The 111,845-nt window shown below is 68.6% G+C and carries 125 protein-coding genes, 4 tRNA genes and 1 pseudogene (2 of these 130 only partly in view); 96 read left to right on the top strand and 34 right to left on the bottom strand.

The genetic code is table 11. The features are described from left to right. The 4 genes from IM25_RS01490 to IM25_RS01475 all read left to right on the top strand — a co-directional run. A protein-coding gene (locus IM25_RS01490) for an SRPBCC family protein (protein WP_006553563.1) crosses the window boundary here: on the top strand, positions 1-222 show its 3' end. The gene continues 222 nt to the left of window position 1, outside the view; the window shows 222 of its 444 coding nt (coding positions 223-444); the start codon falls outside the window, past its left edge; its stop codon occupies positions 220-222. Further along, positions 219-1,811: a phytoene desaturase family protein gene (locus tag IM25_RS01485; protein WP_019291158.1), complete on the top strand. Its 1,593-nt coding sequence runs from the start codon at positions 219-221 to the stop codon at positions 1,809-1,811. The genes IM25_RS01490 and IM25_RS01485 overlap by 4 nt, the downstream gene beginning before the upstream one ends. A gap of 199 nt (positions 1,812-2,010) precedes the next feature. After that, positions 2,011-2,637 (top strand): HemK2/MTQ2 family protein methyltransferase, encoded by a 627-nt coding sequence (locus IM25_RS01480; protein ID WP_006553561.1) that lies wholly within the window; start codon positions 2,011-2,013, stop codon positions 2,635-2,637. A 4-nt stretch (positions 2,638-2,641) separates the two neighbouring features. Then, positions 2,642-2,896, top strand: coding sequence for a CDGSH iron-sulfur domain-containing protein (locus IM25_RS01475; RefSeq protein ID WP_019291160.1), 255 nt, complete (start codon positions 2,642-2,644; stop codon positions 2,894-2,896). Positions 2,897-3,107: 211 nt separating this feature from the next. Here the strand turns inward: IM25_RS01475 and IM25_RS26330 are convergent, their stop codons facing one another. After that, positions 3,108-3,263, bottom strand: a complete 156-nt coding sequence (locus IM25_RS26330; RefSeq protein WP_006552398.1) for a DUF6131 family protein — start codon at positions 3,261-3,263, stop codon at positions 3,108-3,110. Between the two features lie 218 nt (positions 3,264-3,481). On the opposite strand from IM25_RS26330, the gene IM25_RS01470 reads away from it, so the two are divergent. The 3 genes from IM25_RS01470 to IM25_RS01460 all read left to right on the top strand — a co-directional run bounded on the left by IM25_RS01470 (position 3,482) and on the right by IM25_RS01460 (position 5,558). Next, the gene (locus tag IM25_RS01470) at positions 3,482-4,027 is read left to right on the top strand and encodes a Dps family protein (RefSeq protein WP_006552397.1); all 546 of its coding nucleotides are present in this window, start codon (positions 3,482-3,484) and stop codon (positions 4,025-4,027) included. Positions 4,028-4,052: 25 nt separating this feature from the next. Continuing rightward, positions 4,053-5,159, top strand: coding sequence for an NAD-dependent epimerase/dehydratase family protein (locus tag IM25_RS01465; protein WP_033096135.1), 1,107 nt, complete (start codon positions 4,053-4,055; stop codon positions 5,157-5,159). A gap of 126 nt (positions 5,160-5,285) precedes the next feature. Continuing rightward, positions 5,286-5,558 (top strand): hypothetical protein, encoded by a 273-nt coding sequence (locus IM25_RS01460; protein WP_006552395.1) that lies wholly within the window; start codon positions 5,286-5,288, stop codon positions 5,556-5,558. A 78-nt stretch (positions 5,559-5,636) separates the two neighbouring features. On the opposite strand, the gene IM25_RS01455 is transcribed toward IM25_RS01460, so the two are convergent. Next, positions 5,637-6,656, bottom strand: coding sequence for an iron-containing redox enzyme family protein (locus IM25_RS01455; protein WP_082920948.1), 1,020 nt, complete (start codon positions 6,654-6,656; stop codon positions 5,637-5,639). Positions 6,657-6,784: 128 nt separating this feature from the next. Here IM25_RS01455 and IM25_RS01450 point away from each other — a divergent pair, with 128 nt between their 5' ends. The 4 genes from IM25_RS01450 to IM25_RS01435 all read left to right on the top strand — a co-directional run bounded on the left by IM25_RS01450 (position 6,785) and on the right by IM25_RS01435 (position 9,514). Then, entirely contained in the window at positions 6,785-7,642 is an 858-nt protein-coding gene (locus tag IM25_RS01450) for an SDR family oxidoreductase (RefSeq protein ID WP_019291163.1), read from the top strand. Between the two features lie 67 nt (positions 7,643-7,709). Further along, the gene (locus tag IM25_RS01445; protein ID WP_033096133.1) at positions 7,710-8,669 is read left to right on the top strand and encodes a helix-turn-helix transcriptional regulator; all 960 of its coding nucleotides are present in this window, start codon (positions 7,710-7,712) and stop codon (positions 8,667-8,669) included. Beyond that, positions 8,666-9,229: a dihydrofolate reductase family protein gene (locus IM25_RS01440; RefSeq protein ID WP_019291165.1), complete on the top strand. Its 564-nt coding sequence runs from the start codon at positions 8,666-8,668 to the stop codon at positions 9,227-9,229. Before IM25_RS01445 ends, IM25_RS01440 begins: the two co-directional genes overlap by 4 nt. Before the next feature lie 63 nt (positions 9,230-9,292). Then, on the top strand, positions 9,293-9,514 hold the full coding sequence (locus IM25_RS01435; protein WP_006552390.1) for a hypothetical protein: 222 nt from the start codon (positions 9,293-9,295) through the stop codon (positions 9,512-9,514). 101 nt (positions 9,515-9,615) lie between these two features. Here the strand turns inward: IM25_RS01435 and IM25_RS01430 are convergent, their stop codons facing one another. The 3 genes from IM25_RS01430 to IM25_RS01420 are packed head-to-tail and all read right to left on the bottom strand — an operon-like array spanning position 9,616 to position 11,670. Further along, positions 9,616-10,473 carry a polyphosphate kinase 2 family protein gene (locus IM25_RS01430; RefSeq protein ID WP_019291166.1) on the bottom strand — a complete coding sequence of 286 codons (858 nt, stop codon included), beginning with the start codon at positions 10,471-10,473 and terminating at the stop codon, positions 9,616-9,618. A gap of 55 nt (positions 10,474-10,528) precedes the next feature. Beyond that, a complete protein-coding gene (locus tag IM25_RS01425; RefSeq protein WP_019291167.1) occupies positions 10,529-10,882 on the bottom strand; it encodes a DUF4873 domain-containing protein in 354 nt (117 codons plus the stop codon). 44 nt (positions 10,883-10,926) lie between these two features. Then, complete coding sequence (locus IM25_RS01420) at positions 10,927-11,670, bottom strand: TetR/AcrR family transcriptional regulator (protein WP_033096132.1); 744 nt, start codon at positions 11,668-11,670, stop codon at positions 10,927-10,929. 156 nt (positions 11,671-11,826) lie between these two features. Between IM25_RS01420 and IM25_RS01415 the strand changes: the two genes are divergently transcribed. From IM25_RS01415 to IM25_RS01390, 6 genes are all read left to right on the top strand, one after another. Then, complete coding sequence (locus tag IM25_RS01415) at positions 11,827-13,038, top strand: DUF445 domain-containing protein (RefSeq protein ID WP_442971923.1); 1,212 nt, start codon at positions 11,827-11,829, stop codon at positions 13,036-13,038. Positions 13,039-13,099: 61 nt separating this feature from the next. Next, positions 13,100-13,576: a helix-turn-helix domain-containing protein gene (locus IM25_RS01410; RefSeq protein WP_006552384.1), complete on the top strand. Its 477-nt coding sequence runs from the start codon at positions 13,100-13,102 to the stop codon at positions 13,574-13,576. After that, on the top strand, positions 13,573-14,487 hold the full coding sequence (locus tag IM25_RS01405; protein WP_019291170.1) for a hypothetical protein: 915 nt from the start codon (positions 13,573-13,575) through the stop codon (positions 14,485-14,487). Before IM25_RS01410 ends, IM25_RS01405 begins: the two co-directional genes overlap by 4 nt. 64 nt (positions 14,488-14,551) lie before the next feature. Continuing rightward, positions 14,552-14,842 (top strand): DUF2516 family protein, encoded by a 291-nt coding sequence (locus IM25_RS01400; protein ID WP_024101750.1) that lies wholly within the window; start codon positions 14,552-14,554, stop codon positions 14,840-14,842. Positions 14,843-14,931: 89 nt separating this feature from the next. Continuing rightward, on the top strand, positions 14,932-15,855 hold the full coding sequence (locus IM25_RS01395) for an AurF N-oxygenase family protein (protein ID WP_019291171.1): 924 nt from the start codon (positions 14,932-14,934) through the stop codon (positions 15,853-15,855). Between the two features lie 40 nt (positions 15,856-15,895). Then, positions 15,896-16,933, top strand: a complete 1,038-nt coding sequence (locus IM25_RS01390; protein ID WP_065995676.1) for an alpha/beta fold hydrolase — start codon at positions 15,896-15,898, stop codon at positions 16,931-16,933. Positions 16,934-17,028: 95 nt separating this feature from the next. Here IM25_RS01390 and purU read toward each other — a convergent pair whose 3' ends face one another. The 3 genes from purU to IM25_RS01375 form a co-directional block, all read right to left on the bottom strand. Then, a complete protein-coding gene (gene purU / locus IM25_RS01385; protein WP_065995675.1) occupies positions 17,029-17,916 on the bottom strand; it encodes a formyltetrahydrofolate deformylase in 888 nt (295 codons plus the stop codon). 76 nt (positions 17,917-17,992) lie between these two features. Further along, the gene (locus tag IM25_RS01380; protein ID WP_065995674.1) at positions 17,993-18,865 is read right to left on the bottom strand and encodes a class I SAM-dependent methyltransferase; all 873 of its coding nucleotides are present in this window, start codon (positions 18,863-18,865) and stop codon (positions 17,993-17,995) included. Next, positions 18,862-19,395, bottom strand: coding sequence for a GNAT family N-acetyltransferase (locus IM25_RS01375; RefSeq protein WP_006552376.1), 534 nt, complete (start codon positions 19,393-19,395; stop codon positions 18,862-18,864). Before IM25_RS01375 ends, IM25_RS01380 begins: the two co-directional genes overlap by 4 nt. 194 nt (positions 19,396-19,589) lie before the next feature. On the opposite strand from IM25_RS01375, the gene deoC reads away from it, so the two are divergent. Next, complete coding sequence (deoC, locus tag IM25_RS01370; protein WP_033096130.1) at positions 19,590-20,255, top strand: deoxyribose-phosphate aldolase; 666 nt, start codon at positions 19,590-19,592, stop codon at positions 20,253-20,255. A 38-nt stretch (positions 20,256-20,293) separates the two neighbouring features. Here deoC and IM25_RS01365 read toward each other — a convergent pair whose 3' ends face one another. Beyond that, positions 20,294-21,046, bottom strand: coding sequence for an LmeA family phospholipid-binding protein (locus IM25_RS01365; RefSeq protein WP_065995673.1), 753 nt, complete (start codon positions 21,044-21,046; stop codon positions 20,294-20,296). A 104-nt stretch (positions 21,047-21,150) separates the two neighbouring features. Between IM25_RS01365 and IM25_RS01360 the strand changes: the two genes are divergently transcribed. Continuing rightward, on the top strand, positions 21,151-21,768 hold the full coding sequence (locus tag IM25_RS01360) for a type IV toxin-antitoxin system AbiEi family antitoxin domain-containing protein (RefSeq protein WP_065995672.1): 618 nt from the start codon (positions 21,151-21,153) through the stop codon (positions 21,766-21,768). A gap of 35 nt (positions 21,769-21,803) precedes the next feature. Here IM25_RS01360 and IM25_RS01355 read toward each other — a convergent pair whose 3' ends face one another. The 3 genes from IM25_RS01355 to IM25_RS01345 form a co-directional block, all read right to left on the bottom strand. Next, positions 21,804-22,613: a methylase gene (locus IM25_RS01355; protein WP_033096128.1), complete on the bottom strand. Its 810-nt coding sequence runs from the start codon at positions 22,611-22,613 to the stop codon at positions 21,804-21,806. A 3-nt stretch (positions 22,614-22,616) separates the two neighbouring features. Next, the gene (locus IM25_RS01350) at positions 22,617-23,117 is read right to left on the bottom strand and encodes a DUF2505 domain-containing protein (RefSeq protein ID WP_033096127.1); all 501 of its coding nucleotides are present in this window, start codon (positions 23,115-23,117) and stop codon (positions 22,617-22,619) included. 75 nt (positions 23,118-23,192) lie between these two features. After that, on the bottom strand, positions 23,193-23,702 hold the full coding sequence (locus IM25_RS01345) for a DUF2505 domain-containing protein (RefSeq protein ID WP_006552370.1): 510 nt from the start codon (positions 23,700-23,702) through the stop codon (positions 23,193-23,195). A gap of 23 nt (positions 23,703-23,725) precedes the next feature. Here IM25_RS01345 and IM25_RS01340 point away from each other — a divergent pair, with 23 nt between their 5' ends. Further along, on the top strand, positions 23,726-24,820 hold the full coding sequence (locus IM25_RS01340; protein ID WP_082920952.1) for a UDP-N-acetylmuramate dehydrogenase: 1,095 nt from the start codon (positions 23,726-23,728) through the stop codon (positions 24,818-24,820). Between the two features lie 143 nt (positions 24,821-24,963). On the opposite strand, the gene IM25_RS01335 is transcribed toward IM25_RS01340, so the two are convergent. Beyond that, positions 24,964-25,713, bottom strand: coding sequence for an SDR family NAD(P)-dependent oxidoreductase (locus IM25_RS01335; RefSeq protein ID WP_006552368.1), 750 nt, complete (start codon positions 25,711-25,713; stop codon positions 24,964-24,966). Between the two features lie 83 nt (positions 25,714-25,796). Between IM25_RS01335 and IM25_RS01330 the strand changes: the two genes are divergently transcribed. Beyond that, the gene (locus IM25_RS01330) at positions 25,797-26,474 is read left to right on the top strand and encodes a TetR/AcrR family transcriptional regulator (RefSeq protein WP_065995671.1); all 678 of its coding nucleotides are present in this window, start codon (positions 25,797-25,799) and stop codon (positions 26,472-26,474) included. A gap of 282 nt (positions 26,475-26,756) precedes the next feature. Further along, positions 26,757-28,082: an ROK family transcriptional regulator gene (locus IM25_RS01325; protein ID WP_033096124.1), complete on the top strand. Its 1,326-nt coding sequence runs from the start codon at positions 26,757-26,759 to the stop codon at positions 28,080-28,082. Between the two features lie 15 nt (positions 28,083-28,097). On the opposite strand, the gene IM25_RS01320 is transcribed toward IM25_RS01325, so the two are convergent. Next, positions 28,098-29,192, bottom strand: a complete 1,095-nt coding sequence (locus IM25_RS01320; RefSeq protein WP_052039929.1) for a tocopherol cyclase family protein — start codon at positions 29,190-29,192, stop codon at positions 28,098-28,100. 80 nt (positions 29,193-29,272) lie between these two features. Here IM25_RS01320 and IM25_RS01315 point away from each other — a divergent pair, with 80 nt between their 5' ends. From IM25_RS01315 to IM25_RS01290, 6 genes are all read left to right on the top strand, one after another. After that, a complete protein-coding gene (locus tag IM25_RS01315; protein WP_006552364.1) occupies positions 29,273-30,571 on the top strand; it encodes an MFS transporter in 1,299 nt (432 codons plus the stop codon). A 5-nt stretch (positions 30,572-30,576) separates the two neighbouring features. Further along, on the top strand, positions 30,577-31,479 hold the full coding sequence (locus IM25_RS01310) for an alpha/beta fold hydrolase (RefSeq protein WP_033096122.1): 903 nt from the start codon (positions 30,577-30,579) through the stop codon (positions 31,477-31,479). Next, the gene (mshA, locus tag IM25_RS01305) at positions 31,476-32,810 is read left to right on the top strand and encodes a D-inositol-3-phosphate glycosyltransferase (RefSeq protein ID WP_065995670.1); all 1,335 of its coding nucleotides are present in this window, start codon (positions 31,476-31,478) and stop codon (positions 32,808-32,810) included. The genes IM25_RS01310 and mshA overlap by 4 nt, the downstream gene beginning before the upstream one ends. Beyond that, on the top strand, positions 32,807-33,361 hold the full coding sequence (locus IM25_RS01300; protein WP_006552361.1) for a YbjN domain-containing protein: 555 nt from the start codon (positions 32,807-32,809) through the stop codon (positions 33,359-33,361). Before mshA ends, IM25_RS01300 begins: the two co-directional genes overlap by 4 nt. A 444-nt stretch (positions 33,362-33,805) precedes the next feature. Continuing rightward, positions 33,806-34,135, top strand: coding sequence for a transglycosylase family protein (locus IM25_RS01295; RefSeq protein ID WP_006552360.1), 330 nt, complete (start codon positions 33,806-33,808; stop codon positions 34,133-34,135). Positions 34,136-34,382: 247 nt separating this feature from the next. Next, positions 34,383-35,969, top strand: a complete 1,587-nt coding sequence (locus IM25_RS01290) for an AMP-binding protein (RefSeq protein WP_033096121.1) — start codon at positions 34,383-34,385, stop codon at positions 35,967-35,969. Positions 35,970-36,360: 391 nt separating this feature from the next. On the opposite strand, the pseudogene IM25_RS26620 reads toward IM25_RS01290, so the two are convergent. After that, positions 36,361-36,675: pseudogene (locus IM25_RS26620) on the bottom strand (FAD-dependent oxidoreductase); the annotation flags it as partial. A 193-nt stretch (positions 36,676-36,868) separates the two neighbouring features. Here IM25_RS26620 and IM25_RS01280 point away from each other — a divergent pair. The 3 genes from IM25_RS01280 to IM25_RS01270 all read left to right on the top strand — a co-directional run bounded on the left by IM25_RS01280 (position 36,869) and on the right by IM25_RS01270 (position 39,749). Then, a complete protein-coding gene (locus IM25_RS01280) occupies positions 36,869-37,615 on the top strand; it encodes a phosphoglyceromutase (protein ID WP_065995669.1) in 747 nt (248 codons plus the stop codon). Between the two features lie 201 nt (positions 37,616-37,816). After that, positions 37,817-38,998 (top strand): sensor histidine kinase, encoded by a 1,182-nt coding sequence (locus IM25_RS01275; protein WP_052039928.1) that lies wholly within the window; start codon positions 37,817-37,819, stop codon positions 38,996-38,998. Positions 38,999-39,059: 61 nt separating this feature from the next. Next, positions 39,060-39,749: a response regulator transcription factor gene (locus IM25_RS01270; protein ID WP_006552355.1), complete on the top strand. Its 690-nt coding sequence runs from the start codon at positions 39,060-39,062 to the stop codon at positions 39,747-39,749. On the opposite strand, the gene IM25_RS01265 is transcribed toward IM25_RS01270, so the two are convergent. After that, positions 39,731-40,561, bottom strand: a complete 831-nt coding sequence (locus IM25_RS01265) for a hypothetical protein (RefSeq protein ID WP_024101732.1) — start codon at positions 40,559-40,561, stop codon at positions 39,731-39,733. The two genes, IM25_RS01270 and IM25_RS01265, sit on opposite strands and share 19 nt — an antisense overlap. 45 nt (positions 40,562-40,606) lie before the next feature. Here IM25_RS01265 and IM25_RS01260 point away from each other — a divergent pair, with 45 nt between their 5' ends. Genes IM25_RS01260 through IM25_RS01250 form a run of 3 tightly spaced genes read left to right on the top strand, consistent with a single transcriptional unit; the run spans position 40,607 to position 43,795 of the window. Further along, on the top strand, positions 40,607-41,560 hold the full coding sequence (locus IM25_RS01260; protein WP_082920950.1) for a Ppx/GppA phosphatase family protein: 954 nt from the start codon (positions 40,607-40,609) through the stop codon (positions 41,558-41,560). After that, positions 41,557-42,837 (top strand): hypothetical protein, encoded by a 1,281-nt coding sequence (locus IM25_RS01255; RefSeq protein WP_065995668.1) that lies wholly within the window; start codon positions 41,557-41,559, stop codon positions 42,835-42,837. The genes IM25_RS01260 and IM25_RS01255 overlap by 4 nt, the downstream gene beginning before the upstream one ends. A gap of 4 nt (positions 42,838-42,841) precedes the next feature. Continuing rightward, positions 42,842-43,795 (top strand): sugar phosphate isomerase/epimerase family protein, encoded by a 954-nt coding sequence (locus tag IM25_RS01250; protein WP_033096117.1) that lies wholly within the window; start codon positions 42,842-42,844, stop codon positions 43,793-43,795. On the opposite strand, the gene IM25_RS01245 is transcribed toward IM25_RS01250, so the two are convergent. Next, positions 43,754-44,170, bottom strand: a complete 417-nt coding sequence (locus tag IM25_RS01245; RefSeq protein WP_019291196.1) for a hypothetical protein — start codon at positions 44,168-44,170, stop codon at positions 43,754-43,756. The genes IM25_RS01250 and IM25_RS01245 overlap by 42 nt on opposite strands. Before the next feature lie 94 nt (positions 44,171-44,264). On the opposite strand from IM25_RS01245, the gene IM25_RS01240 reads away from it, so the two are divergent. From IM25_RS01240 to IM25_RS01215, 7 genes are all read left to right on the top strand, one after another. After that, positions 44,265-44,930, top strand: coding sequence for a MerR family transcriptional regulator (locus tag IM25_RS01240; protein ID WP_019291197.1), 666 nt, complete (start codon positions 44,265-44,267; stop codon positions 44,928-44,930). Then, the gene (locus tag IM25_RS01235) at positions 44,927-45,784 is read left to right on the top strand and encodes a thioesterase family protein (protein WP_065995667.1); all 858 of its coding nucleotides are present in this window, start codon (positions 44,927-44,929) and stop codon (positions 45,782-45,784) included. The genes IM25_RS01240 and IM25_RS01235 overlap by 4 nt, the downstream gene beginning before the upstream one ends. A 77-nt stretch (positions 45,785-45,861) precedes the next feature. Beyond that, a complete protein-coding gene (gene proC / locus IM25_RS01230) occupies positions 45,862-46,722 on the top strand; it encodes a pyrroline-5-carboxylate reductase (RefSeq protein WP_024101725.1) in 861 nt (286 codons plus the stop codon). Positions 46,723-46,935: 213 nt separating this feature from the next. After that, the gene (locus IM25_RS01225; RefSeq protein WP_006552345.1) at positions 46,936-47,172 is read left to right on the top strand and encodes a helix-turn-helix domain-containing protein; all 237 of its coding nucleotides are present in this window, start codon (positions 46,936-46,938) and stop codon (positions 47,170-47,172) included. A gap of 260 nt (positions 47,173-47,432) precedes the next feature. After that, positions 47,433-47,534, top strand: a complete 102-nt coding sequence (locus tag IM25_RS25175; RefSeq protein WP_003402602.1) for a 30S ribosomal protein bS22 — start codon at positions 47,433-47,435, stop codon at positions 47,532-47,534. A 225-nt stretch (positions 47,535-47,759) separates the two neighbouring features. Continuing rightward, positions 47,760-48,791: an NAD-dependent epimerase/dehydratase family protein gene (locus tag IM25_RS01220; RefSeq protein WP_157126986.1), complete on the top strand. Its 1,032-nt coding sequence runs from the start codon at positions 47,760-47,762 to the stop codon at positions 48,789-48,791. Then, positions 48,788-49,771: a lysophospholipid acyltransferase family protein gene (locus IM25_RS01215; protein ID WP_006552343.1), complete on the top strand. Its 984-nt coding sequence runs from the start codon at positions 48,788-48,790 to the stop codon at positions 49,769-49,771. The genes IM25_RS01220 and IM25_RS01215 overlap by 4 nt, the downstream gene beginning before the upstream one ends. Positions 49,772-49,810: 39 nt before the next feature. Here IM25_RS01215 and IM25_RS01210 read toward each other — a convergent pair whose 3' ends face one another. Next, positions 49,811-50,767: an HAD family hydrolase gene (locus IM25_RS01210; protein ID WP_065995665.1), complete on the bottom strand. Its 957-nt coding sequence runs from the start codon at positions 50,765-50,767 to the stop codon at positions 49,811-49,813. Positions 50,768-51,009: 242 nt separating this feature from the next. Between IM25_RS01210 and IM25_RS01205 the strand changes: the two genes are divergently transcribed. The 8 genes from IM25_RS01205 to IM25_RS01170 all read left to right on the top strand — a co-directional run bounded on the left by IM25_RS01205 (position 51,010) and on the right by IM25_RS01170 (position 58,733). Then, complete coding sequence (locus IM25_RS01205; protein ID WP_006552340.1) at positions 51,010-51,300, top strand: glutaredoxin family protein; 291 nt, start codon at positions 51,010-51,012, stop codon at positions 51,298-51,300. 159 nt (positions 51,301-51,459) lie between these two features. After that, positions 51,460-52,329 (top strand): redox-sensing transcriptional repressor Rex, encoded by an 870-nt coding sequence (locus IM25_RS01200; protein WP_019291201.1) that lies wholly within the window; start codon positions 51,460-51,462, stop codon positions 52,327-52,329. Continuing rightward, positions 52,326-53,747 (top strand): glutamyl-tRNA reductase, encoded by a 1,422-nt coding sequence (locus IM25_RS01195; RefSeq protein ID WP_024101721.1) that lies wholly within the window; start codon positions 52,326-52,328, stop codon positions 53,745-53,747. Before IM25_RS01200 ends, IM25_RS01195 begins: the two co-directional genes overlap by 4 nt. After that, positions 53,744-54,754: a hydroxymethylbilane synthase gene (hemC, locus tag IM25_RS01190; RefSeq protein WP_065995664.1), complete on the top strand. Its 1,011-nt coding sequence runs from the start codon at positions 53,744-53,746 to the stop codon at positions 54,752-54,754. The genes IM25_RS01195 and hemC overlap by 4 nt, the downstream gene beginning before the upstream one ends. 63 nt (positions 54,755-54,817) lie before the next feature. Beyond that, positions 54,818-56,383 (top strand): uroporphyrinogen-III synthase, encoded by a 1,566-nt coding sequence (locus tag IM25_RS01185; RefSeq protein WP_065995663.1) that lies wholly within the window; start codon positions 54,818-54,820, stop codon positions 56,381-56,383. Positions 56,384-56,469: 86 nt separating this feature from the next. Then, positions 56,470-57,447: a porphobilinogen synthase gene (gene hemB, locus IM25_RS01180; protein ID WP_006552336.1), complete on the top strand. Its 978-nt coding sequence runs from the start codon at positions 56,470-56,472 to the stop codon at positions 57,445-57,447. Positions 57,448-57,554: 107 nt separating this feature from the next. Next, positions 57,555-57,977 carry a hypothetical protein gene (locus IM25_RS01175; RefSeq protein WP_228044622.1) on the top strand — a complete coding sequence of 141 codons (423 nt, stop codon included), beginning with the start codon at positions 57,555-57,557 and terminating at the stop codon, positions 57,975-57,977. Positions 57,978-58,244: 267 nt separating this feature from the next. Beyond that, complete coding sequence (locus tag IM25_RS01170) at positions 58,245-58,733, top strand: hypothetical protein (RefSeq protein ID WP_006552334.1); 489 nt, start codon at positions 58,245-58,247, stop codon at positions 58,731-58,733. Here IM25_RS01170 and IM25_RS01165 read toward each other — a convergent pair. Continuing rightward, a complete protein-coding gene (locus IM25_RS01165) occupies positions 58,715-60,661 on the bottom strand; it encodes an acyl-CoA dehydrogenase family protein (protein ID WP_019291205.1) in 1,947 nt (648 codons plus the stop codon). The genes IM25_RS01170 and IM25_RS01165 overlap by 19 nt on opposite strands. 126 nt (positions 60,662-60,787) lie before the next feature. Here IM25_RS01165 and hemL point away from each other — a divergent pair, with 126 nt between their 5' ends. The 7 genes from hemL to IM25_RS01130 all read left to right on the top strand — a co-directional run bounded on the left by hemL (position 60,788) and on the right by IM25_RS01130 (position 67,911). Next, positions 60,788-62,113: a glutamate-1-semialdehyde 2,1-aminomutase gene (gene hemL, locus IM25_RS01160; protein WP_019291206.1), complete on the top strand. Its 1,326-nt coding sequence runs from the start codon at positions 60,788-60,790 to the stop codon at positions 62,111-62,113. A gap of 61 nt (positions 62,114-62,174) precedes the next feature. Continuing rightward, positions 62,175-62,825, top strand: a complete 651-nt coding sequence (locus IM25_RS01155; RefSeq protein ID WP_065995662.1) for a histidine phosphatase family protein — start codon at positions 62,175-62,177, stop codon at positions 62,823-62,825. Then, positions 62,822-63,427 carry a TlpA disulfide reductase family protein gene (locus tag IM25_RS01150; protein WP_065995661.1) on the top strand — a complete coding sequence of 202 codons (606 nt, stop codon included), beginning with the start codon at positions 62,822-62,824 and terminating at the stop codon, positions 63,425-63,427. Before IM25_RS01155 ends, IM25_RS01150 begins: the two co-directional genes overlap by 4 nt. Positions 63,428-63,429: 2 nt before the next feature. After that, positions 63,430-64,248, top strand: coding sequence for a cytochrome c biogenesis CcdA family protein (locus IM25_RS01145; protein ID WP_006552329.1), 819 nt, complete (start codon positions 63,430-63,432; stop codon positions 64,246-64,248). Beyond that, positions 64,245-65,912, top strand: coding sequence for a cytochrome c biogenesis protein ResB (gene resB, locus IM25_RS01140; protein WP_065995660.1), 1,668 nt, complete (start codon positions 64,245-64,247; stop codon positions 65,910-65,912). Before IM25_RS01145 ends, resB begins: the two co-directional genes overlap by 4 nt. Further along, positions 65,912-66,895 (top strand): c-type cytochrome biogenesis protein CcsB, encoded by a 984-nt coding sequence (gene ccsB, locus IM25_RS01135; RefSeq protein ID WP_019291209.1) that lies wholly within the window; start codon positions 65,912-65,914, stop codon positions 66,893-66,895. The genes resB and ccsB overlap by 1 nt, the downstream gene beginning before the upstream one ends. 50 nt (positions 66,896-66,945) lie before the next feature. Further along, entirely contained in the window at positions 66,946-67,911 is a 966-nt protein-coding gene (locus IM25_RS01130; RefSeq protein ID WP_033096112.1) for a MinD/ParA family ATP-binding protein, read from the top strand. A 26-nt stretch (positions 67,912-67,937) separates the two neighbouring features. Here the strand turns inward: IM25_RS01130 and IM25_RS01125 are convergent, their stop codons facing one another. Then, positions 67,938-68,138 (bottom strand): hypothetical protein, encoded by a 201-nt coding sequence (locus tag IM25_RS01125; RefSeq protein ID WP_024101710.1) that lies wholly within the window; start codon positions 68,136-68,138, stop codon positions 67,938-67,940. A 190-nt stretch (positions 68,139-68,328) separates the two neighbouring features. Further along, positions 68,329-68,538: a BldC family transcriptional regulator gene (locus IM25_RS01120; protein ID WP_006552323.1), complete on the bottom strand. Its 210-nt coding sequence runs from the start codon at positions 68,536-68,538 to the stop codon at positions 68,329-68,331. 208 nt (positions 68,539-68,746) lie between these two features. On the opposite strand from IM25_RS01120, the gene IM25_RS01115 reads away from it, so the two are divergent. The 4 genes from IM25_RS01115 (at position 68,747) to IM25_RS01100 (ending at position 71,086) form a co-directional block, all read left to right on the top strand. Then, a complete protein-coding gene (locus IM25_RS01115) occupies positions 68,747-69,130 on the top strand; it encodes a DUF4229 domain-containing protein (protein ID WP_006552322.1) in 384 nt (127 codons plus the stop codon). Beyond that, entirely contained in the window at positions 69,127-70,224 is a 1,098-nt protein-coding gene (locus tag IM25_RS01110; RefSeq protein ID WP_006552321.1) for a PLP-dependent cysteine synthase family protein, read from the top strand. Before IM25_RS01115 ends, IM25_RS01110 begins: the two co-directional genes overlap by 4 nt. 77 nt (positions 70,225-70,301) lie before the next feature. After that, a complete protein-coding gene (locus IM25_RS01105; protein WP_065995659.1) occupies positions 70,302-70,517 on the top strand; it encodes a helix-turn-helix domain-containing protein in 216 nt (71 codons plus the stop codon). A gap of 5 nt (positions 70,518-70,522) precedes the next feature. Next, positions 70,523-71,086 (top strand): Clp protease N-terminal domain-containing protein, encoded by a 564-nt coding sequence (locus tag IM25_RS01100; protein WP_033096353.1) that lies wholly within the window; start codon positions 70,523-70,525, stop codon positions 71,084-71,086. Between the two features lie 21 nt (positions 71,087-71,107). Here the strand turns inward: IM25_RS01100 and IM25_RS01095 are convergent, their stop codons facing one another. Next, positions 71,108-72,094, bottom strand: a complete 987-nt coding sequence (locus IM25_RS01095) for a membrane protein (protein WP_033096111.1) — start codon at positions 72,092-72,094, stop codon at positions 71,108-71,110. A 111-nt stretch (positions 72,095-72,205) separates the two neighbouring features. On the opposite strand from IM25_RS01095, the gene IM25_RS01090 reads away from it, so the two are divergent. Next, complete coding sequence (locus IM25_RS01090) at positions 72,206-72,595, top strand: phage holin family protein (RefSeq protein WP_033096110.1); 390 nt, start codon at positions 72,206-72,208, stop codon at positions 72,593-72,595. A 42-nt stretch (positions 72,596-72,637) separates the two neighbouring features. Here IM25_RS01090 and IM25_RS01085 read toward each other — a convergent pair whose 3' ends face one another. The 7 genes from IM25_RS01085 to IM25_RS01055 form a co-directional block, all read right to left on the bottom strand. Further along, positions 72,638-73,507 (bottom strand): 1,4-dihydroxy-2-naphthoate polyprenyltransferase, encoded by an 870-nt coding sequence (locus tag IM25_RS01085; protein ID WP_006552316.1) that lies wholly within the window; start codon positions 73,505-73,507, stop codon positions 72,638-72,640. Positions 73,508-73,555: 48 nt separating this feature from the next. After that, entirely contained in the window at positions 73,556-74,725 is a 1,170-nt protein-coding gene (gene menE, locus IM25_RS01080; protein ID WP_442971907.1) for an o-succinylbenzoate--CoA ligase, read from the bottom strand. Beyond that, a complete protein-coding gene (locus tag IM25_RS01075; RefSeq protein WP_006552314.1) occupies positions 74,698-74,997 on the bottom strand; it encodes a DUF3349 domain-containing protein in 300 nt (99 codons plus the stop codon). Before IM25_RS01075 ends, menE begins: the two co-directional genes overlap by 28 nt. Before the next feature lie 12 nt (positions 74,998-75,009). Then, entirely contained in the window at positions 75,010-75,270 is a 261-nt protein-coding gene (locus IM25_RS01070; protein ID WP_019291216.1) for a hypothetical protein, read from the bottom strand. Next, a complete protein-coding gene (locus IM25_RS01065) occupies positions 75,267-76,448 on the bottom strand; it encodes an inorganic phosphate transporter (RefSeq protein WP_019291217.1) in 1,182 nt (393 codons plus the stop codon). The genes IM25_RS01070 and IM25_RS01065 overlap by 4 nt, the downstream gene beginning before the upstream one ends. Before the next feature lie 193 nt (positions 76,449-76,641). Then, positions 76,642-77,025, bottom strand: a complete 384-nt coding sequence (locus IM25_RS01060; protein WP_065995658.1) for a VOC family protein — start codon at positions 77,023-77,025, stop codon at positions 76,642-76,644. Between the two features lie 2 nt (positions 77,026-77,027). Next, a complete protein-coding gene (locus IM25_RS01055) occupies positions 77,028-77,474 on the bottom strand; it encodes a hypothetical protein (RefSeq protein WP_033096352.1) in 447 nt (148 codons plus the stop codon). 185 nt (positions 77,475-77,659) lie between these two features. On the opposite strand from IM25_RS01055, the gene IM25_RS01050 reads away from it, so the two are divergent. After that, positions 77,660-77,956, top strand: coding sequence for a DUF4193 domain-containing protein (locus tag IM25_RS01050; protein ID WP_016694322.1), 297 nt, complete (start codon positions 77,660-77,662; stop codon positions 77,954-77,956). A gap of 87 nt (positions 77,957-78,043) precedes the next feature. On the opposite strand, the gene IM25_RS01045 is transcribed toward IM25_RS01050, so the two are convergent. After that, positions 78,044-78,937, bottom strand: coding sequence for a 1,4-dihydroxy-2-naphthoyl-CoA synthase (locus IM25_RS01045; protein WP_016694321.1), 894 nt, complete (start codon positions 78,935-78,937; stop codon positions 78,044-78,046). Positions 78,938-79,001: 64 nt separating this feature from the next. On the opposite strand from IM25_RS01045, the gene IM25_RS01040 reads away from it, so the two are divergent. The 3 genes from IM25_RS01040 (at position 79,002) to IM25_RS01030 (ending at position 81,165) form a co-directional block, all read left to right on the top strand. Continuing rightward, positions 79,002-79,634 carry a PaaI family thioesterase gene (locus IM25_RS01040; RefSeq protein WP_016694320.1) on the top strand — a complete coding sequence of 211 codons (633 nt, stop codon included), beginning with the start codon at positions 79,002-79,004 and terminating at the stop codon, positions 79,632-79,634. After that, entirely contained in the window at positions 79,631-80,626 is a 996-nt protein-coding gene (locus tag IM25_RS01035; RefSeq protein WP_019291219.1) for an o-succinylbenzoate synthase, read from the top strand. The genes IM25_RS01040 and IM25_RS01035 overlap by 4 nt, the downstream gene beginning before the upstream one ends. A 98-nt stretch (positions 80,627-80,724) precedes the next feature. Next, entirely contained in the window at positions 80,725-81,165 is a 441-nt protein-coding gene (locus IM25_RS01030; RefSeq protein WP_033096107.1) for a DUF6918 family protein, read from the top strand. 91 nt (positions 81,166-81,256) lie between these two features. Here the strand turns inward: IM25_RS01030 and IM25_RS01025 are convergent, their stop codons facing one another. Together IM25_RS01025 and IM25_RS01020 are read right to left on the bottom strand one after the other, a co-directional pair. Continuing rightward, the gene (locus IM25_RS01025) at positions 81,257-82,117 is read right to left on the bottom strand and encodes a siderophore-interacting protein (RefSeq protein ID WP_033096351.1); all 861 of its coding nucleotides are present in this window, start codon (positions 82,115-82,117) and stop codon (positions 81,257-81,259) included. A gap of 83 nt (positions 82,118-82,200) precedes the next feature. Further along, on the bottom strand, positions 82,201-82,806 hold the full coding sequence (locus tag IM25_RS01020; protein ID WP_033096106.1) for a flavin reductase family protein: 606 nt from the start codon (positions 82,804-82,806) through the stop codon (positions 82,201-82,203). Positions 82,807-82,858: 52 nt separating this feature from the next. Here IM25_RS01020 and menD point away from each other — a divergent pair, with 52 nt between their 5' ends. From menD to IM25_RS01000, 4 genes are all read left to right on the top strand, one after another. Continuing rightward, positions 82,859-84,478 carry a 2-succinyl-5-enolpyruvyl-6-hydroxy-3-cyclohexene-1-carboxylic-acid synthase gene (menD, locus tag IM25_RS01015; RefSeq protein WP_019291223.1) on the top strand — a complete coding sequence of 540 codons (1,620 nt, stop codon included), beginning with the start codon at positions 82,859-82,861 and terminating at the stop codon, positions 84,476-84,478. Continuing rightward, a complete protein-coding gene (locus IM25_RS01010) occupies positions 84,475-84,927 on the top strand; it encodes a DUF3592 domain-containing protein (protein WP_019291224.1) in 453 nt (150 codons plus the stop codon). The genes menD and IM25_RS01010 overlap by 4 nt, the downstream gene beginning before the upstream one ends. An 82-nt stretch (positions 84,928-85,009) precedes the next feature. After that, entirely contained in the window at positions 85,010-86,152 is a 1,143-nt protein-coding gene (locus tag IM25_RS01005; protein ID WP_065995657.1) for a glycosyltransferase family 4 protein, read from the top strand. A gap of 39 nt (positions 86,153-86,191) precedes the next feature. Next, positions 86,192-86,893: a demethylmenaquinone methyltransferase gene (locus IM25_RS01000; protein ID WP_071935515.1), complete on the top strand. Its 702-nt coding sequence runs from the start codon at positions 86,192-86,194 to the stop codon at positions 86,891-86,893. Positions 86,894-86,983: 90 nt separating this feature from the next. Here the strand turns inward: IM25_RS01000 and IM25_RS00995 are convergent, their stop codons facing one another. After that, on the bottom strand, positions 86,984-88,255 hold the full coding sequence (locus IM25_RS00995; RefSeq protein WP_050993579.1) for a geranylgeranyl reductase family protein: 1,272 nt from the start codon (positions 88,253-88,255) through the stop codon (positions 86,984-86,986). Positions 88,256-88,367: 112 nt separating this feature from the next. Between IM25_RS00995 and IM25_RS00990 the strand changes: the two genes are divergently transcribed. Both IM25_RS00990 and htpX read left to right on the top strand, forming a co-directional pair. Further along, a complete protein-coding gene (locus IM25_RS00990; protein ID WP_006552298.1) occupies positions 88,368-89,414 on the top strand; it encodes a polyprenyl synthetase family protein in 1,047 nt (348 codons plus the stop codon). A 101-nt stretch (positions 89,415-89,515) separates the two neighbouring features. Continuing rightward, positions 89,516-90,376: a zinc metalloprotease HtpX gene (gene htpX / locus IM25_RS00985; RefSeq protein ID WP_024101689.1), complete on the top strand. Its 861-nt coding sequence runs from the start codon at positions 89,516-89,518 to the stop codon at positions 90,374-90,376. 100 nt (positions 90,377-90,476) lie between these two features. On the opposite strand, the gene IM25_RS00980 is transcribed toward htpX, so the two are convergent. Next, positions 90,477-90,968: a YajQ family cyclic di-GMP-binding protein gene (locus IM25_RS00980; protein WP_006552295.1), complete on the bottom strand. Its 492-nt coding sequence runs from the start codon at positions 90,966-90,968 to the stop codon at positions 90,477-90,479. A 150-nt stretch (positions 90,969-91,118) separates the two neighbouring features. Here IM25_RS00980 and IM25_RS00975 point away from each other — a divergent pair. From IM25_RS00975 to rpoB, 25 genes are all read left to right on the top strand, one after another. After that, a tRNA-Tyr gene (locus IM25_RS00975) sits at positions 91,119-91,201 on the top strand. 307 nt (positions 91,202-91,508) lie between these two features. Beyond that, a tRNA-Thr gene (locus IM25_RS00970) sits at positions 91,509-91,581 on the top strand. Between the two features lie 43 nt (positions 91,582-91,624). Further along, positions 91,625-91,700 (top strand) — tRNA-Met (locus IM25_RS00965). Between the two features lie 59 nt (positions 91,701-91,759). Beyond that, the gene (rpmG, locus tag IM25_RS00960) at positions 91,760-91,927 is read left to right on the top strand and encodes a 50S ribosomal protein L33 (RefSeq protein WP_003941903.1); all 168 of its coding nucleotides are present in this window, start codon (positions 91,760-91,762) and stop codon (positions 91,925-91,927) included. An 84-nt stretch (positions 91,928-92,011) separates the two neighbouring features. Next, positions 92,012-92,587, top strand: coding sequence for a (3R)-hydroxyacyl-ACP dehydratase subunit HadA (hadA, locus tag IM25_RS00955; RefSeq protein ID WP_033096105.1), 576 nt, complete (start codon positions 92,012-92,014; stop codon positions 92,585-92,587). Beyond that, positions 92,574-92,999 carry a (3R)-hydroxyacyl-ACP dehydratase subunit HadB gene (gene hadB, locus IM25_RS00950; RefSeq protein WP_019291230.1) on the top strand — a complete coding sequence of 142 codons (426 nt, stop codon included), beginning with the start codon at positions 92,574-92,576 and terminating at the stop codon, positions 92,997-92,999. The genes hadA and hadB overlap by 14 nt, the downstream gene beginning before the upstream one ends. 179 nt (positions 93,000-93,178) lie before the next feature. Next, positions 93,179-93,251: transfer RNA gene (locus IM25_RS00945), tRNA-Trp, on the top strand. A 32-nt stretch (positions 93,252-93,283) separates the two neighbouring features. Beyond that, positions 93,284-93,709, top strand: coding sequence for a preprotein translocase subunit SecE (gene secE, locus IM25_RS25910; RefSeq protein ID WP_024101687.1), 426 nt, complete (start codon positions 93,284-93,286; stop codon positions 93,707-93,709). Positions 93,710-93,759: 50 nt separating this feature from the next. Next, entirely contained in the window at positions 93,760-94,596 is an 837-nt protein-coding gene (gene nusG / locus IM25_RS00935; RefSeq protein ID WP_006552291.1) for a transcription termination/antitermination protein NusG, read from the top strand. Positions 94,597-94,691: 95 nt separating this feature from the next. Then, positions 94,692-95,126 carry a 50S ribosomal protein L11 gene (gene rplK, locus IM25_RS00930; RefSeq protein ID WP_006552290.1) on the top strand — a complete coding sequence of 145 codons (435 nt, stop codon included), beginning with the start codon at positions 94,692-94,694 and terminating at the stop codon, positions 95,124-95,126. Positions 95,127-95,242: 116 nt separating this feature from the next. Next, the gene (rplA, locus tag IM25_RS00925) at positions 95,243-95,956 is read left to right on the top strand and encodes a 50S ribosomal protein L1 (protein WP_006552289.1); all 714 of its coding nucleotides are present in this window, start codon (positions 95,243-95,245) and stop codon (positions 95,954-95,956) included. A gap of 398 nt (positions 95,957-96,354) precedes the next feature. Further along, the gene (gene rplJ / locus IM25_RS00920; RefSeq protein WP_006552288.1) at positions 96,355-96,882 is read left to right on the top strand and encodes a 50S ribosomal protein L10; all 528 of its coding nucleotides are present in this window, start codon (positions 96,355-96,357) and stop codon (positions 96,880-96,882) included. A gap of 123 nt (positions 96,883-97,005) precedes the next feature. After that, positions 97,006-97,392 carry a 50S ribosomal protein L7/L12 gene (gene rplL, locus IM25_RS00915; RefSeq protein WP_003937621.1) on the top strand — a complete coding sequence of 129 codons (387 nt, stop codon included), beginning with the start codon at positions 97,006-97,008 and terminating at the stop codon, positions 97,390-97,392. 312 nt (positions 97,393-97,704) lie between these two features. Beyond that, positions 97,705-98,781, top strand: a complete 1,077-nt coding sequence (locus IM25_RS00910) for an ABC transporter ATP-binding protein (RefSeq protein WP_033096350.1) — start codon at positions 97,705-97,707, stop codon at positions 98,779-98,781. A gap of 67 nt (positions 98,782-98,848) precedes the next feature. Continuing rightward, on the top strand, positions 98,849-99,640 hold the full coding sequence (locus IM25_RS00905) for an MlaE family ABC transporter permease (protein ID WP_006552286.1): 792 nt from the start codon (positions 98,849-98,851) through the stop codon (positions 99,638-99,640). Between the two features lie 4 nt (positions 99,641-99,644). After that, positions 99,645-100,505 (top strand): MlaE family ABC transporter permease, encoded by an 861-nt coding sequence (locus tag IM25_RS00900; protein WP_024101684.1) that lies wholly within the window; start codon positions 99,645-99,647, stop codon positions 100,503-100,505. Then, positions 100,502-101,875, top strand: a complete 1,374-nt coding sequence (locus tag IM25_RS00895) for an MCE family protein (RefSeq protein ID WP_006552284.1) — start codon at positions 100,502-100,504, stop codon at positions 101,873-101,875. The genes IM25_RS00900 and IM25_RS00895 overlap by 4 nt, the downstream gene beginning before the upstream one ends. Beyond that, the gene (locus IM25_RS00890; RefSeq protein WP_033096104.1) at positions 101,872-102,951 is read left to right on the top strand and encodes an MCE family protein; all 1,080 of its coding nucleotides are present in this window, start codon (positions 101,872-101,874) and stop codon (positions 102,949-102,951) included. Before IM25_RS00895 ends, IM25_RS00890 begins: the two co-directional genes overlap by 4 nt. Next, positions 102,948-103,946, top strand: a complete 999-nt coding sequence (locus IM25_RS00885) for an MCE family protein (protein ID WP_065995656.1) — start codon at positions 102,948-102,950, stop codon at positions 103,944-103,946. Before IM25_RS00890 ends, IM25_RS00885 begins: the two co-directional genes overlap by 4 nt. Next, entirely contained in the window at positions 103,946-105,196 is a 1,251-nt protein-coding gene (locus IM25_RS00880; RefSeq protein ID WP_019291234.1) for an MCE family protein, read from the top strand. Before IM25_RS00885 ends, IM25_RS00880 begins: the two co-directional genes overlap by 1 nt. A 14-nt stretch (positions 105,197-105,210) precedes the next feature. After that, positions 105,211-106,524: an MCE family protein gene (locus IM25_RS00875; protein WP_019291235.1), complete on the top strand. Its 1,314-nt coding sequence runs from the start codon at positions 105,211-105,213 to the stop codon at positions 106,522-106,524. Next, positions 106,521-107,768: an MCE family protein gene (locus IM25_RS00870; protein WP_019291236.1), complete on the top strand. Its 1,248-nt coding sequence runs from the start codon at positions 106,521-106,523 to the stop codon at positions 107,766-107,768. The genes IM25_RS00875 and IM25_RS00870 overlap by 4 nt, the downstream gene beginning before the upstream one ends. A 140-nt stretch (positions 107,769-107,908) precedes the next feature. Continuing rightward, a complete protein-coding gene (locus tag IM25_RS00865) occupies positions 107,909-108,529 on the top strand; it encodes a hypothetical protein (RefSeq protein ID WP_019291237.1) in 621 nt (206 codons plus the stop codon). Positions 108,530-108,797: 268 nt separating this feature from the next. Continuing rightward, the gene (locus IM25_RS00860) at positions 108,798-109,439 is read left to right on the top strand and encodes a hypothetical protein (protein ID WP_084294941.1); all 642 of its coding nucleotides are present in this window, start codon (positions 108,798-108,800) and stop codon (positions 109,437-109,439) included. 389 nt (positions 109,440-109,828) lie between these two features. Next, positions 109,829-111,845: the 5' portion of a DNA-directed RNA polymerase subunit beta gene (rpoB, locus tag IM25_RS00855; RefSeq protein WP_065995654.1), read on the top strand. 1,490 nt of this gene lie beyond the right edge of the window; 2,017 of the gene's 3,507 nt are visible here — the first part of the coding sequence; its start codon is at positions 109,829-109,831; its stop codon lies off the right edge, out of view.

The raw sequence follows: 111,845 nt of genomic DNA, 5'->3' as shown, positions 1-111,845 counted from the left end.
CAACTGGTGCTGCGCGCACGTGCCTGGCTGTTCGGCAAGGCCGAGATCGCGATCTCGCTCGAACCCACCCACGACGGCGGCACCCGCATCACGATGGCCGAACACGTCGTCGAAGGACCGTACGCCCTCGTCCCCGATCGCGTACAGGAGGAAATGGTGTTGCCACGGAACCAGGAATGCCTGAGACGGTTGGTGCTGCTGGCCGAAGGCGCCACCGAATGAGCGACGCGACGGTCGATGCGGTTGTCATCGGCGCCGGACCCAACGGTCTGACCGCCGCCGCGGTGCTCGCCGACGCCGGATGGGACGTCCTCGTACTGGAGGAACAACCCGAACCCGGTGGAGCGGTGCGCAGCGCAGAACTTCACCCGGGATACTGCGCCGATCTGTTCAGCGCGTTCTATCCGCTCGGTGTGGCCTCACCGGCCTTCCAAGCCCTCGATCTCGCGTCGCACGGCCTCCGCTGGGCGCGTTCCCCGAAGGCCTTCGGTCACCCGCTGGGCCCCGACGACGAGGACGCGATCGTCGTCTCTCCGGATCCGACCGACACGGCGGCCGACCTCGAGCGTCGCTACGTCGGTGACGGGGAAGCGTGGCTGGCGCTGTTCGACCAGTGGAAGCAGGTACGCGGCGCGCTTCTCGAACTGCTCCTCGGTCCGTTCCCGCCGGTCCGGGGTTCCGTGGACCTGCTGCGCACCATGAAGACGGGAGATCTGCTGCGCTACGCGCGCATGCTCGCGCTGCCCGTCACCCGGATGTCGTCCGAGTTGTTCGGCGGTTCGGCGGCGCGGCTGCTGCTCCTGGGCAATGCCATGCATGCCGACACACCGCCCGAGGCGCCCGGCAGCGGCGTGATGGGTTACATGCTCACGATGCTCGCGCAGGACGTCGGATTCCCCGCGCCGGTCGGCGGCGCGGGAGCGCTCACCGACGCGCTGGTCCGGCGCGGCGCCGCAGCGGGTGCCCAGCTGCGGTGCGACTCGCCGGTCGTCGGCGTGGAGGTGCAGGGCGGGAAGGTCTCCGCAGTCCGGATCGCCGGTGGCGAGCGGGTGAAGGTGCGACATGCCGTCCTCGCCGATACCTCGGCCCCGGCCCTGTACACGCGGCTCCTCCCGGCCGACGCCGTCGGGTCACGGGTACTCGACGACCTGCGCAAGTTCGAATGGGACACCCCGGTCGTGAAGGTGAACTACGCGCTCGACGGCCGCGTGCCGTGGCGTTCGCCCTCGTTGAGCGGGGCCGGCACGGTGCACGTCGGTGCCGATACGGACGCGATGATCCGGTGGTCGGCCGATCTGTCCACCGGGGTCGTCCCCGAGTCGCCCTTCCTCCTCTTCGGGCAGATGACCACCACCGACACGACGCGGTCGCCCGAGGGAACCGAAAGCTGCTGGGCATACACACATCTGCCGCGGGGCATCACCGACGACGCGTCCGCCGACCACCTCGCCGAACGCGTCGACGCGCAACTCGAGGCCTACGCACCGGGTTTCGGTGCACGCGTGGTCGGCCGGCACGTCCAGCGACCCGGCGACCTCGAAGCGGCCGACGCAAATCTCGTCGGCGGCGCCGTCAACGGTGGAACCGCGCAGGTCCACCAGCAGTTGTTCCTGCGGCCCACTCCCGGTTTCGGTGGACCGCGGACCCCGGTCGAAGGGGTGTATCTCGCCAGCTCGGGTGCGCATCCGGGCGGGGGAGTCCACGGCATGGGTGGCTGGAACGCCGCTCACGCCGCACTCGCGGACGGCAAACGCACCGCTCCGGTGACCCGACGCGTGCGAAATGCCGCTCGCCGGGTGCTGTTCTCGTGATTGCTGGACCTCCCACGCGGAACGGTGGCGTGTTTCACACGGAAGTCGCGCGGGTATCCGCCCGCGAACGGACGGATCCGGGTTTTCGGCCCGGGGTGGTGGAGATGCCGTCGAACTCGAGATACCGAGGTGGTGTGACGTGACAGCTTCCCTGGCGCTGGACGGATCGGATTCGCCGCGGGTATGGCGTCTTCCGGGGGTGTACCGCCCCCAAGAGGATTCGTATCTGCTCGCAGGCGCGCTTGCGGACGCAGGCGGTACGAAGGGTGCGAAGGTGCTCGACTTCTGCACCGGGACAGGGTTTCTGGCGGTGAACGCCGCCATGCTCGGTGCTTCGTCGGTGACGGCCTTCGACATCGACCCGCGAGCCGTGTTCAGCGCCCGCGTCAACGCGTGGTCGCGCCGGCTGCCGATCCGTGCCCGGCAGGGAGGCCTGGACGAGGCGTTGCGCCACGGTCCGTTCGACATCGTCTTGTCGAATCCGCCGTACGTTCCGTGCGACGGGGAGAACCGCGACCCGCGCTGGGATGCCGGCGCCGACGGACGCTGCGTGCTCGATCCGTTGTGCGACAGCCTGCCCACCCTGCTCACGCCCGGCGGATTCGCGCTGATCGTGCACTCCGAGTTCACCGGTGTGGAGGCGACACTGTCCCGGCTGCGTGAGGCGGACCTCAAGGCATCCGTCGTCGCCCGCAGCCGTATCCCCTTCGGACCGGTCCTTCGCAACCGCACGGACTATCTGTACTCGTCGCAGCTGGCGGAGCCCGGGGCACTGACCGAGGAGGTGGTCGTCGTCCGCGCCGACCGCCCCCGCACGAGGAGTTGAGAACGTGAGCAAGGCACCGAAGATCACGCAGCTCACCGCCGACGGAGAGTGCGAAGCACGGGTCGTGCGGCAGGTGAGGGGCGGTCCCACCCTCGTCGAGGGCCCGGTGCGGATCGTCGAGGACGACGGCGCCGAGACGGTCTCGGACCGTTTCGTGGTGGCCGTGTGCCGGTGTCACCGCAGCGCGCTGTACCCCCTCTGCGACACCAGCCATCGCGCACTCCGTACGCCGAAGGCGGCGGCGCGCACCGACACCTAGGCATCGAACCAACCTTCCGGTCCGGGCCGGTCCCTGCACAGGGGCCGGCCCGGACGTCGTTCCGGGACCCCGGGCCGCCGGTCGGCCTGTCGTATCGGGGCGGGGTCGTAAGGGTCCGGAAACGACGGATCCCGGGGGCCGTGAGCACCCGGGATCCGCAGTTCTGCCTCGTGCCGGACGTCTCCTTCCGGCACGGACGATCGACATGGGGTCAGTACCAGTGCGCGCGTCCGCCGATCGCCCGGCCCGTCGCGCCCAAGATCGCAAGGATCACGCCGATCACCAGAAGTATCACTCCGAGTGTGGTGAGGATCGAGATACCGGTGAAGAACCCCACCACCAACAGAATCAGACCCAGAATGATCATTGTCGCCACCTCAGATGTCATGACCGAAACCTGGAAGCCTCGGTGCCCGGCGATCGAATAACCGGGTTGGTCCGTTTCCAAACGTTTGTGACTCGCCTGATCCGGACAAATTCATTCGACGCAGGTCACGGGACGTCCGGTGCGCCCGGATGTTTGGATTCCACCGTGCCTCGGGTATTCGCCTTCCGACACACCCGAGAGCATTCCGGAGGAAGAATATGTCGAACTCGAGCTATACGGTTCCCGGTCTGAGCGATGCCGACGGCTCGCGCACCGCGAAGATTCTCCAGGAGCGCCTGAGTGCCTACAACGACCTGCACCTCACGCTGAAGCACATCCACTGGAACGTCGTCGGTCCGAACTTCATCGGCGTCCACGAGATGATCGACCCGCAGGTCGAGCTCGTGCGCGGATACGCGGACGAGGTCGCCGAGCGGATCGCCGCGCTCGGTGCGTCGCCCAAGGGCACGCCGGGCGCCATCGAGAAGAACCGCACGTGGGACGACTACTCGGTCGGCCGCGACACCGCGCAGGCGCACCTCGCTGCGCTGGACCTCGTCTACGACGGCATCATCACCGACAACCGCAAGGCGATCGACGAGGTCGGCAAGCTCGACCCGATCACCGAGGACGTCCTGATCGGCCAGACCGGCCAGCTGGAGAAGTTCCAGTGGTTCGTCCGCGCCCACCTCGAGAATGCTGCCGGTATTCTCCCGAACGCCGATGCGCAGACGGAGAAGGACGCAGCGGAATCGGCCCGCTGACCGGGACATTCGGACGATACCGACGATGCCGATGGCTCCCACGCCCCGAACCGGTCTGCCACGACGCATCGTCGTCACCGGAGCGAGCGGAAATGTCGGCACGGCGCTCCTGCGCAGGCTGGCCGCTCACCCCGCAGAACTCGATATCGTCGCGATCGCGCGCCGGATTCCCCCGGCGCGCGATCCGTATGCGGCGGCGAAATGGTGCGCCGTGGACCTCGGGGCTCCCGACGCCGCCCGGGTCCTGACTCCGATCTTCGCGGAGGCCGACGCCGTTGTGCACCTGGCCTGGGGATTCCAGCCCTCGCACCGTCGCGACTATCTCCGGCGGGTGGCGGTGGACGGCACCCGCGCCGTCATGACGGCCGCCGCCGACGCCGGTGTCGCGCACGTGATCCACATGTCCTCCGCCGCCGTGTACTCCGAGGGCGCCTACCGTCGGGAGGTCGACGAGTCGTGGGCCCGCGAAGGCGTGCCCACCTGTGTCTACAGCGTCGACAAGGTTGCGGCGGAGACATTCCTCGACGACTTCGAGTCCGGCACGAACGTGCCCGTCCTCACCCGTTTCCGCCCGGGATTCATCGGGCAGCTCGTCTCCGGCTCGGGCCTCGAACGCTACGTGCTGCCCGAGTTCGTGCCCGCCGGCATCACGAACCATCTGCCGTTGATCCCGATCGATCACACGCTCACGATTCCCGCCGTGCACTCCGACGATGTGGCGGACGCGCTGGTCGCAGCGCTCGAGCGACGGGTGCCCGGTCCGTTCAACCTGGGTGCACCGACCCCGGTGGGAGCGCGGGACTTCGCCGCTCCGTTCGACTGCCCGACGATTCCGGTGCCGCGATGGGGTCTGTCGGCGCTCGCCGAAGCGACCTGGCGCCTACGGTTGCAACCGGTGCAGGGCGGATGGATCGACCTCGCCTACACCTGCCCGATGCTCGACTGCAGAAGGGCCCGCGAGGAACTCGGATGGTCGCCGAAGTACGACGGTCCCGAGGTGTGGTCCGAGACGGTGCGCGGCATGCGCAGCGCGACGGGCACCGACAGCCCCGTCCTCTCTCCGCGCAGCGCGCGCGAACGACTCGCCGCGCTCGTCGAACGCGGGCCCATCGGCCGGCGGATACCGCCGTAACACTCTCGGCCGTAACGCTCTCCTGCGCAGAACCATCCGCCGCCCTCCGTCGTCTCCTGCTGGGCCGTGGAGGGCGGGTTCGTGGAGGGCTGGTTTCGTGGAGGGCCGGATGCGGTATCCACCACCATGACGAAACCATCGAATCGAGCTCACGCTCCCACCACTGCGTCCCGAGCTTCGGGCTGGGTCGGATACGCCTGCATCCTCGCGGGGATCGCTGTCGTCGCTCTCGTCCTCTACGCGGCGGGCGACGGATTCGAGGGATGGGTGATCGTCGGAGCCATCGCTGCCGCCGTGCTCATCGTCGTCGGCGTGGTGATGTCCGCGCTCAACCTCCGTCGACGCCGCCTCCGCGGGTCCGGTGGCACCCCCACACACGAACCCGGCCTGATCGACTGAGCCGGGACCCCGGCACCGACGAGTGGAGCCCCGGGACGCACTGTCCCGGGGCTCCACTCGCTGACTCGTACCCGAGTGTCAGGCCGGTGCCTCCGCCGACGTGAGGAGCGAGCTGTGACCGGCGGTCCAGCTGCCCAGCAGATGGCTTCCGAGCCGGCCCTCGAGGAACTCGATGGCCTGCGCACCGAACGAGATGTCCTGCGCCCGAGCCGGATCCTGTTCGATCATGTAACCCACCACGTCGTGCCGCAGGACGAGTTCGTGGACGGCGTCGGCCTCGATGTGCTCGGAGTAGAAGAGGACGCACGCGTCGTCGGCGCCCAGACGCTCGAGAGCCTCGACCATGCGGCGGGCGCTGGGGGCGGTGGTGATCTCGGCCGCGGCGAACATCCCGACCAGCATCGGCGTATATGCGCGGTGCAGACCGCACAACGACATGAAGTTCACCGTTGCAAGGGTGACGGCGGGAACGACGTCGAGATAGCCCAGATAGTCGTCCTTCAGGCCGGCGGCGAGCAGCAGGTCGGCGAACAACCGCGAGTGCATGCGCTCGGCCCGACCTCCGCCGTACTCGTCGAACTCGACGGCGACCAGCGCGGCTTTGGCGCGACCGGACAGTCGCGGGATCGCGAGGGCGTGCGGGTCCGCTTCCTTGAGGTGGTAGATCGAGCGATGCACGAAGAACTCGCGCATCATCTCCCACGTGCCGTTCGCGGCGAGCTCGTGGGAGACACCCCACGAGTCGTCCGGCTCGCGGCACAGGTCCTCGAGGACACCCTGCGGATCGTCGGAAGCCGGGACGTCGGCGCGCAGCCGATCGAGGAAGATGCGCTCGAGACGCGCCCGGACCCCGAGCGGGCCCGGTGCCCATTCCCAGGCCGGATCGACGCCCGCGAACCCGCGGTAGTGGAGCTCGTAGAGAACGGCCAGGGCGAGTTGGACGTCCTCGCCGTAGGCATCCGCGCCGTCGGTCGCGACGTCCCACACGGCATCGTCCACCGGGCCACCGAGTCGCTCGACGATCTCGGCGGAGATGGGTCCGCGGGGCGTGGGTAGCGGAGCGTCGTGCACGTCGCACATCCGGGTCTCATGAGCCATACGCCGGGGTTACCCTCTCGGAGCAGTGCAGAAACGACCCGTCGGTCGGTGCAGAAACGACCCGTCGGTCGGTGCGGACCGGGGAAACGGGCGTGAATATCGGTGCAGCCTGTGGGTATCCGGCGGCCATGAGCGAGGACCGCGAACGAGAACCACACACCATCGACTATCCCGGTGAGACCGACGAGATGGCCGAGCGCCCCGCCGACGAGATGCGCGGTTACGTCGGCCGCGGGTTGCTGTCCGGCCGCAAGGCCCTCGTCACGGGCGGCGACTCCGGCATCGGACGGGCGGTCGCCGTCGCCTTCGCGAAGGAGGGTGCCGACGTCGCGATCGCGTACCTCGAGGAACACCGCGACGCCGAACACACCGCCGACCTGGTGCGACGCGAGGGCCGCACATGCCACGTGATCGCGGGCGACCTCGGCGACGCGCAGCACTGCCGGGCGGTGGTGGCCGAGACGGTCGAGCAACTCGGTGGCCTCGACATCCTCGTCAACAATGCCGGCACCCAGCAGCCCGTCGACGATTTCGCCGAGTTGAGCGAGGAGCAGTGGCGCCACACCTTCGCCGTGAACATCGACAGCTTCTTCCACGTGACGAAGGCGGCCCTGCCGCATCTGACGCCGGGCGGTTCCGTCATCAACACCGCGTCGGTCAACGGTCTGCGCGGCAACAAGACGCTCATCGACTACTCGGCGACCAAGGGCGCGGTGATCGCCCTGACCTACTCGCTCGCGCAGGCACTGCAGGACAGGCAGATCCGCGTGAACTGCGTGGCGCCCGGACCGGTGTGGACACCGTTGATCCCGGCGACGATGGACGCGGAGAAGGTCTCCGAGTTCGGGCAACAGGCCCCTTTCGGCCGCGCCGCGCAGCCCGACGAGATCGCCCCGTCCTACGTCTTCTTCGCATCGGAGACGATGTCGTCGTACTACAGCGGTGAGGTACTCGCCCCGCTCGGCGGCGAGACCATGCCGGGCTGACCGGGTGAGCCGGTAGAGAGCAAGAACGGTCGGGCGGCGGCCGGGGTCTGCGCGCGACACTGAACGCATGACCTTCGGCCGTGACCGACTGCGGGAACTGCTCGACGCCGTTCTCGACGAGAACAACGCAACCCTCGAACGGATGGCGCAGCACGCCTACGCGTCGCAGTGGCACTTCAGCCGCACCTTCGCGGTGGGCACCGGCGAGTCGCCGGTGGCGTTGCGGCGCCGGGTGATGCTCGAGCGTGCCGCCTGGCAACTGCGTCACGGCAGTTCGGTCACCGATGCGGCGTTCGCCGCCGGCTACGACAGCGTCGAAGGGTTCGCCCGGGCCTTCGTCCGTGCCTACGGATATCCGCCCAGCGAGGCCGCCCGGGTGCTCGGCACCGGCCGTAGGGATCCCGGGGCGCCTGCGCCCGTCGATCACTGGTTGCCCGCCCCCAACGGCGTACATTTCCATCCGCCCACCAATCTCTGGGTCGAGGAGGACGGAGAGCGGTCCACCGCGCCCGACTACCCGGCCGCCGAGGTCCTCGCGCAGATGGTGCAGCACGACCTCGCGGACACCCGCTATCTCCTCGAGCGCGCCACCGAGCTCGACGACGACGAGCGCGACCGGATCAGGTTCCCCGGACTGGTGGTCCTCGAATGGGACGGTCCCGAGGAATCCGTCTCACGTGTGCTCGGCAACCTGGTACGTGCCAAGGAGATGTGGTTGGCCTCGATGGCCGGCGCTGACCACCCCGAGGATTCTGACAACGGGATCGACTCTCTGACAGTGCGTTTCGAGGACGTTGCTCCGCGCTGGGTGGAGACGATCCGCGACATCCATCGCCGCGGCGCCTGGGGCGACGTGCTCATCGACGCCCTGTGCGACCCTCCCGAGAGCTTCGTCCTCGGGGGAGTGGTCGCCCACGTCCTCACCTTCGCCGCACACCGCCGTCAACTCGCGCGGCACATGATGCGGGCGGTCGGGCTCGACGTCGATCACGGAGATCCACTCGACTGGAACAGGAGCAGCTCATGACCCGGATGATCTACTACACCGCAAGCACACTGGACGGCTTCCTCGCCACCGAGGACCATTCGCTCGACTGGTTGCTCACCCGGGAGTCCGGTGACGGCGGGCCGTTCGACTACGAGAAGTTCATCGCCGGTATCGGCGCCATCGTCATGGGATCGTCCACCTACCGCTGGGTGCTCGACCATGCAGGCGAGGACAAGTGGGAGTACGACCTGCCCTGCTGGGTGTTCACGCATCACGACGACCTGCCCGTCGCCCGGGCAGGCGACGAACCCGGCGACATCCGCTTCACGCAGAAGGACGTCCGTCAGGTCTACGACGAGATGGCCGAGGCCGCGAACGGCCGCGACCTGTGGATGGTGGGCGGCGGTGATCTCGCCGGACAGTTCGCCGAGCGCGGTCTGCTCGACGAGCTCGTCGTCTCCTTCGCGCCGGTGACCATCGGTTCCGGCCGTCCGTTGCTCCCGCTACACGTGGAGATGCGCCTCACCGAGCTCGGGCAGAGCGGCGAGTTCGCCGTCCTCCGCTACGAGGTGCTGAAGGAATCCACCGGTCGGTTGTGATGCGAGTCACGTGCAGGTACCGTCGGCATCGAGAGGGACACACCTCGTCCGAGGAGGCCGGTCGTGAAACTCAATCTGTTCGTAGCCTGGAGCGCCTATGCGCTCGCACTCGCCTCGATCCTGATGATCGCCCTGACGATCGTCGCCGCGGGGTACGGATTCTCGGGCTGGGCGCTCGTCGCGGCGCTCGGCGCTGTCGTCGCACTCGGCGCGGCATTCGGCATGATGGCCGGAACCGTGCGCCGAGACCACAGACGGCACTACGACACCCCGCATCTGTTCTGAGGGTGATACCTGACGCGAGTCGGTGAAAGCCGACTCGCATCACTCACACGACATCACGACTCTGCGAGTCTGTGACATCACGACTCTGCGAGTCTGTGACATCACGACTCTGCGAGTCGGCGCTTCTCCGTTTCGATGTCGAAAGTCGGCTCCGGCCAATCGAGGTCGAGACGTTCGAACGCGTCGATGAGCAGTTCCGTCACCGCGAGGCGGCTGTACCACTTGCGGTCGCACGGTACGACGTACCAGGGCGCCTCGTCGGTGCTGGTCCGATCCAGCACGTCCTGATAGGCCTGCTGGTACTGCGGCCACAGGGCGCGCTCCGAGACATCGCTCGGGTCGTACTTCCAGTGCTTGTCGCGGCGCTCGAGGCGCTCGGCGAGGCGCTTCTTCTGCTCGTCCAACGAGACGAACATCGCGACCTTCACGATGGTCGTGCCCTCCCGGACGACTTCGCTCTCGAACCGGTTGATCTCGTCGTAGCGTCCGCGCCAGACATTCTCCGGCACCAGTGATCTCACCCGCGCGACCAGCACATCCTCGTAGTGCGACCGGTCGAAGACGCCGAGCTGACCGTTGCGGGGGAGGGCCTTCGCGATCCGCCACAGGAAGTGGTGCCGCTTCTCCTCCTCCGTCGGCACCCCGAAGGCCTTATGGTCGACGCCCTGCGGGTCGATTTGGCCGACGACGTGACGCACCATGCCGCCCTTCCCGGCGGTGTCCATGCCCTGCAGGATCAGCAGCACCGAGCGGGTGCCGCCGGTCCGCCCCTCGGCGAACAGCATCTCCTGCAGATCGGAGAGGATGGCACCACGTTCGGCGAACAGACGTTCGCCGAGCGCCTTGTCGCCGTCGAATCCCGGGGTGCCGTTCGTGTCGATGTCGGCGACGCGGGTCTCGGGCGTCGCCCGGAGGGCTTCGACGATCGATGCGGGCCGGAAGACGTCGTCCTTCGTCATCCCGCCAGCGTGTCACACGCAGGCGTCATCGGGCGTGTGCCACACGCAGTCGTGATCAGGCGGGATCGACACCGTCGGTCTCGGTTGGCAGAGGGTAGGGCGGTCGCGAGATGCCGTCGACCATGTGGCTGCCCCACAGGTCGACCTCCGAGATGCGGGCGGTCGCGGTCTCGGGGGCGTCGGGCACCGTAATCGTCACGGTGGTGCCGGGGGCGGGCGAGGCGTCTGCTCCGAGGGTCTCGGCGAGCCTGCGGAGCCGGCCGCGCCACACATGCCGGCCGAGCAGGGGGTCGAACCGTCCGGAGATCTCGACGTCGACGGCGACCGTGCGGTTGCCCACGGTGACCTCGGCGGGACCGCGGTAGCCGGGATCGTCCTCGTCGTGCAGGTCGTCGGCGTGGTCGCTCATGTCCGCACTATACATGCAACTTCGAGTAACAGTAAAGGTGTCGATCAGGGAGTGGTCGACGACTCCGGCAGGAGTGGATGCGGTTGCGACTTGAAGCGCACCGGAGATCCGGCGACTCCGGCGATGCCGTTCATGCCGCCCCAGATCATCATCGTCAGATAATCGATCAGGTCCTCGGCGGTCATCGACTTGTTCGAGATCCACCAGTGCGTCGCGAGCTGGATGCCGCCGACGATTCCGTACGCCCACGGCACGGCACCACCCGAATCCATCTCGAGCAGCCGCAGCCGTTCCCCGAGGACGGTAGCGACGAGCTCGGCGATCATCCGCTCCGAATCGGCCACCACGTCGCGCCCCGCCGACGCGCTGTTGCTCATCACGTACAGATAGAGCTCGGGATCGTCGGCGACGGTCTCGACGTAGGCGGTGATCGCCTCCCGGGTGAGCTCGTACTCGTCGAGATCCTCCGCGACCGCCGCGTAGATCCGGGGAGCGAGGACCGTCTCGACGTACCGCAGCATCGTCGCGGTCGTCAGGTCGCTCTTGTCGGTGAAGTAGCGGTAGAGCACCGTCTTCGACACGCCGATCTCGGCGGCGATCTCGTCCATGCCGATCTCGTGGCCGCGGGAGCGGATCGCGTTGATGGTGCCGTCCACGAGCTCTTCCCGGCGGGCGATCTTGTGCTCGTGCCAGCGCCGTTTGCGGCCGTCCTGCTTCACGGGCGGGGCGGCCTCGCTCGAGGTCGTGGTCGAAGTCGTCTGCGGTCTGCTGGACACTGTGTGGCACATCCGTTCGGTTTCGATCGTCGGCTCAGTCTACGATCCGGCCCCCCGTCCTTCAGAACTCGAGGGCGATCCGTCCGCCGAGTGCCGACTTTCGGCACAATCGATCGGGTGCAGCTCCTGACGACCGACGACGAGATCAAACGCCGAGAACTCCGCCGTATGAAGGCGGTCGCGACCGGCTTCCTCGTCGCCGCCGCGATCATCTATCTCTTCTGTCGCTGGCAGGAAACCCGCGGCGCCGGCGCATGGGTGGGTTACGTGCGCGCGGCTTCCGAGGCCGGCATGGTCGGCGCGCTCGCCGACTGGTTCGCCGTGACCGCCCTGTTCCGGCACCCACTACGGATACCCATCCCGCACACGGCGATCATCAAGCGGAAGAAGGACCAGCTCGGCGCCAACCTGAGCTCGTTCGTCGGAAACAACTTCCTCGCACCCGAGGTGGTGTCGGCCAAGGTCGAGTCGGCGCAGATCCCGCTGCGGGTCGGTACCTGGCTCGCCGAACCCGAGAACGCCCAGCGTGTGGCCAAGGAGACGTCGACGGTCCTGCGCGGCGTGGTCGGAATCCTGCGCGAGGACGACATCCAGCAGATCATCGACCACACCATCGTCAAGCGGATCGCCGAACCGGAATGGGGACCGCCCATCGGGCGTGTCCTCACCGAACTCCTCGCCGAGAACCGCCACCTGCCGCTCGTCGACATGCTCGCCGAACGCGCGCACCAGTGGGCGCTCGGGAGTCAGGAGACCATCGACCGCGTGATCAGCCGCGACTCGCCGTCGTGGTCGCCGAAGTTCGTCGACCTGCTGCTCGGCGAGAAGATCCACCGCGAACTCGTGGAGTTCACGTGGAAGGTGCGGTCGAATCCCGATCACGAGGTGCGGCTCGCGGGCAACAAGTTCCTCGCCGACTACGCCCGCGACCTGCAAAGCGATCCCGTGACCATCGCCAAGGCGGAGAAGGTCAAGGCCGAGATCATGGGCCGCGACGAGATCACCGGGCTCGCCGCGGCGACCTGGCGGACGGCCAAGCGGATGATCCTCGACTCGGTGGACGACCCGAACAGCACCCTGCGCACGAAGATCGCGGAGAACGTCATGGCGTTCGGCATCCGGGTGCGTGAGGACGCCGAGCTGCGCACCAAGATCGACGGTTGGTTGCTCGACGCGGTGCGTTTCGTCGCGTCCAACTACGCCGACGAGATCACCTCCGTCATCCGCGAGACGGTCGAGCGCTGGGACGCCGAGGAGGCCAGCCGCAAGATCGAACTCGCCGTGGGTCGCGACCTGCAGTTCATTCGCATCAACGGCACGGTGGTCGGCTCACTCGCCGGGTTGACGATCTACACGGTCTCGGAGTTGCTGTTCGCGTGACGACGGTCACGTGCTAGCAAGGTGCTTGCTGTAGCTAGCACTTGTCCGTAGACTGGTCGGTGTGTCCACGGAACCAGATCCGATCGAGGGCTCGGACACGCCGGACGACAGCGCCGGACCGGGGGATATCGCCGTTCGGGTGGTCAACAACGCCGCCCAGGACATCGGTGCCTTCATTCGGTCGCAGCGCGAGGCTGCGCAGGTGTCGCTCCGCCAGTTGTCGCAACTGGCCGGTGTCAGCAACCCGTACCTGAGCCAGATCGAACGGGGCCTGCGCAAGCCGTCCGCGGAAGTGCTCGCCCAGATCGCCAAGGGGTTGCGGCTCTCGGCCGAGGTTCTCTACGTGCGAGCGGGGATCCTCGAGCATCGAGCGGAGAGCGCCGTGCGCGACGCGGTGCTCGTCGACACCGTTCTCACCGAGCGGCAGAAGCAGGTCCTGCTCGACATCTACGACTCGTTCTGCCGAGAGAACCAGCAGAACACCGGCGAGGCCCGGCCCGACCATCCGACAGACTTCGACGAGGAGAAAACTCCATGACCGATCCCACCAACATCCGTACCTCCCTCTACGCCGCGGTCGGTGCCGGCGACGCCGTCGTCCAGGCCGTCGCCGACCTCGTGGCCCAGGCGCGCCGACGTGCGGAGACCAACCGCACCGAGGTGGCCGAGCGAGTCGAGACCGCCCGCGACCGCTTCGCGACCCTGCCCGCCGATCTCACCGAGACCGTCGAGTCCCTCCGCGAGCGTCTCGCCGAACTCCCGGCCGAGCTGCCCGAGGAGATCGCGGAGCTGCGCGAGCGCTTCGGCACCGAGGAGCTGCGCAAGGTCGCCGAGGCGTACCTGAAGGTCGCCTCCGACCTCTACACCGCACTCGCCGAGCGCGGTGAGGAGACCATCGAGCGTCTGCGCTCCCAGCCGGCCCTCGAGGACGGCCTCGGTCGCGCCGAAGCCGTGCTCGGCGACGCCGCCGACCTCACCGAGGAAGCCCTCGGGACGGTGGCCCGCCGGACCCGCGAGGTCGGCGAGCAGGCCGCTAAGCTCGCGGGTCGCGCGGCCGGCCGCATCTCCGAGACGAGCGACGAGGTGAGCGAGGCCGTGTCCGACGCCGGCGACAAGGCCGCCGAGCGCGTCGTCGAGCTCGGTGAGCGTGCCGAAGAGACGGGCTCCGAGACCGCCGGACGGGTCGAGTCGGCCCGCGGCGAGGTCCGCGAAGCGGCCGACAAGGCTGCGGAGAAGGTCGAGTCGGTGGCCACCCCGGTCGAGCCGGTCGAGGTCACCCCGGCCAAGGCTCCGGCCAAGAAGACTCCCGCCAAGGCTCCGGCGAAGGCCCCGGCCAAGACGGTTGCCAAGACGCCCGCCGCCAAGGCTCCGGCCAAGACCGCCGCCAAGACCCCGGCGAAGAAGACCCCTGCCAAGAAGGCGGCTCCGCGCAAGACCAGCGGTTCCTGACCTGCAGTGATCGATCGGCCCTCGTGCGAACTCGCACGAGGGCCGATTCTCGTAGACTGGTGTGGTGACCAATGTCGATTCACTTGCCGGTCTGATCATCCTCGCGCTGCAGATCATCGCCATCGCCGGGGCGGGATTCGCGCTGTTCCACGTCGTGCGTCAGCCCGCCGAGGCGTTTCCGGCCGTCGACAAGCTGACCAAGCCCGTCTGGCTCGGCATCCTCGTGGCCGCGTTGCTCGTCCTCGTCGTCTTCGGCGCGGTGGGTCTGCTCGGGATCATCGCGGTCGTCGCCGTGTGCGTGTACCTCGTGGACGTCCGTCCGCGGGTCGAGGAGGTCCAGCGCCCTCGGTGGTAGGGGGTCGGGCCTCCCTTTCGCTTGACAAGTGTGATCCAGATAATGACACTTCGGGTAACGGATAATTTTCCGAGACGAGGTGATCGGCGATGACGCTCTTGCGAAAGCACGACAGCCTGCCGGGTGAACACTCCACGGATCACCGGCAGGAGACCGCGCAACGCCTGCTCGATTCGTCGGCGCGGCTCTCCTACGATCCCGAGCTCGAGATCGACTGGGACGCGCCGCTCGTGGACGGCAAGTACGGCATGACCCCGGAGTGGTGCAGTCTCTACGGCACCGACCTGTGGGAACGCATGTCGGAGGACCAGCGCATCACCCTCACCGAGCACGAGGCCGCGAGCATCGCCGGCACCGGGATCTGGTTCGAGATGATCCTCATGCAGATGCTCGTCCGCGATCTCTACCGGCACGATCCGGCAACCCCCTACGTGCAGTTCGGGCTCACCGAGATCGCCGACGAATGCCGGCACTCGATCATGTTCGCGCGGTCGGCGCAGCGATACGGCATCCCCTCCTACCGGCCCAAGCGTTGGATCCGCGAGACCGGCCGGCTGTTCAAGGCCGTCGCGCGCGGCGCCCTCGCCTACGGCGGCACCCTGTTCGCCGAGGAGATCCTCGACATGATGCAGCGCGATTTCATGCGCGACGAGCGGGTGCAGCCCATCACCCGGACGGTGAGTCACGTCCACGTCGTGGAGGAGTCGCGGCACATCCGCTACGCCCGCGAGGAGACACGCAGGCGCTCGGCCCGGCTCGGACGTCTCGAGCGGGCATGGATCCGGATCCACCTCGGGGTGAGCGCGTACTTCGTCGTCACCAGCCTCGTGAACGACCAGGTCTACGCCGCGGCCGGACTCGACGTCGCCGAAGCGAAGAAGGCCGCACAGGAGAACATGCACTACCACGACAAGCTCCGTCAGGGCACTCGCCGCACGGTCGAGTTCCTCGACGAGGTGGGACTGATCGGCGGTCCGTCCACTCTGCTTCTGCGTCGCGCGCACGTCCTGTGACGTCGCGCTGCTCCACCGAACCGACAGGAGAATTCCACCCGTGAGAAAGCCGTCCCCGACCGCGTCGATCGCCGCGGGCTCGATCGTCCTCGCTGCCGCGGCGACCACCGCCGTGCTCGTCCGCCGGCGTCGTCGGACGGTCGTCCGTACCGAGGACGTCGCCCCGCACGAGCTGCTGCGCGAACCGGAACTCGAACCCGAGATCCTCGACGTCCGCGCCGACGACGGTGCCCGGCTGAACGTGCTCGCCTATGGCGACGCGGACGCTCCCGTGCTGGTGTTCTGTCACGGCTGGACGTGCAACGCCGCGTACTGGACCCCGCAGATCAACGCCTTCGCGGAGAACTACCGGGTGGTGGTCTACGACCAGCGCGGGCACGGCGACAGCGAGGCCGGGGCGCGGACGCTGGGAGCAGACGTGCTCGCCGACGATCTCCGGACGGTCCTCGACGCTGTGGTCCGGCCCGGTTCGAAGGCCGTGCTCACAGGTCACAGCATGGGCGGGATGAGCATCATCGCGTGGGCCGAGAAGTACCCGGAGAACGTCGGCCGCACGGTCGCAGGCGTGCTGCTCGCGAGCACCGGCACCGACCGGCTGGTCGCGGACTCGGCGATCGTGCCGCTGCCGCAACGCTTCCCGCGGGTGCCGGTGCCCGTCGCGAGCCGGCTCATGGGTGCGACCGTCCCGTTGGCGGCGTCCCCGGTGACGACGCGGGCCCTGCGCTACGTGGCCCTGTCGCCCGGTGCGAGCGCCGCCGAGGTGCAGTTCTGCGAGAAGATCGTGCTCGGCTGCCCGCCGCGCACGCGGGGCGGCTGGGGCAGGGCACTGAGTGCCCTCGACATCCGTGAGGGTCTGCGCAATCTCACCGTGCCGACGACGGTGCTGGTCGGCACCGCCGCCCGTCTCCCCCCGCCTGTCCACGCCCGGCGTCTCGCCGAGGAACTCGACCGTGCGGGCAACCTCGAACGTTTCGTGGTGCTCGACGGCATCGGCCACATGAGCTCGGTCGAAGCGATCGACCGGTTCGACGAGGAGCTCGCGCACCTTGTCGAACGAGCCGGTGTGCCCGTCGGCTGAGCCGATCACTCGCACGCACGTCGGCTGAGCCGATCACCCACGCACGAAAGACCGGTCCATCCGCTCGCGGGTGGACCGGTTTCGGCTCGGGGGATCTACCGGAAGACGACGGTCTTACTGTCGTGCACCAGCACCCGATCCTCGAGGTGCCAGCGCAGACCGCGCGAGAGGACCAGCTTCTCGACGTCGCGGCCCTGACGGACCATGTCGCTGACGCTGTCGCTGTGACTGACGCGGATGACGTCCTGCTCGATGATCGGGCCCGCGTCGAGTTCGGCGGTGACGTAGTGGCAGGGCGCGCCGATGAGCTTCACGCCGCGCGTGAAGGCCTGGTGGTAGGGCCGTGCGCCGATGAACGACGGCAGGAAACTGTGGTGGATGTTGATCGCGCGGCCGGCCCAGTGCTCGCACAGTTCCTCCGGGAGCACCTGCATGAACCGGGCGAGGACCACCGCGTGCGGGTCGTGGGCGTCGACGAGCTTGCGGACCTGCTCGAAAGCCGGTCCGCGCTCGGCGGGATCCTTCGGGAACGACACGTAGTGGAAGGTGATGCCGTGTCGCTGCGCGACCGGTTCGAGATCGCGATGGTTGCCGATGACCGCGCAGATCTCGGCGTCGAGTTCCCCTGCGGCGACCCGTCCGAGGATGTCGTGCAGGCAGTGCCCTTCCTTGCTGACGAGCAGGACGACGCGCTTGCGCTTGCCGGTGTCGGAGAGCGTCCATTCGGTCTGCGGGCCGATGTCGGCGGCGACGCTCGCGAACTTCTCGCGCAGCTCGTCGAGTCCGAACGGGATCGACGACGCCCGGACGGCCTGCCGGGTGAAGAACCAACCGGTGTCTTGATCGGCGTGGTAGGCCGCCTCGACGATCGAACCACCGACCTCCGCGAGGAAGGTCGCGATGCGGGCGACGATCCCGGTGGTGTCCGGGCAGCCCAGGGTCAGAACGTAACGTCGATCGTCGGCGGATGAGGCGAGCGTCATGCCCCGATTCTCTCAGGTGACACACGGCGTCCTACTTCCGGTCGGCCCTGCTCCCGGTAGACCCTGGCTCCGGTCGTCAGCCCGAGACCGGAGGACGTCGAACCGTACCCGTGGCGACGAGAGTGGTCGCATCGATCGTGCGCAGTCCGCGTGCGGTGACCTCCTCGGCGATCTGCTGCCGCACCGCCGCCACCTGCCCGGAGTCGAGCCCGGTCAGCACCGCGCGCAAACCGGCGCCCGTTACGAGCGACCAGCACAACTCCTCCGTCGCCGGAAGGAGATTCGACAGGGTGCGGACCTCCACGGAATCGGTTCCGGCGTCCGGGAGCCACGCCTCGAGTGTGTCCGGAGTGTCGATCCGGTGCAGGGGTGTGCGGTCGCGCAGGACGCCGCGCTCGCGCAGCCCGGGGGAGTAGCGCGACGCGACATCGAACACGATCGACGAGAACTCCTCCATCGCGCCGCGTCGCCAGACCGTCACGCCGGCGCGTCCGCCCTGCCTCACGAGCGAGACCAGACGCCAGAAGGTTCGGTCCATGTCCGGGAGGAAGAACACCCCGTAGGAGATCGACAGCACGTCGTAGCCGGCGTCGGGTACGTCCGACGGTGCCTCCCACTGCGAGGCGTCCGCACAGACGAATTCGATGTTCTTCAGGCCGCGGCGTTCCGCGGTCAGGCGGCCGTGTTCGAGCATCTTGTCGGCGACGTCGACGCCGTGGACGAGACCTTCGGGTCCGACGGCGGCGGCGGCGGGAAGCGCGGACGATCCCGTTCCGCAACACGCGTCGAGCACCGCCTCGTCGGGGGCGACGCGGAGCTGGAAGACCAGTGCCTGCCCGGCCGGTCCCCACACCGTCGGGGTCAGCTCGTCGAAATCCCCGCTCGCCGCGTCGAAGGTGCGTGCGGTCTCGGCGGAATCGGCCCAGGGGTTCTCGGGATCGTCGTTCATGCCTGCTCCTCGAAGGCGTAGAACGGCTCGGCGTACCGAAAGGTGCCCCGCAGCTCGGGGTCGTGTGCCGTGAGCGCCCGTGCCTGGAAGTGGGACGCCCACTCCTCGACGTCGGGGGAGATCCCGAGTTCGGCGGCGGGCACGAAACCGAAGCGGGGGTAGTAGTCGGGATGTCCGAGCAGGAGCACGATCGACTCGTCCAGGGCATCCGCCGCACCGAGCACGGCGTGCATGAGAGCGGCGCCCACGCCGGAGCGCTGGAAATCGGGACGGACACCGAGTGGACCGAGGCCCAGGGCAGGGGTGGCGCCGACGTGACCCCGGGTGGCGACGACCTGGCCGACGATCGCGCCCGAGGCGTCCTCGGCCACGAGCGACAACGGCGGCAGCCATGCGTCGCTCGCCCGCAACGACGCGACCAGACCGGGCTCGACCGGCTCGCGACCTTCCGGGGCGAACGGCGCGAACGCGGCGCGATGCACGTCGGCGGTCGCACGGACGTCGGCGGGGAGTTCTCGACGGATCAGCACGCGATCATTGTCGTGGCCGAAGCGGTGCGGCGGTATCGAATTATCGCCGTCTGCTGTTCCTCCGGACCACCACGACGGCCACAACTGCGACGAGAAGCGCGATCACCAGGATTTCCATGGGAATCGACTACCCGGCACGGGGCGAAGCCTGCTGAGCACGGCCGTCGGATCTCGCCGTGTGGAAAGCTGCAGTCATGTCCGGAACTACGTTGACCCGCGCGCAGGTCGCGTCGATGATCGACCACACCCTCCTCAAGCCCGAAGCGTCCTCGCAGGACGTGCGGGCCCTCGTCGACGAAGCCGTCGAACTCGGCGTGTACGCGGTGTGCGTGTCGCCGTCGATGCTGCCCCTGCGGGCCGAGGGGGTCACGGTCGCGACGGTCGTCGGTTTCCCTTCCGGCAAGCACCATTCCCTCATCAAGGGCGCCGAGGCGCGACTCGCCGTCGACGAGGGCGCACGCGAGATCGACATGGTGATCGACGTGGGCGCAGCGGTGGCCGGCGACTACAACGCCGTCCTCGCCGACATCCTCACCGTGCGTGAAGCGATCGGTTTCGACCCTGTCCTCAAGGTCATCATCGAATCCGCGGTGCTCTGCGACGAGGCGATCGTCGAGGTGTGCCGCGCCGCGGAGAAGGCCGGGGCGAACTTCGTGAAGACCTCCACCGGTTTCCATCCCGCGGGTGGCGCCACCACCCACGCGGTCGCGCTCATGGCGGAGACGGTGGGCGGCAAGCTCGGCATCAAGGCGAGCGGCGGCATCCGCACCGCCGAGGACGCGGTCGCAATGATCGAGGCCGGAGCGACGCGACTCGGACTGTCCGGCAGTCGCGCGGTGCTGGACGGGCTGCAGAGCTGACGACAGCTCTCGACGGTCTGCCGGACCGGCCTCCTCGCTCACGACAGGAGGCCGCAGCTGCCCTCCTGCTGTTGCTGCTGCTGTCCCTGCGGGGCCTCCGGCAGCACGAAGCGGCCACCCTCGAGGCGGAGATCGATACCGCTGTCGGTGACGTTCACCTCGGTGGCCTGCATACCCAGCGGGTACTGCTGCAGACCTGAGGTCAGGATCTCCACGACGCCGTCGACGAGGGCCGTCGGGAGCCCGATGCCGAGGATCGTCGCGTCGGTCGTCTCGACCGTCACCACACCGCCGTTCACCACCGGTCGCGCGGTGAACTCCGCGAGACCCTGGCCGCCGACCGTGAACGTCAGGGTGCCCGCGTTCTCGTCGGCCGTGACATCGGTGACGAGGCCGCCGACCGACTGGCTCTGCACGGTCGCGAGGATCCCGGAGGTGGGCCACGAGACGTCGGCACTCGAGCTGCCGATGGTGCCGGCGCCCTCGGCGGAGTCGCGCAGGTCGACGTCGTTGACCTCGGCGTGCACCTGCATCTGCTGGGCCGGACCGAAGGCGGTGTCGTCGCTGTCGAGAGCGACCGAGGGACCCTGCCGGTCGAGCAGCTGGAGCAACACCGGCTTCCAGCTCAGGTCGACGTCGACTCCCGTGCCGAGCTCGCTCTCGAAGGACTGGGCGAGGCAGGCCGTCGCGCGGTTGCGGACGTAGACCTCCGCGCCCACCAGGACTGCGACCAGCGCCGCGACGAGAACGACGGCGATCGTGACGGTGCGGTTGCGCTTCCGTTGCGTCATGGTCGCCGATTCTTCCGGACGACGCTGAGGATCGACTGAGCACACGGCCACAGGATGAGGAAAATATGTGAGGTGTACCACATTCTTCGGCTACGCTGGGCGCCATGACAGGGTGGACGGATTCAGGTTACGACGCAACCGGGCGGGCCGATGCCGACGACTCGCTGCGGCGCCTCGCCGCCACACAAGCCGGGTTCTTCACCGCACGCCAGGCCGTCGGTCACGGAATAGCAGCTCACGACTTCGCGGAACGCATCGAGGCGGGACTGTGGATCCGCGTCGAGACCGAACTGTTCCGCCTCAGCGACAGCCCACGGACGAAGTTCGACGAATTCGCCCAATGGTGCACCTGGTACGAGGGGGGAGCGGTCGTCTCGCACCAGAGCGCCGCCGACCTGCACGGCATGGGCCACCTGCAGCCCCGCTTCCTGCACCTGTCCACACCCGACCAGCGCACCGTGCCGAGCAACCGGCTCGCGCTGCATCACCGGACGCTGGCAGAGGAGGACTGCGAGGTCGTCGGGGCCTTCCGGATCACCACACCCGCCCGCACCGCGGTCGACCTCGCGGCCGGCGGCGTGTCCCAGGAAGTGCTCGACGAACTCGTCGGCGACGCGATCGCGCTCGGCCGGGTCGACTCCGACCAGCTGCACGCCGCCGTGGCGAACCAGCCGGCCGCGGTGGCCGACCGGATCGAGCTCGCGCTCCTCGCCGCGGGCTGACCGACCGGAGCGACGACGAACTCGGACAGACGGTCTCAGACCGCGACCAGCTCGGATGCAACGGATGCGCCGGCGGGCGCGACCGCGTCCCATGGCACCGTCAGCACGCAGTCACGCAGACGGCGGCGGGGCGGAGACACCGGGAAGCCCTGATCTCGCAGCAGCTCGAGCGTCGCCTTCCATCGGATCCGCGGCCCGAACGCCGCGTGCGGAGCGCTCGTCGCCCACGCCCGGTCGGCCGCGCGGAGCAGCGCGTGGATCGGCTCGCCCGGGACGTTCCGGTGGATCAGCGCCTTCGGCAGCCGTTCGGCGACGTCGGACGGTCTCTCCACGTGGAACGGGCTCCACGCCAGGGTCAGCGAACGGGGACCGTGCTCGTCGAGGAGCACCCAGGCGCAGCGCCGGCCCAGCTCGTCGCACGTGCCGTCGATGAGCAGGCCGCCGGGAGCGAGACCGGAACGCAGGTGCGCCCACGCCGGTTCGACCGCCTCCTCCGGATACTGCCGGAGCACGTTGAAGGCCCGGACCAGGGTCGGGCGCAGGCCCGCGAGCTCGAAGCCGCCCCGGGCGAACTCGACACCGTCGCGGCCCGGGACCACACGGTCCGGATCGATCTCGAGACCGACCACGCGCAGATCGCTGCGGACCCGACGCAGGCGCGCGGCGAGTTCGAGGGTCGTCACCGGCATGGCGCCGTAACCCAGATCGACCACCAGCGGGTCGGTGGCGTGCGTCAACGCCCTCATGATGTGGGGGTCGTGCATCGCCCAGCGGTCGCTGCGGCGCAGCCTGTTGATGCCGGTGGTGCCGCGCGTGACGACACCGACGGGTCCTCGATTCCGCACGCGCTACCGACCGGCGAGCCAGTCGGCGGTGATGGCCGCTTCGGTGCGGAACACGTCGACGAGATTGGTGAGGATGAGTTCTTCGAGTTTGCCGCCGACGAACGGGATGTGCACCTTGGCCTCGGAGGTGGTGCGGAGCGTGGCGCCATGGTCGTCGCCGAAGAGCTCCATCGTGCCCGTGAGGCTACCCGGACCGCCGGGGATCGACGCCTGGTAGGTGCCGGTCGCGCCGTCGGTGAACGGCCCGTAGTTCTCCTTGCGCGTGATGACCATGTCCTTCTTGATCACCGTGCGGGCGATCTCCGGCAGGTCGGAACGCGGCAGGACGTGGTGCAACACCAGCGCGATGCCCGATTCGGAGACCGTGAACTCGCGGACGTGGTTCTCCGAGTACTTGCGCATCTCGGTCATCCGCGCTTCCCAGTGGGCGGGGTCGGCGAGAGCCTCGTACACCCGCTCCGGTGGATGAGGGAAGCGGGCGGAGTAGTCGATACGCCGTGCCACGACCGGCCAGGTTACCGCGCCGGACGGCCTGCCCGGAAATCGCGACCGTCCACGGAGAGCTCAGCGGGGGTGCGATCAGGCCGAGTGGTCCCCGTTCAACCACTGCTCGGTGAAGGTGCGCTCCGCGTCGAACAGCTCGACGAGCTGCTCGACGATCATCCCCTCGATCTTGGAACCGAGGAACGGGATCTTCACCTCGACGGTGCCCTCGATGACGACGGACGAGCCCGCGCCGTCGGCGATGAGCGTCATCCCACCGGTGACCTCGCCGGGCATGCCGTCGACGTGGGCCGAGAACCTGCCCTCGGCGCGGCCGTCGGCGAGCGCTCCCCACGATTCGTGACGCCGGATGACGAGATCGCCCGGGCGGAGGCTCGTGACCATGCTCGGCAGGTGTTCGGCCGGGATGGCCTGATGGAGGTCGAGCTCGATCGTGCCGTCGCCGGTGTCGGCGCGTTCGACCGCCGCACCCGGGCCACCGACCTCACGCAGCCGGGTCTGCCAGTACTGCGGATCGACGAACGCCGCGTGGACCGCAGCAGGCGGGGACGAGTAGTTCGCAGTGTGGTCGATAGGGCTGCCCATACGGGGCACGCTACCGTTTGCTGGTGCTTGATCCACGTACCAGGGCCCGGCTCGTCGAAACGGGAGCCACGGTGTCCGAGCAGGTGTCGCTGTCGGAATTCACGACCCTCCGGCTCGGTGGCCCCGCCCGGTATCTCGTCGAATGCACGTCCACCGCGTCGTTGATCGAGGTCGTGCGCCTGCTCGACGAGCAGGAAGTGCAGCTGCTGCTCCTCGCGGGTGGCTCCAACCTCGTGATCGGCGACGACGGCTTCGACGGCGTGGTGGTGCGTGTCGCGACCACCGGTGTCGAACTCCGCGACGACCACGTCCGGGTGGACGCGGGAGCCGAATGGGACGCCGTCGTCGCGGCCACCGTGGAGGCCGGCCTCGGCGGCCTCGAATGCCTGTCGGGCATCCCCGGCTCCACGGGAGCGACGCCGGTGCAGAACGTCGGCGCGTACGGCGTCGAGGTGGGCTCGATCCTGCGTCGCGTCCGCCTGTTCGACCGCGCCACCGGCCAGGACTCGTGGGCCGGCCCCGAGGCACTCGGTCTCGGCTACCGGACCAGCATCCTCAAGCACACCGACGCAGCGGTCGTCCTCGAGGTGGAACTGGACGTGCGGAGCGACGGTTCGTCCGCACCCCTCGCATACCGGGAGCTCGCTGTCGCGCTGGGTGCGGAGGAGGGCGAGCGCCGGCCGGCGGCGCAGGTACGCCAGCACGTGCTCGCGTTGCGCCGCAGCAAGGGCATGGTGCTCGACGCCGACGACCATGACACCTGGAGCGCCGGATCGTTCTTCACGAATCCCGTCGTCCCCGACGACCGCCTGCCGCAGGTGCTCGCGGCCATCGCGGCGAAGGTGGGGGAGGACGTGCGCATCCCGCAGTTCCCCGCGGACGGCGGCACCAAACTGTCGGCCGGATGGCTCATCGAGCGGGCCGGTTTCGTGAAGGGTTTCCCCAGCGCCGACGCACCGGCGCGGTTGTCGACGAAGCACACGCTGGCGCTCACCAACAGGGGAACGGCATCGGCCGCGGACCTCGTGGCGCTGGCGCGGACGGTGCGCGACGGCGTCGAGGACGCCTTCGGGGTCCGTCTGCATCCCGAACCCGTCACCGTGAACTGCGTGATCTGACGGACGGCCCGCCCGTCGCCCCCGGTCGAACACCCCGAAGGCGGTGGCGGGATCGAAGACCAGCTCCCGCCCACCCACGGTGACCGTGACAGTACCGACGGGGGTGGGCGCGACCGCCTCGCCGCGCCCACCACCGCGGTGGGTCAGTCGGTGACGCGGTGGAACCGGCCGGCATTGGCCTGGTCGCGCGGCTTGACGATGATCTGGTCGAGGTTGACATGCGACGGCCGCGACGCGACGAAGCCGATGATGTCGGCGATGTCCTGGGCGACGAGCGGGGTGATGCCCTCGTACACCTTGTCGGCCCGATCCTTGTCGCCCTCGAAGCGCACCAGCGAGAACTCGGTCTCGACCGCGCCCGGCGCGACTTCGGTGAGGCGGACGGGCTGTCCGAGCAGTTCGCCGCGCAGCGTGCGGTGCAGCACGGCCTGCGCGTGCTTCGCCGAGGTGTAGCCGGCGCCGTTGTCGTAGGCCTCGAAGGCCGCGACCGAGGTGATGGTGACGATCAGGCCGTCGCCCGAGGCGATGAGCTTGGGGATCAGCGCCTTGGTGATGCGCATGGTGCCGATGACGTTGGTCTCCCACATCCAGCGCCAGTCGTCCTCGACGGCCTCGGCCACCGGTGCGAGTCCCTTGGCGCCACCGGCGTTGTTGACCAGCACGTCGACCCGCGGCAGCACCGTGGTGAAAGCGTCGACCGAATCCTCGTCGGTGACGTCGAGCTCGAGCGCGGTACCGCCGATCTCGTCGGCGAGCTTCTGCAGGCGGTCGAGGCGGCGTGCGCCCACCACGACGTGGAAGCCCTGTGCGGCGAGCGTGCGGGCGGTCGCCTCGCCGATTCCGGAGGAGGCTCCGGTGACGACGGCGACGCGGGAATCGGGAGAGATGCTCATGGGGGCAATCGTAGTGTCGGGCACCGGATGCCGCCGTACGTCCCGGCCTGCGAAGTCCTTTCCGTGCGGCTACCCTGCGGCGTATGACCACCACCCGCGGTCGATACAGTTCGGGCGAACAGACCCGGATCCGGCTCGTCGAAGCCGCTGAGCGACTCTTCGCCCGCAGTGGATACGACGGGGTCACCCTCGCCGACATCCGCAAGGCCGCCGGACAGCACAACTCGTCCGTGGTCGGTTACTACTTCGGCACCAAGGAGGGGTTGCTCGAGGCGGTCTTCTCCCACCGGTTGCCCGCCCTGAACTCCCAGCGGGAAGCGCTCCTCGCCGAGATGCTGCGGACGCGGGAGACCCTCTCGGTCCGCGACCTGCTGTGGGTGATCATCCGCCCCCTGGCCGGCACGCTCGGCCGCAACAACCACTACGTCGCCTTCCTCGACCGGCTGTCGAACCACGACCGGTTCGCCGAGTGCTTCCGCGTCACCGGACCGACGGGAACCGAGAGCGGCCGCCGGTCCGACACCGCGCTACGGACCCTGCTCGGGCCGTTGCCCGACGATATCGCCGGGCAGCGTCTGCGGCTGGGCTACTCCGGCACCGTCGGTGCGCTGGCGCGGTGTCACCGTGCAGGCGAATCACCCACCACGGCAGAACTCGCCGCGCTCGTCGACGCATGGGAGGCGTTGTTGCTCGCCCCGGTGTCGGCGGAGACCGCGCACGCACGCGGGGACGTGCAGGAAGATTTCCCACCGGATCGGTGAGGATTGGACACGACGCGGTTCGGGCGATAGTTTGAGCGACATGTCAGTCGGCCACGCCTCCGCACCGCGGGTCACCTATGTGACCGCCGCGCTGGGATCACGGCTGCCTCTGGCGCGCGAACTCTGTTGTCGCTGCTGCGGAAAGTAACTCCGCACCGATCCCGCCCTCGTTGTGCGGGTCCGTCTCCGATCATGTTCTCCACGTCGGGGTCTCGGTGCGTCGATCGTCTCCCGCCCGTTCTCCGGTCATCACGTCCGGATCAGCAGCCAAGGATCAGCGCCGTGTCGGTTCCCACTCTCTCGCCGTCCGTTTCCCTTCCCTCGCGGTCGTCCGCGCCCCGTCGCGCCGCCGGTTCCGCCGTCCGTGGATCCACGCGTGCGACGGTCGTCCGTCCCCGCACCTCCCGTGTGTCGAGCCCCGTCAGGATCGTTCCGCCGGACCTGCGTATCGCCGACGGCACCGGGGCGTCGGTCTTCCGTGTCGCCGCCAACCGCGGCCCCGTCTCGCGCGACGTGATCGCCAAGGTCACCGGTGCGAGCATCGCCACCGTCAATCGTCAGGTGTCGGCCCTGCTCTCGGCAGGTCTGCTGCGTGAGCGCGCCGACCTGACCGAACCCGGCGCGGTCGGCCGGCCGCGTGTTCCCGTCGAGGTCGACCACGAGCGGTACCTGACGGTCGGCATTCACATCGGTGCCGTCACCACCGGCATCGTCGCCAGCGACCTGCGCGGTCGCATCATCGGCGCCGTCGAGGTCCCCACGCCGACCGGCGACCAGGACGCCGCGCTCGCGTCGATCACCGCGAGCGCCAAGGCCTTCGCCGGGCGGTGGCACCGTCGCGCCCCGTTGTGGGTCGGCGTCGCACTCGGCGGGCGGGTGGACTCGAACACCGCCGTCGTCACGCACCCGCGACTCGGCTGGGTCGACGCCCGGGTCGGCGCGATCGTCGGTGGCGGTATGAGGCTTCCGGTCTCGGTGGCCGCGCACGTCGAGGCGATGGCCGCCTCCGAACTGCTCCTCACCCCCGATCGCGACGCCCCCGAGGCCAAGGGCACCGGCCTGTACTTCTACGTTCGTGAGACGGCCGGTGTGGCAATCACTTTCGAGGGCAAGGTGCACACCCCTGCCGGCGGTCCGGGTTCGGTGACGCATTTCCCCACCGGTTCGTCGACCCGGTGCTCGTGCGGCGGCACGGGTTGCCTCGAGGCGACGGTGAGCGATCGGGCGGTCGTGCAGCGCGCGGTGGCCGAGGGCATCCTCGCCGACGGCGACAACACCATTCAGTCGCTCTACCGCCTCGCACGCGGCGGTTCCGAGGCCGCCCACGGTCTGCTCGTCGAGCGGGCCACCGTGCTCGGCCGCACCGTCGGAATGCTGCGCGACCTGTTCAATCCCGACCGTGTGATTCTCGGCGGACAGGCCTTCACCGAGTACCCGGCCGCGGTTCCGCACGTCGCCCGCGCGTTCGCCGCGTCGACCACCCTGCCGCGCAAGGACATCCGCATCACCGGCTTCGGCAACCGGGTGCAGGCCCACGCCGCGGGTGTCGTCTCGCTCAGCTCGTTGTTCTCGGATCCGATCGCGGCGATGAAGCGCACCGAACTCTGAGCGATCCCGTCGGATTCACACGCTCGGTGGGGCGTCCGTCGCGTCCGCAGCGGCGCCCCGCCGGTCGAGTTCCGCCCGGGCCCGGTCCAGCCCGCCGTGTTCGAGTGCGGCCGAGTGCGATTCGTCGGCCCACACCAGTTTCCCGCGTTCGTGGACCGTCACGGTCATGCGACCGCCGAGATGTTCGATCGAACCGGCGACGTTCCGTCGTTCCGCGGGCACGGGGACCGGCAGGACGTGTGCCGCTCCGAGGGGTGAACTTCCCGAGATCTCCACGCTCCAGCGGGCATTGCGGCCGCGCAGGTGCCAGCTCTCGTCGGTGACCGTCGCCCGGACCGGGGATGTGACGGGATTGCCCAGCCGCACGATGCGCCCGTCGGCTAGTGCGACGACGACCGCCGTGACCTCCGTGTGCAGCGGACCCGAATGCACCTGCCCGCCTGCGAACGCCACACACGCCTGCGGGTCGGCGAATCCCTGCGCCTGACCCCACCACCACGACTCGGGGAAACCACCCTTGCCCCAGTTCTTCTCGCCGTAGACCTGGGCGCCGGTCAGATCCCACTTCTCGTCGCCGAGGATCGCGTGCCCTTCCACCCGGCCGCCGAGCAGCCAGGAATGCCAGTACTGGTTGAGACCGGGGACGGAATGGAACACGCTCGACGCGCCGAAGCGGCGTCGCGGCCAGAGCCACAGATCCGACAACCGGATGTCGAGACGGGCGTCGTCGCCGAGATCCATCCACACGCGTTCGCTGTCGCCGCAGAAGACGTCGCCGGCCGATGCGCCGAGCCGATCGGGATCGGAAGCGGCCACCGGATGCGCGGCGGTGCGCAGGAAACCCCCGGGATGGGCGGCCAGACCGAGCGTCGCCCAGTGCGAGCCGGGCCCTCCCGAGTCGTCCGCACGGTTTACGCCGCACAGAGCGATGACGACGCGGCCGGTTCCGGGCTGGGTGAAGCGCCAGAAGTAACCCTCCATCGCGACGCCGTGCGCGGCGAGAGGATTCCCGAAGGGCAGATCCGCTCCCGACGCGCGGTAGCGGGTCCACAGACTCCTCGGTGAGAGTTCCTTCGGTGAGAGCCGCCCGTGTCGTTCGTGCACCGCCATGCCCGCTCCGTTCCGTAGATCCGTCCTGTCCGTTCCCCGGATGTACCCAGCATGGCCGTTCCCGTCACGGAACGTGCGGAATGGGGCGGCGACGTCCGGAGGTCGGGAGGTACCTGCACCTCGCGTGGTCGGTCGGCCATAACGTTGACCGGACCGGATCGGACCGAAGAGAACGCGAGAAGTACGTGACAGGAGAGAAGGGCGGCTCGTACCGCGAGTTGTTCGCAGCGTCGGGGGCAGCCGCGTTCTGCCTGGCGGGATTCGTGGCGCGCCTGCCGATCGCGATGGTCGGGATCGGCATCGTCACGATGTTCTCCCAGCTCGAGGGGAACTACGCGGTCGGCGGCGCACTGTCCGCGGTGTTCGCGCTGTCGTACGCCGTGCTCACCCCGCTCGTCTCCCGCGCGGTCGACCGGTACGGCCAGCGACGGGTCCTGCCCACGGCCGCGGCCGTCAGTGCGGTCGCCACCCTCGCGATGCTCGCCGGCGTCCGGTTCGAGGTGCCCACGGTGTGGCTGTTCGTCTGCGGGATCCCGGCGGGACTCATGCCCACGATCGGCGCGATGGTGCGGGCGCGGTGGACACAGCTCTACGGCGGCACCCCGCGACTGCGCACCGCCTTCGCGCTCGAAGCGGTGGTCGACGAGGTGTGCTTCATCGTCGGCCCCGTCCTGTCGGTGGGCCTGAGCGTGGCAGTCTTCCCCGAGGCCGGCCCGCTGCTCGGCGCCGTCCTGCTGCTCGTCGGCACCCTCGCCCTCGCGGCGCTGCGCAGCACGGAGCCTCCCGTGCAACCGCACACCGACGACCGTGCGCGGACGAACATCCTGCGCATGCCCGTCCTCCTGTCGATCGTCGTGGTTATGGTCGCGATGGGTGTCGTCTTCGGGGTGATCGATGTCGCGGCCGTCGCGTTCACGGCCGAACAGAACTCTCCGGGATCGGCCACCTTCGCGCTCGCGCTGTTCGCGACGGGTTCGGCGACGAGCGGCCTGATCTTCGGTAGCCGGGTGGGATCGAGTGCTCCGACCCGCCAGTTGTTCGCCGCCACCGGCACTCTCGCCGTCCTGCTGTGCCCGTTGCTGCTCGCCGGTTCGGTGCCGATGCTCACGGTGCTGTACTTCGTTGCCGGATGCGCGATCTCACCCATCATGATCGTGGCGACATCGCTGACGCAGCAGATCGTGCCGCCCGACCGGCTCACCGAGAGCATCACCTGGACGGTCGCGGGTCTCGGCGTCGGCGTCGCCGCGGGTTCGGCGCTGGTGGGACAGGTCATCGACCGGACCGACGCCGGCACCGGATATCTCGTGGCGGTTGCCGCGGGCATCCTCGCGGTCACCTGTGCCGGCGGGATCCATGTGCGAGCACGGTTAGAGTGACGCGCATGGCAGTTCGTGAAGTGGCCGGTATCGACGGCACCTCCCTCGTCTATCGCGCATTCGGCTCCGAGACGGCACCGGTTCTGGTGTTGCTCCACGGGTGGGCGCAGTCGTCACAGTGCTGGGGCGACGGGGTTCTCGACGCACTCGCCCGCGACTTCCGGGTGGTCGCCGTCGACCTGCGCGGACACGGTTATTCGCAGGCCCCCGAGACCGGATACGCCGATCGCAGCCTGTGGGCCGGCGACCTCGCCGCGGTGCTCGCCGCCGAGAACGTCTCCGAGACGAACCCGGCGGTGCTGCTCGGCTGGTCGTACGGCGGCCTGGTGATCTGCGACTATCTCGCCGAACACGGCGCGGGAGCCGTCGCCGGCCTGGTTCTCGTGGGTGCCATCACGAGCATCGGCCGTGGCGAGAAGGGCGGACGCGTCGGTGCCTCGATGCGTGCCGCGATTCCCGCCGCGATGTCGGAGGACCCGAAGGAAGCGGTGCGCGCGCTCGGCTCCTTCGGCAACGCCCTCACCGGTCCCGTCGTCGAGGGCAGCGCTCTCCTCGAAGGCAAGGGTGCGGTGTCGCAGGCCTTGTTCGGCGCGAGCCTGTCCACCCCGCCGCGCGTCCGTGCGGCGCTGTTCGACCGGGCGGTGGGCAACGACGACCTGCTCGCCGGCCTGGACGTGCCGGTTCTCCTCCTGCACGGCGACGCCGACTCGGTCGTCGACGTCTCCGCGGCGCACCACGCGGCGTCGCTGCTGCGACGCGCCACGACCTCGATCTGGGAGGGCGTCGACCACGGTCCGTTCGTCGAAGATCCCCACCGATTCGTGTCGGAGGTCGGAGAGTTCGCTCGCACCGCGACGGCGGAGGCGGCGACACGCGAAGATCGGCAGCAGGGCAGTATGGAGGGGTGACGTCCCAGCCCAGCCGCCCGCACCGCGTGGCCGTGATCTCGGTCCACACCTCGCCGCTGGCGCAGCCCGGAACCGGGGACGCAGGCGGTATGAACGTGTACGTCCTGCAGACCGCCGTCGAGCTCGCGCGTCGCGGCGTCGAAGTCGAGATCTTCACCCGCGCGACCTCGTCGGCCGATCCGGCCGTCCAGCAGGCCGCGCCCGGGGTGCTCGTCCGCAACATCGAGGCCGGCCCCTTCGAAGGCCTCGACAAACACGACCTGCCGACGCAGCTGTGCGCTTTCGCTGCCGGCGTGCTGCGCGAGGAGGCACGGCACCCGCAGGGCTACTACGACCTGGTGCACTCGCACTACTGGTTGTCGGGGCAGGTCGGTTGGCTCGCCCGCGACCGCTGGGGTGTGCCGCTCGTGCACACCGCCCACACGCTCGCCGCGGTGAAGAACGCCTCGCTCGCCGAGGGCGACACCCCCGAACCCGCAGCCCGGCAGATCGGGGAACAGCAGGTCGTCGCGGAGTCCGACCGCCTGGTGGCCAACACCGCCGACGAAGCGGGGCAGCTCGAACGCATCTACGGGGCCGATCCCGCGAAGATCGACGTCGTCGCACCGGGCGCCGACCTGAACCGCTACCGGCCCGGCGACCGCGCGGCCGCCCGCGCCGAGCTCGGACTCGATCCGCGCGAGACCGTCGTGGCGTTCGTGGGCCGCATCCAGCCGCTCAAGGCTCCCGACGTGCTGCTCGAGGCCGCGGCGCGGGCCCTCGCCGACGACCCCGGCATGCCGCTGCGGGTCCTCGTCGTGGGAGGCCCGTCGGGAACGGGTCTCGAGCGCCCCGACGCGCTCATCGAACTCGCGTCCGCACTGGGTATCGCGTCGCGGGTCCCCTTCCTCCCGCCGCAGCCGCCGGACCGTCTCGTCCAGGTCTACCGGGCTGCGGATCTCGTTGCGGTGCCGAGTTATTCGGAGTCCTTCGGTCTCGTCGCGATCGAGGCGCAGGCCTGCGGCACGCCCGTGCTGGCCGCGAACGTCGGTGGTCTCGGCGTCGCCGTGCGCGACGGGGAGACCGGCGTGCTCGTCGACGGGCACCGCATCGACGACTGGGCGACGGCGTTGCGGTCGCTCGTCGGCGATCCGGATCGTCTCGCCCGATTCGCGGCGACCGCGCCCGTGCATGCGGAGTCCTTCTCGTGGGAACACACCGCGGAAGGACTGCTCGACAGTTACCGACGGGCCGGGATGCGCCGCAACCGCGCCTTCGGTACCGGCGAGCACTCGCTGCGACGGCAGCGTGGAGTGTGGAAGTTGCGACGGACGAGGGGAGTCACGGCATGAGCGACCGGCTCATCGAACTGATCGAATCGACGCTGCGCGATCGCGAGCTCGAGTTCTCCGTCAAGGAGGGCGGGCACTTCGTCGTCGAGCTCCCGGGCGAGAAGAAGCTCAAGACGACCACGCTGCTCAGCGTCGGACAGCACGGTGTGCGGGTCGAGGCGTTCGTGTGCCGCAAGCCGGACGAGAACTTCGAATCGGTGTACCGCTACCTGTTGCGCCGCAACCGTCGCCTCTACGGCGTGGCGTACACGCTCGACAAGGTCGGCGACATCTATCTGGTGGGACGCATCGCCGCGCACGCGGTGACCCCCGAGGAGATCGACGCGGTCCTCGGGCAGGTCCTCGAGGCGGCGGACCACGACTTCAACATCATCCTCGGTATCGGGTTCATCACGTCCATCAAGCGCGAATGGGAGTGGCGGGTCTCGCGCGGCGAACCGTTGCGCAATCTCGAGCCGTTCCGTCACCTCATCGAGGAGGAGACCGGCACGCCGTTCGAGCCCGATGTGGACGACGACGAACCCGAGGATCGGCGCGAAGCGAACGGGTGACGGCGTTGCCGGACACCGTTATCTCGCCGTGAACATGTCCGGTTGGAGAGGTCTGCACGGCCGTATGGTGTGACCATCACCACAATCGAAATCCGCTGGAAACGTCCGGGAAACGGTGCGTTCCCGCGAAGCGACCTGGGGTTTTGTCGATCGCCGGTCCGGTTTCTCGCACAGCCGTACCGGAAAATCGACCCGTGACCTCGCCGTGATGAACCCTTACCGTCGATGTAGGCCCGATACCGACGGGCGTTACACACCGGCCCCGCAGCCGCTCGTTCCACCCCCGCGGGATTGTCGGATCCACAACCTGCCGAGGGGTGGAGCGAGAGAGCGACCGGGCGTGCGCGAGCACCGCACCGTGTCGCCGGCACCGACCGTCCAGCCCACATGTGGCGGACCCATTGCGTCGGGGGCCTCGCAAGCAGCCGGAAAGGATTCATCCACATGGCAAAGTTCACGATCAAGCGCGCCCTGGGCACCCTCGCTGCCTCCACTGCACTCGTTGCGACCCCGTTCGCTCTGGGTGCCGGTACCGCCAACGCCGCATCCGGCAACTGGGATGCCGTCGCACAGTGCGAGAGCGGTGGAAACTGGGCGATCAACACCGGTAACGGCTACTACGGCGGTCTGCAGTTCTCGCAGAGCACCTGGGAGGCCTACGGTGGCTCGGGAACCGCGAACAACGCCTCGCGCGAGGAGCAGATCCGCGTCGCCGAGAACGTCCTCGCCGGACAGGGCGTCGGTGCATGGCCGGTCTGCGGTCAGTACCTCTGACCGCAGCGCCCTCGGGCGTAGGGAGCGCAGCTCACACGACATCGTGAGCGCAGCTCCAGCAGCTTCCGAACCCCGCGTGCGATCCGTCGCACGCGGGGTTCGTGCTCTCCGGCAGGCGAACCGCGCCGGGAACGGTATCCTCGCAATCCTCACACAGCGCGTGTGACGGGCTTCACAACCGCTGCGGTAGTGTGGACTCGACCGAAAGTCGGCACGGCGTGCCAGCAGAATGCTCGGAGGATGAGTAATGAGTTTCCGCAGTCCCTTTCCCGACGTCGACATCCCGGCATCGAGTGTCTACGACTTCCTGTTCGGTTCGCTCGACGAGTCCGAGCTCGATCGACCCGCGCTCATCGACGGCGCGTCCGGCACCGTGACGGACTACCGCACGCTCGTGGCCCACATCGACGCCGTCGCCGGAGCGCTGGCCGCCCGGGGCATCGGTGTGGGGAAGGTCGTCGGGCTGCTCGCACCCAACGTGCCGGCCTTCGCCTCGGTCTTCCACGGCATCCTGAGGTCCGGCGCCACCGCGACCACGATCAACGCCCTCTACACAGCCGGGGAGATTTCGAAGCAACTCGACGACTCGGGGGCCGTGGCACTGTGCACGGTGTCCCCGTTCCTGCCGCAGGCGAAGGAGGCCGCCGCGGCCGCCGGGATCCCCGACGAGTTGCTCTTCGTGCTCGACGGCGCCGAGGGCCATCCGTCCCTGCGCGACGTGCTCACCGAGGGTTCACCGGCTCCCGCCGTCGAGTTCGATCCGGCCACCCACCTCGCGGTACTGCCGTACTCCTCGGGCACGACGGGCCGGCCCAAGGGCGTGATGCTCACGCACCGCAATCTCGTCGCGAACGTCTGCCAGATCACCCCGCGGATGGGTATCGCCGCCGACGACCGCGTGCTCGCACTGCTGCCGTTCTTCCACATCTACGGCATGACGGTGCTGCTGAACGCCGCGCTGTACAACCGCGCGTCGCTGGTGACGATGCCGAAGTTCGACCTCGTCGACTTCCTCACCTACATCTCGGAACACAAGTGCACGTACGTGTTCATCGCGCCGCCGGTCGCTGTCGCGCTCGCCAAGCACCCCCTCGTCGACCAGTACGATCTGTCGAGCGTGCACACGGTCTTCTCCGGTGCTGCACCGCTCGACAAGGAACTCGCCGGATCGGTCGCGAAGCGCTTGGGCTGCAACGTCCGGCAGGGATACGGCATGTCGGAGATGTCTCCCGTGTCGCACGCAATTCCCTTCGAGGACAACGAGACCGAACTCGATTCGGTGGGACCGACGATCGCGAACATGGAATGCAAGATCGTCGATCCCGCCACCGGCGAGGAAGTCGAATATCCCACCGGCGACGGCGTTTCGGCGCCCGGCGAACTGTGGTGCAAGGGACCGAACGTCATGGTCGGTTATCTCGGCAATCCCGAGGCCACGGCCGACACCCTCGACGAGGACGGCTTCCTCCACACCGGCGACATCGCCACGGTCGACGGGAAGGGTGCCGTCCGGATCGTCGACAGGCTCAAGGAACTCATCAAGTACAAGGGCTACCAGGTGCCGCCGGCCGAGCTCGAGGCTCTGCTGCTCACGCACCCGCAGATCGCCGACGCCGCGGTGATCGGCGTCCGTGACGCCGAGGGCGAGGAGGTTCCGAAGGCCTTCGTCGTCCGGCAGCCGGATTCGACGATCGACGAGGACGAGGTCATCGACTTCGTGGCCGCGCGGGTCGCGCCGCACAAGAAGGTCCGCCAGGTCGAGTTCATCGACACGGTGCCGAAATCCTCTGCGGGCAAGATTCTTCGGAAGGATCTGCGCGCCCTGAACGCCTGACGGGCGCACCGGCGACGTGTGGATCCCCGGGAGATCGTGTGTCTCCCGGGGATGCCGCTGTCCGGCCCCTGCTACGGAACCGCCGGGCCTCGACCTCTCGGGCCGTGGAGGACCCTGCCCGATCAGGCGAGCATGTGTGGTTGTCCCGCTCGGTACCGGTCGGCGTTGATGCGCCGCAAGGGTTCCAGTTCGGGCGGTTCGTGCAACTTGTACAGTGCCGGCGGTGCGGCGGGGGGGCCCGCAGTCTGGAGCAACGCACCCACCGCCGCCCGCGCCGATTCGTTCGCGCTCTCCATCGTCGCGAGGTCGATGTCGTTGCGGACGTAGTCGCCCGCGAGGAACAGGTTCGGGATCGCGGTGTGTGCCTCGGGCCGGTTCGCGAGCGACCCCGCGGGATGTGCTGGTTGAAGCCAGGGAAGAAGCGGAAGCCGTGTTCACCGGGCAGATCGAGGCGGCCGCCTGCCGCGGTGCCGGGGGAGGGGATGCTGCGCGCCTTGCCGCCGAGCGCGGTCGGCTCGAAGACGGTGACCTCGAAGCCGCGTTCGATCAACTCGTGCGCGGCGGCCGGTCCGGCCATCCCGCCGCCGAGGATCGCGACCCGGCGTCCGCCGGAGTGCACCGCCGGTGCGCGGCGGCTCGGCTGTGCGCCCGCCGTGACAGGCAGGGCTGCGGCCCCGAGCGCGCCGAGGGCGGTGCGGCGGGACATGCGTCCGTCGGGCTGCGGACCCCGGTGTGGCTGCGGACCCCGGTGTGACATCGAATCCCGTGTGTGTCGGTGATGACGAACTGTGGTGCGCGGCGCCGACTCCCGCGTTCCTGGCAACGTACATTGTCAGATATGGCCCACGATCGGGGGCGCCCGTGGCGGAATCCCCATCCGTGCATGTCAGGATTGGGTCATGACTATCGGAACACTTGTTCTGCTCCGCCACGGCGAGAGCGAATGGAATGCGATGAACCTGTTCACCGGCTGGGTGGACGTGCATCTGACCGACAAGGGGATCGCCGAGGGCAAGCGGGCCGGTGCCCTCCTCGCCGAGCACAATGTGCTTCCCGACGTCTCCTACACCTCCCTGCTGCGCCGCGCGATCAGCACCGCCAACTTCGCGCTCGACGCCGCCGACCGGCACTGGATCCCCGTCATCCGCGACTGGCGTCTCAACGAACGCCACTACGGCGCGCTCCAGGGCAAGAACAAGTCCGAGATCAAGGACGAGTTCGGCGAGGAGCAGTTCATGCTGTGGCGTCGCAGCTACGACCCCCCGCCGCCGCCGATCGAGCCGGGTTCGAAGTACAGCCAGGACGCCGACCCGCGCTACGCCGACGTCGACGAGGTTCCCCTCACGGAGTGCCTGAAGGACGTCGTCGCCCGTTTGATCCCGTACTGGGAGTCGACGATCTCCCAGGACCTGCTCGCGGGCAAGACCGTGCTCGTCACCGCGCACGGCAACTCGTTGCGCGCGCTCGTCAAGCACCTCGACGGGATCTCCGACGACGACATCGCGGGCCTGAACATTCCGACGGGCATCCCGCTGCGCTACGACCTCGACGAGAACCTGCGCCCGCTGAACCCGGGTGGCACCTATCTCGACCCCGAGGCCGCAGCTGCCGGTGCGGCGGCGGTCGCGAACCAGGGCGCCAAGTAGCAGCCTCACGGAAGCGAGATCCGACCCCGTTGCCGTTCGGTGACGGGGTCGGTTCGTTCGTGCAGGTCCGTCGCAGAGTGGTCCGTTCTGGGCGAACAAAGGGTGAACAACACTCCAACATCCGAAAAATGGGGTGTGACGTGCGGGAAATGCCGTCGACCCGCTGTCCGGTGGGGTACCGGTGTCATTACGATTCGAAGTGTGAGTGTTACGCAGGCCGTGTTGCTGGCCGTGGTCGCAGCGGTCCTCGGCGGGATCGTCACCGTCGCCGCCGGGAGGCTGGTGCAGCGCCGGGCCCACGGTAGCGACCAAGCCGACCTCACGATGTTCGACGTGCTCGACCGGGTCGTGCACGGGGCGTCGACCGGTATCGCGGTGGTCGACAAGTTCCACGACGTCGTCCTGTCGAACCCGCGCGCCGAGGAACTCGGCCTCGTCCGCAACCGGCAGATCGACGACCGGGCCTGGGCGGCCGCCTGCCAGGTGCTCGAGAAGAGGAAGCCGATCGAACTCGACCTGGGCGCGAAGGCATTGTTCGGCCGCGAGCCCGTCGCGGTGCGCTGCACCGTCCGGCTGCTGCTCGACCAGGACCCGCGCTTCGTCGTGCTCTACGCCTTCGACGACTCCGAGCACGTCCGCATGGAGGCCACCCGGCGCGATTTCGTGGCCAACATCAGCCACGAACTGAAGACCCCCGTCGGCGCGATGGCGTTGCTCGCGGAGGCGCTGCTCGAATCCGTCGACGATCCCGAGACCGTCCGCCACTTCGGCGAACGGGTCCAACGCGAGGCGACGCGCCTCGGCAACATGGTGACCGAACTGATCGCCCTCTCGAAGCTCCAGGGTGCCGAGAAACTGCCCGATCTCGAGGTCGTAGACGTCGACGACGTCGTCGACGAGGCTCTCGACCGCACGCGCCTGACCGCCGAGAACGCCTCGATCACCATCAGCACCGACCGGCCGAGCGGTCTCGAGATCCTCGGCGACCGAACGCTGCTCGTCAGCGCCCTCACCAACCTCATCGAGAACGCGATCGCCTACTCCCCGGCCGGCTCACCGGTGACCATCAGCAGGTCGCTGCGCGACGGCAAGGTCGCTATGGCCGTCACCGACCGGGGGATCGGTATCGCCAAGGAGGACCAGGAGCGGGTCTTCGAGCGCTTCTTCCGCGTCGACAAGGCCCGGTCGCGGGCCACCGGAGGCACCGGCCTCGGGCTGGCCATCGTCAAGCACGTCGCTGCGAACCATCACGGCGAGATCACCCTGTGGAGCAAGCCCGGTACCGGCTCCACCTTCACCCTCCTCGTCCCGGCCCACGTCGAGGACGCCGAGGACGACGAGAACCACACCGCCGACCGCACCGAGAAGGTGGTCGGATCGTGACGCAGACCCCACCCGGGTTCCCGGGCGGACGGATATCGAGAAACAGACGGAGGACCAGCTCGTGACGCGTGTGCTGATCGTCGAGGACGAGGAATCGTTGGCGGATCCGCTCGCCTTCCTGCTGCGGAAGGAGGGGTTCGAGACGACCATCGCCGGCGACGGCCCCTCGGCCCTCGCCGAGTTCGACCGGGAGGGCGCCGACATCGTCCTGCTCGACCTGATGCTCCCCGGGATGAGCGGCACCGACGTGTGCAAGCAGTTGCGGACCCGCTCGGGTGTGCCGGTCATCATGGTCACCGCTCGCGACAGTGAGATCGACAAGGTCGTCGGGCTCGAACTCGGCGCCGACGACTACGTCACCAAGCCGTACTCGGCGCGTGAACTCATCGCCCGGATCCGTGCGGTCCTGCGGCGCGGGGCCGACACCGAGAGCGAGGTAGCGGCGGACGACGGACTGCTCGAGGCCGGACCCGTGCGGATGGACGTCGACCGTCACGTCGTGCACGTCAACGGTGAGCCGGTTGCCATGCCGCTCAAGGAATTCGACCTGCTCGAATATCTCCTGCGGAACTCCGGGCGGGTGCTCACCCGCGGACAGCTCATCGACCGGGTGTGGGGCGCCGACTACGTCGGCGACACCAAGACCCTCGACGTCCACGTCAAGCGTCTGCGCTCGAAGATCGAGGAGGATCCGGCCAAGCCGCGTCACCTCGTGACGGTGCGCGGTCTGGGTTACAAGCTCGAGGCCTGATCGGAGCCGGCATCGGAGCCCGCCTGTGCTGCCGACGTCGCGGGATGGATCGCGATCAGACCCAGTCCCTGGCGTCGCCGGCACAGGCGCGCGAGCTCGTCGTAGGCCGCCGCACCGAGGAGTTCGGTGAGCTCGGGGGCGTACGACTGCCAGACCGGACGCTCGCCGACGTGCGCGTCGGGAGAGCCCGAGCAGTACCAGTCGAGGTCGTGTCCACCCTCACCCCAGCCGCGTCGGTCGTACTCGGTGATGACCGTGCGCAGGATCTCGGTGCCGTCGGGACGCTCGACCCAGTCCTGGGTGCGGCGGATCGGGAGCTGCCAGCACACGTCCGGCTTCATCTCGAGCGGTTCGATGCCGCGTCGCAACGCCATGGTGTGGAGGGCACAGCCCTGGCCGCCCTCGAATCCGGGACGGTTCAGGAAGATGCACGCACCCTTGTAGCGGCGGGTGCGCAGGGCGGGCTCGTCGTCGATCTCGTCCTCTTCGAGGTAGCCCTTCTTGCCCAGGCCCTTGTCCATGAACTGCCAATCGGCCGGCGTGAGGTGTTTCACTGCCTTCGCCAGCTTCTGGCGATCGTCGTCGTCGGACAGGAACGCACCGTGCGAGCAGCACCCGTCGTCGGGTCGCTCGGCGATGATGCCCTGGCACGCCGGAGTGCCGAACACGCAGGTCCACCGCGAGAGCAGCCATGTCATGTCTGCGGCGATGACGTGTTCGTCGTTGTCGGGGTCGGTGAACTCCACCCATTCCCGAGGAAAGTCGAGAGGGACTTCCGGGGCCGGGTCGAGTTTGTGTGGGGCATGGGACATACCTGCTGTCACAGGTTCCGACGGTAGACCCAGTACCGTATTGATGTGCGCTTAGGGGTACTCGACGTCGGAAGCAACACCGTTCACCTGTTGGTGGTGGACGCCCATCGTGGTGGGCACCCCACGCCGATGAGTTCGACGAAGGCGACGCTGCGGCTGTCCGAGAACATGGACGACAACGGCGACATCACCTCCAACGGCGCCGATCAGCTCGTCGAGACCGCCGCCGAATTCGCCAGCATCGCCCGCACCTCGGGATGCGGCGAGCTCATGGCGTTCGCGACGTCCGCGGTGCGCGACGCCGGCAACTCCGAGGCCGTCCTCGAGCGGGTGCGCCGGGAGGCCGGGGTGTCGCTGGACGTGCTCTCCGGCGAGGACGAGGCGCGGCTGACCTTCCTCGCGGTGCGCCGCTGGTACGGCTGGAGCGCCGGAAACATCCTCGACCTCGACATCGGCGGTGGTTCGCTCGAGCTCACCTTCGGTGGCGACGAGGACCCCGAGATCGCCTACTCGCTCCAGCTCGGTGCGGGACGGCTCACCCGCGACTGGTTCCGTGAGGACCCGCCCGGCAAGCGCCGGATCTCGGCGCTGCGCGACTGGCTCGACGCCGAACTCGCCGAGCCGGCGAAGGCCATACGCAACGCGGGCGACCCCGACCTGTGTGTGGGCACCTCCAAGACCTTCCGGACCCTCGCCCGCCTGACCGGCGCGGCCCCCTCGTCCGCCGGCCTGCGGGTACAACGGACCCTGACGGCCAGCGGACTGCGCCAGCTCATCGCCTTCATCTCCCGGATGACCACGGCCGACCGCGCAGAACTCGAAGGCGTCAGCTCGGACCGGTCCGAGCAACTCGTCGCCGGCGCCCTCGTCGCGGAGGCGAGCATGCGTGCCCTCGGAGTGGAGACGCTGCAGATCTGCCCGTGGGCGTTGCGCGAAGGCCTGATTCTTCGGAAGCTCGATACGGATATGGGTGGCGAACTGGTGGTGGCAACCGGATGAGCGAGAATCGCAGCAACGACACGGGGCAGATCTCCGTGGCCGAGCTGTTGGCGCGTAACGGCCAGAAGGTGGGAACACGGGCCGGGGGACGACGCCGACGAGGTGCGAGCGGCGGCATCTCCGTCGCCGAACTGACGGGCGAGATCCCGATCACCCGCGCAGACAGCAAGGTCGAGCGGCACACCCCGACCGATGCGGAAAGCGCTGCCGGGCAGGCGGATTCGTCGTCCTCGACGGCTGCTGTCGAGGCGGATACCCCGCCGAAGGCCGTCCCGGCGCCACGCAAGGTCGAGACCCCGAAGCTAGAGACGCCGAAGGCGGCGACCTTCGCGCTGTCCGACATCGAGAAGACCACCGTGACCCCGCGGGTTGCCGTCGAGACGAAGACGCCGCCGGTGAAGACCGGAACGAGCACGCCTGCCGTCACGAAGACGCCGCCTGCCGCGAAAACACCACCCACTGCGAAGGCGCCGTCCGGCCCGGCGGCGAAGGTGCCTGCAGCCGCGGATGCAGTGTCGAAGACGGACACGGTGTCGAAGACGGACACGGTGTCGAAGACGGCCGCATCGACGAAGGCAGCGTCCAAGGCGGCGCCGCCCAAGATCGAGTCGCCGACCGAGGTCATCCGTCCCGAGGCGCTTCCCCGGCGCGCGCGGGCGCATCTCGGAGCGGCAGCGCCCGGCTCGCAGTCCGGTGAAGGAGCAGCGGTCGCCGACAAGAAGGCGGACAAGAAGTCCGAGAAGGCGAGCGCCCCGGCGGTGTCGGTGCGCAAGGCCGACGTCGCCGAACCGCGACTACTGTCCGGCCCCGCCAGCGACCTGCAGGGCACCGGTGCCGACGCCGACGACTCGACCGACACCATCGGTGCTGCGGGTGCCGCGCCCGACGCTTCGGAGGGAGTGGCATCGTCGCGGTCGCGGAAGTCCCGCGGCAAGGGTGGGAAGTCGACGTCCGACGCCGCCGACGACTCGGCACGGAAGAGTGCGGACGACGAGTCCACCGACGCGGAGCAGGGCAGTGGCCTCAAGCAATGGGCGTTGCTGATCGGCGAGAGCGTCGCCGCGATCGTCGCGGGCGGATTGCTCTTCAAGGGCTTCGAGCGGTTGTGGGACCTCATGCCGTGGGTCGCCTTCGCGCTCGCGCTGCTGGTGATCGTGGGCCTGGTCGCGCTGGTGCGTGTCCTGCGGCGCACCGACGACATCACGAGTCAGCTCATCGCGCTCGCGGGGGGAGCATTCGTGGCCTTCGGGCCGCTGTTGTTCCTGCTGCCCGGGTGAGCCGATGCCGACCGCGCAGGGAATCCGGGTAGGGCTGTCCTCCGCTTCGGTCTACCCGGAGAACACCGAAGCGGCGTTCCGCTTCGCGGCCGATCTCGGTTTCGACGGGGTCGAGCTGATGGTGTGGGCCGAACCGGTGAGCCAGGACCCCACCTCGGTGGAGCGTCTGGTCCGCGAGTACGGCGTGCCGGTGCTCGCCGTGCACGTGCCCTGTCTGCTGATCTCGCAGCGCGTGTGGGGATCCGATCCCGCCGCCAAGCTCGACCGTTCGGTGCGTGTCGCCGAGATCCTCGGTGCGGAGACCGTCGTGGTCCATCCGCCCTTCCGGTGGCAGCGTCGCTATGCGGAGGGATTCTCCGACCAGGTCGCGGCGCTCGAGGCCGACAGCCACGTGGTGCTCGCGGTCGAGAACATGTACCCGATGAGGGCCGACGTCGTCTTCGGCGGTCGTGATCGCGGCGCCGAACGTCTGCGCCGGCGCGGTCCCGGCCGCGCGGTCTCGGCCTACAGCCCGTCGCTCGACCCCACCGACACCGGTTTCGCGCACTACACGCTCGACCTGTCGCACACCGCGACTGCGGGGGCCGACGCCCTCGCGCTCGCGGATCGGATGGGGGAGGGGCTCGCCCACCTCCATCTCGCCGACGGCCGGGGCTCCTCGCTCGACGAACACCTCGTCCCGGGAACGGGCACGCAGCCGTGTGCGGACGTGTGCCGCCGGCTCGCCGCGAGCGACTTCGGCGGGCACGTGGTGCTCGAGATCAGCACCCAGAGCGCACGGACGCGTGCGGAGCGCGCCGGGATGCTGGCGCGTTCGCTGGCCTTCGCGCGCACGCACCTGGATCGCTCGGCGACGCGCGCGATCACCGCCGGCCCCGAGAGTCCCCGGCACACGGACATCGCGCGCGTCCCCGCCTCAGAGGGCAGCGATTCCGGCGGCGAGCACGGCGACGCCTGAGATCAGCACGCCCGCGGTGAGGGAGACGGCGCCGAGCCGGACCGCCGCGAACATCCGGCCGGGCCGCGTCGGATCGGGCCCGAGCACCGACAGGAAGAAGCCTGCCGGGATCAGGATCGCGGCGACGAGCACGGCGATGGCGCCGGCCGCCGACCAACCGGGTGATGCGCCCACGACGTGCGTGAGAACGGCGATGAGCAGCCCGAGGGTGACGAGTACTCCAGCGTGGGCGTGACCGGCACGGAAGAACGTCTTCTGCAGGTCGTTGGTGGGTACGCCGCCCGCGGCGACGCGTAGCAGGAAGGTGCCTCCGAAGGCGATGCCTGCGACGGTGAGCACGGTGCTCCCGAGAACGATGGTCACGAGCGGATGCATGAGGGCCTCCTCGGCCGGTACTCCGTGACCGGATACTACAACTATCCAATACTGGATAGTTGTAGTATCCGGTGTCGAGGAGCGGAGGTGATCGGTGCGTATCTCGGAACTCGCCGAGCGTTGCGGCATACCGCTGCCGACGGTGAAGTACTACCTGCGCGAGGGGCTGCTCATGCCGGGCGTGGCGACGAGCGTCACCTCGGCGACCTACGACGACCGGCACGTGCGGCGCATGGGTCTGGTCCGGTCACTCGCCGCGCAGGGTCTGCCCCTCGAGAAGATCAAGACCGTCGTGGATCTCGTCGACAATCCCCGCGACGACCTCTTCGTCGAACTCGGCCACGCCATCGCCGCGCTGCCACCCTACGTCGAGGACTCGGCCGGTCCCGGCTATCCCCGCGCCCGCCACCTGCTCGAACGCCTCGGCCAGATCTACGACCCACGGTTCGCGGCCGTGGCGCAACTCGAACACGCGCTCGCGGCACTTGAAGCCGCCGGCCTGCGGATGGACGACCGCCGGATCGACGCCTACGGCCGTCACGTCCGCGCCATCGCCGAACTCGACCTCGAACTGCTGCCGACGCACTCCCGGGAAGCCACCGTGGAAGCGGCCGTGCTCGGGACCGCCCTGTACGAACCGGTCCTCACGGCCATGCGCCGGTTGGCCCACCAGCATCTCGCCGCCCGCATGTTCGGGTCCGGTGGACCCCCCACGACCGGCGCCGATCCGGCCCCGAACGACGACCAGGAGCAGCAGTGACCCTCACCGACCAGCCCTTCCTCGACCTGACCTCGGTCACCCGGGTGCCGGGAGAGCACCCGGATGGCACGGCGGCCTGGCAGGCGCACATCGATCCGGTGTGGACCATCGGGCCCAAGGTGCACGGCGGATGCATGCTCGCGGTCTGCGCGTCCGCGGCGCGCAGGTCGGTGCTCGACGCCGGCGTCGACCCGCTCACCCAGCCCCTCGCCGTGAGTGCCTCGTTCGTCGCCGCGCCCGACCCCGGCGACGTCGAACTCACCACCGTCCTACGCAAGCAGGGCAAGCAGATCGCCCTTGTGGACGTCGAACTGTCCCAGGCCGGGCGTGTGGCGGTGCGGGCGAGTGTCACCCTCGGCACGCCGGATACCGAGGAGCCCTTCCACACGGTGCCGCACCGCGCGACCACCATGCCCGCCGACCCGCCGGCCGAGTCGGTGCTCGTCACCCCCGAGCACCCCATGGGGCAGATCGTGAAGTTCGCCGCCACCTCCCACCTCCGGATCGACTCCGCCACCGCGCGTTTCCTCGACGGGCAGCAGGGCGAACCGCTCGTGTCGATGTGGACGCGGCCGTCGCCGGGCGACGAGGCCGACGTCGACACCTCGGTGCTGTTCGCGCTCATGTGCGGCGACGTGTCGGCTCCCGTCGCGATGAACCTCGGCCGTTTCGGCTGGGCGCCGACGGTGCAACTCACCGCCTATCTGCGGCGGGTCCCGGCTCCGGGATGGCTGCGGGGCATCGCCGAGAGCAGCGTGCTCGGCAGCACCTGGTTCGAGGAGGACCACACCGTCGTCGACTCGACCGGCCGGGTGGTCGTGCAATCGCGTCAGCTGGCCATGATGCCGCGCTGATACGCCCGAACGCGGTAGGTCCCGACAGGCGGTGACCGTGGTGTAGGCCGCACGGACGGTCGTGGCAGGCTGTCCCCATGACGAGAATCGCAGTGATCGGTGGCGGCAGGATCGGCGAGGCGCTGATCTCGGGTCTGCTGAAGAACGGCTTCGCGACCAAGGATCTCGTGGTCGCCGAGAAGTTCGAGGAGCGGCGTGAGGAACTGTCCCGGGCCTACTCGATCCGGGTCACCGACAGCACCTCCGACGCCGCGGAAGGCGCCGACGTGGTGGTCGTGGCCGTCAAGCCCAACGACGTGGACGTCGTCGTCACCGCCCTCGCGGCGGTCGACGCCGGGAACGACGACGAGCAGATCCTGGTGTCGCTTGCCGCGGGCATCCCGACGGTCCGCTACGAGACCAAGCTCCCGGCCGGCTTCCCCGTCGTGCGCGTGATGCCGAACACCCCGATGCTCGTCGGGGAGGGCGCGAGCGTGCTGTCCGCCGGTCGGTACGTCAAGCAGCAGCATCTCGACACGGTCCGCGAGATCCTCGCGAGCGTGGGAACGGTCTCGGTGGTCCCGGAGGCGCAGATCGACGCGGTCACCGCGGTTTCCGGATCCGGGCCCGCATATTTCTTTCTCGTCGCGGAGGCGATGATCGACGCCGGTGTCTCGCTCGGCCTGACGCGGGCGGTGGCCACCGATCTGGTGGTGCAGACGATGACCGGCTCGGCCGCGATGCTCACGCGCTCGGGGGACAACGCTGCCGACCTGCGCGCCGCGGTCACCTCGCCGGGTGGCACCACGGCGGCCGCGATCCGCGAACTCGAGCGTGGAGGCCTGCGTACGGCCTTCTACGAGGCGCTCGACGCTGCGAAGCGCCGTTCCGCGCAACTCGGGGCGGCATCGGATCAGCCGTCGCCTGCGGCCCGCGAGGGGCTCTCCGGGACGGCCTGACAGGGCATCCACCCGAGGCACTGACAGGTGTCACTGCGGAACGCTGACAGACGTCACCGTAGGGCGTAGCGTGGCGACGAACAGCCGCCCGCCGGAAATTCCCCAGCTGCATCGTCGCACAGGAACCATTCGTCACGCTAAGCTCGAATCAGCACGTGCGTGTCTGTTCCGCCGGAGGGGAAGCCGGCGGCGCGGGCGTGCCGGAGGTGTGTAATGGTTTCAGGAAACACGCCGTCGAAGGGTCAACCTCAAGACGGACAGTCGGTTCTCGCCGGTACCCAGTTCCTGACGGTTGCCGAAGTGGCAGCTCTCATGCGGGTGTCGAAGATGACCGTGTACAGGCTGGTGCACAGTGGCGAACTACCCGCAGTGCGTGTGGGACGCTCGTTCCGCGTGCATGCGAAGGCCGTCCACGACTACCTCGAGACGTCGTACTTCGACGTCGGATAGAGGTCGGACAGGGACGATCGGCGCATCGTCGGGGACGACGGTACGACGAACGGATCCGGTGCGCGAGGGAAGTCGCGTTCCGGGACGGACCTCGGTTTCACGCCGGGTGGGCCGCCCCGGTAGGATTGCTTGTCGTCGTACCGGCCAGCCGGTGTCGTGAGGCGCTGTTACTCGTCGCCACGAGGCCCAGCGTCGACATACATCAGGCGTACGTCACCGGCGTGCGCAGGAACGCTACAAGGAACGTGAGGGATGCCCACATGGGATCTGTGATCAAGAAGCGCCGTAAGCGCATGTCGAAGAAGAAGCACCGCAAGCTGCTCCGCCGCACCCGAGTGCAGCGTCGTAAACTCGGCAAGTAAGCCCTGCGCCTATCCGATGCCCGTCACCTTCCATGGTGGCGGGCATCGTTCGTCTGTGCATCCCGGTACACGAAAGTTCACCCACGAGTCGTGCGATGGCGGCGAAGTGGCCGTATTGTGGGACGGCATACCGCGTCGGGGCGAATGTGACCGATGACGCGTGCGGTGCAGCAGGGGGTTTCACGAGTGGTTTCGCAGGGGCACGAAGTGGCACGTCCACGAGTCGTGCTGGTCACCGGAGCAAGTCGGTTCCTGGGTGGTTTCCTCGTCACCAGGCTCGCCCAGAATCCCGACATCGAGCGGGTGATCGGCGTCGACACCCAGTCGCCGTCGAAGGACATGCTCCGGCGCATGGGGCGGGCCGAGTTCGTGCTCGCCGACATCCGCAACCCACTCATCGGCAAGATCATCCGCAACATGGACGTCGACACCGTCGTCCACGCGTCCGCCGTCACGAAGGCCCCGAAGTCCGGGAGCCGCACGGCGATGAAGGACATGAACGTCCTCGGCGCGATGCAGCTGTTCGCGGTGTGCCAGAAAGCACCCTCGGTGCGCAGGATCGTGCTGCGCTCGTCGTCCGTCCTCTACGGATCGAGTGCCAAGGACCCCGCGAAGTTCACCGAGGAGATGAGCGCCCGCCGCCGGCCCACGGGCGCCTTCGCCCGCGACATGATAGAGGTCGAGGGATATCTGCGCGGCGTCGCCCGGCGGCGCAGCGACATCGCGACCACCATCCTCCGGTTCGCACCCACCGTCGGGAACCGGCTGCCCGGCTCGGTGTCGAGCTATCTCACCTCCCCGCTCGTCCCCAACGTGCTCGGCCGCGACGCGCGACTACAGTTGCTGCACGAGGAGGACGCACTCGGTGCGCTCGAACACGCGGTCGTCGCCGGACCGTCAGGGACGTACAACATCGCCGGTGAGGGGATCGTCACGATGACCCAGGCCGTGCGCCGGGCCGGTGGCGTCACCGTGCCGATGCCCTACGCGCTGTTCCGCACGGTCGGGCACGCACTCATGGGTTCCGTGATGAACTCCTTCACCAAAGAAGAACTCGACTATTTCCATTTCGGATGCGGACTCGACACCACGCGCATGCGCAACGCGTTCGGATTCGAACCACGCTGGACCACGAGAGAAGCGCTCGACGATTTCGCCGGGGGCCTCGCCCTCACCCGCATCGTGAAGACCGAATGGGTGGACAAGGCCGAGTCGATGGCGCTCTCCGTGCTCGGAGAGACGAGGGAGACGCGATGACGGAGGTCGCGAAGGTCATCCCGTTGCACGCCGGCAACCGCCGTCCCGGCGAACGGGTCACACGCACACCCCATCCGTCGATGGGGCCACCGCCCACCCCCGAGCAGGTGAACCGCACCGATCGATTCCTCGACGACCTGCGCGGCACGCTCGCACAACAGGTCACCGCCACCGCCGAGTTCGTGCGCCGCCGGATGACCGGCGACTACGAAGTCGACGACTTCGGCTTCGACCCGCACTTCACCGAGAACGTCGTCCTGCCGGTGCTGCGACCCCTGTTCGACAAGTGGTTCCGCGTCGAGGTCCGCGGCGTCGAGAACATCCCCGCCGAGGGCAGCGCACTCGTCGTCGCCAACCACGCCGGCACGCTCCCCGTCGACGCACTGATGACCTCCGTCGCCGTGCACGACCACGCGGATCGTCACCTGCGGATGCTCGCCGCCGATCTCGCCTTCGGTATGCCCGTGGTGGGGACGGTGACGCGCAAGGCCGGCCACACCCTCGCGTGCCATCCCGACGCCGAACGACTCCTCCGGCAGGACCAGGTGGTCGCGGTCTTCCCCGAGGGGTACAAGGGACTCGGCAAGCCGTTCAAGGAGCGTTACAAACTGCAGCGGTTCGGCCGCGGCGGTTTCGTGTCGGCGGCCCTGCGCACCCAGGCGCCCATCGTGCCGTGCTCGATAGTCGGCTCCGAGGAGATCTACCCGAACATCGCCGACCTCACCTCGCTCGCGCGCCTGCTCGGCCTGCCCTACTTCCCGATCACCCCGCTGTTCCCGGCGCTCGGCCCGCTCGGGATCGTGCCGCTGCCGTCGAAGTGGTACATCGAGTTCGGCACACCCATCGTCACCGACGTGTACGACGAGGCCTCGGCGGAGGATCCGATGGTGTTGTTCGAGGTCACCGACCACGTGCGCGAGACGATCCAGCAGACCCTCTACAAACTGCTCACGCGCCGGCGGAACGTCTTCCTCGGCTGAGCACCTCGAAAATCAAGCCGCTCGGTCGCGGCTGTACTGTCAGGCCGCTCGATCGCGGCGGCGACCCACGAGGACCGCGACAGCACCACCCGCGGCACCGAGACCGAGCGCCGTCGGCACCCCGACCCTCGCGGCCTTGCGCGCCGTCCGGAAGTCGCGGATCTCCCCCCCGCGTGTGCGAGCGCCCTGCCGTAGATCCGGATCGGGATTGATCGCGACGGCCGTGCCGACCACCGAGAGCATCGGCACGTCGTTGTGGCTGTCCGAATAAGCCGTGCAGCGCTTGAGATTCAGACCCTCACGGATCGCGAGGGCCCGCACCGCGTGCGCCTTGCCGAGACCGTGCAGGATGTCGCCGACGAGACGGCCCGTGAAGACGCCGTCCTTCGACTCGGCGACGGTGCCGAGCGCACCGGTCAGGCCGAGGCGTTCGGCGATGACGTCGGCCAGTTCGACCGGCGTCGCGGTCACGAGCCACACCTGCTGGCCCGCGTCCAGGTGCATCTGCGCGAGCGCGCGGGTGCCCGGCCAGATCTTGTCGGCGATGATGTCGTCGTAGATCTCCTCGCCGAGCCGGCGCAGTTCCTCCGTGGAGCGGCCCTGCACGAACGACAGCGCCTTGTCGCGACCGGACGCGACGTCGTTCATGTTCTCCTTGCCCGTCAGGCGGAACTTGACCTGCTGCCAGGCGAACTCGAACAGGTCGGACTTGTCGAAGTAGTTCCGGGCGACGAGGCCGCGGGCGAAGTGGATGATCGACGCGCCCTGCACCATCGTGTTGTCGACGTCGAAGAACGCCGCCGCGGTCAGATCGCGCGGGACGGGAGCGGTATCGGGGGAGGGCTCGGGTTCGACGCGGGATTCCTGCAACGCGAGGGCGGCATCGGCGCTCGCCTCACCTGCGAGATTGGCGCGGACCTCTTCCTCGCTGGGTCCGAATTTGCGAGAGAAGAGCCGACGTCCGGGACGGATGATGCTCGCCCACGTCTCACCCATGCCCCATCCGTAGGGAAACGAACGTCCTGGCACTCGCACCTCCGGTGTCGTAACGGGCGGGGCTGTCGAAACGGGCGGGCCCCGTGTGACCCCTGCACTTCCGGGCGCCGCACATATGGCGACCGCATGCACGGGCGACCCGCGCCAAGCCTAGCCCGCGACACCGCCCCTCACCGGGAGGCCGTCGCCCCCGTGACGGGGTGTGACGTTCATCTCGACAGGTCGTGCCGCACAGTGGAGGCATGAGTGAGCAATCGTCATCGGCAACGAGCGGCTCCGCGAGCCGTCATCACCTGACCCTTCTCGTGCGCGCCGGGTGCGGTGCGTGCGGTCCTGCGCGCGAGCAGCTCGAGGCGCTCGCGGAGGAACTCGGCGTCGAGGTCACCTGCATCGACGTGGATGTCGCTGCCGCAACCGATCCCGATCTGAGGGCCGAATTCGGGGACCGTCTGCCCGTCGTTCTGCTCGACGGACGCGAGCACAGCTACTGGGAGGTCGACGAGCCGCGACTGCGCGCAGATCTCGCTCGGTGAGTCGGCAGGTCCTCGTCGTACAGCAGGTGGGAAGCACATTCGGGGTGCTTCGAGCAACTTTGTGCATGGCTTCACAAGCGGTTACCGTGGTGTGAACGAATTCCCGGATCACCGTGAGGCCAGGTGTGTATCCACCGGCCGGACGAGGAGCCACGTACCGTGACGCAGTTGCACCCACCGCAGGGCGAGGACGCTCGCGGCACCGCCGAGTCCGGCGAGGGTGCCACTCCCACTCCTCCGGTCCGCGATATCCCACAGGCTACTGTGACGCGTCTCGCGACCTACCTCCGGGTCCTCGGTGCGTTCGCCGAAGCGGGCACTCTCATCGTCTCCAGTGAGGAACTCGCGGCCGCCGCCGGGGTCGGTTCGGCCAAACTGCGCAAGGATCTGTCCTTCCTCGGACCCAACGGAGTGCGCGGCGTCGGCTACGACGTCCTGCGCCTCCAGTCCCGCATCGAAGCAGCTCTCGGACTCGACCGGGGCCATCGCGTCGTGCTCGTCGGAGTTGGCAGCCTCGGCCGCGCCCTCGCCCGGTATCCGGGCTTCGACCGCCGCGGTTTCACGATGGCCGGACTCTTCGATTCCGATCCCGACGTGGTGGGCACACGTGTGGGCGATCTCGTCGTGCGTCACGTCGACGATCTCGAGAACGGAGCCCATGAACTCGGCGCGACCATCGGTGTCGTCGCCACCCCCGACGAGGCAGCACAGCAGGTGTGCGATCGGCTCGTGCTCGCAGGAGTGCGCAGCATCCTGAGCTTCGCTCCCGTCGAACTCGATGTCCCCGACCACGTCGAGATCCGACGCGTCGATCTGTCCGTCGAGATGCAGGTCCTGTCCTTCAACAGCACCCGCAACGGGGAGACCCCCCGGGCCGCGACCGCTGACGTTCGTCCTGCTGCCGGCGACGTACGCCCCGCCGGCATACCGCGGGTGTCCACCCGAAGCTCTGCTCGGCGTACCACAACAGGAAAGGCGGGTCCGATGGGCTCGGCCGCGACCAGAAACGGATCGGTGATCGCACCGTGAGTGTTCTCCTCGTCGGGATATCGCATAGGAGCGCACCGGTCCCGGTGCTCGAGAAGGTGGCGGTCACGGACACCGACCGCCCCAAGCTCACCGACAAGATGCTGGCGTCGGACAAGATCTCCGAAGCGATGATCGTCTCCACCTGCAACCGGGTGGAGATCTACGCGGTGGTCGACGCCTTCCACGGCGCGCTCGCCGCGGTCAGCGAACTGCTCGCCGAGCACTCGGGTCTGCCCGTCACCGAACTGCACAAGCACGCCTACGTCCGCTACAGCGAGGCCGCTGCCGAACACCTGTTCTCCGTCGCCAGCGGGCTCGACTCGATGGTCGTGGGGGAGCAGCAGATCCTCGGCCAGATCCGCACCGCCTACGCCGCCGCCGACGCTCAGCAGGCCGCCGGCCGCACCCTGCACGAACTCGCCCAGCAGGCGCTGCGCGTCGGCAAGCGGGTGCACTCGGAGACCGGCATCGACGCCGCCGGTGCATCCGTCGTGTCGGTCGCGCTCGACAAGGCCTCGAACTTCCTCGGAGGCGCCCTGAAGGGCCGCACCGCCGCGGTGATCGGTGCCGGCGCCATGGGTGGTCTCGCCGTCGCGCATCTCGTCCGGGCCGAGGTCGGCTCGATCGTCGTCGCCAACCGCACCCGCGACCGTGCCGAGCGACTCGCCGAGACCGCACAGGCCGCCGGTGTCGACGCCGAGGTCGTCGGATTCGACGATCTCGCGACCGCACTGAGCCGCGCCGACGTCGCCGTCACCTGCACCGGAGCCGTGGGCGCCGTCGTCACGCTCGCCGACGCGCACCGCGCACTCGCGCAGCCCGGCCGCGGCGAACGCCCCCTCGCGATCTGCGATCTCGGTCTGCCGCGCGACGTCGACACCGCCGTGGCCGGTCTTCCCGGTGTGCAGGTCTTCGACATGGAGTCGCTGCAGCGCGACCCGTCGGCCGGCGCCGCCGCGACCGACGCGGAGGCCGCCCGCACGATCGTCGCCGCCGAGCTGTCGCAGTACCTCACCGCGCAGCGACTCGCCGAGGTCACCCCCACCGTGACGGCACTGCGTCAGCGCGCCGCCGAAGTGGTCGAGGGCGAACTGATGCGCCTCGAATCGCGACTGCCCGATCTCGACGACGGCCAGCGCGGCGAGGTCGCCCGCACCGTGCGCCGGGTCGTCGACAAGCTCCTCCACGCACCGACGGTGCGCGTCAAGCAGCTCGCGTCGACGCCGGGAGGCGACCAGTACGCCGAGGCCCTGCGCGAGCTGTTCGAGCTGCGCCCGGGCTCGGTCGAGGCGGTCGCGACACCCACCAAAGATCTGAACTCGCTGACCGATCCCACCCTCTCGGGGGATCTGTCCGCCGCACTCGACCCCGCTGTCACCACCGAACTCCAGGCCTCACGAAAGGACGGCACCGCATGAGCACCGAAGCCGCATCGGTTTCCCGCGACGATGTTGCTCGGCAGGATCGTCCCCTGCGGATCGGTACCCGCGGCAGCGTGCTCGCCACGACCCAGGCCGGTACCGTGCGCGACGCACTGATTGCCGCCGGTCGCCCGGCAGAGCTCGTCATCATCACCACCAAGGGCGATGTGACGCCCGGCCCGGTGCAGCGCATCGGCGTCGGCGTGTTCACCGCCGAGCTGCGCGAGGCGCTGCTCGCAGGTGAGGTCGACGTCGCCGTGCACTCCTACAAGGACCTGCCGACCTTCCAGGATCCGCGCCTCGTCGTCGCGGCCGTCCCCGAGCGGGAGGACCCGCGCGACGCGCTCGTCGCCCGTGACGGACTCGTCCTCGGCGAGCTGCCGCCCGGCTCCAAGGTCGGTACCTCGGCGCCGCGCCGGCGGGCACAACTCGCTGCGCTCGGCCTGGGACTGCAGATCGAACCGCTGCGCGGCAACATCGACACCCGCATCGGCAAGGTCGACTCCGGCGAACTCGACGCGATCGTCATCGCGCGTGCCGGACTGTCGCGGATCGGACGCCTGGACCGGGTCACCGAGTCCCTCGAACCGGTGCAGATGCTGCCCGCGCCGTCGCAGGGTGCGCTCGCCGTGGAGTGCCGGTCGGACGATCCCGAGATGATCGAGCTGCTCGCCGGACTCGACCATGCGCCGAGCCGCGCCGCAGTCGTTGCGGAGCGCTCGCTGCTCGCCGAACTCGAAGCCGGATGCACCGCACCGGTGGGGGCGATCGCCGAGGTCGTCGAATCGCTCGACGACGACGGCCGGGTGATCGAGGAACTGTCGGTGCGCGGATGCGCCGCCGCCATGGACGGATCGGATGTGCTGCGAGCGAGCGCGGTGGGGGCGCCGGAGAAGGCCGAGGAACTCGGTCGCCGTGTCGCCCGCGAACTGCTCGACCTCGGTGCGCGCGAGCTCATGGTCGAGCACGGGGTCCCCCCCGAGACGAGCCCTGCCGATGATTGACACAGCCGTCACCGTCACCCGATTTGCCCTTACCGCTGATTTGACCGCACTGGAGAATGACCGATGAGCCGAGTCCGTAAGCACAACCCCGGGCGCATCCTGTTCGTGGGATCGGGCCCGGGCGATCCTGCGCTGCTCACCGTGCGCGCGCGTGACGTGCTGGCGGGCGCCACGATCGCCTTCACCGACCCCGATGTCGACAAGGGTGTCGTGGCCCTCGTCGGTGTCGACCACGGCACCGACCCGGAGACCGGTGAGCCCGTCGCCGAGGTCCGTCCCGCGCTCGGCGAGCCCGCCGAGGTCGCCAAGACGCTCGTCGCCGAGGCGAAGGCCGGTCGCGACGTGGTGCGCCTCGTCGCGGGCGACCCGCTCACCACCGACTCGGTGATCGCCGAGGTCAACGCGGTCGCCCGCACCCAGGTGGTCTTCGAAGTCCTGCCGGGCCTGCCCGCCGGATCGTCCGTGCCGAGCTACGCCGGTATGGCGCTCGGCTCGTGCCACACCGAGGTCGACGTGCGCGGAGAGGTCGACTGGGCCGCGCTCGCCGCCGCCCCCGGCCCCCTCGTCCTCCATGCGACCTCCGGCCACCTCGCCGAGACCGCCAGCGCGCTGGTCGAACACGGCCTGGCGCCGCAGCCCCCCGCCGCGATCACGGTGCGCGGCACCACCCGTCAGCAGCGCACCGTCGAGGCCACCCTCGCGACCCTGAACGACGCGGGTTCCGAGCTCGTCGGACCGCTCGTCGTCACCGTCGGCAAGGTCGTCTCGCACCGCAACAAGATGTCGTGGTGGGAGTCGCGCGCCCTGTACGGCTGGACCGTGCTCGTGCCCCGCACCAAGGATCAGGCCGGCGAGATGAGCGAGCGGCTCGTCACGCACGGCGCGATCCCGATGGAGGTGCCGACCATCGCGGTCGAGCCGCCGCGCAGTCCCGCGCAGATGGAACGCGCGGTCAAGGGCCTGGTCGACGGTCGCTACCAGTGGGTGGTGTTCACTTCCACCAACGCGGTGCGTGCGGTGTGGGAGAAGTTCGAGGCGTTCGGTCTCGACGCGCGCGCGTTCTCCGGCGTCAAGATCGCGTGCGTCGGTGAGGCCACCGCTGCGAAGGTGCGCTCGGTCGGCATCATCCCCGAGCTCGTGCCCAGCGGCGAACAGTCCAGCCTCGGCCTGCTGGCCGAGTTCGCCCCGTACGACGACGTCTTCGATCCGGTCAACCGGGTGCTGCTGCCGCGCGCCGACATCGCCACCGAGACCCTCGCCGAGGGTCTGCGCGAGCGCGGCTGGGAGATCGACGACGTCACCGCCTACCGCACCGTGCGTGCCGCTCCGCCGCCGGCCGCGACCCGCGAGATGATCAAGACCGGTGGTTTCGACGCGGTGTGCTTCACCTCGTCGTCGACGGTCCGCAATCTCGTGGGTATCGCCGGCAAGCCGCACGCCCGCACGATCGTCGCGTGTATCGGCCCGAAGACGGCCGAGACGGCGATCGAGTTCGGCCTGCGGGTGGACGTGCAGCCCGAGACCGCGCAGATCGGGCCCCTGGTCGACGCGCTCGCCGAGCACGCGGCCCGGCTCCGCGCGGAAGGCGCACTGCCTCCGCCGCGGAAGAAGTCCCGCGCCCGCCGCTGATCTCTGGTGATCCGATGATCCGTGCGCGGTCCCGGTAGTCGCCACTACCGGGGCCGCGCACGACCCGTATGGAAGGTGTTCTCCCCATGTTTCCCGACATCCGTCCCCGCCGGCTGCGCAGCACACCCGCCATCCGACGGCTCGTGGCAGAAACCTCCCTCGAACCCCGCCACCTCGTGCTCCCGATGTTCGTGGCCGACGGCCTCGACGAGCCGCGCGAGATCGCGTCGATGCCCGGGGTGTACCAGCACACCGCCGATTCGCTGCGCAAGGCCGCGGCCGCGGCCGTGTCCGCCGGTGTCGGCGGCCTGATGCTCTTCGGTGTGCCCAGCCCCGAGGACAAGGACGCCCGTGGTTCCGCGGCGAGCGATCCCGGCGGTGTGCTCAACCGCGCGCTGCGGTCGCTGCGCAGCGAACTCGGCGACTCCACGGTGATCATGGCCGACACCTGCCTCGACGAGTTCACCGATCACGGCCACTGCGGTGTGCTCACCGACACCGGCGTCGTCGACAACGACGCGACCCTCGAGCGTTACGCCGAGATGGCCGTCGCGCAGGCCGAGGCCGGGGCGCACCTGCTCGGCCCGAGCGGCATGATGGACGGCCAGATCGGTTTCATCCGGTCCGCGCTGGACGAGGCCGGGCACACCGAGGTCGGTCAGCTCGCCTACTCCGCGAAATACGCCTCGGCGTTCTACGGTCCCTTCCGCGACGCCGTCGGCTCGTCCCTCGAGGGAGATCGCCGCACCTACCAGCAGGATCCGGCGAACCGTCGCGAGTCGCTGCACGAGGTGGACCTCGACCTCGCCGAGGGCGCCGACATGGTGATGGTCAAGCCGGCGATGTCGTACCTCGACGTGCTGCGCGAGGTGGCCGACCGCTCGCCCGTCCCGGTGGCCGCCTACCAGATCTCGGGGGAGTACTCGATGATCACCGCGGCCGCGCAGAAGGGCTGGATCGATCGCGATGCGGCGATCCTCGAATCGCTGGTCGGCATCCGGCGGGCCGGTGCGGACGTCGTCCTCACCTACTGGGCCGCCGAGGTCGCGGGTCGTCTGTCATGAGCTTCCCCGCACCTCCTGTCGGGCCCGGCCCCGCGGCGAATCGTCCCGTTCCCGGAGACGTCACGACGGCCCACCAATTGTGGTGCGGGGTACTCGCTCTCGCCGTCGTGAGTTTGGCGGCAAGTCTCGCCGATCTGCTGAGTCGACGCGAGGAACTGCTCGACCTCATGACCACGATGGCCGCCGAGCAGGCCATCGAGGGCGTCACCACGGAGCAGCTCGAGTCGGCGGTCCCGCTGCTGGTCGCGCTGACCGCAGGCATCGGCCTGGTGATCGTCGGACTGCTCTATCTGGTAGTCAGGCAGCTGTTGAAGGCCAAGAACTGGGCCCGGATGCTGCTGACCCTGCTCGGGGTGTTCATGTCGCTGTCGACCCTGCCCACCGTCTTCGGTGTGGGCGTCGGGGAGGGCGGCGCGGGCTGGATACTCGGTGTGGTGGGCATTCTGCAAGCCGTCGCGACCGTCGGAGCGATCGTGCTGATGCACCGGCGGGATGCCAACCGCTTCTTCCTGCGACTGCCGGAAGAATAGACGTACCACTCGGTTTCGTCCGGCGCGACCGAAGAGTACGGTGGGCTCACCATGTGGGCCGCACGGCCCTTTCCGTCGAGCGAATAAGGACGTCATGCAGGTGGAACCGCGGCCCTATGGGCGCCGTCGCGAATTGGTGTTGATCGCTCTCATCGCCCTCCTCGGACTGGTGACCACCGTGCTGCTGGTGATCCCCGGCGCGTTCGCCGCTTGACCGACCCGACGGCCCCCGATCCGGCGACCCCTGATCCGGCAACCCCTGATCCGATGGGCACCGACCCGGCCGGGCCGCTGTTCCACGAACCCGGAGCGCGCTGGCGCACGGTCGCCATCGGCCCGCTGGTCTGCGTCGTGGCCCTCGTCGTCGAACTGTTCACCGGCCCCGTCGTGCACTGGGTCGCGCTGCCGATCATCGCGATCGTGCTCGCCGGCTTTTCCTACGTGATGGTCGTGGCTGCTCGTCGGCACGTCAGCGTCGAGCTCACCTCCACGGTCCTGCGGCAGGGCACCGAGGAACTGCCGGTCGCCGAGATCGAGGCGGTGCTGCCGCCGCCACCGGACGACCGGCGCGATCCGGAACGCTGGGAGACCGCCCGGAGCCTCGGCGAACTGGCGGATGTGCCGCGCGGCCGCAAGCCCGTCGGACTGCGGCTCATCGGAGGAACGTTCGTGCGGGCGTGGGCGAAGGACGCCGACGAGCTGCGAGCACGGCTCGGCGAGCTCGTCGGCGAACCCGGTCAGACTGCGACGTCCTGAGGTGGGACGACCGCTCCCTCACGGTCGAGCATGGCCGAGCCGAGCAGGTAGTCGGGCACACCCAACCCGTCCACGAGCGTCAACGCGTGCGGACGCAGGCTGCGGCACCGCTCGTTGATCCCGCGTGTGACGGCCTTGGCGCGTTCGACCGACAGCAGGCGGTGCTCCATGAACCACGCCTTGTCCTCGTCGATGATCGTCAGCGCGTAGAGATCGCACAGCTCCGACAGCAGGTCGCGGGCGGTCTCGTCCTTGCAGTCCTCGATCGCGGCGACGAACGCCTCGAGCACGACTCGGTCGATGTGCGCGCGGGCGGCGTGCAGAACGTGGTCCTGCACGAAGTTGAAGGCGTCGAACGGGTTGTCCTCACGCTTCATCGCGGCCTGCAGGCGCCGGGCCGCAGTGGACAGCAGGTACTGCTCACGGTCCTCGAACATCGTCACCTGGGTGCCGCGGTCGAAGAGGCTGCCGTCCTCCTCGTTGTCCTGGCGGGTGTCGACGATCGTCTGGATGATCTGCTGCGCCGCGGTGCGCTTCTTGACGATGTCGGAGATGGTGGTCGCGGCGAAGCGCATCCACTCCACCGGGCTCATGCCCTGCACCTCGTCGGCGTAGGCCGTGAGCAGTTCCTTCGCGACCAGCTGGGTCAGGACGTGGTTGTCGCCCTCGAAGGTCGTGAACACGTCCACGTCCGCGCGCAGCGCCGTCAGCCGGTTCTCGGCCATGTAGCCGGCACCACCGCACGCCTCGCGGCACTCCTGTATCGCCCGCGACGCGTGCCAGGTGTTGGCGGCCTTGAGGCCGGCCGCGCGACCCTCGAGTTCGCGCTGTTCCTGCGCGTCGAGTTCCTGCAACGACGTCGACTGCAGCCGGTGCATCGTCGTGAGCAGCTCGTTCTGGGCGAAGCCGAGCGCGTACGAGCGGGCGATCAGCGGGAGCAGGCGCCGCTGGTGGACGAGATAGTCCATGATCGGCACCTCGCCGTCGCGCCCGGGGGCGTCGAACTGGCGACGCTTCTCGGCGTAGCGGGTGGCGATGCTCAGCGCGACCCGCGCCGCCGCACCCGCCGAGCCGCCGACGGTGATGCGCCCGCGGACCAGCGTGCCGAGCATCGTGAAGAACCGTCGGCTCGGGTTGTCGATGTCCGAGGCGTAGGTGCCATCCGGTTCGACGTCCGCGTACTTGTTGAGCAGGTTCTCCCGGGGGATGCGCACCTGGTCGAAGACGATGCGGCCGTTGTCGACACCCGGCAGGCCGCCCTTGTAACCGCAGTCGGAGGTCGTCACACCCGGCAGGTCGTTGCCGTCCTCGTCGCGGATCGGGACGACGAAACAGTGCACACCGTGCGTCTCACCCTGCGTGACGAGCTGCGCGAAGACGGCCGCGAACCGGGCGTGTTGCGCCGCGCCACCGATGTAGTCCTTGCGGGACGACGGGGTGGGGGAGTGGATCACGAACTCCTGGGTGTCCGGATCATAGGTCGCCGTGGTCTCGAGCGACTGCACGTCGCTGCCGTGGCCCGTCTCGGTCATCGCGAAGCAGCCGAGCACGTCGAGGTCGATGAGCTGCTTGACGTACTTCTCGTGGTGCCGCTCGGTGCCGAGGTTCTCGATGGCACCGCCGAACAGGCCCCACTGCACGCCCGCCTTGACCATCAGCGACAGGTCGGACATCGCGAGCATCTCGATGGATGCGACCGCGCCGCCCGCGTCGCCCGTGCCGCCGGACTCGACGGAGAAGCCCGCCGCGGCATAGCCGTGTTCGGCGAGGATGCGCATCTGCTCGAGCGTGATGGCGCGCGCCTTGTCGGTCTCGGGGGTGTAGTGCGGTGCGAACTTCTCGTGCGCGAGATCCTTGCGTGCGCGTTCGCGTGCTTCGTGCCACGCACCGTCGAGTGCGATGCGCAGGTGTTCGGCTGTCGTCGGCATGCCTCAGACGATAGGTGCGACAAGTCACTCACGGTGTCCCTTTTTCCTGGTAAGGGAGAAAAAACACATGAGGTTTGAGGACCACTGTTTTTGGCAAATCCCGCGAAACTACGGACACTGGAAGTCGTGACTGCGACCCCCGATGCTTCGTCCACCCACGACACTCGATCCGCCGCACTCTTCCACCGGGCATCGAAGGTGACACCGGGGGGCGTCAACTCTCCGGTCCGCGCGTTCGGATCGGTCGGCGGCAATCCTCCTTTCTTCGCATCGGGATCGGGTCCGCTGCTCACCGACGTCGACGGAAAAACCTACGTCGACCTGGTGTGTTCTTGGGGCCCGATGATTCTCGGGCACGCGCATCCGGCGGTCGTCGAGGCCGTCCGATCCACCGCGCCGGCGGGTCTGTCGTTCGGTGCCCCCACCGAGGGTGAGGTCGAACTCGCCGAGGAGATCGTCGCCCGCATCGCACCCGTCGAGCAGGTCCGGCTCGTCAACTCCGGCACCGAGGCGACGATGAGCGCCGTCCGTCTCGCGCGCGGATTCACCGGACGGTCGAAGATCGTGAAGTTCGCGGGTTGTTATCACGGTCACGTCGACGCGCTGCTCGCCGACGCCGGTTCCGGCCTCGCCACCTTCGGTCTGCCCACCTCGCCCGGCGTCACGGGCGCCCAGGCGGGCGACACCATCGTCGCCCCCTACAACGACCTCGCCGCCGTGCGCGCCGCCTTCGAGGCGAACCCCGGTGAGATCGCCGCGGTCATCACCGAGGCCGCCGCCGGCAACATGGGCACCGTCCCGCCGGTGTCCGGCTTCAACGAGGGCCTGCGCGAGCTCACCCGTGAGCACGGCGCGCTGCTGATCATGGACGAGGTGATGACCGGCTTCCGCGCGAGCCCGACCGGCTGGCACGGCATCGACGGTGTCTCCGGCGACCTGATGACCTTCGGCAAGGTCATGAGCGGAGGTCTGCCCGCCGCGGCCTTCGGTGGCCGCGCCGACGTCATGTCCCATCTCGCCCCGAGCGGACCGGTCTACCAGGCCGGCACCCTGTCCGGTAATCCCGTCGCCGTGGCCGCCGGCCTCGCGAGCCTGCGTGCCGCCGACGCCGAGGTCTACGCCAACCTGGACCGCAACTCCGAGACCCTCGGGCGTCTGCTGGGGGAGGCACTCGCCGCCGAAGGGGTGCCGCACCGCGTCCAGAATGCCGGCACGCTGCTGAGCGTCTTCTTCACCGATGAGCCGGTGACGAACTACGAGCAGGCCAAGGCCGCGCAGACCTGGCGCTTCCCGGCCTTCTTCCACGCGCTGCTCGAGCGCGGCGTCTACGCACCCCCGAGTGCCTTCGAGACGTGGTTCGTCTCGTCCGCGCTCGACGACGACGCGTTCTCGCGGGTCGCCGACGCGCTGCCGCACGCCGCGCGCGCGGCCGCCGCGGCGACCGCGCCGTAGCACCGCTCTCCTGCCTGCCCAGCCCGATCCGCCCCTCCCACACCCCTCGAGGAACATCGACGTGACCGACGCCGCCCCGTCCGAGACCCGCACGATCGTGCACGTGCTCCGCCACGGAGAGGTCCACAACCCCTCCGGAATCCTCTACGGCCGCCTGTCCGGCTTCAAGCTGTCGGTGACCGGTGAGGCCCAGGCACGTGCGGTCGCGGCGTCGCTCGCCGACCACGACATCGCACACGTGGTCGCGTCCCCGCTCGAACGGGCCCAGCAGACCGCCGCCCCGATCGCGGAGAAGCACGGACTGCAGATCCGCACCGACGAGAACCTCATCGAGGCGGCCAACGACTTCGAGGGCTTGAAGGTCTCGGTCGGCGACGGTGCGCTCAGCCGCCCGCGCCACTGGTGGAAGCTGCGCGATCCGTTCACCCCTTCCTGGGGCGAGCCCTACCTGCAGATCGCCCACCGCATGCTCGCCGCCGTCCACGCGGCCCGCGTGGCCGCGGTGGGGCGGGAAGCGGTGTGCGTGAGCCACCAACTCCCGGTGTGGACGCTGCGCCGCTTCCTCGAGGGCGAGCGACTGTGGCACGACCCGCGTCGCCGCCAGTGCAGCCTCGCCTCGCTGACCTCCCTGGTCTACGAGGGTGACCCCCTCGTCGACCTGGTCTACTCCGAGCCGGCCGGCGCCTCCGACCCGAACGTCCACGGCGCATGAGAAAGGTGTTCCGGGCGACGGTCGCCGCGATCTGCGGTGCCGTCCTTCTCACCTCCTGCGCCACCGGGGACGACGCCGTCGCCACCGGGGGAACGTTCGACTTCGTCTCGCCCGGCGGGCAGACCCGCATCTTCTACGACCCCCCGGCCGACCGGGGCACCCTCGGTGAGCTCACCGGCGAGGACCTCATGAACGAGGGCGAGACCATCTCCCTCGACGACTACGAGGGCCAGGTCGTCGTGCTCAACGTGTGGGGCCAGTGGTGCGCGCCGTGCCGCAGCGAAGCCGACGATCTCGAGGAGGTCTACGAGGCCACCAAAGATCTCGGGGTGCAGTTCCTCGGCATCAACGTCCGCGACAATCAGCGCGACAAGGCCCAGGACTTCGTCACCGACCAGCGGATCGGCTCCCCGTCGATCTACGCCCCGCCGATGCGGTCGCTGCTCGCCCTCGGCCGCAACTACCCGACCTCGGTCGTGCCGACGACGGTCGTCCTCGACCGTGAGCACCGCGTGGCTGCGGTCTACCTGACCGAACTGCTCGCCGAGGACCTGCAACCGGTCGTCGAACGGGTCGCGGCGGAACCGGATTCGGAGCAGTAACAGTGATCCTTGCGTCGGGTGTCGGGGAGACCTTCCAGAACGCGGCCCTGTCGGGTCCGCTGCTGCTGGCGATGGGCGCGTGCCTGCTCGCCGGTCTCGTCTCCTTCGCATCGCCGTGCGTCGTGCCGCTCGTTCCCGGCTATCTGTCCTACCTCGCCGGAGTGGTGGGAGCCGAGGCCCCCGCCGTCACCGCCGAGCAGGCCGGTGCCCGCACCACGACCGTCCGCAGCGACGGCCGCCTCCGGGTGGCCGGTGCCGCCGGGCTGTTCGTCCTCGGATTCACCGTGGTGTTCGTCCTCGCGACGGCCTCGGTGTTCGGGGCGATCTCCGCGCTCGCCGTCAACCGCGAACTGCTCATGCGGATCGGTGGTGTCGTCACCATCGTGATGGGTCTGGTCTTCATCGGTCTCATCCCAGTCCTGCAGCGCGACACGCGTCCGGCGCCCCGGCGCATCTCGAACCTTGCGGGAGCCCCGCTGCTCGGCGCGGTGTTCGCGCTCGGGTGGACCCCGTGCCTCGGTCCCACCCTCGCCGGCGTCATCTCGCTCGCGGCGGGCACCGAGGGCACCACCGCGGCACGCGGGGTGACGCTGATCGTCGCCTACTGCCTCGGCCTCGGGTTGCCGTTCGTCGTGCTCGCGCTCGGTTCGGCGCGGGCGCTGCGCGGGGTGGGCTGGCTGCGCACCCACGCGCGGACCGTGCAAATCGTCGGTGGCCTGATGCTCATGGCCGTCGGCATCGCTCTCGTCACCGGTGCGTGGGACCTGTTCGTGTCCTGGGTCCGTGACTCGTTCATCTCGGAAGTGACTCTGCCCGTATGACCGCGACACACACCCCGACCCCCGCACCGCAGCCGTCGCCTCCGCCGCGACAGGCCGCGTTCGGACGTGCCACGGCCTTCGTGCGGAACACCTGGCGCGGCCTGACGTCGATGCGGACCGCGCTGGTCCTGCTGTTCCTGCTCGCGCTCGCCGCGATCCCGGGCGCACTCCTGCCGCAGCGCAGCCTCAACACCCAGAAGGTCGACGAGTACATCGCGGCCCGGCCGACGCTCGGACCGATCATGGACCGCTTCGAGCTGTTCGACGTCTTCGGAAGCTTCTGGTTCACCGCCGTCTACGTGCTGCTGTTCGTCTCGCTGGTCGGCTGCATCCTGCCGCGCTGCGTCGAGCACTTCCACGCCCTGCGCCCCCCGCCGGTCGCCGCGCCGCGCAACCTGCAGCGCCTGCCGCACCACACACAGACGATGGTGGCCGAGGCCCCCGCCGACGCCCTCGACCGGATCCAGAAAGAGCTGCGCGGTTGGAAGGTCGTGCGCCGCGAGGGCGGTGCCCGCGGGCGTGACGGCGAGGTGACCCTGTCCGCCGAGAAGGGTTATCTGCGCGAGGCCGGCAACCTGGTCTTCCACATCTCCCTCGTCGGGCTGCTCGTCGCCGTCGCCGCCGGCAAGCTCTTCGGTTACGAGGGGCAGCGCATCCTCGTCGCGAACGGTGAGGAGTTCTGCACCACCTCGCCCGCCTCCTTCGACTCGTTCCGCGCCGGCAGCACGCTCGACGGCACCGGTCTGAACCCCATGTGCGTGCGGGTGAACACCTTCGTCGCCGACTATCTCGACAACGGCCAGGCCGAGATGTTCACCTCCGACATCGAGTACCAGTACGGCGACGACCTCGTCACGAACACCTGGCGCGACGCGCAATTGAAGGTCAACCATCCGCTGCGGGTCGGCAGCGACCGCGTGTACCTACAGGGTCACGGTTACGCCCCGACCTTCACGGTCACCTGGCCGAACGGCGAGACCCGCACCGAAACGATGCAGTGGGCGCCCGACGACGCGACGACCTTCCTCAGCAGCGGCGCCATGCGCTTCGACCCGCCCGGTGGCATGTACCCCGACGCCGACGAGCGCCGGAAGAACCAGATCGCGATCGAGGGACTGTTCGCGCCGACGGCGTCCTTCCACGGCACGCTGCTCACATCGATCTTCCCCGCCCTGACGGACCCGGCTGTCGCCATCGACATCTACAAGGGCGACTCCGGTCTCGACACCGGCAACCCGCAGTCGCTGTTCTCGCTCAACAAGGAACTGATCAATCAGGGACGCCTCGTGAAGCAGGATCGTGTCAACCTGCGTCCGGGGGAGAGCGTGACGCTCGCCGACGGCACCGAGGTGCGATTCGACAAGGCCACCGACTTCGTCAACCTGCAGGTCTCCCACGACCCGGCTCAGCAGTGGGTGCTGGTCGCGGCGATCTTCATGATGGGCGGACTGCTCGTGTCGCTGCTGGTCAAACGACGCAGAGTGTGGGCACGCGCGTACCCGGACGGTACAGTGAGCGACGGCGAACGACGGACCGTAGTAGAGCTCGGCGGTCTCGCACGAACCGATCAGGCCGGATGGGGAGACGAGTTCGACCGGCTGGTCGAGCGCCTTCTCGGCGACGATGCACCCTCCGCCCCGGCGGCACAGGAGAAGAAGAACTGATGACAGAGAACGACACCCTCGCGCAGTACAGCGACTGGGCCTTCGAATCGGCGTTCGCGGTGCTCGTGCTGGCTCTGCTGCTGCTCATCGCCGAGTACGCGACCCACCGGGCCGACGTCGTGGCGGAGCGGGAACGCGAACTCGTGGCCGCCGGAAGGCAGCAGGCCCCCGCCGAGCGCGCGACCGGGCCGGGACGGATCGACCAGACGCCGAAGCGCACCGTGTCGCAGCGTCTCGGCAACATGGGACGCGCGCTCGTCGTCGTGGTCGCGGGCCTGCAGCTCGCCTCGATCGTCCTGCGCGGCCTGGCCACCGAGCGATTCCCGCTCGGCAACATGTACGAGTTCGTCGCGATGGCGTGCACCGCCGCCGTGATCTTCGGCCTGATCGTCCTGCGCAAGCCGGCCTACCGGACCATGTGGGTGTACCTGCTGGTCCCCGTCCTGATCCTCATGTTCCTCGCGGCGACCGTGCTCTACGCCGACGCCGCTCCCGTGGTTCCCGCGCTGCGCTCGTTCTGGCTGCCGATCCACGTGACGATCATCAGCGTCGGCAGCGGCATCTTCCTCGTCTCGGGTGTCGCGAGCCTGCTGTTCCTGCTGCGCATCCGCTTCCCCAAGGGTGAGGAGCGCAGCGGCGTGTTCGCGGCGCTCGCCGAGCGTCTGCCCGACGCCCAGACTCTCGACCGGCTCGCCTACCGCACCACGATTATCGGTTTCCCGCTGTTCGGTGCCGGCATCATCCTCGGTGCCATCTGGGCCGAGGCGGCCTGGGGACGATTCTGGGGCTGGGACCCGAAGGAGACGGTCTCGTTCATCACGTGGGTCGTCTACGCCGCCTACCTGCACGCACGTGCGACCTCCGGTTGGCGCAACACCCGCGCGGCCTGGATCAACGTCGCCGGTTTCATCGCGATGCTGTTCAACCTGTTCATCATCAACATGGTTGTGTCGGGCCTGCACTCGTACGCCGGGCTCAACTGAGGCTGCTATCGTCGCGCCGTCGTCCGTGACAGTCGACGGGGGGGAACGCGGTGAATGGGGCCGGTAACGGGTCGTCGGGGCTCGACGGACACGCATTGGACGCGACGGCGCTGGACTCGTCGCTACTTGTACGTCCGGTCGCCGCGCCGCCGCGGAAGGGCTGGCGGCGGGTCGTCTACCGGGCGACCGGTGGTCGCGTGCACGTGGGGGAGAGTTCCCGGCAGCAACGCAAGGAGGAAGCGGCCGAGCGGGTGCGTGCACCGCTGCACGGCTGCCATCGGATCGCCCTGCTGAGTCTCAAGGGCGGGGTGGGCAAGACGACCACCACGGTCACGCTCGGCTCGACCTTCGCGGAGCTGCGTGGCGATCGGATCGTCGCGGTCGATGCGAATCCGGACCGCGGGACGTTGAGTCAGAAGGTGGCCGAACAGACGCCGGCCACGGTGCGCACGCTGCTGCGCGATCAGTCGCTGCTCGAGACATATGCGGACGTGCGCGCCTACACCTCGCAGAACACGCATCGTCTCGAGGTGCTCGCCTCGGACACCGATCCGGCGGTCTCGGAGGCCTTCAGCGCCGACGACTACGAACGGACGTTGGGTCTTCTCGAGCGGTTCTACAGCATCGTGCTCACGGATTGCGGGACCGGGCTCATGCACTCCGCTATGACCGCGATCCTCGAGAACGCCGACACGCTGGTCGTCATCAGTTCCGGTTCGGTGGACGGCGCCCGCAGCGCGTCGGCCACGCTCGACTGGCTCGACGCGCACGGCTATCGCGAACTCGTCGAGCGGTCGGTGGCCGTCGTCAACGCGGTGCGGCCGAGGTCGGGCAAGGTCGACCTCGACCTCGTGGTGCGACACTTCGAACAGCGGTGCCGCGCGGTCCACGTCCTGCCCTTCGATCCCCACCTCGAAGAAGGGGCGGAGATCGACCTGGACCGGTTGCAGTCGGGTACGCGGCGCGCCCTGCTCGGACTCGCCGCGGATATCACCGACGGTTTCGCCGCGCGGTGACAGACCGCTCGGCGTAACGCGAACGGTCAGTCGCCCCGCTCCTGATCGGACTCGCCGGTGCCGTCGCCACTCCGGCGGCGGTGCACCTCGCGATCGACCTTCCACAGGAAGTCGGGATCGTCGTCCGGGCCCATCACGCGGGACGGCGGACGAGATGTGGGACCGTACGCCTTCCACAGCAGGACGGCGAGTGTCACCGCACCGATGAGTGCCAACAGATAGAGCACGTTGCACCTCCTGACCGTGGTGGTGCCGGACGAGGACGTGCCCTCGCCGTGCACCTCCGGGCCGCGGCGACCGCAGACCGGTTCGTCCACATTCTAGGTGGGAGGAACCCGGTCCGGCACGTGGGTTCCGCGGGTGGTCGGCCGGGATCCGGCAGGTGTACGCCGGAGGTGCGGATTCTGCTGTCTCGGATCAGCGTGTCGCTTCGGTCGTGAGGGAGCGGAGAAGCGCCAGGACCTCGGACTCACGGAAGCGGCGATGGCCACCGGGGGTCCGCAGCGAGCCCAATCGGCCGGCGTGGGCCCACCGGGTGACGGTCTTGGGATCCACATGGAACAGTGCCGCCACCTGGCCCGGGGTCAGCAGGGATTCCTTCGCGCCGTTGAAAGTGGGTGCGCTCATTGCGAATGTCCTCCCGGTTGTCGTGATCGTGTTGTTCGACGCGATCGAGTTGTTCGATCGGGATGTCCAAGCCCATGGTGGCACCGATACCCCTGGTTGCTCGAACGGTCTACGGTTGGTAAAGCGGAAGTAATAGACAAAACGGACGGATGTCCGACTTACGGAAATCGACGCGGAGCTCGTCGTCCGGGCGGCCGGTTAACCTGGAGTGGTGAACGACGAACGCCGGAACGAACCCTCGGATACCCCCTCCCAGCGCACTCCACACCCTCACGGTGAGGGCGCCACGGCCGCCGACGGTCAGGCGGGGGCCGGGTCTCTGATCCGGGACGTCGCGTTGTACTCGGTGGCCCGACTCGCCCTCGTGGTCGTGCTCACTCTGCTCATTCTCTACGTTCCTCGGGCATTCGGGGTGGAAATCCCCCTCCTCGTCGCGGCCCTGTTCGCCGTGCTCATCGCCCTGCCCGTCTCGCTCGTGCTCTTCGCGTCGCTTCGGCGCCGCGTCAACGTGGGCATCGCCGCGGTCGATGAGCGTCGGCGCACCGAACGCGCGGACCTCGAGAAGCGCATGCGCGGCGAGAACGGGCGGTGACGGCGACCGGTGCGGTCGTCGACCGCAGCGCACCCCGGGACTGGGTCGACAACGCGGTCCGGCTCATCGAGGCCGACGCCCAGCGCAGCGCCGACACCCACCTGCTCCGCTACCCCCTCCCCGCGGACTGGGGCATCGACCTGTACTTGAAGGACGAGTCGACGCACATCACGGGCAGCCTCAAGCACCGTCTCGCGCGCTCGTTGTTCCTCTACGCCCTGTGCAACGGCTGGATCCGTGAAGGGACCCCGATCATCGAGGCGTCGTCCGGGTCCACCGCGGTCAGTGAGGCGTACTTCGCGCGACTCCTCGGCCTCGACTTCGTCGCCGTCGTACCGCGCCGCACCTCACCGGCGAAGGTCGCGCTCATCGAGGCGCAGGGCGGCCGGTGCCACTACATCGACCGCCCGCCCGAGATCTACACCGAGGCTCAGCGGCTCGCCGACGAGCTCGGGGGCTGCTTCATGGACCAGTTCACGAACGCCGAGCGGGTCACCGACTGGCGGGGCAACAACAACATCGCCGAGAGCATCTACTCGCAGATGCGTCTCGAGCGTCATCCCGTGCCGGAGTGGATCGTCGTCGGCGCCGGAACCGGCGGCACGAGCGCGACCCTCGGCCGCTACATCCGCTATCGCCGTCACCGGACACGGCTGGCGGTCGTCGACCCGGAGAACTCGGCGTTCTTCGGCGGGTTCGAGACGGGATCGGCCGACTACACGACCGGCATGCCCTCGCGTATCGAGGGGATCGGACGTCCGCGCGTCGAGCCGTCCTTCGTGCCCGAGGTCGTCGACCGAATGGTGCGGGTGCCCGACGCGGCGTCCATCGCCGCCATGCGGCACGCGAGCACCGTGCTCGGACGTCGGGTGGGCGGCTCGACCGGCACGAACCTCTGGGGAGCCTTCGGCCTGATCGCCGAGATGCTCGCGGAGGGCCGTGAGGGCAGCGTCGTGACGTTGCTGTGCGATGGCGGCGAGCGCTACGCCGACACTTATTTCTCCGACGAGTGGGTCGCTGCCGAGGGGATGGACCTCGCAGGGCCGCTCGCGGTGCTGGAGAAGTTCGCGACCACCGGCGGCTGGTGCCGGTAGAGCCTTCACCACCTGCGCAGATTCCGTTTCTGTCAATCGTCGTTGACGTGCCCTCGGTGTCAACTTATATTGACAACATGAGTGAAGCCACCACCCTCGCCGCTGCCGCCGCGAGCTCCGATCCCGCAGTGGGCCTGCGCGCCGTGCGTGCCCTGCGCCGGCTGCTGGAACGGCTCGAGGAGGGCCAGGTCACGAATGCCCGTGAGCGAGGTTGGTCCTGGCAGGCCATCGCCGACGAGCTCGGTGTCAGCCGCCAGGCGGTCCATCAGAAGCACAATCGGAAGCGCAGGTGATCGACATGTTCGAACGATTCGCCGACGGTGCCAGATCCGCCGTTGTCGCAGCGCAACAGGAGGCGATCCGGGTGTGCGATCCCCGGATCGAGGCGTCGCACCTGCTCATCGGGGCCGCTGTCGCTGCGGACGAACCGCTGCGGGTCCTGCTCGCAGAGGAAGGTCTCACGGTCGACGGGCTCCGCTCCGACCGGGCCGCCCGCACCGCCGACGCCCCGCTCGGTGACGAGGACGCCGCGGCGCTCGAAGCGATCGGGATCGATCTCGACGAGGTCCGGAGCCGTCTCGAAGCGGCCTTCGGCAAGGGGGTGCTCGACGGGAAGAACGCCGATCGGCGGGGCGTCGCGAACCGGCTCGGTCACATCCCGTTCGACCGGGCGGCGAAGAAGTCGCTCGAACTCGCGCTGCGGGAGGCCATCGCACGCCGCGAACGGGTCATCCGTCCCGAACACATCCTGCTCGGACTGCTGCGCAGCGACGATCCGGCGACCGGCGCCCTCGTGGAAGCGCACGTGCCGCGCGCGCAGCTCCGTCAGCGCCTGAGCGGCCACCTCGACGCCGCTGCCTGAGGTCGTCGAGCCTTCGGGTGGTTACCGGGTCGGCTGCGCGGGGGCGACGGCGAGCGGACGCCCGGCGACGAGCGGGACGACCGTCGCCGCGACGAGCAGCAGCGTGCCGACCGCGATCGTCGCGAACGGCCACCACTGACGATCCGATGTCGCCGTGACCTCCGCAGCCTGCGTGTCCGTAGCGGCCGGCGCGGTGCGCGGCAGCGCTTCGGTGGCCGACCGGACGTTGTCGGCGATGCCACCGACGACGTCGGCCACCGGCCCCACACCGTCGACCAGCTGTCCGGTGCCGTCCGTCAGGGCTCGGCCACCGTCGTCGAGGAGAACGAGGCCATCGCGGAGCTGTCGCGAGCCGTCGGCGGCCTGCGCCATGCCCGCAACGAACTGCGCGTTCGGATCGGTGAGTTCGTAGGCGAGCTGCCGTGCGCCGTCGCGCAACTGCCCGAGCTGGGCGAGGGTGTCCGGTCCGAGGCCCTGCGTGTCGAGGGTCTCGACGAGCCCGCGCAGTCGGCCGGCCGCGCCCTGCGAGACCGGATCTGCAGACGCACCGAGCGTGTCGGCGACAGCTGCGAGTTGCGCGGTGACGTCGCCCTGCATCTCCCCGAAACCGGAGAGCCGGTCGACCACCTCGTCGACGCCACCGCTCACCTGGCGGGCACCGTCGCCGAGCATGTCGACACCGCCGTCGAGTTGTCCGAGACCGTCGGCGAGCTGCTCCCCGCCGTCACGGGCCTGCCGGAGACCGTCGGAGAGCTGGTGGGCACCGTCGTCGAGCTGGGTGCTGCCCTCCGTCAGCTGACCGACCCCGCCGTCGAGCACCGACAGCGGAAGTCCGGCCCGCTGCAGATTGCTCCGCGCCTCGTCGACGCCGTCCGCAGAGGGACTCGGCTCTTCCGAGACGGTCGCGACCGTCGTCTGGGGGCGGTCGAGCCAGGCGAAGACCGAACCCGTGCCCACGAGGAGCAGACCGGCTACAGCGAGAAGCAGGGGGAGAAGACGTGAACGCACGCCGGCCGACGCTACCGTCCGTCGCTGAGAGGCCCCTGAGGGGGAGGGGCGATCCCGGATGGGCCCGATTTGCCCGTTACGAGACCGAGTTCGGTGTGCCACAGTGGCACCATGATTTCTCTGATACTGCGGTTGATCATCAACGCGGTCGGTCTGTGGCTCGCGGTCGAGCTGGTCGACGGGATCGACTTCACCGATCCCGCAGGCACCTCCGACACGACCCGCAAGGTCATCTCGCTCGTCGTGCTGGCCGCCATTTTCACCGTCGTCAACGCACTCGTGAAGCCGCTGGTGAAGCTACTGTCGCTGCCGCTGGTGATCCTCACCCTCGGGCTCTTCCTGCTCGTCGTCAACGCGCTGATGCTCATGCTCACCGCGTGGCTGAGCGGGTTCACCGAGTACGGCCTCACGATCGACGGTTTCTGGGCGGCGCTGTGGGGCGGCGTGATCATCGCGATCGTCAACTTCGTCCTCGGCCTGGTCGTCCCGGACCGCGACTGATCCCGTCCGCCCGCGACCCGGTCCGCCGCGCCCGCGTCATGGTCAGCCGAAGGCCAGCGCGGGCGCGGTGGCTACCGCCCACACGAGCATCGCGACACCCGAATCGCTGAGCGCCGGGATCAGCGCGAGACCGAGGGCACCGGCCCGCACCGGTTTGTGCGCGCGGACCGCGAACGGTGCGGCGAGGAAGCCGGCGAGCGCCCACGGCGTCGCCGCGACCAGCACGAGCGACATCACGAACGGCACGACGACCAGCACCAGGTGGAGCGTGCGGGTCCTCGGGTCGCCCAGCTTGACCGCCAGGGTCCGCTTGCCGGTCTCCGCGTCGGTGGCGATGTCGCGGAGATTGTTCGTCACCAGGACGGCCGTCGAGATCGAGCCGACGGCGACCGCGCAGGCCAGACCCACCCAGTCGACGCGACCGGCCTGAACGAACTGGGTGCCGAGCACCGCGACCAGCCCGAAGAACACGAAGACGCCGATCTCACCGAAGCCGCTGTAGCCGTACGGGTTCTTTCCGCCGGTGTAGTACCAGGCCCCGGCGATGCAGACCGCGCCGACGAGCACGAGCCACCAGGCGGTCGTGACGGCGAGAGCGAGTCCCGCGACGGCCGCGATGCCGAAGCACACGAACGCCGCGCGCTTGACAGCGCCGGGGCTCGCCGCCCCCGACCCCACGAGCCGCATCGGGCCGACCCGCTCGTCGTCGGTGCCGCGGATGCCGTCGGAGTAGTCGTTGGCGAAGTTCACGCCGATGATCAGTCCGAGCGCGACGACCAGTGCCAGCAGCGCCTTCCACCACACGGCCTCACCGAGCCACGCCGCAGCGCCCGTGCCCGCCAGGACGGGTGCGATCGCGTTGGGGAGGGTGCGCGGACGAGCGCCTTCGAGCCATTGACCAGCCGTTGCCATGGATCGATCTTCGCACCCGGGCCTGCCTGCCGCGTCGTGCGCACCCCGTCAGGAGAAGCGCGAGACGAGGGCGCGGCGATCGACCTTGCCCGGTCCACGCAGCGGCAGCGTGTCGACGACCTGCAGCTCACGCGGCGCAGCAGTGGGATCGAGCGTGGCCTCGACGTGGTCGCGGAGTTCGGCGAGCGTCGGCGTCGCGCCGGGGACGGGCACGACGACCGCCGCGACGCGCTGACCGAGCCGGGCGTCGGGCAGACCCACCACCGCGACCTCCCGGACGGCCGGGTGCTCGACGAGCACGGCCTCGACCACCTGGGGGACCACGGTGAGCCCACCGGTCGAGATGGCCTCGTCGAGCCGTCCCAGGATGCGCAGGACCCCGTCGTCGAGCATGCCCGCGTCGTCGGTGCGGAACCAGCCGGGTTCGGCGAAGGCAGGATGGTCGGGCAGGTTCCGGTAGCCCGAGGCGAGCGTGGCGCCGCCGAGCCACACCCGCGAGTCCCCGTCGACGCGCACGTACACGCCGTCGAGCGGCACGCCGTCGTAGACGCAGCCGCCGCAGGTCTCGCTCATGCCGTAAGTGCGCACGACGGTGATGCCGGCCGCGCGGGCGCGGTCGAGGATTGGCACGGGAGTCGCGGCCCCACCGAGCAGGATCGCGTCGAGGCGGGCAAGCGCCGCGGTGGCGTCGGGATGGTCGAGGGCCTTGATCAGCTGCGTGGGAACCATCGAGCTGTACCGGCGGGGGCCCGGCACGGCGTCCACCGCCGCCGGCAGATCCGCAGGATCGAAACCGGCGGACACGTCGACGACGACGGGTTCGGTTCCGGAGAGCAGACTGCGCAGCAGCACCTGCATGCCCGCGATGTGATGGGCGGGCAGGGCCAGGAGCCACGAGCCCGTCCCGCCCAGCCGGGCGTGGGTGGCGTCGCTGCTCGCGCGCAGCGCCTGCGCGGACAACATGGCACCCTTCGGGGTCCCGGTCGTGCCGGAGGTCGCGACCACCAGTCCCACACCGTCCGCGACGGGTTCACCGGGGCTCAGTGCTGCGGTGAGTCGGAGCGTCTCCCGCTCGTCCCCCGCGGGGACGGGGAGCAGCGCCGGTCCGTCACCGTCGAGCATGCGCTGCAGGGTGGGCAGCACGGAGCGGACGGCGGACCCGGCAGGGACGGGCAGGAGCTCGAGTGTGGTCACAGATCGTATTGTGTCGTGTCCCATCCGCCTGCCTCGAGCTGGCGGCGGACCCGGTCCACATCGTCGGGCGACGGCATGTTGTTGGTGATCTTGCTGATCAGGACCGCGATGTCGATGCGGTTGATCGACAGGTCACCGTCCTCGACCAAGGTGTCGGCGACCTGGGCGACCTCCTCGTCGGACAGGCGCCGCGCGAGCAGTGCGAACAGGGGTACGTAGTCCTGTTCCGGTACCCCTTCGGGGTAACCGGCGCGGAGCCACTCGACGATGGAAGCGAGAAACGGCGGGAGAGCCACCCGTCACTCCGATCAGAAGATGTCGATGCCGAACGTTCCGGCGAGGAAATCGGACGCCAGCAAGAGGATTCCCGCCAGGATCGCGCAGGCGACCACGGCGAAGCACAGCACCGCGGCGGTCCGCGCCACGGGGTTCGGTATGCCGTCGCTGCCCCGACCGGCGTCGAGCGTGCGGACCCCCAGGGCGAACAGGGAGGGCAGGCCGGCGCCGAGCAGCAGGCCCACGAGAACGACCTGCCAGAGGGAATCGAGGGTGTGCGTCAACAGGTTCACAAGCGTCCTTCCCCGCTGACCGTTTCGGAGGCACCCGGCGCCGAGGCGAGCTTGTCGTCCCAGTCGGCGGTGACGTTGGAGGCGTCGACGGGCTGCCGGCGCGAGCGCAGCCACATGAACAGGGCCAGGGCGCACAGGATTGCGAACACGACGAGCACGCCGGACATGCCGCCGATGAGGTGGGCGAGCGCCCAGCAGATCGCTCCGACGACCGCGGCGCACGGCAGGGTGATGACCCACGCGACGACCATCCGTCGCGCCACCGACCAGCGCACCTCGGCGCCCTTGGTGCCCAGACCCGTTCCGAGGATCGACCCCGTGGCGACGTGCGTGGTCGACAGCGGCAGACCGAAATGGCTCGAGGTGAGGATGATGGCGGCCGACGACGACTCGGCGGCCAGGCCCTGCGGCGGGGCGATCTCGACGAGGCCCTTGCCCAGCGTGCGGATGATGCGCCAGCCACCGAGATAGGTGCCGAGTGCGATCGCGACGGCACAGGCGACCTTCACCCAGAACGGCATCTCGGTGTCGGCGGTGATGGTGCCGTGGGCGACGAGGGCCAGGAAGATCACGCCCATCGTCTTCTGCGCGTCGTTGGTGCCGTGCGCGAGGGACATCAGGGACGCCGTGCCGATCTGTCCCAGCCGGAAGCCGCGGTCGCGGTGCTCGGCGGAGACGGGGCGGGTCAGGCGGTGCATCGACCAGATGCCCACCGTGGACACCAGCCCCGCGATGACGGGCGCGAGCACGGCGGGGATCAGGACCTTGCCCAGCACTCCGTCCCACACCACGCCCTGGACACCGATCGACGCCAGTGCAGCGCCGACGAGACCGCCGAACAGGGCGTGCGACGAGCTGGACGGCAGGCCGAACAGCCAGGTCGAGATGTTCCAGAGGATCGCTCCGACCAGACCGGCGAAGACGATGAGCAACAGATCGGTACCGCCGACGGTGTCGAGGTCGACGACACCCTTCGCGACGGTCGCGGCGACTTCCACGGACAGGAAGGCTCCGACGAGGTTGAGGGTCGCGGACAAAGTGACCGCGGTTTTGGGTTTGAGGGCGCCGGTGGCGATGGATGTCGCCATGGCATTGCCGGTGTCGTGGAAGCCGTTGGTGAAATCGAATGCGAGGGCAGTGACGACCACCACCAGGAGCACGACGAACTCTGCGGTCACGTCTGTCGATTGTGGGGTAGCGGGCACGTGAATGTACAGCGACGAGGGTGTGAATTCTGCGTCTCGCCGTCACGCCCGACCGGTTCTTTCGGACTCCGACCATGAGCGGAGTGCAGAGCAGACCACGCGGCTTGTGTGCAAGATCACCGGTGCCGCGCGACTGCCTGCGGTCGTGCCCGGGTACCTCCGTTCGTCAGCGGAGGTCGCGCCGCAACGGATGGTCCTCGGGAATCTGCACCAGGACGATCGGACCCCCGTCGGGATCCGCGATCCACAGCTCGTGCAGTCCCCACGGCTCCTGCTTCGCACCCCGGACGATGCGCACACCCTTCAGTGCCAGCTCGGCCTCGGCGTCGTAGACGTCGCGCACCTGGAGCCACAGGGCGCCGTGGAACACCTCGTCGCTGTCGTCGGACCGGCCGTGGGCGGCGATCTCGATGAGCGACTGCCCCGCGAAGAAGACGGTTCCGCCGGGATACTCGCGGGCGATCGCCAGTCCCAGCGTCGAGCCGTAGAACTCGAGAGCGGCCTCCTGATCGCGCGGCCGGAGGATGGTGCGGCTGCTGAGGATCTCCACCGTCACTGCTCCTCGGCCGGGCGGGCCTCGTGATGGCGGCGGCCGTGTGTGCGCCGCGATTCCTTCATCTCAGCTTCGAACAGATGGCGCCGGCCCTGCACGAGTTCGTCACGCACCTCCTTCTCGAAGGTGCGGAAGTCCGACCAGTAGCCGTCGTCGAACTCCTCGACGAGCTGGAAGGTCCAGCGGCCCTCGGCGATGTTGCGTCCGATGATCTCGGTGCCGAGACGCTCGGCGATCTCGTCGTGCCCGGCCTCGCGGAACAACTCCTCGGCGTCGCCGGTGAGCAGATCGGCGCGGCCCATCAGCTGGTGGAAGGCATAGAGATGGCCCCGCGCCTGCTCGACGGTCTCGAGGGCCTCGGACAGTTTGCCGGTCGCTTTCACGGTGGCGTCGGAGACGCCTTCCGGGCGGGTGTGGGCGGTTCGCGGACTCTGGCGATCGGTCATGTCCCACAGTGTGCCCGAGAGCACACAGTTCGAACGTAACTGGACATATGTGTTTGACGAAGCTTCGGGTGGGACATTACTGACGGCAACGGTGCCCATGACAGCGCCGGCCTGCCACAGCGGGTCCGACGCAGCCGTAACCCGCGACTGCGCGGCACCGCCGACAACGAGTGAGGAGAACTGCCATGGCGACCGACTACGACGCTCCCCGCACCACCGACATCCTGGGCGGCGGTGGCACTGCCCTGGACGAGCTGGACATCAAGCCCACCGCGGCCGCCGACACCGACGAGGGCGAGATCCTCGAGACCCTCGACCTGCCCGGCGCCGACCTCTCGGCACTGTCGGCGGAGGAGCTCTCGGTCCAGGTCCTGCCGAAGCAGTCGGACGAGTTCACCTGCATGGGCTGCTTCCTCGTCCAGCACCACAGCCGTCGCGCGACGGGCGACGGCGAGCAGGCCTTCTGCCGCGACTGCGTCTGACCTTCCGTCCGACGACCCCTCCTTACGCGGCGAACCGGGCCTTGCACCTGCTGTAGCAGGGGCGAAGCCCGGTTCGTCGCGTCAGGATCAGTAGTAGTGGGGGTACGGCGACCAGTCGGGATCGCGCTTCTCCAGGAAGGCGTCGCGACCCTCGATCGCTTCGTCGGTCATGTAGGCCAGGCGCGTGGCCTCGCCCGCGAACAACTGCTGGCCGACGAGTCCGTCGTCCTGCAGATTGAAGGCGTACTTGAGCATGCGCTGCGCCTGCGGCGACTTGCCGTTGATCTTCTGCGCCCACTCCAGCGCGACGTTCTCGAGCTCGTCGTGGTCGACGACCTTGTTGACCGCACCCATGTGGTGCATCTCCTCGGCCGTGTAGGTGTCGCCGAGGAAGAAGATCTCCCGCGCGAACTTCTGGCCGACCATCTTGGCGAGGTAGGCGCTGCCGTAGCCACCGTCGAAGCTGCCCACGTCGGCGTCGGTCTGCTTGAAGCGGGCGTGCTCGCGGGAGGCGAGCGTCAGGTCGCACGTGACGTGCAGGCTGTGCCCGCCACCGGCGGCCCAGCCGTTGACCAGAGCGATGACGACCTTCGGCATGAACCGGATCAGCCGCTGGACCTCGAGGATGTGCAGTCGGCCGGCGCGGGCCTTGTCGACGGTGTCGGCCGTCTCGCCGCTCGCGTACTGGTAGCCGCTGCGGCCCCGGATCCGCTGGTCGCCGCCGGAGCAGAACGCCCATCCGCCGTCCTTCGGGCTCGGGCCGTTGCCCGTGAGCAGCACGACGCCGACGTCGGAGGTGGTCCGCGCGTGGTCGAGCACGCGGTAGAGCTCGTCGACGGTGTGCGGACGGAAGGCGTTGCGCACCTCGGGACGGTCGAACGCGACGCGGACCGTGCCCTGCGTGACGTGTCGGTGATAGGTGATGTCGGTGAGGTTCTCGAACCCGGGTACCGGGCGCCACAATTCTGGATCGAAGGTCACCTCGTCACCATAAAGGGCCGGGCATCGCGACGACGTGCGCCGCCGCCCGATAACGTGCACAACCATGAGCGAGCAGACCGATCCCCGCGACGACTACGAACACCACGGTGGATTCCCGGTCTACGAACCGGTGAAGGCGGGGCCGAACTACGGACGCTTCGTCGAGACCTTCCGGCGTCTGCAGGATCTGATGGTCTCCACGAACCCACCGGACGAGGTCGTCGACCGCGCGATCGAGCAGACCGAGGCCCTGGTCGATCTGCTCGCCGAGCACGCCGTGCCCGAGGGCCGCTCGCCCGCCGGCTTCAACGTGGACCTGCCCGGACGCGGCAGTGCGCTGCTGCTGCCGTGGACGATCGAGAAGTACGGACCGGACGGTGTCCGTGAACGCGGCGTCTTCCGCCGCTACCACCTCGGAGGCAACGGGGCCGCGCACGGCGGCACGTTGCCGCTGCTGTTCGACGACCTGTTCGGCATGGTCATCCACGCCAACGGCCGGCCGATCGCCCGCACTGCCTATCTCCACGTCAACTACCGCAGGATCACCCCGATCGAGACCGAACTCGTCGTCGACGGCTGGGTCGACCGCGTGGACGGTCGCAAGGCCTTCTGCAAGGCCGAACTGCGCGATGTCGACGGCAACCTCCTCGCCGACTGCGAGGCGCTGATGGTCCAGTTGCTGCCGGGCCAGCCGTGACCTCCCTACCCCTCCCGTCCGCGGACGAGCTGCTCGACGGGGCGGTCGTCGTCTCGATGCCCATGCGCGTCCGGTTCCGCGGCATCACCGAACGCGAGGTGCTGCTGCTGCGCGGACCCGCCGGGTGGGGCGAGTTCGGGCCGTTCCCCGAATACGGTGACGACGAGGCGGCGCACTGGTTGCAGTCGGCGATCGAATCCGCCTGGCAGGGCCATCCGGCTCCGCGCCGCTCCCGGATCGCTGTCAACGCGACCGTGCCCGCCATCGGCCCGGAGCGCGTCCCCGAGGTGCTCGCCCGGTTCCCCGGCGCGCGCACCGCGAAGGTGAAGGTCGCCGAGCCGGGCCAGGATCTCGCGCAGGATGTCGCTCGTGTCCGGGCCGTGCGCGAGCACGTGCCCAACGTCCGGATCGACGCGAACGGCGGCTGGAGCGTGGACGAGGCCGTCCGTGCGCTCACGGCACTCACCGCCGACGGTCCGCTCGAATACGCCGAGCAGCCGTGCGCGACCGTCCCCGAACTCGTCGAGGTGCGCCGGCGACTGCCCGGGGTGCGCATCGCGGCGGACGAGAGCATCCGCCGCGCCGAGGATCCCCTGCGGGTCGTGCGGGCCGGGGGAGCGGATGTCGCCATCGTGAAGGTCGCGCCGCTCGGCGGGGTCCGACGCCTCGTCGCGCTCGCCGACGAACTCGCCGGACACGGCGTCGAGGTGGTCGTCTCGAGCGCTCTCGACTCGGCGGTGGGAATCGCCACCGGTCTCGCGGCGGCCGCTGCCCTGCCCGACCTCCCGTACGCCTGCGGGCTGGGCACGGGTGGCTTCTTCGAAGCCGACGTCGCGCCGGCTCTGCACATGTCCGACGGAGCGCTCGACGTCGTCGCGGTCGAGCCCGAACCCGAGCGGCTCGATGCGCTGCGGGCCGATCCCGATCGAGTCGAGTGGTGGTGCGAACGGGTGCGTCGGTGCCGTACGGTGCTCGCCGGACGCGGACTGTGACGACCTCGCCGGACGCGGACTGTGACGGCACGGAATCGTCGTATATCGTTCCCCGCGTCCCAACGGTCACAAGTGTCACATCTACGGAGGCAGTGAAAGTGGTTGCAGCTCTGGGCGATGCCCTCCTCGGCGCCGACAAGTTCCCGGCGGTCAAGGCAGACGTCGAAGCCCTGATCGATGCTGAGGTGTCGGACAAGAAGGGTGCGTCCGGTCTCGCCCTCAAGGGTGGCTACGCAGCAGTGAAGAAGGTCGGCCCGGGCATCGTGCCGGGTGCCGTCGAAGGTCTGCTGCCCGAATTCGTCGAGAAGCTCCAGCCGTTCTGGGTGGAGTACGCAGGCAACGGTTCGTTCTCGGACTTCCTGGTCGCCCGCGGCGAGGTCGTCGCCGACGCTCTTCTCGGGGTGACCGACGAGCGCATCGCCGGCACGTCGAAGTCCGGCGTCAAGAAGGTCTACGACTCGCTGCGCCCCTCGGCCAAGAAGCACGTCGTCGAGGCCCTGCCGCGCCTGGGTGATCTCATCCAGAAGCACGCCGGCTGAGCCGACACCAGCGACATCCGGACGTCGCGGTCCCGAACCGGTTCGCCGGTCGGTACCGCGACGTTCGTCGTTCCGGGGAAGATTCGGACCGTCAGTAGACGGGCTCGCCGTACTTCCAATATCCGATGAAGGTCACCGCCGACCGGTCCCAGCCGCACTCGCGCACGAGATGACGGCGCACACCGGTCGCGAGCGACGACTCGCCCGCGACGAACGCGTGGGTGGAATCCGACGACGGGGTCGCCTCCCGAACCGCATCGACGACGAGACTGCCCGGTACCGCCTCGGCATCGGTCCTGATCACCGGATGAACCCGCACGTTCTCTCCCGTCGGCAGGTCCTGGGCGGTGAGGTCGTCGGGGTGCGGAACCTCGACGAAGACCTCGACGGACGCGAGCGGATCGAGGGCGAGGATCGAGTCGAGGATGCCGGCCACGGCGGGCACGGCGCTCTCGTCACCGACGAGCAGCCACGACCGCGCCTCGTCGAGAGGGAGGTTGCTGATGCCCTCGTCGAGGATGCCGATCTCGTCGCCGGGCTGTGCCCGCTCCGCCCATGCCGAGGCCGGGCCCAGATCGCCGTGCGACGCGAAATCGATCTCGATCTCGGAAGTCGGGCCGAACAGCCCGGTTCCCGCAGGTCGCACGCGGCGGAACGTGTAGTTCCGCAGCACGGGCCGCCGCTCCTCGGGGAGCTCTTGATATTCGGGCCACCAACGGTCGTCCGTCGCCCCGGGGAGGGTCAGTTCCTGCTGCTCCGGGGTGGGGAAGAACATGCGGAACCAATGGTCGAAGCCCATCGGTGCGATCGAGTCGACGTCGTCGCCGCTCACGGTGATGCGCACGAAGGTCGGGCTGATGCGTTCGGCGGCGAGTACCTGCGCGCGCACCATCCGCCGCGACCCGGGCTTGAGATAGGGGTTGCGCCGTGCGGTTCCGGTGCTCTTCGCCATGCGGCCCTCCGAGGTTGCTCGGATGCCATCACTGACGACGTGCAGCATCCCGACGATCGTTCAGCGGAGCCTAACCTGTGTTCTCACCCGGGAGTGCCGGGCCGCTCCAGTCTCCGCACCGCGGGCGTCAGGCCCCATTCCGTCCGCCCCAACCGGCTCACCGCGCCGAGCGCCGCGAAATCCGGGGCACCGTCCTCCGCCAGCACCTCGGGGTCGACCGTCACCGCGAGGACGTCGCCCATCACGACGAACGAGTCGCCGATCTCGATCACTCGATGCAGCCGGCACTCGATCGAGGCGGGTGCCTCCGCGACCCGCGGGGGCCGCACCCGCTCGCTCGGCTCGGCGTGCAGACCCACCTCCGTGAACTCGTCGGTGTCGTGCGGGAACGCCGCCGACGAGGCGTTGACCTTCTCCATCAACGGCACGGTCGCGATGTTGATCACGAACTCGCCCGTCTGCTCGATGTTCCGCAGGCTGTCCTTGCGGCCCACGGACGTGAACTGCACGACCGGCGGGGCCGTACTCGCCACCGTGAAGAAGCTGTACGGAGCGAGATTGAACACACCGTCCTCGGCCTCGGTCGACACCCATGCGATCGGTCTCGGCACGATTGTCGCGGTGAGAAGGCGGTAGAAGCGGCCGGGACTCGACTCGGCGGGATCGAAGACTGTGCGCACGGCCTCCATTCTGACCACACCTGGACCCGGCCACACTTCCGGCGCAATTACCCTGGACTCCGTGAATCCGTCCACTGCCCAGGCCACTGCTGTCGTCGACGAACTCGCCCGGGGCGGTGTTCGGGACGTCGTGCTGTGCCCGGGCTCGCGCAACGCGCCGCTCGCCTTCGCGCTCCAGGCCGCCGACAACGCAGGACGTCTGCGCCTGCACATGCGTATCGACGAGCGCACCGCCGGATTCCTCGCGATCGGCCTGGCCCTCGCCTCGGGTCGTCCCGTCCCGGTCGTCATGACCTCCGGGACCGCCGTGGCCAACCTCGCACCGGCCGTGCTCGAGGCGAACTACGCCCGCGTCCCATTGGTCGTGCTCAGCGCCAATCGCCCCTACGAACTGCTCGGATCCGGCGCGAACCAGACCGTCGAACAGCTCGGAATGTTCGGCACCCAGGTACGCGCGACCATCAGCCTCGGACTCGCCGAAGGCACCGAACAGAACAGCCAGTGGCGTTCGGCGGTCTCCCGAGTGCTCGCCGCCTCCCGCGGAACCCGCTCCGGCAACGCCGGCCCGGTCCACTTCGATATCCCGCTGCGCGAACCGCTCGTGCCCGAGCTCGACGCGAAGGGACCGGTGCCCGAGGGGCGTCCCGACGGCAAGGCCTGGACCACCACGGTGAACGCCACCCTCGACGTCCCGCTCGAGATCGATCTGACCCCCGACACGATCGTCGTCTCCGGTCACGGTTCCGCTCACCGCCCCGAGCTGTCCGGGCTGCCGACCGTCGCCGAACCCACCGCACCGCTGCACGGCATCCCGGTGCATCCGATGGCGCTGCCGCACCTGAAGCCGCGCCAGGCGATCATCACCGGCCGGCCCACGCTGCATCGGCCGGTGTCGAACCTGCTCGCCGACCCCGCCGTCACCGTCTACGCGCTGACCACCGGGCCGCGCTGGCCCGACGTCTCGGGCAACGTCATCGCCACCGGCACCCGCGCCGTGGTGTCGGGAGCACCCGACGAGGCGTGGCTCGAACGATGCCGCCAGCTCTCGGCGCACACCGACAAGGCCGTGCGCGCCCAGCTCGACGGGCATCCGAAGGCCACCGGACTGCACGTCGCCGCGGTGGTGACGGATTCACTGAAGCCCGGCGACCAGCTGCTGCTCGGGGCGTCGAACCCGGTGCGCGACGCGGCGCTCGTGAGCTACCCGAAGCCGGACGTGAAGGTGCTGTCCAACCGCGGTGTCGCCGGGATCGACGGCACGGTCTCCACCGCCGTCGGTGCCGCACTCGCCTACGAGCAGGGACGGACCGTCGCGCTGCTCGGCGACCTGACCTTCCTGCACGACGCGTCGGGCCTGCTCATCGGACCGTCGGAGCCGCGTCCGCAGAACCTCACCATCGTCGTCGCGAACGACGACGGCGGCGGAATCTTCGAATTGCTCGAACAGGGCGACCCGCAGTACGCAGGTGTCTTCGAGCGTGTATTCGGCACGCCGCACGGCATGGACCTCGCGGCACTGTGCGCGGCCTACCGCGTCCCGCACGAGCGGGTGGATCTGCAGGGCCTCGCGCTGGCGCTCGCGGACGACACGGTGCCGCCCGCAGGCATCCGTGTGGTCGAGGTCACCACGGATCGGGCCGGCTTGCGCGAACTGCACGCGGCGGTGCGGGCGCAGCTGTGAGCGGACCCGAGCGCGCGCGGCGCGCGGTTCTCATCGTCGCGGCGGCGATCTCCGCCCTCGCGGTGATCCTGTTCCTCGGCGCTCTCCGCAACGACCTCACCATCCGCTCCGACACGGGTACGGCCGTCGCCGAGGTGCTCTCGGCCGGATCCCTCCGGTCCGCGGTGAGTTTCGTCACTCCTGACGGTGTGACGCACAATCCGGAGCTCGGCGTTCTGTACCCGACGGGGCTGACCACCGGGCAGCGGATCGCCGTCGAGTACGCCCGGAGTGATCCCGATCTCGTTCGTGTGACCGGTCGCGACGCCCGTGTCGCCCTGATCCCGACCGGATCGGTGATCGTCGTCACATGGTTGATCGCCACGCCGGTGCTGATCTGGCTGCGGCGGAGGGCGACCGCCGCACCCGCTGTCGCTCCCGACGTGAAGGATCGACAGCTGCAGGTGTGACGAACGAAACGTTCGTCGCGACTTCGTCCATCGGTCACCGAGCTCGCACCTGCTCGACTCGCAGGCTCGCCACGCTGTCGGCGTGCGAGTAGCCATCGTCGCGGAATCCTTCCTCCCGAACGTCAACGGCGTCACCAACTCGGTGCTCCGCGTCCTCGAGCACCTCGACCGCACCGGACACGACGCGTTGGTCGTCGCACCCGACACGGTCGCAGGCAGGCCACCCGCTCCGTCCGACCATCACGGGACACCCGTCCACCGCGTACCGGCGGTGCGCGTACCGAGGATCAGCTCCCTCCCGGTGGGCGTGCCCGGCCCGGAACTCCTTCCGGTGCTGCGCACTTTCGCGCCGGATGTGGTGCACCTCGCGTCCCCGTTCGTGCTCGGTGCCGGCGGTCTCGCCGCCGCGGGACGCCTCGACATTCCGACGGTCGCGATCTATCAGACGGACGTGGCCGGATTCGCCTCCAGCTACGGGCTCGGCCTCGCCGCGCGTGCGTCCTGGCGGTGGACTCGGCGCCTGCACCGCGGCTGCGATCTCACCCTCGCTCCCTCGACCTCCGCCGTGGACGACCTCGTGGCCCACGGCATCCCGCGCGTGCGGCGCTGGTCGCGGGGCGTCGACACCGACCGCTTCGCGCCGTCCCGGCGGGACGAGGACCTGCGCTCCTGCTGGTCGCCGGACGGCCGTCCGATCGTCGGTTTCGTGGGACGCCTCGCGCCCGAGAAGCACGTCGAGCGGCTCGCGATCCTCGCCCACGACCCGCGGCTGCAGCTCGTCGTCGTCGGCGACGGTCCCGAACGGTCGCGGCTCGAACGTCAGCTGCCGTCGGCCGTGTTCACCGGGCAGCTGGGGGGCGAGGAACTGGCCCGCGCCCACGCGAGCCTCGACGTCTTCGTCCATCCCGGCGAACACGAGACCTTCTGCCAGGCCGTGCAGGAAGCCCTGGCGAGCGGGGTCCCGGCGATCGTGCCGGACGCGGGCGGACCACGCGACCTCGTCGCCCACTGCCGCAACGGTTACCGCTTGCCGGTGGACCGCTTCGTCGAATTGCTGCCCCGAGCCGTCGATGCGCTGCTCGCTCCTGGGGTCCGGGACGAGTTCGGTGGTGCGGCACGCAGTGGAGTGCTCGGCCGCACCTGGCCCGTGCTGTGCGACGAGTTGTTCGCCCATTACCGGCGGGGGCAGGGGCTTCCCGCGCACGCGCTCCGCCGCGCCGCATGAGCGCCGGCGTCCACTAGGGGAGCGGGTAACGTTTCGGCCGTGGCAACAACTCACGGATCACGCGCGTCGCTCGACAAGGACCCGCGTGAGGTCGCGTCCATGTTCGACGGGGTCGCTGCACGCTACGACCTGACCAACACCGTCCTGTCGTTCGGGCAGGACCGCGGGTGGCGTCGCGCGACCCGTGCGGCTCTCGACCTGAAGCCCGGCGAGCGGGTGCTCGACCTGGCCGCCGGCACCGGGGTCTCCACCGTCGAACTCGGACGGTCCGGCGCGTGGGTCGTCGCCACCGACTTCTCCAAGGGCATGCTGCACGCCGGTGAGTTCCGCAACGTCCCGATGGTCGCAGGCGACGCGATGAAACTGCCGTTCGCCGACGCGGTCTTCGACGCCGCGACCATCTCCTTCGGCCTGCGCAACGTCGCCGACCCGGACGAGGGACTGCGCGAGATCGCCCGGGTGGTCAAGCCGGGTGGACGCCTCGTGGTGTGCGAGTTCTCCACACCCGTGCGGGAACCGCTACGCACCGTCTACATGGAGTACCTGATGCGGACGCTGCCGCGGGTCGCGCGGGCGGTCAGCAGCAATCCCGACGCCTACGTCTACCTCGCCGAATCGATCCGGGCCTGGCCCGATCAAGAGCAGCTCGCCCGGCGCATCGAGGCCGCGGGCTGGAGCGACGTGAAGTGGCGCAATCTCACCGGGGGCATCACCGCCCTGCACCGCGCGGTACGCAAGTAGCCGGGCGCATCGGCACCGCGCGGTACGCAAGTAGCCGGGCGCATCGGCACCGCGCGGTACGCAAATTGCCGCGCGGCGCTGTATCGGCGCTCAGGCGAAGAGGGGCTGACGGTCCCAGCGCATCGAGAGATGACCGCTCGTCCGCCACACCCGGGCCACGAAGTCGGCGTCCTCGTCGGTGACGAGATTGCCCATCACCCGCACCGCGACCGACATCATCGTCCGCGACCGCATCGCGATCGGGCCGGTCGCCGGCAGGAACTTCGGGATCGTGAGCAGGCTCGCGAGGCGACGCGCGGTGGAGAACGCCCGGCCGTAGTGGGAGCGCAGCGTCGCCGGCCACAGGTCGGTGAGGTCGTCGGAGTCGAGCAGCCCGGCGAGCAACCGACCGCCTTCGAGTCCGTAGTCGATGCCCTCGCCGTTGAGCGGATTGACGCACGCCGCGGCGTCGCCGATCAGCGCCCAGTTCCTGCCCGCGACCCCCGACACGGCTCCGCCCATGGGCAGCAGCGCCGACGCCACACGCGTCACCTCGCCGAGTTCCCATTCCGTGCGGCGCTGCCGCGCGTAGAGGTCGATGAGATGCCGCAGCGATCCACTCGCCGGTCGCGAGGCGGTCGCGAGGGTCCCCACTCCCAGGTTCACCTCGCCGGTGCCGAGCGGGAACACCCAGCCGTAGCCCGGCTGGACGGCCCCCGCGTCGTCGCGCAGTTCGAGGTGCGAGGTGATCCACGGATCGTCGCTGCGCGGGGAGGTGGCGTAGGCCCGCGCGGCCACGCCGTAGGTGGTGTCGCGGTGCCAGCGACGACCGAGCACCTTGCCGAGGGGAGAACGCACCCCGTCGGCGACGATCACCGTGCGGCAGCGGACGGTCCGCGGTCCGTCGGCGGTGCGGAAGATCACGGCCGAGACCCGGTCGCCGTCGCGTTCGACGTCGACGGCCTTCGTTCCGTCCACGGCGCGGGCACCCGAGTCGAGCGCGGCCTGCCGGATCCGGGCGTCGAGTTCGGTGCGCGGCACGGCGCTGCCCACGACCGGGAACGACGAGTCGGGCCAGGGGAGTTCGAAGCGGCCACCGAAGCCCTCGAGACGCAGACCGCGGTTGACGGTGCGGGTGCGCAGCCAGTCGCCGAGGCCGAGTTCGTCGAGTTCGGCGACGGCACGCGGGGTCAATCCGTCACCGCAGGTCTTGTCGCGAGGGAAGGTCGCGGCATCGACGAGCAACACCTCGCGACCGGCGCGGGCAGCCCACGCGGCGGCGGCGGAACCGGCTGGACCGGCACCGACGACGAGAACATCGGTACTGTCGGGAACGCAGGACTGGGATTGCCGCGGATCTCGCGCGGAGTGTTCGGCCACCACCGCTCCATCTTCTCAGGCCGCGATCGGCCGCCTCGACGAGGTGGATCGGGGAACGAACGGCTAGGTTCACTACGGTGAAGTCGAGGCGACAGAACAGGATGGGTACGTCATCGTGAGCACTGAGGGGGCGGCTCGGACCGCTGGTTCGGCCGATGCGGCGCCGAGCACCGTCGTGGCCGGTGTGGAACTCGGCGATCCGGTCCTCGCCGCGACAGTCGGGGACGGCCTCGCGAGCGTCGAGAAACTCCTGGTCGAGGAACTGTCCGACGGTGAGGACTTCCTGACGGAGGCCGCACTGCACCTTGCGAAGGCGGGTGGCAAGCGGTTCCGGCCGCTGTTCACTATCCTCACCGCGCAGCTCGGGCCGAAGCCCACCGATCCCGCCGTGGTGACGGCGGCGACCGTCGTCGAGCTCGTGCACCTCGCGACGCTCTATCACGACGACGTGATGGACGAGGCGACGATGCGTCGCGGCGCCCCGAGCGCCAACGTGCGCTGGGGCAACAGCGTCGCGATCCTCGCCGGCGACTATCTGTTCGCGCACGCCTCGCGGTTGGTGTCGACGCTGGGTCCGTCGGCCGTGCAGATCATCGCGGAGACGTTCGCCGAGCTGGTCACCGGTCAGATGCGCGAAACCATCGGTGTGCGTACCAACGACGACCCGGTCGAGCACTACCTGCGGGTGATCTGGGAGAAGACCGGTTCGCTGATCGCCGCCAGCGGTCGCTTCGGCGGTACGTTCTCGGGCGCTGATCCGGAACATGTAGAGCGTCTCGAACGGCTCGGCGACGCCGTCGGCACCGCTTTCCAGATCGTCGACGACATCATCGACATCGCGTCCGACACCACGGAGTCGGGCAAGACCCCCGGAACCGATCTCCGCGAGGGTGTGTACACCCTGCCGGTGCTCTACGCGCTGCGGGAGACCGGACCGGAGGCGGATCGTCTGCGTGAACTGCTCGTCGGTCCCATCGAGGACGAAGCACACGTCGCGGAGGCGCTCGAACTGCTCGTCCGCTCGCCGGGGATGGATGCGGCGAAGGCGACTCTCGCGACCTACGCCGCCCGCGCTCACGCCGAACTCGATGCCCTGCCGCAGGGGTCGGCGAACGAGGCGTTGCGTCGCCTCGTGGACTTCACCGTCGCCCGCGTCGGCTGACGGACCGTCGTGTCGTCCCGCCCCGGTCGGGGCGGGAACCGCGCCGTTCGCTCGTTCGTTGGACGAATGAGTGGGAAATCGTGGTGCGGAAGGGGTGCGACGTGCACGGATACTCGAACCGTCTCAAGACGGCCGGTCTGTTGATCGGAATGTCCGCGCTGATCGTGTTCGTCGGAGCGTTGTTCGGCAATTCGACGATCCTGCTGATATCGATCGTGCTCGCCGTCGGCATGAACGGCTACGCGTACTTCAACAGCGACAAGCTCGCCCTGCGGGCGATGCACGCCCAGCCGGTCACCGAGGTGCAGGCACCGGCGATGTACCGGATCGTGCGTGAACTCGCGACCGCGGCGCACCAGCCCATGCCGCGGCTCTACATCAGCCCCACCAACGCCCCCAACGCGTTCGCCACGGGTCGTAACCCGCGAAACGCCGCCGTGTGCTGCACGACGGGCATCCTGGAGATCCTGAACGAACGGGAACTGCGCGCGGTGCTCGGCCACGAACTCGCCCACGTCTACAACCGCGACATCCTCATCTCGTCGGTCGCCGGTGCGATGGCTGCCGTCATCTCGGGCCTGGCGAACTTCGCGTTCTTCGCCTCGGCCTTCGGCAACCGGGAGGGTGGCGCGAACCCACTGGCGCTGCTGCTGGTTTCCCTGCTCGGCCCCATCGCGGCGTCGGTCGTCAAACTCGCTGTGTCGAGGTCGCGCGAGTACCAGGCCGACCAGTCCGGTGCCGAGCTCACCGGCGACCCGCTGGCCCTCGCGTCGGCGCTGCGCAAGCTCGCTCTCGGCACGCAGGCCGCGCCGCTGCCACCCGAACCGAAACTCGCGGCCCAGTCGCACCTGATGATCGCCAACCCGTTCCGGGCGGGCGACAAGATGAGCCGGCTGTTCTCGACGCACCCGCCGATGGCCGACCGCATCGAACGGCTCGAGCGCATGGCCGGGATCCGCTGACCGGACGGCACCCCACAGACGAAATCCCAGACGACTCCGCCCGCGACGACGGTCGCGGGCGGAGTCGTAGGAGAGGGCGTCGTCGGCAGTGGTCGACGTACTAGCGGTAGTTGACGAACTGCAGGGCGATGTCGAGGTCGGCGTTCTTGAGCAGCGAGATGACGGCCTGCAGGTCGTCGCGCTTCTTGCTGCTCACGCGCAGCTCTTCGCCCTGGATCTGCGCCTTGACGCCCTTCGGGCCCTCGTCACGGATGAGCTTGGAGATCTTCTTGGCATTCTCCTGGCTGATGCCCTGCACCAGCGTGCCGGTGATCTTGTAGACCTTGCCGGACTGCGTCGGCTCGCCGGCGTCGAAGGACTTGAGGGACAGGTCGCGGCGGATCAGCTTCTCCTTGAAGACCTCGAGCGCGGCGAGCGCGCGGTCCTCGGTCTCGGCCGAGATCGTGATGGCCTCGTCGCCCGACCACTCGATGTGCGCCCCGGTGTTCCGGAAATCGAAGCGGTTGGCGATCTCCTTCGCCGCCTGGTTCAGCGCGTTGTCCACTTCCTGGCGGTCGACCTTGCTCACCACATCGAACGACGAATCAGCCACGTCTCACTCCACTTCGGGGTCGGTCTGTAAGGGTTCTGTCCACCCGACGCTATCGGGTCGCGCGGAGCTGTGACCACTCGGTTTGCGTTTGGGGGGGGTATGCGTTGTATTCTTCCAAACGCATCGAGGACGCGGTCCCGATCGCACCCCGGCAGGTTGCCCGAGCGGCCAATGGGAGCGGACTGTAAATCCGTCGGCTTACGCCTACGTAGGTTCGAATCCTACACCTGCCACCGGAACGGCCCCGGTTCTTCGGAACCGGGGCTGTTCTGCATTCCCGGGCCCTTCGGTGCGGGCTCCGGAGTGTGGGTCCTGCTCTCCCCGAGGTTCCGGGCGGCTCGGCACGCGGTGCCGTTCCGCCTCGCGCCCGATGCCTCCCGCCGGCCCGCCGCGCGCGTATGTGTGGGCACGGGTGGGTGCGGGTGGGCAGAGCTCGGAGAGGAGCGGCGTTTATGCGCCTCTACCAGCGGATTTTGCACCAGGACCGAGTGTGTGTAATCTTTTGGAGGCCGCAGCGAGCAGAGATGCTCCGGAGGCCACGCCCCCTTAGCTCAGTCGGCAGAGCGTTTCCATGGTAAGGAAAAGGTCGACGGTTCGATTCCGTCAGGGGGCTCGCTGGATTGAGGTGCCGCCTTCGTAGCGACACTCGGCACCGAGGCGGTGTAGCTCAGTTGGTAGAGCAAACGACTCATAATCGTTGCGTCGCCGGTTCAAGTCCGGTCACCGCTACCAAAAGTTCATTGATCCACCCTGATCGATACTGATCGGATTGACGCGAAAGAAGGCATCCCGTGGCCTCCTCTACTGACGTTCGGCCGAAGATCACCTTGGCCTGCGAGGTGTGCAAGCACCGCAACTACATCACGAAGAAGAACCGTCGCAACGACCCCGACCGGCTCGAGCTGAAGAAGTTCTGCCCGAACTGCGGTACGCACCAGTCGCACCGCGAGTCCAAGTAGCCGGTCGCAACGACGTCGACGCATAAGGTCTCCGCAATACCGACCGTGCCAGTTGGCGTCGTCGGAATTGCGGAGGTTTTGCGTATGACGAACATACTCGAGAACCAGGAATCGGTGGACGCGACCGAACAGGCCGGGATCCCGTTCGATGCCGCCGCGCACGCCAAGTCCATGGTCGGTCACCACTACCGGGTGGGCGACTACTACGAGGTCGGTCGCGAGAAGATCCGCGAGTACGCCCGTGCCGTGCGCGATTCGCATCCGGCCCATCACGACGACGACGCAGCCCGGGGGCTGGGATATGACGGAGTGATCGCGCCGCTGACCTTCGTCTCGATCGTCGGCATGATCGCGCAGCGCAAGCTGTTCGAAGAGGTCGTCACCGGCTACGACCTGAGCCAGATCATGCAGACCGACCAGCGGATGGTCTACCACCGCCCGATCCAGGCCGGCGACAGGCTGTTCTGCGACGTCTACCTCGACGATTTCCGGCAAGTTGCCGGCAGCGACATCATCACCACCAAGAACGTGATCACGGATCAGTACGACAATCTCGTGCTCACCTCCTGGACGACGCTCGTCGCCCGTTCCGGTGGCGAGGTCGACGACAACATCGCGCACGCGGTCAAGGATGTGGTGATGCACAGTGACACTCCGTAGCTTCGCGGATGTCGCGGTAGGGGACGAGCTTCCGTCGAAGGTCGTCACGCTCACGCGCGGAAATCTGGTCAACTATGCAGGTGTGTCGGGTGATCCCAACCCGATCCACTGGAGCGACAAGGTGGCCGAACTGGCCGGCTTGCGCGACGTCGTCGGGCACGGCATGCTCTCGATGGGCATCGCGGCCGGCTTCGTCACGGAGTGGCTGGGAGACCCCGGCGCGGTGACCGAATACAATGTTCGGTTCACCAGTCCGGTATATGTGGAGGCCGACAAGGCCGCCGAGATCGAGTTCACCGGCAAGATCAAGTCGGTGGACGCGGAGAGCAAGACAGCAGTGGTCGCTATCGTGGCGAAGTCCGACGGTCGTAAGATCTTCGGTCGCGCCACGGCAACGGTCCGTTTGGCCTGACGGCCGAGCGGATTGGGTTTGTCCCGGGGCAATGCAGTACACTTAGGCTTCTGGGATCGCATAGCAGCGCGCTGCTCTACGAAGGCCGTAACGGCCCGACGGGGTAGCGCGCGTGTCATGTGGTCGCAGATGGGGCGGTTCCGGACACTCGCTTCGTACGAGTGTGGATGTCCGACCAGAGGGGCGTAGCTCAATTGGCAGAGCAGCGGTCTCCAAAACCGCAGGTTGCAGGTTCAAGTCCTGTCGCCCCTGCCCCCGGACTGCCAGCGACCGAGAGGAACGATGTGAGCGAGGAGCGCGGTCAGCGCCACAGCGGCACCGCAGGGAACATTCCCGGCGACGCTGGAACGGCTACCGGCGCGACCCCCGACGGTTCTTCCGCGGCTGCTCGGCCGACCGGCAAGCGGGCCACCCGTCGTGGTGCAGCCGATCCCTCGGCATCCACGACGAGTGCGGTGTCCATGAAGAAGACGTCGCGTTCGGCCACGGCCGTGAGCGATCGTCCCGCCGCGAAGTCCGAGAACATCTTCAAGCGACTCGTGCGCTTCTTCCGTGAGGTCATCGCCGAGCTCCGCAAGGTGATCTGGCCCAACCGCAAGCAGTTGACCACCTACACGCTCGTGGTCCTTGCGTTCGTGACCGTTATGACGGCGTTCATCTTCGGATTGGATCTGGCGTTCGTACAGGGCGTCAGCTGGTTGTTCGGTTAGCGCCTGTCCGCGCGAGACGAAAAATGTGATCGACGAGAGGAAAGTGCCCGGTGAGCACCCCCGAGAACGACTCGTACGAGGCTTCGGCCGAGGAGCACGTTTCGGACGAGGCCTTGGTTGACGACGTGACGGCCGAGTCGGCGGATGCGGACACCGAGGTCTCCGAGTCCGACGCTGCTGTCGAGTCCGGCACCGATGCCGAGACCGATGTCGAGGTCTCCGACGCAGCGGAGGGCACCGACGACGCCGCCGCCGAAGAGGACGAGGTCGACCCGGCCGAGGCCCTCGAGAAGCAACTGCGGCGCGAGCCCGGCGACTGGTACGTCGTGCACTCCTACGCCGGCTACGAGAACAAGGTCAAGACCAACCTCGAAACCCGCGTCCAGAACCTCGACCTCACCGAGTACATCTTCCAGGTCGAGGTGCCGACCGAAGAGGTCACCGAGATCAAGAACGGTCAGCGCAAGCAGGTCAACCGCAAGGTCCTGCCCGGCTACATCCTCGTCCGGATGGAACTCAACGACGAGTCGTGGGGCGCCGTCCGGAACACCCCCGGCGTGACCGGCTTCGTCGGAGCCACGTCGCGTCCGTCGCCGCTGACGATCAAGGAGGTCGTGAAGTTCCTCCTCCCGCAGCAGGCGAAGAAGAAGCCGGCGGCCGGTGCTTCGACCGCAGGCGAGCAGGCTCCCGCCGCCGCTGCGAAGCCCGCCATCGAGGTGGACTTCGAGGTCGGCGAGTCGGTCACCGTGATGGACGGCCCGTTCGCGACGCTGCCCGCCTCCATCAGTGAGGTCAACGCCGAGCAGCAGAAGCTCAAGGTCCTGGTGTCGATCTTCGGCCGTGAGACTCCCGTGGAGTTGTCGTTCAACCAGGTGTCGAAGATCTGACGATCCCCAGGATCCGACGGCGCCGGCATCCGGCGCGCACAAGCTTGCAGTAGCAGTACGCAAGAACCACACCGAGCACGAAACTAGGAATAGAGATGCCCCCCAAGAAGAAGAAGATCGCCGGGCTCATCAAGCTCCAGATCCAGGCCGGCCAGGCCAACCCGGCTCCGCCGGTCGGCCCCGCGCTGGGTCAGCACGGCGTCAATATCATGGAGTTCTGCAAGGCGTACAACGCGGCGACCGAGTCGCAGCGTGGCAACGTCGTGCCGGTCGAGATCACGGTCTACGAGGACCGTTCGTTCGACTTCAAGCTGAAGACTCCGCCGGCCGCGAAGCTCCTGCTCAAGGCCGCAGGCGTGCAGAAGGGCTCCGGCGAGCCGCACAAGACCAAGGTCGCCAAGGTGACCATGGATCAGGTGCGCGAGATCGCCAAGACCAAGCAGGAAGACCTGAACGCCAACGACATCGAGGCTGCCGCGAAGATCATCGCCGGCACCGCTCGGTCGATGGGCATCACGGTCGAGGGCTGAGCCCCTCGCTGTTCGGGGGCTCCGTCCCCGGGCTTGCATAGCACTCGTGGGAGGGCCGGCCAGGCCCGCTACCACGCCCGAACCATTCACCTGCCGGTGAGAAGTTAGGAAAGAACATGGCAAAGCGCAGCAAGGCATACCTCGCCGCGGCCGAGAAGATCGACTCGGACAACCTGTACAGCCCCCTCGCAGCTGCGAAGCTCGCGAAGGAGACCAGCTCGAAGAACTACGACGCCACCGTCGAGGTCGCCATGCGACTCGGTGTGGATCCCCGCAAGGCGGACCAGATGGTGCGCGGCACGGTCAACCTGCCGCACGGCACGGGTAAGACCGCTCGCGTCATCGTCTTCGCGGTGGGCGAGAAGGCTGCCGAGGCCGAGGCCGCAGGTGCCGACGTCGTGGGCGCCGAGGATCTGATCGAGCGCATCCAGGGCGGCTGGCTGGACTTCGACGCCGCGATCGCGACCCCCGACCAGATGGCGAAGGTCGGTCGTATCGCCCGCGTCCTCGGTCCCCGTGGTCTGATGCCGAACCCGAAGACGGGCACGGTCACCCCGGACGTCGCGAAGGCCGTCACCGACATCAAGGGTGGCAAGATCAGCTTCCGCGTCGACAAGAACGCCAACCTGCACTTCGTGATCGGCAAGGCCTCGTTCGACGAGACCAAGCTGGTCGAGAACTACGCTGCTGCTCTGGACGAGGTGCTCCGCGCCAAGCCGTCCAGCGCGAAGGGCCGCTACATCAAGAAGGTCACGATTGCTACGACCACCGGCCCGGGCATCCCGGTGGATCCGCAGCGCACCCGCAACCTCCTCGAGACCGCGGAGTAATTCGCACTGCACGCAGTGGATGTGCGTCCTGAAGCGGCCGGTACAGCATCGCTGTGCCGGCCGTTTTGCATCTCGTGCACATCGTCCGCTACAGTGGTGGGGTAGTTCGGCGTGCGCCGATCTTCACCCCGATCATGTTCTACCCAAGACCGTTGGTCACCGAATCCGCGTGCGGATCGGTTGAAGGTCCGGAGTTGTCCGGCGGCCCACGCAGGAGGACGAGGTTAGGGGAGATACGAACCGCGATGTGCCTTCCGGGTGCATTCGAGTTCCTCCTCCTTGTATGCCCCGTGTGCCCTGCGCCGGGGCGTTCGTCGTTTTCCGGTCCCGGCGGTCGTCCGGTGGGGCGTCCCACTCGGGACACCGGGAAAACGACTGTTACTGAGAGGAGGCGAAGTATGGCAAAGCCCGAGAAGGTTTCCGCAGTTGCGGAGATCACCGAGCAGTTCAAGACCTCCACCGCTGCCGTGATCACGGAATATCGTGGTCTGTCGGTGGGAAGTCTGACCGAGCTGCGTCGCGCTCTCGGAGAGGGTGCCACCTACTCCGTCGCCAAGAACACCCTGGTCAAGCGTGCCGCCGCTGAGGCGGGCGTCGAGGGGCTCGACGATCTGTTCGTCGGTCCGACCGCCATCGCGTTCGTCAAGGGCGAAGCGGTGGATGCTGCGAAGGCTCTGAAGAACTTCGCGAAGGACAACAAGGCTCTCGTCATCAAGGGCGGCTACATGGACGGCGCTGCGCTGTCCGTGGAGCAGGTCAACCAGATCGCGGACCTCGAGTCCCGCGAGGTGCTGTTGGCCAAGCTCGCCGGCGCGATGAAGGGCAACTTGGCAAAGGCCGCAGGCCTGTTCAACGCCCCCGCTTCGCAGGTGGCCCGCCTCGCGGCCGCTCTGCAGGAGAAGAAGGCGGGCGAAGAAGCCGCCTGACGCTGATCCGCATCACTGCGAATCTGCATCACCGCGAAAGATACATCCACGCGTGCTCCGGCACGCACCATCCCATCCGGTCGCGGATCAGCGACATGGGACTTATCAGGAAGGACCGCCACCATGGCGAAGCTCACCACCGAAGAGCTGCTCGACGCGTTCAAGGAACTGACCCTGCTCGAGCTCTCGGAGTTCGTCAAGGCATTCGAGGAGACCTTCGAGGTCACCGCTGCTGCTCCGGTTGCCGTCGCTGCCGCCGGTGCTCCGGCCGCTGCTGCCGAGGCCGAGTCCGAGCAGGACGAGTTCGACGTCATCCTCGAGGGTGCCGGCGACAAGAAGATCCAGGTCATCAAGGTCGTTCGCGAGATCGTCTCCGGCCTGGGCCTGAAGGAAGCCAAGGACCTCGTCGAGGGTGCTCCGAAGCCGATCCTCGAGAAGGTCGCCAAGGATGCTGCCGACGCTGCCAAGGCCAAGCTCGAAGAGGCCGGCGCCAAGGTCACCGTCAAGTAAGACGGTTTCCGAACTTTCCGTCGAGCGTTCCGACGCTCTCCGGAACGGTTCCGCACAGGGCCGTTTCCGCGAATTCATTTCGCGGAAACGGCCCTTCTGCATTTCGGGCATGAATGCCGAGTGATATGTCCGTTATCGGCAGAAATCGACATCTACGCCGTGTTCATGCAGGTCACGGCGTAAGTCGAGACACGCGTACCCCCTTGTGCAACGTCCTTACTCATGAGTAGGATCGCGTGTCACAGGTACCACTATCCATGCGATAGAGTGGCCCAACCCACACGGGGGCGACGGTATCGGACAGCGGAGGTGATCGTGGGAGTCGAGGTTTCCGTCGAGGGACTGACCAAGTCCTTCGGCTCGCAACGTATCTGGCAGGACGTGACGTTGACGTTGCCGGCCGGTGAGGTGTCCGCGTTGCTCGGGCCGTCGGGTACCGGTAAGTCGGTGTTCCTCAAGTCGTTGATCGGTCTGCTGCGCCCGGAGGAGGGCTCGATCGTCATCGACGGCACCGACATCCTGCAGTGCTCCTCGAAGGAGCTCTACGAGATCCGCAAGTTGTTCGGGGTGCTGTTCCAGGACGGTGCGTTGTTCGGGTCGATGAACCTCTACGACAATGTCGCCTTCCCGTTGCGTGAGCACACCCGCAAGTCCGAGTCGGAGATCCGGCGGATCGTGATGAGCAAGCTCGAGCTCGTCGGTCTGCTCGGCGCCGAGGACAAGTTGCCCGGGGAGATCTCCGGAGGGATGCGGAAGCGCGCCGGTCTGGCGCGGGCGTTGGTGTTGGATCCGGAGATCATTCTGGTGGACGAGCCGGATTCGGGTCTCGATCCGGTGCGCACGACCTATATTTCGCAGACGTTGATCGATATCAATGCGGAGATCGATGCGACGATCCTGATCGTGTCGCACAACATCAATCTGGCGCGCACGGTGCCGGACAACATCGGGATGTTGTTCCGCCGGCAGTTGGTGATGTTCGGTCCGCGTGAGGTGTTGCTGACTTCGGATGAGCCGGTGGTCAAGCAGTTCCTCAACGGCACGATGATCGGTCCGATCGGGATGTCGGAGGAGAAGGACGAGGCGACGATGGCGCACGAGCAGGCGCTCGTCGAGGCGGGGCATCATGCCGGTGGGGTGGACGACGTCGAGGGGATCGTGCCGCAGATGCAGGCGACTCCGGGGATGCCGGAGCGGCAGGCGGTGGCGCGTCGGCAGGAGCGGGTGCGGTCGATCCTGCACAACCTGCCCCCGGCCGCCCAGAGCGCCATCCTCGAGTCGCTCGATCACAACGGCGCGCCCCACACAGCCCGGGGCTATGCCGACGACGACACCCAGATCATTCCCGCCTATACCGGAGAGAGATACGAGCAGCAGGCCCAGCAGTAGCACCAGCCGCAGCAGTGGTACAGCGTCAGCAGTGGTACAGCCGCAGGCTGGAGAAGTAGGAGAGTAGATGGGGGCGGGCAGCTCGCTCGTGCGGCCGGTTCACGGCGCACTCACCCAGGCCGGCAACATCGTCGAACTGTTCGTCGACGTCGTGCGGAACACCTTCCGCCGACCGTTCCAGTTCCGGGAATTCATCGAACAGGCGTGGTTCATCGCCAGTGTCACGATTCTTCCGACGGCGCTCGTCGCGATCCCGTTCGGCGCCGTCGTGTCGCTGCAGACCGGCTCGCTGATCAAGCAGCTCGGCGCCGAATCGTTCACCGGTGCCGCGAGCGTCCTGGCGGTCATCCAGCAGGGCAGTCCGATCGTGACGGCTCTGCTGATCGCCGGTGCCGCCGGCTCCGCGGTCACCGCCGACCTCGGATCGCGGACGATCCGCGAGGAGATCGACGCGATGGAGGTGCTGGGCATCAATCCCATCCAGCGCCTCGTCGTCCCGCGAGTACTGGCGATGGTGCTCGTCGCGCTCCTGCTCAACGGTCTCGTCTCCGTGATCGGCATCGCCGGCGGCTACTTCTTCAACGTGGTGCTGCAGGGCGGTACCCCCGGCGCCTACCTCGCCTCCTTCTCCGCCCTGGCGCAGCTACCCGACCTCTACGTCGCCGAACTCAAGGCTGCGATCTTCGGGTTGATCGCCGGCGTCGTCGCGTCCTACAAGGGGCTGCACCCCGGTGCAGGCCCGAAGGGCGTGGGGGAGGCCGTGAACCAGACTGTCGTCATCACGTTCCTGCTGCTCTTCTTCGCGAACCTGATCCTGACGATGGTGTACCTGCAGATCGTTCCTGCGAAGGGATCCTGACCAGATGACAGTCTCCAGAGGCCGCGGAGATCTCGTTCTTCTCCGGGGTCGCCGAGCGGTGCGCGCACCGCTGAACGTGCTCGACCGCGCGGGGGACCAGATGTCCTTCTACGCGCGCGCCGTCGCGTGGACCCCGCGAACCCTCACCCACTACCGCAAGGAAGTCCTGCGGTTGCTCGCCGAGGTCACCTTCGGCAGCGGTGCACTCGCCGTGATCGGTGGCACCATCGGCGTCATCGCGATGATGTCCGGCTTCACCGGCGTCGTCGTGGGTCTGCAGGGTTACGCCGCGCTCGAGCAGCTCGGCTCGTCGGTGCTCACCGGCTTCCTCTCGGCCTACGTCAACACCCGTGAACTGGCCCCGATCGTCGCGGCGCTCGCGTTGTCGGCGACCGTGGGCTGCGGCTTCACGGCACAGCTCGGTGCCATGAGGATCAGCGAGGAGATCGACGCCCTCGAGGTGATGGCCGTGCCGTCGCTGCCGTTCCTGGTGACCTCCCGGATGATCGCCGGCTTCGTCGCCGTGATCCCGCTGTACATCATCGGTCTCCTCGCGGCCTATCTCGCGACCCGCACGATCAGCACGCTGTTCAACGGCCAGTCGAGCGGCTCGTACGACCACTACTTCTATCTGTTCCTCCCACCGGAGGATGTGTTGTATTCGTTCGCGAAAGTGCTGGTCTTCGCGTTCGTGGTCATCCTCATCCACTGCTACTACGGTTTCCACGCCAGCGGCGGTCCCGCCGGCGTCGGGGTGGCCGTGGGCCGCGCGGTGCGTACCGCGATCGTGACGATCGCGATCCTCGACTTCTTCCTCAGCCTCGCGATCTGGGGCACGACGACCACGGTGAGGGTGGCCGGATGAGCGACACGACCACTTCGCCCTTGCGTCGCCGCACCCTGGGATTGATCTTCTTCGTGGTGCTGGCGCTGTTCCTGTACGTCACGATCGCGATGTACAACAAGACGTTCACGAAGGTCGTGAAGGTCGACCTCCGCACCGACAGCATCGGCAACGCCCTGCCGCTCAACGCCGACGTCAAGGCACGCGGTGTGCTCGTCGGCGAGGTCCGCGGAACGAGCGCGGAAGGCGGCGACGTCACCGCGCATCTTGCGCTCGACCCCGACAAGGCCGAACTGATCCCGGTCAACGCCACCGCACAGCTGCTGCCGAAGACCCTCTTCGGTGAGCGCTACGTCTCGCTGATCATCCCCGACGATCCGGGGCGTCCCGTCACGAACGGCGATGTGCTGGTGCAGGACACGAGCGAGCGCACAGTCGAACTCGGCGACGTGCTCGACGGGCTGCTCCCGCTCCTCGAGGCCGTCCCGCCGCAGGACCTCGCCAACACGCTCGGCGCCCTGGCCCAGGGACTGAGCGGACGCGGCGAGAAGCTGGGACAGACGGTCGACGACCTCGAACAGATCTTCCGCGAGGTGAACGGCGAACTGCCCACACTGCAGGAGGATCTGCGCGGACTCGCCGATTTCTCGCAGACCTACTCCGAGGCCGCACCGGATCTCGTCGAGGCGCTGAACAACCTGCGCACGACGGGTGGCACGGTCGTCGAACAGCAGAACCAGATCCGCACGCTGCTTGCGAGCGCGACGGGAGCGTCGTCGCAGACGGCCGATTTCATCGAGCAGAACTCGAACTCGATCATCACGCTGTCCGCCGATTCGAAGGAGGCGCTGCAGCTGCTCGCCCGTTACTCGCCGTCCTTCCCGTGCACCTTCGAGGGATTCGCCGACGCGAAGCCGGCCGCCGTCGATCTGCTCGCGGCCGACGATCCGTTCCCGGGTGTGCGCGCGAACATCCAGTTCACGAACCCGAAGGGCCGCTACCTGCCGAACCAGGACGAACCGCGTCTGCTCGACGATCGCGGACCGGCCTGCTACGACGACGTGACCGCGCCCGGCCGCAACTTCCCGCAGTATCCGGGCGGTTCGATCAACGACGGTTCGTACCAGGTGCCGTCGCGTAATCCCGGCCCCGAGACCATCGATTTCTTCCCTGCCCCGGCAGGATCCGGCGTCCCCGACGACGTCGGTGAGATCATCGGCACCTCGGACGGCGGCGCGACTCCCGTCTCGTACGCCGGCTCGCGTCTGGAACAGGACACGCTCGACGTCATCTACGGACAGGCCACCGGTGTCGACCCCGAGGAGGTCCCGTCCTGGACCACCCGGCTCGGCGCTCCGGCGATCCGCGGTACGGAGGTGAGCTTCCAGTGAGAGGTCTCGCAGCACCCCTGATCAAACTCATCGTGTTCGCCGTGGTCACCGTCCTCGCGACCGGTGTCCTCGCCGCGACCATCGCCAATGTCGGCGGTGGGGGAGGAACGAAGTTCCACGCGATCTTTTCCGACGTCACCTCACTCAACAAGGGCGACGACATCCGCATCGCGGGTGTCCGCGTGGGGCAGGTCGAGGAGATCTCGGTCTTCGACGAACGGCAGGCGCGGGTCACCTTCTCGCTCGAGGAGCGCGACTGGCTCCCGGCCGGTGCCACCGCGACCATCCGGTTCCGCAATCTCGTCGGCCAGCGTTACATCGCGCTCGGTCAGGGTGAGGGCGCGCAGGGCGAGAAGATCACGGGCGGCGATACGATCCCGATCGAGCGTACGAAGCCGGCGGTGAACCTCACGACGCTCTTCGACGGCTTCCGGCCGTTGTTCCAGACGCTGAGCGCCGACGACGTCAACAAGCTCTCGTTCCAGATCATCCAGGTCTTCCAGGGTGAGGCCGGAACGATCGACGATCTGGTGCGCAGCACCGCGTCGCTGACCAACACCATCGCCGACAAGGACCGCGTGATCGGTGCGGTGATCGACAACCTCAACACCGTCCTGGCCACGATCGACCAGCGCGACGAGCAGCTCGATTCGCTGCTGGTCAACACGCAGGCACTCGTCAGCGGGTTGTCGGCCGACCGGGCGACCGTCGGTTCGGCCGTGGCGTCGATGGCGGGGCTGACCGACGCGGTCTCCGACGTCCTCGAGCCCACCCGCCCGTCGATCGCACAGTCGATCACGGCGCTCGAACAGGTCACTTCGAATCTCAACGCGAACCGCGACGAGGTCGACCGCGTCCTCGAGACGTTGCCGGTCAAGCTCGACAAGCTCGGGCGCGTGGCCAGCTCCGGTTCGTGGTTCCAGTACTACCTGTGCGGTATCGACATCATCGCAGGTCCCGGTTCGGTCCCGTATCTGAATCTGCCGACGGGGCTGCCCACCGTGAACCAACCCATCTACACGAATGCGGCGAAGCGTTGCTCGCAAGAGGGGATGCAGGAGTTGCAGGGACGATGAGCAAACGTCGCAGTCCGGCCGCCGCCGGTGCCCTGGGCATCGTCGTGGTGCTGCTGGGGACACTGTCCGCCTTTTTCCTCGACGAACTGCCCATTATCGGGGCGGGCGCGACCTACGAGGCCGAATTCAGCGAGGCCGCGGGTCTCAAACCCACCAACGAGGTGCGTATCGCCGGCGTGAAGGTCGGCAAGGTCACCGGAGTCGACCTCGAGGGCGACCGCGTGATCGTCTCGTTCAAGGTCCAGGACGCATGGGTCGGGAACGACACGGCGGCCCCCATCCAGATCAAGACGATCCTCGGACAGAAGTATCTGGCACTCGAGCCGCGGGGTACGGAGGTGCTCGACCCGGACGACCGGATCCCGCTCGACCGGACGGTCGCGCCGTACGACGTGATCGAAGCGTTCTCGTCGGCGGCCACGACCCTCGGCGAGATCGATTCCGAGCAGCTCGCGACCGGCTTCCAGACCCTGTCGGAGGCGTTCTCGGAGACACCCGACGACATCCGGGCCTCGCTCGACGGCATCAGCCGCCTGTCCGAGACCGTCGCGAGTCGTGACCAGGAGCTGAAGAAGCTCCTCGACGCGACCGGCAATGTCTCGAAGGTGCTCGCCGACCGCAACGCCGAGTTCAACCGGTTGCTCTCCGACGGTGCGCTGCTCGTCGCGGAACTGAACAATCGGCAGGAGGCGATCTCCCAGTTGCTCGATGGCACCAAGCGGTTGTCGGCCGAGCTCTCCGGGCTCGTCGAGGAGAACCGCGAGACCATCGGTCCCGCCCTGCAACAGTTGCGCGGCGTCGTCGACGTCCTCCAGGAAAACAACGACAACCTCGATCGGGCCATGGAGCTGTACGAGCCGTTCGTGCGTGTCTACACCAACGTCGTCGGCAACGGCCGGTGGTTCGACCAGGTCGTCGTGAACCTGACCCCGCCGGGCCTACCGGAGATCCCCGGTTACCGCGAGCCCGGTCGCCGCCTGGAAGGGGGCAACTGATGGCACACGCCGAGAACGGCGAGTCCCGCAGCAATCGCGGGCGCATCGCGCTGCTCGCAGCCGTCGTCGCGGGCGTGGTGGCCCTGGCCGGAGCGGGGTGGTGGATGTTCACCCGGCTGGGCACCACCGAGATCACTGCCTATTTCGACAAGGCCGTGGGCATCTACGAGGGCTCCGACGTCCGGGTGCTGGGCGTCGAGGTGGGGAAGGTGACGTCCGTCGAACCGCAGGGCGACCTCGTGAAGGTCGGGCTGCGGGTGAACCGCGGCGTCGACATCCCGGCCGACGCCCGCGCCGTGCAGATCACCCCGTCGGTCGTCGCCGACCGTTACGTGCAGCTCACCCCTGCCTACACCGGTGGCGACACGATGAGCAGCGGTGCGGTGATCGACCGCGAGCGCACCGCCACCCCTGTGGAGGTCGACGAGCTCTACGCGAGCATCGACGAGCTCTCCCGCGCGCTCGGTCCCGACGGCGCGAACCGCGAGGGCGCGCTGACCGACTTCGTCGAAGTCGGTGCGGAGAACCTCGCCGGCAACGGTGAGGCCCTCGGGCAGAGCATCGAGAACCTGTCGGCCGCCGCGCGCACGCTCGACCAGTCGCGCGACGACCTCTACGGCACGATCGAGAACCTGCAGGTGTTCGTCAGTGCTCTCGCGGCCAACGACGAGCAGGTGCGCCAGTTCAATGCGCAGCTCTCGGACCTGTCGGGATTCCTGGCGGGGGAGCGGCAGAACCTCGGTGAGGCGCTGAACACGCTGTCGGTCACGCTCGGCGACGTCGCGACGTTCGTGCGCGACAACCAGGCAGCCGTGAAGGACAACGTCGACGCACTCGTGCCGATCACGGAGACCCTGGCTAACCGCCGGCAGGAACTCGTGAATTCGCTGACGCTGCTCCCGCTCGCGGTGAGCAACCTCGTCAACTCGTACGACGCCGAAGCAGGTGTGCTCGCATCGCGGCTCGTGCTGCCCGACCTGCAGGACCCTGCGGGAGCGGTGTGCAAGCTCATCGATCTCGGCAATCTCGTGCCCGGCGACGAGCGTTTCGAGCAGCTCGGCCGGCAGATGCAGCCGCTGATCGACCGGTGCCGCGACGTCGCCACGCAGATCACCGAGGACCAGCGGTCCCCGGATCTGATCCTGCCGTTCGGTGTCCTGAGCGGTGAGAACATCCAGCGGCAGGTCACCCCGGGCACGGTGCCCGGCGTGGTCTCGCCTCGGCTCGACCTCCGGGGAGGAGATCGGTGAGCGGCGCGAAGAGGATGGGCCGCACAGGTGTCTTCGGAGCGGCCGCGTGCGTGGTCGCGGTGACGGTCACGGGGTGCGGCGGTCTGTCCGACGTCCCGTTGCCCGGCGGCGCCGACGTGGGGAGCGATCCGATCCGTCTGTCCGTCCAGTTCGACGACGTGCTCGACCTGGTTCCGCAGTCGAGCGTGAAGGTCGACGGTGTACCGGTCGGGCGCGTCGAATCGATCTCGGTCGCATCCGATTTCGGGTGGACCGCCGACGTCGGCATCGTGCTCGACTCGAGTGTCGACCTGCCGGCGAACGCGCTCGCGAGCGTCGAACAGTCGAGTCTGCTCGGTGAGAAGTTCGTGCAACTCACGCCTCCGGAGGACGAGCCCCCGACGGGCCGGCTCGCGGACGGCGACGTGATCCCGCTCGACCGCACCCGGCACGCCACCGAACTCGAACCGGTGCTCGGCGCGCTGTCGCTGCTGCTCAACGGTGGCGGTGTCGGTCAGCTCGCGCCGATCGTCAACGAATTGTCGACGGCCTTCGACGGCCGCGAGGGAACCACGCGCAGCCTGATCGAGCAGGCCGAGACCCTGATCACCGGTCTCGAACAGCAACGCGACGACATCACCCGGGCGCTCGACGGACTCGACGAGCTCACGGTGCGGGTCGCGGAGCAGAACGACAAGATCGCCGCCGTGCTCGACGAACTGCCGGTCGCGACCGAGGTGCTCGAACAGCAGCGGCCGCAGCTGACCCAGCTGCTCGGCCAGCTCGACCGGCTCGGCACCGCAGGGGTCGACGTCCTCGATCAGTCCAAGGAGGATCTGATCGCCGACCTTTTGGCGCTGCGCCCTACCCTCCAGGCACTCGCGGCATCGGGCGACGACCTCGTCGAGGCGCTCGCCTTCGTGCCCACGGTGCCGTTCCCGGACGGTGTCGAGAAGGTCGCGCTGGGCAACTCGGTGAACCTCTTCCTCGTCGTCGACCTGCAGATCGGCAACGCGCTGGCCGCGCTCGGTGTGGGCCAGGGCGACCCGGTCTACCGCGAGCCGAAGTTCGGCAATCCGAAGCCGCTCGTCGACCCGTCCAACCCGTACTACGACGGGAACGGGCCCGCCCCGGGCTGGCCCACCGTGTCGCTGCTGCCGGTGCTTCCCACTCCGCGTCTGCCCGGTGTGACGCTGCCCGAAGGGGTGTCGCTGCCCGACGGCATCGAGATCCCGGGGGTCACCGAGGCCGGCGCGGACACCGACACCGGTGCCGACGGTGACGAGGCCCCACAGCCGGGGCCGCTGCAAGGTTTGCTGAATCAGCTCGGACTCGGGGGTGGGCAGTGAGATCGCGCCTGGTGAAAGTGCAGCTCGCGCTGTTCGTGGTCATCGCGCTGCTCGGCATCGTGTTCGTCGGTGCCCGGTACGTGCGGCTCGACAACCTCATGGGCTTCGGCCAGTACACCGTCGACGCGCGGTTCCCGACCGGCGGCGGCATCTTCCCGAACGCCGAGGTCACCTACCGCGGGGTGCCCGTGGGCCGTGTCGGGGCGCTCAGCCTCACGGACGACGGCATCAACGTCGAGCTGCGTCTCGACAACGGCGGACCGCAGATCCCGGCGTCGGCGCGACCGGTCGTGGCGAACCGGTCGGCGATCGGTGAGCAGTACGTCGATCTGCAGCCGCCGAACGACGAGGGCCCCTATCTCGAACAGGGCTCCGTCATCGAGGGCACCGAGGAGGATCTGCCCACGCCGGTCGAGGACCTGCTGCTGAGCACGAACGACCTCGTGTACTCGGTTCCGCTCGAGCCGCTGCGCACCGTCGTCACCGAGCTCGGCGCGGCCTTCGACGGCCGCGGCGACGACCTGCAGGTGCTCGTCGACGCGCTCGCCGGTCTCAGCGAGAAGGGCGCCGAGTACCTGCCGCAGACCGTCACGCTGATCCGCGACAGCCTTACGGTGCTCGACACGCAGTCCGACCAGTCGTCGGCGATCCAGCAGTTCAGCTCGGATCTGGACCTGGTGACCGCACAGCTCCGCGACAGCGATCCCGATCTGCGGCGCCTGATCGACACCGGCACCGACGCGAGCGACCAGCTCTCGCAGCTGATCGAGGGCTCCGGCCCGGGCCTGACCACCGACCTCGCGAACCTCGCGGCGGTGGCGGAAGTGGCCGCGCCGCAGTCGATCGCCCTGCAGCCGCTGCTGGCCTTCCTTCCCGCCGTCGCGGGCAGTGCGAGTACGGTCGCTCCGGGCGACGGTGCGGTGCGTCTGGGCATCGTGCTCGAGACCAACAATCCGCCTTCGTGCACCATCGGGTACGAGGGGACGCAGGAGATCCTCGCGCAGATGCGCGCGCAGGATCCGAACTTCGACGAGACCCAGCAGGACTTCCCCTTCAACACGAACGCCTCGTGCGAGGTGCCGCAGGGCAGTGTCACCGGCGTGCGCAGCGCGAACCGCATCGTCTTCGCCGATCCGAACACGATCCAGCCCTGGGATTTCAAGCCGAAGAAGGACCCCGACAAGCTCAACCTGAATCCGATCGCGACGCAGCTCGCGCCGTTGCTCGGAGTCACCCCGAAGTGAGCAGTTAGTAGGTTTGTGGAGTGAGTGCACCAATTTCCTCCGACGCTCCGCCCACCCCGCCCCCATCCGCCGACGGCAACTCGCCCGCGGACGGCCGGGGACCGGGCGGGGCACGCAGGGCGGCCCTCGCCGTCGTCTCGGTGCTCGCCGTCGTCGCCCTCGCGGCGGCGGTGTGGTTCGGCTACGGCTGGGGGCGTGCGCTCCTGGTGGACCGTTCGGCCGCCGAGGCGCGCGACGCCGCACTCTCGGGAGCCATGCAGGCGGCCGTCAACCTGAACAGTGTCGACGCGAACGACGTCGACCTGTCGATCGAGAACATGCGGTCGTCGATCACCGGCGACGCCCTGCGCAACGATCTCGCGGCGACCGAGGAGGACATCCGGGCTCGGGTCGCGGAGACCGGCACCAGCATGTCGGCCGAAGTGCTGTTCGGAACGCTCACCGAACTCAACACCGACGACGATCTGGGTAAGGCGCTCGTCGTGCTCGCCGTGCGCACCCAGACCCCCGAGTACTTCGTGACCAACAAGGTCCCGGTGCTCGTGTCGCTGCGCAAGGACGGCGACGTGTGGAAGGCCGAGACCATCGAGCCGCTCGCCTCCGTCGAGATGGAGTCGGGCCCGGTCTCCGGTGCTCCGGCTCCCGATCCCGGCGCGCAGCCCGCGCCCGACGATTCCGGGGCGCCCGCGCCGGGAGATACCGGGGCGCCCGCGCCGGGAGATACCGGGCCGCCCGCGCCCGAGGGCGAGGCGGGCCCGTGATGTTCGGCAAGTCGACGAAGGAGAACGTGTAGTGCCCCCGCAGCGACGGAAGACCGGCCCCAGCGGGCCCCCGCGCCGTCGGCCGAAGGTCGCCGGCACGTCCCGACCGCCCCGGATGACCCCTGCAGAGGACGAACGCCCGACCCCGGCAGAGGACGAACGCCCGTCCCGGACGGAGCGGACGATCACGCCGCCCGAACAGGGGAGTACCGGACCGGCGGAGACCCGTACAGGGGAAAACCCTGCCGAGCAGTCGCGACCTTCCGAGGTGACGCTCGACAAGCAGGAGAACGAGCATGAGAAGCCCGCGCCGACGGCCGCCGACACGGCCGGGTCCCCGGCAGCGAGCCCGGCGGAGACTGCGACCGAGCCCGGGGATCCACCGGAGCCTCCCGCCGGTGAGGCCGGCGGGTCGCGTGCCTCCGGTGGGTGGCGCCCGGTGATTCTCGTCGGTGCGGTGGCGGTGGTGCTCGCGGTGATCGCCGCGGTCGCGGCCTTCCGTCCCGGTGCCGACGTCTCGAACGTCGCGTGGGTCGACACCGCGGAGACCCGGGAGGTCACCGAGGCCGCGAAGGTCGCGATCGAGACCATGCACGGCTACGACTACCGCACCATCGACGAGGACTTCGGGCGGATCCGGGAGTTGCTGACCCCGGAGCGGCTCGAGGAGGTCGACTCGACCGCGGACGTCACCAAGAAGGCCGCGATCGACACCCGCACGGTCACCGAGGTGATGGTCGAGCACATCGGCGCGACGATGCTCGACGACACCCGCGCCGAGGTCGCCGCCTACATCAACGTCAGCGCCACCGGCGACGGGATCGCCCAGGGCAGCGCGGCCGCACCGCTGCTGGTGAGGATGGAGAAGTCGGACGGACGATGGCTGGTCTCGGAGATCCGCGACCGGTGACGACGGCTGCGGATCGCCCCCTCACCGGGGGTGTCCGCGGCCGCGACGCGCGGATCGTTCCGGACGCGCAGTCTTGACGCAGGCGACGCGAGCGGTCACTCTATCGGTACGCCTGTTCGACTGAAGGCTTCCTCGTGAGCCGCTCGAGGTCGTTTGCCAGGTTTCTTTGAGGCACCCCTGTGGACATTTCGCCTACTTAGGTGTAGGTTAGTTCTTTGCGCTGGCTGCCTCCTGTTCACCTTCTGATCGTCGAGTCGGAATCCGCCCTTTCGGGCGAGACCGTTTCGGTGTGTCGGTGGGGTTCTCGTTCGGGTTGCGACCAGCGAAAACGCCCCACATGAAGAAGCAGGTACAGCGGCGGTCGCACCGGTTGGAGCGGCCCGCGTGAGGTGCTGGAAGGACGCATCTTGGCAGTCTCTAGCCAGACCAAGGCAGTAGCCGGAATCCCCGGAGCCCCGACGAGGGTGTCGTTCGCGAAGATTCGCGAACCCCTCGAAGTTCCCGGGCTCCTCGATCTACAGACCGATTCCTTCGAATGGTTGATCGGCTCGGAGCGCTGGCGCGCGAAGGCTGCCGAGCGCGGCGACGGTCACGTCGTCGGTGGCCTGGAGGAGATCCTCGACGAGCTCTCGCCGATCGAGGACTTCTCGGGTTCGATGTCCCTGTCCTTCTCCGATCCTCGTTTCGACGAGGTCAAGGCCTCCGTCGAGGAGTGCAAGGACAAGGACATGACGTACGCGGCTCCGCTGTTCGTCACTGCCGAGTTCATCAACAACAACACCGGCGAGATCAAGAGCCAGACGGTCTTCATGGGTGACTTCCCGATGATGACCGACAAGGGCACCTTCATCATCAACGGCACCGAGCGTGTCGTGGTGTCCCAGCTCGTCCGTTCGCCGGGCGTGTACTTCGACAAGACCGTCGACAAGAGCACCGAGAAGGACCTGCACAGCGTCAAGGTCATCCCGGGCCGCGGTGCCTGGCTCGAGTTCGACGTCGACAAGCGCGACACCGTCGGTGTGCGTATCGACCGCAAGCGCCGTCAGCCGGTCACCGTGCTGCTCAAGGCGCTGGGCTGGTCCACCGAGCAGATCGTCGAGCGTTTCGGATTCTCCGAGATCATGATGTCGACGCTCGAGAAGGACAACACGGCGGGCACCGACGAGGCGCTCCTCGACATCTACCGCAAGCTCCGTCCGGGCGAGCCGCCGACCAAGGAGAGCGCGCAGACCCTGCTGGAGAACCTCTTCTTCAAGGACAAGCGCTACGACCTGGCGCGCGTGGGCCGTTACAAGATCAACAAGAAGCTCGGCCTGAACACGGGTCAGCCGATCGAGGCGTCCACCCTCACCGAGGAAGACATCGTCGCCACGATCGAGTACCTCGTGCGTCTGCACGCGGGCGAGAACAAGATGACCGTCCCCGGCGGCGTCGAGGTTCCCGTCGAGGTCGACGACATCGACCACTTCGGCAACCGTCGTCTGCGCACGGTCGGTGAGCTCATCCAGAACCAGATCCGCGTGGGCCTGTCCCGCATGGAGCGCGTGGTCCGTGAGCGCATGACCACCCAGGACGTCGAGGCGATCACGCCGCAGACCCTGATCAACATCCGTCCGGTCGTGGCTGCGATCAAGGAGTTCTTCGGAACCTCCCAGCTGTCGCAGTTCATGGACCAGAACAACCCGCTGTCGGGCCTGACGCACAAGCGTCGTCTGTCGGCGCTGGGCCCCGGCGGTCTGTCGCGTGAGCGCGCCGGCCTCGAGGTCCGCGACGTCCACCCGTCGCACTACGGCCGCATGTGCCCGATCGAGACCCCGGAAGGCCCGAACATCGGCCTGATCGGCTCGCTGTCGGTGTACGCGCGGGGCAACCCGTTCGGCTTCATCGAGACGCCCTACCGCAAGGTCGTCGACGGTGTCGTCACCGACGAGGTCGAGTACCTCACGGCCGACGAGGAGGACCGCTACCTCATCGCGCAGGCCAACTCGCCGATCGGCTCCGACAACCGCTTCTCGGACGAGCGTGTCCTCGTCCGTAAGAAGGGCGCGGAGATCGAGTACGTCGCCGCCGACCAGGTCGAGTACATGGACGTCTCGCCGCGCCAGATGGTGTCGGTCGCGACCGCGATGATCCCGTTCCTCGAGCACGACGACGCCAACCGTGCCCTCATGGGCGCGAACATGCAGCGTCAGGCCGTGCCGCTGGTGCGCAGCGAGTCGCCGATCGTCGGTACCGGCATGGAGCTGCGTGCCGCCGTCGACGCCGGCGACGTCATCGTCACCGAGAAGAGCGGCGTGATCGAAGAGGTCTCCGCCGACTTCATCACCGTCATGGCCGACGACGGAACCCGCAAGACCTACCGTCTGCGCAAGTTCGACCGTTCGAACCAGGGCACCTGCTCGAACC

Origin of the sequence: Rhodococcus sp. p52 (genome assembly GCF_000763325.2) — a bacterium.
Taxonomy (GTDB): Bacteria; Actinomycetota; Actinomycetes; order Mycobacteriales; family Mycobacteriaceae; genus Rhodococcus; species Rhodococcus pyridinivorans.
Note: the sequence above shows the minus strand (reverse complement) of the source record. Positions and strands in the feature narration are given on the sequence as shown.

Excerpts from the sequence above, each read along its gene's own strand:
- IM25_RS01245 (WP_019291196.1), bottom strand. The coding sequence starts at position 44,170 with ATGCATCCGCTCGTGACCATCGTTCTCGGGAGCACCGTGCTCACCGTC.
- IM25_RS01040 (WP_016694320.1), top strand. The coding sequence starts at position 79,002 with ATGAGCGAGCAGACCGATCCCCGCGACGACTACGAACACCACGGTGGA.
- IM25_RS01295 (WP_006552360.1), top strand. The coding sequence starts at position 33,806 with ATGGCAAAGTTCACGATCAAGCGCGCCCTGGGCACCCTCGCTGCCTCC.
- IM25_RS00900 (WP_024101684.1), top strand. The coding sequence starts at position 99,645 with ATGACAGTCTCCAGAGGCCGCGGAGATCTCGTTCTTCTCCGGGGTCGC.
- IM25_RS00880 (WP_019291234.1), top strand. The coding sequence starts at position 103,946 with ATGGCACACGCCGAGAACGGCGAGTCCCGCAGCAATCGCGGGCGCATC.
- IM25_RS25175 (WP_003402602.1), top strand. The coding sequence starts at position 47,433 with ATGGGATCTGTGATCAAGAAGCGCCGTAAGCGCATGTCGAAGAAGAAG.
- IM25_RS01420 (WP_033096132.1), bottom strand. The coding sequence starts at position 11,670 with ATGTGCCACACAGTGTCCAGCAGACCGCAGACGACTTCGACCACGACC.
- IM25_RS01085 (WP_006552316.1), bottom strand. The coding sequence starts at position 73,507 with ATGGCAACGGCTGGTCAATGGCTCGAAGGCGCTCGTCCGCGCACCCTC.
- IM25_RS01445 (WP_033096133.1), top strand. The coding sequence starts at position 7,710 with ATGACCTTCGGCCGTGACCGACTGCGGGAACTGCTCGACGCCGTTCTC.
- IM25_RS01185 (WP_065995663.1), top strand. The coding sequence starts at position 54,818 with ATGAGCCGAGTCCGTAAGCACAACCCCGGGCGCATCCTGTTCGTGGGA.
- IM25_RS00875 (WP_019291235.1), top strand. The coding sequence starts at position 105,211 with ATGGGCCGCACAGGTGTCTTCGGAGCGGCCGCGTGCGTGGTCGCGGTG.
- IM25_RS01450 (WP_019291163.1), top strand. The coding sequence starts at position 6,785 with ATGAGCGAGGACCGCGAACGAGAACCACACACCATCGACTATCCCGGT.
- IM25_RS00895 (WP_006552284.1), top strand. The coding sequence starts at position 100,502 with ATGAGCGACACGACCACTTCGCCCTTGCGTCGCCGCACCCTGGGATTG.
- IM25_RS01165 (WP_019291205.1), bottom strand. The coding sequence starts at position 60,661 with ATGCCGACGACAGCCGAACACCTGCGCATCGCACTCGACGGTGCGTGG.
- IM25_RS01280 (WP_065995669.1), top strand. The coding sequence starts at position 36,869 with ATGACTATCGGAACACTTGTTCTGCTCCGCCACGGCGAGAGCGAATGG.
- IM25_RS01330 (WP_065995671.1), top strand. The coding sequence starts at position 25,797 with ATGACCACCACCCGCGGTCGATACAGTTCGGGCGAACAGACCCGGATC.
- IM25_RS01090 (WP_033096110.1), top strand. The coding sequence starts at position 72,206 with ATGATTTCTCTGATACTGCGGTTGATCATCAACGCGGTCGGTCTGTGG.
- IM25_RS01460 (WP_006552395.1), top strand. The coding sequence starts at position 5,286 with ATGACGAAACCATCGAATCGAGCTCACGCTCCCACCACTGCGTCCCGA.
- IM25_RS01335 (WP_006552368.1), bottom strand. The coding sequence starts at position 25,713 with ATGAGCATCTCTCCCGATTCCCGCGTCGCCGTCGTCACCGGAGCCTCC.
- IM25_RS01205 (WP_006552340.1), top strand. The coding sequence starts at position 51,010 with ATGAGTGAGCAATCGTCATCGGCAACGAGCGGCTCCGCGAGCCGTCAT.
- IM25_RS01170 (WP_006552334.1), top strand. The coding sequence starts at position 58,245 with ATGGGCACCGACCCGGCCGGGCCGCTGTTCCACGAACCCGGAGCGCGC.
- IM25_RS01120 (WP_006552323.1), bottom strand. The coding sequence starts at position 68,538 with ATGAGCGCACCCACTTTCAACGGCGCGAAGGAATCCCTGCTGACCCCG.
- IM25_RS01360 (WP_065995672.1), top strand. The coding sequence starts at position 21,151 with ATGACAGGGTGGACGGATTCAGGTTACGACGCAACCGGGCGGGCCGAT.
- IM25_RS01485 (WP_019291158.1), top strand. The coding sequence starts at position 219 with ATGAGCGACGCGACGGTCGATGCGGTTGTCATCGGCGCCGGACCCAAC.
- rplL (WP_003937621.1), top strand. The coding sequence starts at position 97,006 with ATGGCGAAGCTCACCACCGAAGAGCTGCTCGACGCGTTCAAGGAACTG.
- IM25_RS01255 (WP_065995668.1), top strand. The coding sequence starts at position 41,557 with ATGAGCGAGAATCGCAGCAACGACACGGGGCAGATCTCCGTGGCCGAG.
- IM25_RS01310 (WP_033096122.1), top strand. The coding sequence starts at position 30,577 with ATGGCAGTTCGTGAAGTGGCCGGTATCGACGGCACCTCCCTCGTCTAT.
- IM25_RS01300 (WP_006552361.1), top strand. The coding sequence starts at position 32,807 with ATGAGCGACCGGCTCATCGAACTGATCGAATCGACGCTGCGCGATCGC.
- IM25_RS01320 (WP_052039929.1), bottom strand. The coding sequence starts at position 29,192 with ATGGCGGTGCACGAACGACACGGGCGGCTCTCACCGAAGGAACTCTCA.
- IM25_RS01455 (WP_082920948.1), bottom strand. The coding sequence starts at position 6,656 with ATGGCTCATGAGACCCGGATGTGCGACGTGCACGACGCTCCGCTACCC.
- IM25_RS01380 (WP_065995674.1), bottom strand. The coding sequence starts at position 18,865 with ATGAACGACGATCCCGAGAACCCCTGGGCCGATTCCGCCGAGACCGCA.
- IM25_RS01345 (WP_006552370.1), bottom strand. The coding sequence starts at position 23,702 with ATGGGCAGCCCTATCGACCACACTGCGAACTACTCGTCCCCGCCTGCT.
- IM25_RS00905 (WP_006552286.1), top strand. The coding sequence starts at position 98,849 with ATGGGGGCGGGCAGCTCGCTCGTGCGGCCGGTTCACGGCGCACTCACC.
- IM25_RS01465 (WP_033096135.1), top strand. The coding sequence starts at position 4,053 with ATGCCGATGGCTCCCACGCCCCGAACCGGTCTGCCACGACGCATCGTC.
- rplJ (WP_006552288.1), top strand. The coding sequence starts at position 96,355 with ATGGCAAAGCCCGAGAAGGTTTCCGCAGTTGCGGAGATCACCGAGCAG.
- proC (WP_024101725.1), top strand. The coding sequence starts at position 45,862 with ATGACGAGAATCGCAGTGATCGGTGGCGGCAGGATCGGCGAGGCGCTG.
- IM25_RS01215 (WP_006552343.1), top strand. The coding sequence starts at position 48,788 with ATGACGGAGGTCGCGAAGGTCATCCCGTTGCACGCCGGCAACCGCCGT.
- IM25_RS01265 (WP_024101732.1), bottom strand. The coding sequence starts at position 40,561 with ATGTCCCATGCCCCACACAAACTCGACCCGGCCCCGGAAGTCCCTCTC.
- hemC (WP_065995664.1), top strand. The coding sequence starts at position 53,744 with ATGAGCACCGAAGCCGCATCGGTTTCCCGCGACGATGTTGCTCGGCAG.
- IM25_RS01365 (WP_065995673.1), bottom strand. The coding sequence starts at position 21,046 with ATGACGCAACGGAAGCGCAACCGCACCGTCACGATCGCCGTCGTTCTC.
- IM25_RS01430 (WP_019291166.1), bottom strand. The coding sequence starts at position 10,473 with ATGACGAAGGACGACGTCTTCCGGCCCGCATCGATCGTCGAAGCCCTC.
- IM25_RS01290 (WP_033096121.1), top strand. The coding sequence starts at position 34,383 with ATGAGTTTCCGCAGTCCCTTTCCCGACGTCGACATCCCGGCATCGAGT.
- IM25_RS01405 (WP_019291170.1), top strand. The coding sequence starts at position 13,573 with ATGACCGATCCCACCAACATCCGTACCTCCCTCTACGCCGCGGTCGGT.
- deoC (WP_033096130.1), top strand. The coding sequence starts at position 19,590 with ATGTCCGGAACTACGTTGACCCGCGCGCAGGTCGCGTCGATGATCGAC.
- hemB (WP_006552336.1), top strand. The coding sequence starts at position 56,470 with ATGTTTCCCGACATCCGTCCCCGCCGGCTGCGCAGCACACCCGCCATC.
- IM25_RS01150 (WP_065995661.1), top strand. The coding sequence starts at position 62,822 with ATGAGAAAGGTGTTCCGGGCGACGGTCGCCGCGATCTGCGGTGCCGTC.
- IM25_RS01250 (WP_033096117.1), top strand. The coding sequence starts at position 42,842 with ATGCCGACCGCGCAGGGAATCCGGGTAGGGCTGTCCTCCGCTTCGGTC.
- ccsB (WP_019291209.1), top strand. The coding sequence starts at position 65,912 with ATGACAGAGAACGACACCCTCGCGCAGTACAGCGACTGGGCCTTCGAA.
- rplA (WP_006552289.1), top strand. The coding sequence starts at position 95,243 with ATGGCAAAGCGCAGCAAGGCATACCTCGCCGCGGCCGAGAAGATCGAC.
- IM25_RS01020 (WP_033096106.1), bottom strand. The coding sequence starts at position 82,806 with ATGGAGGCCGTGCGCACAGTCTTCGATCCCGCCGAGTCGAGTCCCGGC.
- IM25_RS01105 (WP_065995659.1), top strand. The coding sequence starts at position 70,302 with ATGAGTGAAGCCACCACCCTCGCCGCTGCCGCCGCGAGCTCCGATCCC.
- IM25_RS01025 (WP_033096351.1), bottom strand. The coding sequence starts at position 82,117 with ATGGCGAAGAGCACCGGAACCGCACGGCGCAACCCCTATCTCAAGCCC.
- IM25_RS01440 (WP_019291165.1), top strand. The coding sequence starts at position 8,666 with ATGACCCGGATGATCTACTACACCGCAAGCACACTGGACGGCTTCCTC.
- resB (WP_065995660.1), top strand. The coding sequence starts at position 64,245 with ATGACCGCGACACACACCCCGACCCCCGCACCGCAGCCGTCGCCTCCG.
- IM25_RS26330 (WP_006552398.1), bottom strand. The coding sequence starts at position 3,263 with ATGATCATTCTGGGTCTGATTCTGTTGGTGGTGGGGTTCTTCACCGGT.
- IM25_RS01050 (WP_016694322.1), top strand. The coding sequence starts at position 77,660 with ATGGCGACCGACTACGACGCTCCCCGCACCACCGACATCCTGGGCGGC.
- IM25_RS01055 (WP_033096352.1), bottom strand. The coding sequence starts at position 77,474 with ATGACCGATCGCCAGAGTCCGCGAACCGCCCACACCCGCCCGGAAGGC.
- IM25_RS01470 (WP_006552397.1), top strand. The coding sequence starts at position 3,482 with ATGTCGAACTCGAGCTATACGGTTCCCGGTCTGAGCGATGCCGACGGC.
- rplK (WP_006552290.1), top strand. The coding sequence starts at position 94,692 with ATGCCCCCCAAGAAGAAGAAGATCGCCGGGCTCATCAAGCTCCAGATC.
- IM25_RS00885 (WP_065995656.1), top strand. The coding sequence starts at position 102,948 with ATGAGCAAACGTCGCAGTCCGGCCGCCGCCGGTGCCCTGGGCATCGTC.
- hadA (WP_033096105.1), top strand. The coding sequence starts at position 92,012 with ATGACGAACATACTCGAGAACCAGGAATCGGTGGACGCGACCGAACAG.
- menE (WP_442971907.1), bottom strand. The coding sequence starts at position 74,725 with ATGGGACACGACACAATACGATCTGTGACCACACTCGAGCTCCTGCCC.
- IM25_RS01210 (WP_065995665.1), bottom strand. The coding sequence starts at position 50,767 with ATGGGTGAGACGTGGGCGAGCATCATCCGTCCCGGACGTCGGCTCTTC.
- IM25_RS01415 (WP_442971923.1), top strand. The coding sequence starts at position 11,827 with ATGAAGGCGGTCGCGACCGGCTTCCTCGTCGCCGCCGCGATCATCTAT.
- IM25_RS01225 (WP_006552345.1), top strand. The coding sequence starts at position 46,936 with ATGGTTTCAGGAAACACGCCGTCGAAGGGTCAACCTCAAGACGGACAG.
- IM25_RS01395 (WP_019291171.1), top strand. The coding sequence starts at position 14,932 with ATGACGCTCTTGCGAAAGCACGACAGCCTGCCGGGTGAACACTCCACG.
- IM25_RS01315 (WP_006552364.1), top strand. The coding sequence starts at position 29,273 with ATGGGGCGGCGACGTCCGGAGGTCGGGAGGTACCTGCACCTCGCGTGG.
- IM25_RS01100 (WP_033096353.1), top strand. The coding sequence starts at position 70,523 with ATGTTCGAACGATTCGCCGACGGTGCCAGATCCGCCGTTGTCGCAGCG.
- purU (WP_065995675.1), bottom strand. The coding sequence starts at position 17,916 with ATGACGCTCGCCTCATCCGCCGACGATCGACGTTACGTTCTGACCCTG.
- IM25_RS01425 (WP_019291167.1), bottom strand. The coding sequence starts at position 10,882 with ATGAGCGACCACGCCGACGACCTGCACGACGAGGACGATCCCGGCTAC.